The sequence below is a fragment of the Pseudomonas sp. TE24901 genome, from assembly GCF_054058375.1.
Genome location: NZ_JBSSAF010000012.1, coordinates 113,406 through 195,417, shown reverse-complemented (window position 1 = coordinate 195,417; position 82,012 = coordinate 113,406). Strand labels below are relative to the sequence as shown.

Here is an 82,012-nt window from a genome sequence, read left to right as displayed (position 1 = left end):
GCAGCCTCGCTAAAGCTCGACAGCTCCCACAGGGATTTGTGCAACGATGAAGATCCCCTGTGGGAGCTGGCTTGCCTGCGATAGCGGCGGCACAGCCAATAGAGATGTCACCTGACCCACCGCCTTCGCAGCCTCGCTAAAGCTCGACAGCTCCCACAGGGATTTGTGCAAAGACGAAGATCCCCTGTGGGAGCTGGCTGGCCTGCGATAGCGGTGGTCAGGTACGGAAGCGACTGACCAACTGATTCAAGGTCTGCGACAACGCCGTCAACTGCTGCGCATCCTGGCGCGTGGCGTCGGCCAGGCTCGCCACCAACTGCGCATCCCCGTGGATCTGGCTGATATGCCGGTTGATGTCCTCGGCCACCTGATGCTGCTCTTCTGCCGCCGTGGCGATCTGGGTGTTCATGTCACGGATCACGTCCACCGATTCACGGATCAAACCGAAGCTGGCTCGCGCCTCATTGATCGACACCACGGTTTCCTGGGACACCTCCAGGCTCGCATGCATCTGCTTGCCCATCTGGTGAGTACGCCGCGCCAGGTTGCCCAACAACCCGTCGATTTCGCCGGTGGAGTCTGCGGTGCGCTTGGCCAATGCGCGCACTTCATCTGCCACCACGGCAAAGCCCCGGCCTTGCTCGCCGGCACGGGCTGCTTCGATGGCGGCGTTGAGCGCCAGCAGGTTGGTTTGCTCGGCGATGGAGCGAATGGTGCCGAGGATCGACTGGATGTCGTTGCTGTCTTTTTCCAACTGCTCCATGGCCTGGGCCGAATGGCCAATCTCATCACTGAGCCGCCCGACACTGCTGACTGCCGCGTCAATCTGCTGCTGCCCGGTATGGGCCTGGCGCTGGCCGTTGTCGGCGGAATCGGCGGCCTGGCTGCAGGAGCGCGCCACCTCATTGGACGTGGCCACCATTTCATGGAACGCCGTCGACACCATGTCCACTGCTTCACGCTGGCGCTCGGCAACGTCGGCCATTTCCACCGAGACTTCAGTGGCGCTGCCGGAGCTGCTGTGAATCTGCCCGGCGGCCTGGCCGATGCGCTGGATCAATGTGCGGATCGCCTCCAGGAACTGGTTGAACCAGCCGGCCAGTTGCGCCGTCTCGTCGCCGCCTTTGACATCCAGGCGTGCAGTCAGGTCGCCTTCGCCCTGGGCAATGCCTTCCAACCCACTGGCCACGCCGCGGATCGGCTTGACGATCAACCCGGCAAACCAGGCCCCCGCCACCGCGAACACTAGGCCGCACACCAACGCAATAGCCGCGATCAACCAGGTGAGCCGCGCCGCACCGGCCATTACCTCACTCTCGCGCACCAGCCCGACAAAACGCCAGCCCAAGGCCTTGGACGGCCACACCAGCGCCATGTAGCGCTCCCCCGCCAACTCCACTTGCACCAGGCCCTGGCCGGCTTCGCTCAATTGGCGATAGCCCTCACCCAGTTCGCCCAGTTTCTTGAAGTTGTGGGACGGCTCGTTCGGGTCCACCAGCACCGTGTTGTCTGCTTCCATCAACATCAGGTAACCGCTCTCGCCCAGCTTGATCTGTTTGACCAGGTCAGTGAGCTGCTTGAGTGACACGTCAATGTTCACCACCCCGCCCACTTTGCCTTGGCGATCATTGAAGCTCTGCACGGTACTGACCAGCACCACATCGTCGGCGGCCCAGTAATAGGCTTCGGTGCGCAGGGTCTTGCCCGGTTGGGCCATGGCGGTTTTGTACCAGGGGCGTGTGCGCGGGTCGTAGCTGGCGAGCGCGGGGTCGCCGGGCCAAAACACATAGCCGCCGTCTTCAGTGCCCAGGGACAAGTAGGTGTAGGCCGAATGAGTCTTGGCCAGCCCTTCGAACAGCTTGAACAGACGCTGATCGTGCTCGCCGGGTGCGACCTGCGCCGCGTCGCTGGCCAGGTAGCGCTTCACATCGCCATTGATGCTTTGCAACTGCGGGTGTGCCGCCAGGTAGGCAACGTTCTGGCGGATGCCTTCAAAAAACAGCTGCATGGCATTGTCGACCTGGCGGATCTCCCGCGCGCTGCTGTCGACAAAACCGTCCCGCGCTTGGTGGCGCACGTTGAGGATGATCAGCACCGCCACCAGAATCACCGGCAGGCTGGCGATGATGGCAAAGGCCAGGATCAGTTTTTGTTTTATGTTCATCAGGCTCGCCTTCCTTGTGAGGTGAGTGTGTCGCCGTTGGAGAGAAAAATTTTGCAGATATTCTGTATTATGGTATACCAACAATCAATCCGTCGACCAGCCGTCTCCCCTGATCGGTTTTACGTTGGCGAGAGCACTTGAGGGCCTGCAGTCGACAGGCCGATCACAATAGATCCGAGGTAAGCGCCATGAAGTTTTCCCTGTTCGTACACATGGAACGTTGGGATGAAAGTGTCAGCCACCGTCAGTTGTTCGAAGACCTGACCGAACTGACCCTGATGGCCGAGGCCGGTGGCTTCAGCACTGTCTGGATTGGCGAGCACCACGCCATGGAATACACCATCTCGCCAAGCCCGATGCCGCTGCTGGCTTACCTCGCGGCCAAGACCACCACGATTCACCTGGGCGCCGGCACCATCATCGCGCCGTTCTGGCACCCGCTGCGGGTCGCGGGCGAATGCGCACTGCTCGACGTGATCAGCAACGGACGCATGGAAGTCGGCCTGGCACGTGGTGCCTATCAGGTGGAGTTCGATCGCATGGCCGGAGGCATGCCCGCTTCCAGCGGCGGCCAGGCCCTGCGTGAGATGGTGCCGGTGGTACGCGCGCTGTGGAAAGGCGACTACGCCCACGACGGCGACCTCTGGAAGTTCCCCACGTCCACCAGCGTGCCCAAGCCCATCCAGCAGCCCAGCCCGCCCATGTGGATTGCCGCCCGCGACCCGGACTCGCACAACTTCGCAGTAGCCAACGGCTGCAACGTGATGGTCACGCCGCTGATGAAGGGCGACGAAGAAGTCCTGGACCTTAAAAACAAGTTCCAGGCCGCACTCGACAACAACCCGAACGTACCCCGCCCGCAACTGATGGTGCTGCGCCACACCCACGTGCACGCTGAAGACGACCCGCACGGCTGGAAGGTCGGGGCCGAGGCGATCTCGAAGTTCTATCGCACCTTTGATGCCTGGTTCGGCAACAAGACCGTGCCGGTCAACGGCTTCCTGGCGCCAAGCCCGGAAGAGAAGTTCGCAGGGCGCCCCGAATTCGAACTGGAGAGCCTGCACAAGACCGCAATGATCGGCACCGCCGCCGAAATCATCCCGCGCATCCGGTATTACCAGGCATTGGGGGTGGATGAGTTCAGCTTCTGGTGTGACAACAGCCTGCCCCATGCCGAGAAGAAGAAGTCGCTGGCGTTGTTTATCGAGCAGGTGGTGCCAGCGTTTCGCTGATAGGGGCTTGCCCCGCGCGGCAGTGTGTCAGATAACCCGTTGTTGCCTGGACGGACGCGGCGCGGGGCGAGCCCGCTCACTACACCCCCGTGATCAACCCGGCCTTGTAGTGAGCGGGCTTGCCCCGCGCCGCAGTGTGTCAGGTACCCCGTTTTTACTCGGACGAACGCTGCGCCTGGCTAACCCGCTCACGACAAAGGCGTTCGGTGGCGCGCGCGACATTTGGTCTCAGCCCATCATCACAGCATCTGTAATAGTGTATTGCGGAGCATAATGTACTAACCAGTTACTTATCTTGCTAAAATCGCGTCTTTGCCCTCTCACCTTCGAGCATTTATCGATATGAAACGAGCATCGCGCGCCGCTGGCGTCTCTAGATTTATCCTGCTGGGCCTGGGCGTCGTTATCGCCCTGCTCGGCGTGGCGCTGGCCGTTGGCGGCGCCAGGCTGGTCAGCCTCGGCGGCTCCTGGTACTTCCTGGTCGGCGGCCTGGCCATGGCGATTTCCGGCGTGCTGATTGCCCGGCGCAAGCCTGCTGGGGCGTGGCTGTTTGCGGCGTTCCTGGTGGGCACCGCCGTTTGGGCGGTGGCGGATGTGGGCCTGGTGTTCTGGCCGCTGTTCTCGCGCCTGTTCATGTTCAGCGTGATTGGCCTGGTGGTGGCGCTGGTGTACCCGCTGCTCGCGGGCAAGCCGGCACGCGGCGCCTATGGCGTTGCCGCCGTGCTGGCGGTTAGCGTGGCTGTCGCGGCGGGCAATATGTTCGTCGCGCACCCCAGCGTCGCACCCACCGGCGCAGGCCCAGGTGTAACCCCCGTGGCCCCGGCCGACGCACAGAAAGACTGGGCCCACTACGGCAATACCGAAGGTGGCAGCCGCTTCGCCGCGCTGGACCAGATCAACCGCGACACCGTCAACAAGCTCAAAGTGGCGTGGACCTACCACACCGGTGACGTGGCCATCAGCGACGGCAACGGCGCCGAAGACCAGCTCACCCCGCTGCAGATCGGCAACAAGGTGTTCATCTGCACCCCGCACAACAACCTGATCGCCCTCGACGCCGACACCGGCAAAGAGCTGTGGAAGAACGAAGTCAACGCCAAGTCGGCGGTGTGGCAGCGTTGCCGGGGCATGGCTTACTTCGACGCCACCGCGCCGATTGCCGCGCCCACCCAGCCCAACAGCTCGCCGATCATCGCCGCCAGCGTGCCAGCCGGTGCGCAGTGCCAGCGTCGTTTGCTGACCAACACCATCGATGCGCGCCTGATCGCGGTCGACGCTGACACCGGCAAGTTCTGCGAAGACTTCGGCAACCACGGCCAAGTGGACCTGAAAGCCGGCCTGGGCAATGTCCCCGACAGCTACTACCAACTGTCCTCCGCCCCGCTGATGGCCGGCACCACCGTAGTAGTCGGCGGCCGTGTGGCGGACAACGTGCAAACCGACATGCCCGGCGGCGTGATTCGTGGCTTTGACGTGATCACCGGCCAGATGCGCTGGGCGTTCGACCCGGGCAACCCCGAAGACAAGCAAGCCCCGGCCGCCGGCAGCACCTACGTGCGCAGCACCCCGAACAGCTGGGCGCCGATGTCCTATGACCCGCTGATGAACACGGTCTTCCTGCCGATGGGCAGTTCGTCCACCGACATCTACGGCGTGGAACGCACCCAGCTCAACCACAAATACGGCGCCTCGGTGCTGGCGCTGGACGCCTCCACCGGCGCTGAAAAGTGGGTGTACCAGACCGTCCACAACGACCTGTGGGACTTCGACCTGCCGATGCAACCCAGCCTGATCGACTTCACCCCACCGGGTAGCGACAAGGCGGTACCCGCGGTAGTGATCGGCACCAAGGCCGGCCAGATCTACGTGCTCGACCGTGCCACCGGCAAGCCGTTGACCGACGTGCGTGAAGTGCCGGTCAAGGCCGCCAACATCCCCAACGAGCCTTACTCGTCCACTCAGCCAAAATCCGTTGGCATGCCGCAGATCGGCGCGCAAACCCTGACCGAATCGGACATGTGGGGCGCCACGCCGTACGACCAGTTGCTGTGCCGCATCGACTTCAAGGGCATGCGCTATGACGGCCTGTACACCGCGCCGGGCACCGACAAATCCCTGAGTTTCCCGGGCTCCCTGGGCGGCATGAACTGGGGCAGCCTCTCCACCGATCCGGTGCATGGCTTTATCTTCGTCAACGACATGCGCCTGGGCCTGTGGATCCAGATGGTACCGTCGCAAAACAAAGCCCAGGCCGCCTCCGGGGGCGAAGCGCTGAACACCGGCATGGGCGCCGTGCCGCTCAAGGGCACGCCGTATGCGGTGAACAAGAACCGCTTCCTGTCGGTGGCCGGCATCCCGTGCCAGGCACCGCCGTTCGGCACCCTGACCGCCATCGACATGAAGACCCAGAAGATCGCCTGGCAAGTGCCGGTGGGCACCGTTGAAGACACCGGCCCCCTGGGCATCCGCATGCACCTGCCGATCAAGATCGGCCTGCCGACCCTCGGCGGCACCCTGTCCACCCAGGGCGGCCTGATCTTCATCGCCGGCACCCAAGACTTCTACCTGCGCGCCTTCAACAGCGGCAACGGTGACGAAGTCTGGAAAGCCCGCCTGCCCGTCGGTAGCCAAGGCGGCCCGATGACCTACGTGTCGCCGAAAACCGGCAAGCAGTACATCGTCATCACCGCGGGCGGCGCACGCCAATCCACGGACCGTGGCGACTATGTGATCGCCTACGCCTTGCCATAACCCCTTCTGTTTGCGCGGCGCCTCCCCCGGCGCCGCGCTTTTTTTTGGAAAACGTCGCATGACCCCCACTTCTCAGATTTCCCTTGGGCGCCTGTTGCTGGGCCTGGCCCTGGGCGCCGCCCTGCCCGTGCAAGCCGATGACACCACCTTGACCGGCGACTGGGGCGGCCTGCGCCGCGAACTCGACGAACAAGGCATTCGCTTCACCGGCGACTACAGCGGCGAGACCGCCTACAACGCCGATGGCGGCCTGCATCGCTCGGCGCGCTACTCGCAGAACATCAAGCTCGGCGTGCAGTTCGACCTGGGCAAGCTGTACGGTTTCAACAATGGCGACCGCATCCAGGTCACGATCAACGACCGTCGCGGCAACAGCGCTTCAGAGGACTTGGTGGGCAACCGCCTGCCGATCCAGGAAAACTACGGCGGCCTCTACACCCGCCTCACCGAGCTGAGCTACGAGCGCACCCTGTTCACCCCGGCGCTCAACGTCAAGCTCGGCTACATGGCCATGGGCAACGATCTCGGCGGCCTGGACAGCGGCATCCTGTGCAACTTCATGAACGCCGGCTTCTGCGGCCACCCGCTGAACATGTCCGGTGGCAGCGGCTGGACCAACTACCCGAATGCCCGCCTGGGCGCGCGGGTGAAATACGACTTTTCACCAAACTGGCAACTGCGCGTGGCCGCCTTCAACGTGGACCCGGACAGTAACGGCAACTCCAGCCGCGCCTGGCGCCTGGACCCCAAGCGCACCACCGGCACCGTGCTGCCCATCGAACTGGTCTACAAGCACGCGGGCACCCTGCCGGGTGAATACAAGCTGGGGTATTACTACGACAGCTCCGACGTGAAACGCATCGGCAGTAAACAGGAAGTCAGCGGGCGCAGCGGGCATTACCTGCTGGTCGACCAAGCGGTGTGGGCTTCGCACGCTTCCGCCGGCCGCGTGCTGCATGCCTTCGGCCAATACTCGGCAGCAAGCTTGGCCGCGTCGCCCTTCACGAAGTGGTATGGCGCAGGCGTGGTGCTGTATAAGCCGTTCGAAGGCCGCCCGCGCGACACCCTCGCCCTGGGCTATGGCCGCGCCGTGCCCAACCCGCGCAGCCGTGACGCGCAGGAACTGGCGGCGTTCAACGCCGGCACCGACTACCCCAACCTGAACAACGCCGAGCAGTTGATCGAACTCAGTTACGGCTACCAGGCCACACCCTGGCTGACCCTGCGCCCGGACGTGCAATACATCATCGAGCCCGGGGCGTTTTCCGGCAGCGACATCGACAATGCGCTGGTGCTGGGGTTGCAGGTCAAGGCGAGCTTCTAAGGCGCCTCAGTAGTAGATGATCTGCACCACCATGATGGCTTCGAACGCCCCGACCTGAGGGTCCCCCTGGGCCACCACCGTTGCGCTGAACGGCACATCGATGTGGCTCACATTGGCCGCAAAGGTCGCCAGGGGGAACGGTTCGTTGATGGGCACCAATGCGTTACGCCCATCGCGCACCTGAATGCCGAACCCGCTGTCGGCCGTCGGCAACACCGTGTACAGGCCTTGCTGGTTGGCGGTCACAAAGGTGGCACCGACGTTGATGGCACTGCTGCACTTTTTCTCCAGGGCCAGGCTGAACGGCTTGGTCGGGCTGGGCGGAGACAGCCCGGTGGCGGTTTTCTGGATCACGCCGAAATCGACAATGCCCGGTTCCGGCGTCACCGTGACGTCGACCGTGCACGCCGTGCCGACAATGTTCTGCAGGCCGCTGAGCTTGAAGCGGAAGTTGTTGAACGGGTTGCCCACCCCACCGTTGAGACCGTACTGGCCGTCAAACTGGAACACGTCGTAGGTGTCCTGGGACGGGCGCTGCAAGGGCAGCAGCCCGCGCTTGCGGATCACCACCTGAAACGCAATGTTCGGCGTGGCCAATGAACACGGCAGCATCTCTTCATTGTTGGTGGCCGCCGGGCAGCCACGGGACACGAACCCGGTATTGACGCCCAGGGTCGGGTCGGAACTCCAATCCCCATCCCAGGCCGTCACTTGCCGGTACACCAGGCCGAACTCGATGCCCCAGGCCGTCGCGTTGAGCCCCGCAGGGTTGCCGTAGAAATAGATCGGATCGTCTTCGTTGAAGTGCTGGTCACGCAGTTTCCAGCACTTGGCAGGCACCACGTGGGTTTGCGAGCGCCAGATGATCGTACCGTCGGGCACTGTGTCCGGCACCGACACCGGGCCAATGTATTCGCTGAGAAAATCGCCGTCGGACTGCGACTTGCAAATCAGCGCCCACGAGGCGCTGGAAAACCCCAGCATCAGCAGCGCCAGACCCACCCTGAGCAGTGGCTTGATGTTCACGGTTTCACTGCCTTGCACGCCTCGGCTGCGCACTGGAACAGCGTGTCGGTCTGGCCGCCGAAATCATTCATGTTCGACACCCGCAACTCACTGAGGGCGGTGGTGCTCAACGGCAACCGTGCACCGCTGAACGGCGCGATCATCACGGTCTCGACCGGCAGCTTGGTCATCTGCGGCCCGGCCAGCAGGCCCACCACGGTGATATGGAACGGTGACGGGTTGTCGATCAGCAGTTGCTTGCCGATGGGGTCGATTTTCAGGTTCAGCCGCTGGGCCAGGTCTTCACCGCGCTCACGCTTGACCGACGCCGGGCGGTAGAACAGCTTGATCTTCGATTGCAGGGCAATCTGCATCGCGTTGACCGCCTCGCTTTTGGGCGGGATCTCGCGGATGTTGAGGTAGAACACCGACTCGCGATCCTTGGGCAGCGCGGTCTCGGGCAGCTTCACAATGCGCAGCATGCTGCTTTCATTGGGCTCGATGCGTTGCAGCGGCGGCAGCACCATGAACGGCGAGCTGATTTTCTTGCCGCTGGCGTCTTCGATCCATGACTGCACCACAAACGGCAGTTGCAGGTTCTTGTTGCTCACGGTGACGCTCACCGAGGAGGCGCCCTCTTCAAAAATCACCCGGGTGCGGTCGGGGATCACCGCGGCCTGGGCCAGCAGCGGCAGGCAAAACCCCACCAGGGTGGCCAGGCGTTTAAAGGTCAATCGAGGCATCAGGAGTCTCCATGAATCAGGGGTAAGGGGTGAGTCACAAACACCGCACGGTGGTGGCGACGTTGGTGACGACGTCTTCGTCGGGCAGCGTTGCCAACGCGCAGCTGTGGCTGTCATCCCAGCGCGCCACCAGCTCGGCGCCGGTCTTGGCACCCAGCAGGTAAGTCACCCCTGCCTCGCCGACGATGCCCACTTCCTTATGGCTGTGTTTGTCCTGGACCGAAGCTCCGAAAGGCACCGGCTGGCCGTTCGGCCGGATCAACTCGATAAAGGCGTTATGGCCCTGGGCGGCGGCAAAGCTGACGTAGCCGATGGCGCCCTCGGTCAACGCCAGGCGCTGGATCGGGTTGCTCACTTCGGTGCGCAGCGGCAGCTTCTCCAGGTTGACCCGTGCTTCGTAGGCTTGGAACGACGGCAAGCCGTCCATCACCGCATAGCCCTGGCTGTTGGTGCGCGCCCGGCCGGTGAAGGTCACGTCCGGCACACCGTCGGTGGACACCAGCAAACGCGTGTCGCCGTTGGAACCATTGCCATGGGCCGCCACGCCGTAACGGGTCGCCACCAGCGAGCTGTCGAACTCGCCGGTGAGCGAGCGGTAGGTGCTGCCGTCGGTGGTGGCCGAGGCGTTGGCCCGGTAGGTCGAGGCACGTTGGCCGACGTAGGCGTTGACGTACTTGTTGTCACCCATGCCGCCGTACACCTGGTAGTTCATGCCGTCACCGTCGTCATAGCTGTAGCCGACGTTGGTCGAAGACGCGCCAGCGCTTGAACGCTGCAGGTTGCTCGACATGATCGCGTTGCCCCCCAGCGGCACGCTCACGCCGAGGTAGAGCTGTGCGTCGCTGTGTTGCGCGTTCTTGGTCTGGTACGCCGACAAGTTCAAGTTGATGTTCTTGACGTTGCCCAGGGTGAAGCTGCGCGCCAGGGTCAGGCCGAACCGGTCGGACGGCGCGGCGTCCCAAAACGTCGAATGGTCGAAAGATAAGCTGGTCGACAGCCAGGCGAAGCGCTTGGCGAGCATCACCGAATAGCGTTGCTTGCCCGAGTTCAAGGCGTAGGAGTCCGGATCGCCGACAAACTGCGAAAAATTGGTGAAGGTGCGGTCGGAAAAGCGATACCCGAGAAAGCGCAGGTCGGTGCCGATGGCATCGAAATGCTTGGAATAGTTGATGCGGTAGGAGTTGCCCACCGCCGTCTCACCGGTCCAGCGCAATTTGGCGCGCGACGTGGTGACGTCTGCCGACACCGCGCCGAACACTCCCAGGTCGCGGCCCACGCCCACGGCGCTGGACACGTAGTCGGTGGCCGCCAGCATGCCGCCGTACACCGTCCAGTCACGGGACAAACCGTAGGCCAGTTCGGAGGCGACAAAGCTCGGTTCGGTGCCGCCCCTGCCCGTCAGGCGTGGCTGGCCTGCTGAGAGCTTGTAGCGCAACTCGCCTTCGCGGGCGAGGAACGGCACGGCGGCGGTGGTGACGGTAAATTTCTGCTCGGTGCCGTCTTCTTCGCGCACGGTCACATCCAGCGTGCCTTGCACGCTGCTGTTGATGTCCTGGAGGCTGAATGCACCCGGGGTCACCGTGGTGGAATACAGCACGCGGCCTTGCTGCGACACGGTCACCGTGGCGTTGGTGCGCGCCAGGCCGCTGATCAGCGGCGCGTAACCGCGCAAGTTCGGCGGCAGCATGCGGTCGTCACTGCTCAGGCTCGCGCCGCGCAGGGCGAAGGTGTCGAACACGTCGGAGTTCAGGTAATCCTCGCCCACCGACAGTTTCGAGCGGATCGACGGCAGCGCCCGGTAGGCATACAGCCGGTTCAGCTGGAACGCCTGGCCATTGTTGCCGCCGCCCTGGTTACCGGTGACTTGCTGGGCCTGGTAATCGGCACGCAGCCGCCAGGCATCAACGTTCAGGCCTGCCGTGCCGTAGCTCTGCAACGAGGTGGAGTCGCCGCTGGACGCCGAGCCTGTGGTCTGGCGGCTGTTGGCGATGACCCGGTAATCGAGTAAGGCGCCGTCGAGCCCTTCGCTCCAGGCGGCCGGCGGAATGTAATTGGGGTCGTCATATTCGAATGACGCCTGGGGCAAGCTGATCAACAGCCGCCCCAGGTTCTGGGCGTAAGTGACGCTGGCGTTTTCGATCACGCTCAGGTCGACACATTGACCATCGGCAATGCGTGGCAGGCGCTTGTACAGGTCGGGCTTGAGCCCGAAGGTTTCGACCAGCGACGGCGGCAAACAGGCATAACTCTGTTGCGGTTGATCGCCGCTTTTGAATGCTATGGAGCGTGTTCCGAAATAACGTTGATTAACCACGATATCCAATACGTAATTACCCGGCACGGTGTAATGCGCATGAGTAAATTGTCCGAGGCTGACGCCGTCATGACCGTCAATATTTAAAAACTCGGTATTAAATTCCAGCGCATAGGTATAACCCGCGCAAGGCAGTAATACGCAAGACAGCATAAGTGTGCGGCAGTACACGGGCATTACCCTTTTATCAGCACCGGATCAGACAATAAAAAAGGGGCTTGCGCCCCAAAGTGTTACAACACCAACAACGAACACCGATAGACAAAACTTGTAGTGAGCGGGCTTGCCCCGCGCCGGACCAGGCACCTCATTCCAACTGGAGATACTCGGGGCCCGGGCTGTCGCGGCGCGGGGCGAGCCCGCTCACTACAAGATCAAGGACGAACTCACCCGCGCACGTATCAGTTGTAGGCGACGGTGAAGTTGGCAACGCTGTCGGCTTCACCGGTGGTGACGGAAGCCGCGGTGGCTTCGTACATCGCGGCGAAGGTGACGGTGTTGTTGCCGTCTTGCAGCACCACCGGTGCGACTTGCTCAGTGCCGTTATCCAGCATTTCGCCAGCGCTGGCCTGCAGGCGGATGCCGACGTTCTGGGCCAGACCGGTGGTGGCGAACAGGCCCGGAACCACGGGGTCTTGCACGCCGCTGAAGGTGAAGCGGGCGTTCTTCTGGGTGGAGGTGTCGCACTCGGTCAGAACGATGTCGAACTTGGTCGGCGTCGAACGATCACCAATGGCCTTGAACTGGTTCGACGGCACTTGGCCCAGGGACACGGTCTGGTCCAGAGAGTTGGCATCGATACCGCAAGCGCCGGAAACGATTTCACCAATGAAGCGCACAGTGCCCGGGTTGCCGGTGGCAGGCGTCGCAGCGTTGGCGAACGAAGCAAGACCCATAACAACAGTAGCGGCGGTAACAGCGACAAGCTTTTTCATGAGTACAACTCTTGGATTATTAATAGTGGGTTGCGCAAAGACGCTGAATCCTGAATACACAACAATGCGGCACGACAAGTTCCCCCACCAAACAACGTTCATCCGTTAAAACAACTCAAGCATCAACTTGAGTGTTCTCGTTATTCAGTCAAGTGCAGCCAACATCATTGTTATTCAACAACTTCAACCATCTTTGGTGCGGGGCAAATAATGCGATGTATACCTGAGCCGAAATGTAAGCCCGTTCCGCCCAGACTGTAGGAATTTTCCCCACAGCTTCCCTCACAGATTTGTCCTATTGCACCTCATGGCGCCGCACAGGTGGCCGCCATCACACGGTAGCCATCCACCGGTTCGGTCTTGCTGATATCCAATTCGAACGTGCAACGTTGCGCGTCTTTTTCGCCCCACTTCATGCTGAACCGGGTGCCTTCGCCCACCGCCATCAACACCTGCCCGGCCTGTCCGACCACGCCGACACTCAAGCCCTTGGCATCCAGCACCGAAGTGCCAAACGGTGGCAAGCCGCCGTCGGCGAGGCGCACCGTGGCCACGACTTTCTCCGAACGGCTGGCGGCGAATGTCGCCTTGACCACGGCACCGCGACGCGGCACCACGTTGGTCACGCCGTCCTCGATGTCCACCTGGCTGTCCAGTTCGCTGGTGTCCAGCGCCACACGGTTCTTGCGGTACGGCATCACGTAGGGCACCAGCGCGTAGCCCTTCTTGCTTGTCAAGGTGCCAGGGGCATTGAGCACCCCCACGTTCGGCGTGTCCTTGACCTCCACCAGGGCCACGGTTTCGCCCAGGCTTTGCCCGAACTCCACGCCGTCGCCGTGGGCCAACACCGAACCTGCGGCACTCACCGACGTCTGGCGGTAACCACTGCCAACGCTGACACCCGCGCCCAGCTGAGCAAACGGCGCACGGTAGCCGACCAGGGCCGAGCCGTTATTGCCGGCGTTGTCCGAGCGGTTGGCGTTGACGTTGTAAGTCATCTCGCCATCGCGCCCACTGAGGCCCGCGCGCTGGTCCAGGCTGCCGTCGGTGTTGCGCGTGACGGCATAGGTGGCGGTGCTGCGGGTCTGGCCGATCGGCATCGACACGGTCAACACCACCTGATTGTTCTGGCCGAAATTGTCGGTCAGGGTCTTGCTGGCATAGGCGCCATAGGTCACGCCCTTGTACTGACTGCTGAAACCCAGTTGCATCTGCTTGTCCTGGCGCGATGAGCCCCAGTAGTTCTGCTGGCTCATGTTCAAGTAGAACGAACCGGCACTGCCCAGCGCCTGGTTGATGCTCGCCTCGACCTTGGAGCGTCGGGACAGGTTGTAGTAGCTGTCGGGCTCTTGCAGGCGCACGGCCTCGTCAAAGTCCCGGTAGCCTTCGGTGGAATAGCGATAGCCGGCGAAACGCACCGAAGTGCCTGTCTCGAAGGCCTTGCCGTAGCGCACGCTGACACTCTGGCCATTCTGTTTGCCTGCCGGGTTGCCGGACGCCTGCGGCACCTCGGTCTTGGCTGCCGTCACGTCCATCGACACCGCACCCAGGCTGCCCAGGCTCTTGCCCATGCCGACCAGGCCAGCGTTGTAGAAATTGGCGCCGAGCAGGCCGCCGTACAGCGTCAGGTCGAACGGCAAGCCATAGGCCAGAGAGGCCTGCGCAAACGAGGGGCGCTGGCCGCCGTCGACGGCGTTGTACTCGCCGACGGTCATGCTGTAGCGCCAGGTCTTCTCGCGCAGCATGTTGCCCAGGGTCGCGTAAGGCTGGGTGAAACGTCGTTCGCGGCCGTCGGCCTCGGTAATCACGATTTCCAGGTCACCGCTGCCGGAGGCGGCGTTGAGGTCATCGATCTCGAACGCGCCTGGCGCCACATAGGTGGTGTACAGCGAGTAGCCGTTCTGGCGCACTTCGACCTTGGCCTGGGTTTCAGCGATACCGCGGATGATCGGCGCATAGCCCTGCATCGAGTCCGGCAACATGCCCATGTCCGAGGCCAACTGCACACCGCGAAACGGAATGCTGTCGAACACATCGCCCGGCGTGAAGCTTTCGCCCACGGTCAGCGTGCCTTTCATGGCCGTCACGTCCCGTTGTGCGTAGGTGTTACTGCGCTGCCAATCCTGCTTGCCCTCCTCGTCCTGGCGGAACGACGAACTGGTGCGAAAGCGCCAGTCGCCCAGGTTGAAACCGCCATTGCTGTAGAGGTTGTATTGCGTGCCGCTGCCCCGCGCGTCGGATTGGGTCTGGGCCGCCGAGAACTGATAGTTGAGCATCGCAGCGTTGATCCCGTTGTCCCACTCCTGCGGCGCCACGTAGCCGGCCGCGTCACGGCGCAGGGCGATCTGCGGCACGCTGATGTCGAGGGCCAAGTGGTTGGCGTCGAAGCTGACCGCAGCGCCGTCCACCAGCGCCGCGAGGTCGATGCACTCGGGCAGGGTTTCGCCGGGCACCTGGAAGGCATCCAGCTTGACCCCCAGCTCAGTGAGAAACGCTGCCGACAGGCACGCCCGCACTTCACCGGTTTTTTCGTCCTGGGTGAAGGTCATGTCGCGGCGATCAAAAAAGCTCTGGTTCAGGCGAATGAGCACCGGGTAGGTGCCAGGGCCGAGGCTGCCGCTGTTGGCAATCGCGTTCAGGTCCAGGTTCGGCCCAGCATCGGTGCCGCCAAAGGATTGCATGAAGCTTGAGTCAAACTTCACCGCGTCATCGGCCTGTGCCACACCGGCCATCAACGCAGCCAGGATGGCGGCGGACAGGCGCAGCGGGGCAAACGGCAGTGAAGACCAGTCGAGGTTCAGGGCATCGATTCGCATGACAATACTCAATGGGCCGCCATCACGTTGCCGCGCGGGCAACGTGGGAGCACCTTCGCAAGGACAAGAAAAGTGGGATCAGGGCGTGCTGGTCAGCGCGACTTTGGTCGGTTCGCTGTAGCCGCCGTAGTCATTGATGGCGGAGAACATCACCTCGCCGCCGCGGCCACTGAAGCCGGGCAAGGCATAACGCTGGCTGCTCATCGGCGCGACCATCTTCGGCTCTTCGACTTCCACGGTTTGTGCACCCGCCAACACCTTCACGCCGATGAAGGAGACGTGAAACGCCGACGGGTTGTTGACCACCAGCACCGTCTTGCCCTGCTCCTGCGCGAGGCTCCAGCGCAGTTGCGGCAACGCGTCCAGCGGGTTGCCCTTGAGGCCGGCCGGGCGATAGAACAGCTTGATGCGGGTACGCATGGCGATCTTCAGGGTGTTCTCGTCGGCCTTGCCGGCCACCGGGATTTCCTGGGCGTTGAAGTAGAACACCGACTCGCGGTCTTCCGGCAGCGCGCCTGGGACTTTCTGGATGCGCACCATCTGCTCTTTGCGCGGGTCCAGGCGAAACAGGGGCGGCGTGGCCACGAAGGGGGTAGCGCTGGTGTTGTCGTCAGCCTCGGTGTTGATCCAGGTCTGCACCGCATAGGGCTGTGTGGTGGTGTTGCCGACGCTGATGGACGCATCGCGCTTGCTGCCGTCGAACACGATACGCGTGCCGCCGAGCATCACACCGGCCTGGCTTGCGGTGCCAACCAGCGTCGTGGCGAGCAGCACGGCCAGCATCGCTGTGGCTTTGAATGGGGTCGCAAAACGTTTCATATCGGTCATCCTCTTGGCGCCCCAACCCGGCTGGGCTGGGGCGTGTCACAGGGCTTACTGGTAGTCGACGGTGAACGCGGCCTTGGCGTTGGCCGGGCCCGAGGTCGCAGCACCGGTGGCGATGTAGTTGGCGGTGAAGCGCAACGGTTGGGTCAGGTCCAGGTACGGCGAGGACTCCAGGCCCAGCTGCACGTCCTTGCCGGTGGCGTCCTTGATCTGTACGGCGACGTTTGTGGCCACACCCGGATCTGGGGTCAGGCCGATCCACTGGCCGCTGGCGCCAGCGTTGCCGCTCAGGGACAGGAACTTGACCACGGCTTTCTTGCCGCTGACGCTGCAGCCGGGCGCGGTGGTGTCGATGGTCAGGGTGAACGCACCGCCACCGGCGACTGCACCGGCGGTGGCCAGGGAGGTGGCCGGGACGCTGCCCAGGGTCACGTCACCTGCGCCGGCCGCACCGTTGAGGTCCGCCACCACCACCGGGCACGTGTTGTCGGTGACGCTGCCGATGAAGTTGATTTCGCCATCAGCGGCCATGGCCGCTTGCGATGCACCGCCCAGAACCAGGGCCAGGGTCAAACCTTTGAGAGCGTACTTTTTCATGATCACATCCACAGTTAAGAGAGGGGGTATCTGTGCACCTGCATCAGGCATCCAGACAAAGCGACGGGGCTACCCGACTGCGGGTCAGCGCGTTTCGTCTGGTGTCATTATTGGAAGTTGGAGGGGTACACCTATGTAGGAAACGTCCTCGTAGCTGTAGGAAATTTCCCACGAGCAGGCACCCTTCACCGGGCTGTAGAAACGCCAACGCCACAGGCGCGATGCACCTGTGGCGTTGGCGTTGTGGCGCTGGAAAACCTCAGCGATAGGTCACGGAAAAACTCGCGTGGCCATTGGCGGTCCCCGGGGTGGGCGTGGGTCCGTCGGCGGTCTGGATGTAGCGCGCCTTGAGCGGCACCGTGGTGGTGCCGTTGACGATGCGCGTCAGGCGCACCGGCTGGCCCAGGTTCAGCGGCGTGTCGTTGGCCTGCAGCACCTGGATGGCCACGCCCTGGGCGGTGGAATCACTCGACAGGCTCAGGACGCCATTGGCCGCGTCCAGGATGGTCGAGGTCTTGTTACCGTCGACCTGGATATTGGCGTAGTTGCCGTTGAAATAGCCGCTGCCGTTGTTCGGGTAGTTGCTGCCCGCGATGCACGAGTCCAGCGTGACGGCGAACGGCTGGGCGGGCGTGGTGGAGTGCTTGCCGTTGAACACACGCTTTTCCCAGGTGCCCATCGGCACATCGATCTGATTACCCGGCGCAGCCGGCATCGAACAGCCGGCGACCGTCACCGTGGCGGTAAAGGTCAGGTCGAAAATCGGCCCCCGATCAGACGTGCCCGTGGCCACCAGTTGATTGATGGTATGGGTGCCCGGCGGGATATCGCCGGTCTTGACCAGGGCATAGCGCATCAAGGCCCCGGTCATGCCGGCGACGGCATAGGAAATATTCATGTTCAGCTCAAACGGAATGAACCGGCTGGGGTTGTCCGCCGACCCTCTCCACTCGGAAGCAAACCCGGTCATGTAGATGGCCAGGCCGATGCCGGGCACATTGGTTTGCAGCAACGAACTGGCGGGCACCCGCACCACATCCACCGGGACATCGGTGACAACGGGCCCGACCAGCGTGGTAGCGTAACGGGCGACCAGGCCACACACCAGGCGGTCGTTGAAAGGCACCGTGCGAATCGGTGCGTTGTTGTTGAGCGTGGTGCCAATTGGCACATCCCGCGGTGCGAACACCGTACCGGCGCCCAGCGTCAGTTGCTTGGGCGTGCCGTTGTTGGAGGCCCAGGTACAGGCCGCCATGGCGGGTGTCGCCGCCAGCGCCAGTGCGACGGCGGCAAGGCCGCTGGTGAGCATTGAACGTGCTTTCATGATTGAAGTCCCCGTAAGAGTAACTGCAGGCATGGACGGTCTTTGGCCTCACCAGAGGGGTCAGGCACAAGAACCAGGTGAAACCTGATTATCGAAAACAGTCATCAGCCAACCCGTAGCCGATATCCCGCCAACTCGTAGGAAATTTCCTACGATCAGCGATAGGTCACGGTGAAACTCGCATGCCCATCGGCGGTGCCCGGCATCGGTGTCGGCCCGTCGCCGATCTGGATATAGCGCGCCTTGAGCGGCACCGTGGTGGTGCCGTTGACGATGCGATTGAGGCGTACCGGTTGGCCCAGGTTCATGGGCGCGTCGTTGGCCTGCAACACCTGGATGGCCACGCCTTGGGCCGTGGAGTCGCTCGACAGGCTCAGGATGCCGTTGGCCGCATCCACGATGCTGGAAGTCTTGTTGCCATCAATCTGGATGTTGGCGTAGTTGCCATTGAAGTAACCGTTGGCGTTGTTGGGGTAGTTGCTGCCCGCGATACATGCACTCAGCGTGATGGCAAACGGCGTGGCGGGCGTGGTGGAGTCCTTGCCGTTGAACACGCGTTTTTCCCAGGTGCCCATGGGCACATCGATCTGGTTGCCGGGTGCGGCCGGCATCGAACAGCCCGCCACGGTGATGGTGGCGGTGAACGTCAGGTCGAACATGGGGCCGATGTTCGTCGTGCCAGAGGCCACCAACTGGTTGATGCTGTGGGTGCCGGCCGGAATATCACCGGTCTTGACCAGCATGTAGCGGAACATCACCGAAGGCATCTCGGCGATGGTGCCCGAGGCATAGGTCAGGTTGAGCGGCACAAACCGGTTCGGATTGTCGGCCGGCCCGCGCCAACCGGCGGCAAAGCCGGTTATGTAGACCGCAAGGCCGACCCCGGGCACGTTGGTCTGCAACAGCGCGTTGGCGGGCACGTTGAGGTAATCCACGGGAATATCGGCGGCCAACGGGCCGATCAGCGCCACGTTGTAGATCGACGACGAACCGCACCGCAGCCGATCACCGAAGTTCACCGCACGGATCGGCGACGGGTTGTTCAGTGTGGTGCCGATCGGCACGTCGCGTGGTGAGAAGACAGCGCCGGCGTTGTACGTCAGCGCCTTGGCCGTCGTGCCGCCCGAGGTCCAGGTGCAGGCCAGCGCGGGGATCGCAACCATCGACAGGGCTGACAGCCCCAGGTAACACAAGAGCCTTGATAGGAATTGCATGGGTGTAATCCTGCTGAGCATGACTGCAGGCAGGAGTTGCCATCAGCCTGTCGGTTGATCGGGTTCGGGCACCAAGGCCCGATGAAGCGCGATTATGGGAAGCCGCCATTACCCAACGCGCAGCCGATTTCCCACCAACTTGTAGGAAATTTCCTCAGGATTATGTTTTCACTCACACCAGGTTGTTGCGCTTGGCAAAGTCGGCCAGGTACACCACCGACTTGACGTTGAGTTTTTCGATCAGGCGGGTCTTGTAGGTGCTGACCGTCTTGTTGCTGATCAGCATGGCATCGCCGATCTGCTTGTTGGTCATGCCCAGGGCCAGTTGCTTCAAGATGCTCAGCTCACGGTCGGACAGGCGTTGCACCAGGTCATGGTCTGAACGCTGGGTATCGCTGCGCCGCACGGTATTGCTGGCCAGGTCGGGAAAGTACGTGTAGCCGTTCATCACCGCTTCGACCGCCTTGACCAGTTCACTCAACTCGTTGCATTTGGAGACAAACCCCGCCGCCCCTGCCTTCATGCAACGCGCGCAATAGAGCAGCGCTGGCTGGGAGGTCAACACGAGGGCCTTGCTGGGGCCATTCGCCCCTGTGACCTTTGCAATCAGCTCCAGCCCGTCGAGCCTGGGCAAGGTGAGTTCAAGAATGATCAGATCCGGCGCGTTTTCGCGAACGCGGCGAATCGCTTCAACCCCATCGCCGGCCTCGGCGATGACGGTAAAGCCAGCACTGGCCAGCAGCATTTTGACCGAGGAACGGATAAAGGGGTGGTCGTCCACCACTAATGCGCTAGACATAGGTTTCCTTTCTACAACACAAAGCGGCAGTCGGCTTTCCCTGCTGTTCGATGGGTGCAACACGCGAGAGAACGTCGATCGTCCTTCAATCATTGAGGAAGGTGAATGATGGGCACTGGGATTGAATGGTGGCGTAGGACTGATCCCTGCAAATCGTAGGATTTTTCCTGCCAGCCATGAATGTTGTACGCCACATTGCCTCTGTAGGAGCTGGCTTGCCGGCTCCTACAGGGGAGATGGGGTTATTTGAGGTAGCGTGCCGCAGGCCTGGCGTTGCCGAACTTGCCCGAGATCGCGCGGCGCCCGGCCTCCCACTCGTCCCACGCCTGGCCTTCATGCAGCCCAGGAATGGTGACGCGCTCGCCCAGGTCCAGCCCTGCCAATGCGGCGTCCACCAGGTCGCTGGCCGACATGGTGATCGGGCTCTCCTTCTGCGGCGCATAGCCGGCCACGTCCCAGAACTCGGTGGCGGTTGCACCTGGCAGCACGCTCTGGATGCGCACGCCCTTGTCGCCGAGGTCGCGTTGCAAGGCGTGGCCGAAACTCAACACGTAGGACTTCGAGGCGCTGTAGACACCGTTGAGCATCTCCACCGCAATGCCCACCACCGACGCGATATTAATGATCGTACCGCTGCCTCGCGCCACAAAGGCCGGCGCCACCGCGTAAGTCAGCCGCGTGAGGGCGGTGATGTTCAGGCCGATCATGGCGTCCATCGTTTCCACATCGCCGTCGAGCACGGACGCCACCGAGCCCACCCCGGCATTGTTGACCAGCACGCTGATGCTCGCGTCTTCCCGCAGCACGGCCTCGACCTTCGCCAAGGCGGTCTTGTCGTTCAGGTCGGCGACCAGCGTGGTGACACTACGCCCGGTGTCGGCGCGCAGCCTGGCCGCCAGGGTATCCAGGCGCTCGGCGTTACGGGCCACCAGGATCAGGTCATAGCCACGCTTGGCCAGACGGTCGGCATAGACCGCGCCGATACCGGTGGAAGAACCTGTGATAAGGGCCGTGCCCTTGGACGCTACAGTACTCATGAGGTGTCTCCAGGAAAATGAGCCGACAAACTTCGGTGATTGATCGTACGGCTTCCCCTGTACGTCACAAATGTCGTATATACACCTTTTTAGGACACGCCTTCCCAGAGAGCGGTACATGTAATGAAAACCATCGGCCTTGTGATCTACCCGGGCTTCCAGGTACTGGGGCTTGCTGTTTCAGCAGTCTTCGAAACGGCGAATGACCTGCACGGTGCGCCCTATACGCTGACGGTGGTGTCGGAACACGGCGGCATCGTGCACTCCTCCCTGGGCTTCGGCATGGAGTCGCAGTCATTCAAGGGCGCGCACTACGACACACTGGTCGTGATCGGCAATAACCGCCTGGACGATGTGTCGCCAGGACTGCTCGACTACTTGCGCAACGCCACTTCACAGCGCATCACCGCGGTGTGCACCGGCGCCTTTGTGCTCGCCCAGGCGGGCTTGCTGGAAGGCCGGCGTGCGACCACCCACTGGGCCCACGCCCGGGCGTTTCGCGACGCCTACCCCGGCGTGCGGATGGAAGAAGACCGCATCTTCGTGATCGACGGCGCGCTGTGGACCTCGGCCGGCATGACCGCCGGCATCGACCTTGCGCTGGCGATTGTAGAGAAGGATTTGGGCACCGAGATCGCGCGCAGTGTTGCCAAAAAAATGGTCGTGCACCACCGTCGTTCGGGCGGGCAATCGCAGTTTTCGACGCTGTTGGACCTCGACCCGAAAACCGACCGCATCCAGAGCACGCTGCTCTACGCGAAAGAACACCTGGATGCCGAGCTGTCGGTGGAAGAACTGGCCGAGATCGCCCACCTGAGCCCGCGCCAATTCAGCCGGATCTTCAAGGAAGAAACCGGCCAATCGCCGGCCAAGGCCATCGAGCACCTGCGGGTTGAAGCGGCGCGGATCATGATGGAGGAAGGCCGTTACTCTCTGGACGTTATCGCCCGGGAATGCGGGTTCGGCGAACGGGAGCGGATGCGTCGATCGTTTTTGCGGGCATTCGGCCAATCGCCCCAAGCAATCAAGCGCGTCACACCGCAACTGTAGGCGCCGGCTTGCCGGCGATGAGGCCCTTGATATGAGTGCATATCTTAAGGGTGCCATCGCCGGCAAGCCGGCTCCTACAGTGGACGATGGCGTCGGATTATTGGGAGACCGGCATGACGAACTCAGTGCTTTGCTCGATGCTTTCCAACCAGCGCTGCAGACCGACGTGCGCTGGGCATGTCGATGCTGCATGTGGACAGTTACTGGCAGATAAGTGATATCAAGTTTTTGCTATCAGAAGTCGCTCTAAAACCTCGAAGGGGCCTGAGCTTGGCGCATACCCAATCAATCAGCGATCTCCCCATCAAAGATATGGTTAACAATCTTTGGCTTCGTGGTAGGCGACGAAAGATATACAAACAAGGTTCCATCCGACTCCTTGACGGCCATAACTTTCATAAACTCATTAGGGCCTATTGCGAGATGATCCGGCATTTTTTTCGTAGACAAATTCATTTTGGGTACTGACTCATCAAATACATAAACCACTTTCTGGGTCGTACCTTTTTCTTTGTTTGGTTCAGTCTGCGCCCAGGCATCCAAATCAACTAAACCCTGCAGGGTCGTCGAGGCAGATTGCACACCGGAATCTTGCAATACCTTGCCAACACTATCCTTGATCCTTTTTGCCGCTTCTGCAGTGACAAACGTTGAGCGGTAGGCTTTTTCCTGAGATACGGTCATCTGGTAGAATTCCTTAAAGAAATTTTCTATTTCTGGGGAGGTTCTACCCGATCGCAAAGGTCCATTGACTGTATCTGAGCCTGCCTCAACATAGCCCTCTACCAAAGGGTACTGATCGGCATTACTTCCCTCCAAAAGATTCTTAAATTTTTCAGTAAGCTTTAGCTGCTCTTCACCCGAGAGTGGGTGTAATCGCTGTTTATAGTTAGCAGCAACTTCCTCCAAGGAGTCGCGCGCTTGCAAATGTTTTTTTGAAAAGTATCTTTTTATTCCGTCGACCCCGACCATACCGCGTTCTTTCCAATCGCCCTTTTTATCAAGCCCAGCAATGATATAGCTGCTTCTCAATTTCTCCGGATTCTTAGTGTCTCGCAGATACAATATAAAATGGACACCGTCCCCTGCATCAGGGTGCTCAGCGGCAAAATAATGATTACCCCGTATCTCGACCTCGCGCATTCCCGAAAAAGAGGTAGTTCCCTCAGGCGTCGGGACTACATCAGGCATGTGCGGTTTTGAAATCGGCGCTTCATCATCCAGAGTTTTATACTTTGGCAGGGTTTGTAGCTCAATTTCATTCGTACGCGAACTGCGCCGCCACGTGTACTGCTCAGTCTGGGAACGGTTGATCGTCGGAACCGGTTCACCCGGTTCAACCTCGCCGCCTACTGGCAGAATTTCGTGCGCCAACTGTAAAGCCGAGATAACAGCCGCAGCACCACCACCCACTCGGTCGTCGGCGGTCATGCCATCAATTGCATCGTGTATGCCAAATACAACGTTGCCGAGGTTGCCAACGATAGGCACGTAACCGAACGTATTACTCCACAGTTCCTTCGCGGCTTTCCAACCTTGCTGCGAGGAGCCAAAGACTTCTGTCTGGTCAGACCAGAGGGCATTTTTGGCATTCACTTCCTGGAATTTGGCGGCAATACCAGCATTCAGGTCACCGAATTTCAACCGGTATTCGCCCCCTCTCGATTCGGTATAGTTGAAGGTTTCCCCTACCGGCACCTCTTTATCTTTGACTAGGTTTTGATACCCAGGGTAAGTCGCATTGCTACCTGCAATCAGTGTGTCAAGTACATCGCCGGCTTTCGGCCAATGCGCATCTTTGCCGCCTTGCTTATCGCTGGCATTGAAACTATTCAGTATATTGTCGCGGTTGTGTTTCGCCCAGTCGGCAAAATCAGCGTCGCTGTGAATTTCACGCGCACTACCGTTCTTCAAATCAATGATCACGCCCTTGTTGGGCCTGTTCGCGTAATTCCCATCAAATTCGCTAAAGGGAATAAAGGCATACCCCGCCATAGGGTAGCCATAGATATTTGGAATAATCACTTGCCCATTTTTTTGCAGCGTACGGTTGATCGCCGCCAGCCCTTCGGCACTTAAAAGTCCCGAGGCATCATTATTATTAACCAGACTTTGCAATGTGCCACGAACGACATAAGCGTCCGCGTTTCCTGAGCGACTCGCCAATCCCCCCGAAGCGTCGCGCATGGGCGTGGCAACGTCCTCTTTCCAATGGGATTGGAGGCTGTCGCCGAGCGACTCAAGCTCGTCGATCGTGCTCCGATCTTTCGGTTCGATATGCATAAATTGGAAATTGATCGGGCCACCACGCGGAACCTTATCGTGCTGAAGAGCACCGGCTGCGATCTCCCAGGCAAAATAGGTGCGTTCTTCGGTGCCGGTCAATGTATCTGGCGATCCTCGTCCGGTATAGCTGCGGAAGGTCACCGTGAACTTTTCATGAGGGTCACGACCTGCCGCCAACAGCCCGCCGCTGAAGTAACCCGCCGGCTCCAGAAACTTACGAATCTGCTGAAACTTGACATTACGTTCACCTTCGCTGCCACTTTCGATGTTCTTTATATGCGTCACCACTCGCTCGGAATACGCTTTTATAAGTTCCATTCGTTGTGACAACGTGTAATATTTGGTAGGTGGCAATGCGAAGTCAGAATTATAAATAACCGAATTATAATAATTCGCCAGTGGCGCAGGACCAGTGTGTTCACTGATCGCAGGCGCGCCAGCTAGCTGGCTGAAACTGGGGCGCAATTGAGCGACATTTGAGATGCTGTCTCCACGTAGCGAAACCGACGGCAGGGAGGGAGAATAAACATTCATGGGCGACGTCCTTCTTCAGGCGACTACAGTTAAACAACTCATTCACGGAATATAAACTTGGATTGAGCGTCCACTGCTCCCGTTCAAACACCGCATTAGTGGTTTTTGAATAGACTGCTGTAATTTTTCGTACTCAAATTACGAAACAACCCTTACATTAGTCGCTGTATAAGTCGCCCCAGAAAGTAAATGAGTTCCTTAAACAAGAAGGGCGGTTGTTACACGCTATTTTCACAGTACACCCTAGGCCACATCCTCAAATTCCTGAAACACAAGTAAAAATGTGGGAACGGACAAGTCCGTTCCCACATTGGATCCAGCACAATATTGAGTTACTTCGATACCGGCATCGCGAACTCCGCACCCTGTTCGATACTCTCTGACCACCGCTGCATGATCGATTTCTGCTTGGTGTAGAAGCGCACGCCTTCGGTGCCGTAGGCATGCATGTCGCCAAACAGGCTCTTCTTCCAGCCACCAAAACCATGCCAGGCCATCGGTACCGGGATTGGTACGTTGATGCCGACCATGCCCACTTCAATGCGCCGTGCAAACTCGCGGGCGATGTTGCCGTCGCGGGTAAAGCAGCTCACGCCGTTGCCGAACTCGTGGTCGTTGACCAGCTTCACCGCTTCGGCGAAGTCGGCAGCGCGCACGCACGCCAGCACCGGGCCAAAGATCTCTTCGCGGTAGATGCTCATGTCTTTGGTCACGTGGTCGAACAACGTCGCGCCGAGCCAGAAGCCATTTTCCAGGCCCGCTTCAGCAGGCACATAGTCACGGCCGTCGAGCAGCAGTTTGGCACCGGCTTGCACGCCTTGTTCGATATAGCCACTGATGCGCTCCAGCGCGGCGCGGGACACGATCGGTCCCATCTCGGCTTTCAGGTCGCGGCCGTCAGTGATGCGCAGTTGCTGGGCACGCTCGGTCAGAGCCGCGATGACCTTGTCACCCACACCCCCCACCAGCACCGCCACCGAAATGGCCATGCAACGTTCGCCGGCACTGCCGTAGGCCGCGCCCATCAAGGCGTCGACGGTTTTTTCAATATCGGCGTCGGGCATCACCACCATGTGGTTCTTCGCGCCGCCCAGGCCTTGCACGCGTTTGCCGTGGCGGGCGCCGGTCTCGTAGATGTACTGGGCGATCGGCGTGGAGCCGACAAAGCTCACCGCCTTGACATCGGGGTGTTCGATCAGTGCATCCACCGACTCCTTGTCGCCCTGCACCACGTTGAACACCCCTTTGGGCAGGCCGGCTTCGCGCAGCAGTTCAGCCATGAACAACGAGGCACTCGGATCGGTCGGGCTTGGCTTGAGGATGAAGGTGTTGCCCGCCGCGATGGCGATCGGGTACATCCACATCGGCACCATCACCGGGAAGTTGAACGGCGTGACACCGGCCACCACTCCCAGCGGCTGGCGCAGGGTCCAGTTGTCCATGCCACGGGAAACCTGGTCGGAGAACTCACCCTTGAGCAGGTTGGGAATGCCACAGGCAAATTCGAGGATGTCGATGCCACGGTCCACTTCACCCTGGGCGTCGGTGAACACCTTGCCGTGTTCGGCGACGATGATGCGCGCCAGGTCGTCCTTGCGCTCACGCAGCAGGTGCAGGTATTCGAACAGCACGCGGGCACGCCGGATCGGCGGGGTGTCGGCCCAACCGGCGAACGCGGCCTGGGCGGCAGCGACGGCTTCGGACACGGTCTGGCGGCTGGCCAGCGCGACGCGGCCGGTCTTTTCGCCGGTGGCCGGGTTGAAGACATCCTGATAACGATCATCGCGGGACACGCGCTGGTCGTTGATGTAGTGCTCGATGGTGGTGGTCATGGCAGTGGTTCCCAGGTGGGTAGCGATGGGAACCACGATAGGCTTTCGGTTTGTTCCAAACCAGAGCAGAATCCAGAACTTATTGTCCACCTATGCGAACAATACTCCCATGGAAAAAGCTGAGATCGAAGGGCTCTGGACCCATATCCACTGGCTGTCGGTGCTGGAAGAACAAGGCACCTACACCGCTGCGGCGGCGCGACTGGGCGTGAGCAAATCGGCGGTCAGCCAGCGCATTTCCGACCTGGAAAAAGCCACCGGCACCCGGCTGGTCACCCGTACCACGCGCAGCGTGCGGCTGACGGATGCCGGCCTGTCGTTGACCCGCGAAGTGCGCAGCGCCTACGAACACATCGCCCGCAGTTTCTCGTCGGTGCGTGACTCGGTAGGCGAGATTCGCGGCCTGGTGCGCCTGACGGCGCCGGTGGCGTTCGCCCGCCAGCAACTGGTGCCGCACCTGTCGGCGTTCCTGCAGCAATACCCGCAGGTGCGTATCCAGCTGGACGTGTCCGACGCGCTCAGCTCGCTGGCGGCCGAAGGCTATGACCTGGCGGTGCGGCACGGCTTCCAGGTACCGGAAACCCACGTGGCCTGGAAACTGTGCGACACCGCCTCGGTGCTGGTGGCGACCCGGGAATACCTGCAACGCCACGGCGAACCCCGCGAGCCTGGCGACCTTACTGCGCATAACTGCCTGTTCTACCCGCGCGGCACCGATCAGCCGGCGTGGACCTTCGAGCGCGGCATCAAGAAGGTCAAGCGCCTCACCGTGCCCATCGCCGGCAGCTTCGCCACCAACAACAGCGAAGCCCTGCGCGACTCGGCCCTCAACCACTTGGGCATCGCCCTGCTCCCGGATTTCAGCGCCCATGCCGCGCTGGCCAGCGGCAAGCTGGTGCAGGTGCTCAAGGACTGGACGCTCAAGGGGGTGTTTGCCGATGAGATCTACTTGATCCGGCCGTATTCGCCCCATGTGCCGAAGTCGGTGAGTGTGTTGGTGAGTTATCTGAGGGACGCGCTGTCGGGTGGCTTCAGTGTTGTTACGCCACTTTAGGCACGCACTTCTGTGTTCGAGCAAAAAACCTGTCACTAGTGACAGGTATTCGCTTCATACAACGGGCCAAGTAAACCCCACCTCATTACTTTAAGCGGAATCATTCTCGACAACTAAGCTCTTCCCCGTTACTTATAGCCAACCGCAATAAATCACGCGCCACAGGCAACAACATTGCAATTAAACCGGCACTTTCCAACCCCGCTGCCAACGGCTTCTTGACGCCCACTGAAAGACCATACAACTAATTGTAATTATTGAATTAATGCGCGCAAAAAACCTCGCCTACACGTCCCTTTTGAAACTCCTTACTGCACCCGCTTGCAAAACAACCACAACCGTCTACGTTCATGAATACCGTAAAAGCCATCAGCCACTATTGATAAAACCACCCTGCCGGGCGAGGGATTTTATTGCACTGAAAAAAGACCAGACGCTGCTTTAACTCAAGACACGGAACTTAAGTCTTAACTCTCAGAAGGGATGCTTTGATGAAGCGCAGCCAGTGGTACCGTGCGTTCTCGAAAAAGGGGCCAGTCGATCATTTCTGGCTGTCGTTGCTGTGCTTTTGCGGCCTGGTCATCGCCAGCTTCCTGTTGTTCGAGCAACAGATCCAAGACTTCCTCGCGCACCTGAACCTGTACCAACCTTCGACGCCCGCGCAAACACTCAACCTCGCCCTGTTGCTGGTCGCCCTGCTCGCGCTGGACGTGGTGCTGCCGGTGCCGTCGAGCGTGGTGGCGCTGCTGGCGGTGGCGCTGTTCGGCAGCCTGGGCGGTTACTTGGTGATCTTTATCGGGCTGTGCCTGGGCGCCGGCTTGGGGTATGCGTTGGGGGCCGGGTATTTCCGGTTGTTGTCCAGCCGCCTGGGCCTGCATCAGCGCCGGCCGGGGCAGTTGGGGTATCGCTTGGGCACGCTGTCGTTGATCTGCCTGCGTGGCGTGCCGGTGCTGGCGGAAACCTCGGTGGTCGCGGCCGGCATGCAACGCTATCCGCTGCGGGCGTTTTTGCTGATCACCACCCTGGCCAACGCCGGGCTGGCGCTGGCCTACACGGCCATCGGCACCTTCCTGATCGAACAGAACGCGCTGCTGGTGACGGTGCTCGCCAGCATGGTGTTGCCGCTGCTGTTCGTCGCTGGCTACAGCCTGCTCAAGACCCTGCGCAAACCCGCCAAGGATCAACCGCTGCACGGGCGCTTCGAGGTGAGCTACGACTACCCGGTGGTGTTCACCGATCACCTGTTCGACCCACTCAACCCGTGCCTGCACGGCCAGCTCACCGCTCACCACGCGGGCCCGGTGACGGTGATGGTGTTTGCCGACGCCCAGTTGCTGCAAAGCGCTCCGCAATTGGGTGAGCAGATCGACGCGTATTTCGCCGCCCATGACGACCTGCACCTGCAAACGGCCCCTGTCGCAGTGCCGGCCGGTGAGTTGAGCAAGACCGCCCAGGTGCTCGAACAGCTCTACCGCGACATGTTGAACCACGGCCTGGATCGGCACTGCTACGTGCTGGCCCTGGGCGGTGGCGCGGTGCTGGACGCCGTGGGCTACGCCTGTGCCACGTTCCACCGAGGCATCCGCCTGATCCGCCTGCCCAGCACGGTACTGGCCCAGAATGACGCCGGTATCGGCGTGAAAAATGGCATCAACGCCTTCGGCCAGAAGAACCTGCTGGGTGCCTTCTACCCCGCCACCGCCGTGATCAATGACTTCCAACTGCTCACCAGCCTGACACGCCGTGACCAGATCGCCGGCCTCGCCGAGGCGGTCAAGGTGGCACTGATCAAGGACCAGGCCTTCTTCGAATGGATGGAACAGCACGCCGACGCCCTCGCCCACTTCGAACACAGCGCCAGCCGCTACGCGATTCGCCGCTGCGCCGAATTGCACCTGGGGCACATCACCGGTGCCGGCGACCCGTTCGAACGCGGCAATGGCCGGCCGCTGGACTACGGGCACTGGGCCGCGCACAAGCTGGAAAACCTCAGCCACCACCGCTTGCGCCATGGCGAAGCGGTTGCCGTGGGCATGGCCCTGGATGGCCTGTACGCCAACGCCCTGGGGCTGTTGAGCGATGCCGACAGTGAACGGGTGATGAACCTGCTGCGCACCCTGGGCTTCAACCTATGCCCGGCGGAACTGGGCCTCAAGGACAGCCAAGGTCGCTCGCAGGTATTGCTCGGCCTGGAAGAATTCCGCCAGCACCTGGGTGGGCAGCTGTCGATCCCCATGCTCAACCGGATCGGCCAGTCGGTGGACCTGCACGAGATCGATGACGCGCACATGGAAGCCGCCCTGCAACGCCTGATGGCCAGCAGCGCGCGCCCCTTGCCCCTGCACGAGGGCTACGCCAGATGAGCCAGGCCGACGTAAAAACCTGGCTGACCCTGGGCCGCGTGTCCAACCTGCCCACGGTGTGGACCAACACCCTGGCTGCCGCCCTGCTCGCCAGCAGCGCCGGAGCCCTGGCGCCACCGTCGTCGCTGGTGTGGCTGCTGTTGCTGTGCACGCTGTCGCTGCTGTACCTGGCCGGCATGCTGCTCAACGACTTGCTGGATGCCGATTGGGACGCACAACACCACAACCCACGCCCGATCACCCTGGGCCTGGCCAGCCGCCAACAGGTGGGGCGCGCCACGGCACTGTTGCTGACCCTGGCCGCCGTGGCGGTGCTGGGCCTGAGCCGGTTGATTGACCAGCCCCATTGGCTGCTCGGCGGCGTGGTGCTGCTGGTGGGCTGCATCTTCGGCTACAACCTGCTGCACAAGAAATACGCTCACAGCGTGTGGTTGATGGGCGCCTGCCGCTCGGCGCTGTACCTCACCGCCGCTGCCAGCCTGGCGGTGCCACCGGAGCCGATCTGGCTCTGCGCGATGTTGCTGGGCGTGTACATCAGCGGCCTGACCTACCTGGCCCGCCAGGAACACCGCAACAGACTGATCAGCCGCCTGCCGGTGCTGCTGATGCTCAGCCCGCTGGCCCTGGCGCTCTACTCCAACAACCTGTGGTTCTGGCCGGTGCTGGCGCTGTGGCTGGGCTGGTTGGGCTGGCATTACGTCAAGCACCTGGCCAACCCCCAGCACCGCCAGGTGCGGGCGTTTATCGGCGCGGGCCTGGCGGCGTTACCGCTGTTCGATGCCCTGGTGCTGGCGGTGGCTGACCAGCCGTTGGGCAGCCTGCTGTGTGTGCTGGTGTTTTTCCTGCTCCCCCACTTTCAGCGCTGGATCAAACCCACATGAACATGCGCCCCGAATGCCTCACCGAACAGCATCACACCCTGGCCCAGCAACTGAATGCCGCCGAGTTGCACTGGTGGCAGCAGGCACAAGAGCAACTGGCCCAACAGCCAAGCGCGACCACAACGGCGCTGTTGAGCGGCCAATGCAAACGCCACCTGAACGCCGCCGTCGTTGACCGGGCACGTGCCTTGTTGCTGAGCCAGCTACTTGAACAGGCACCTGTCGACGAACGCCCGGCGCTGCTGCGCCAGCTGTTCCTATGGGGCGATGACCACGAAAAAGTCGCCACCCTCAAGGCGCTCGACTGGCTCGACAGCGAGGGTGTGTGCCTGGAACTGGCGCTCCAGGCCGGGCGCACCAGCAACCCCCAGGTGTTTGCCGCCCTGGCGCTGGACACTGCCTACCCGTCGCGGCACTACCCCGAGCGCGCCTTTCACCAGTTGGTGCTCAAGGCCCTTGGCATGGGCCTGGACATCACGCGCCTGGTCGGCCTGGAACAACGCCAGGGCGTCACGCTCAATCAGCTCGCCCTCGACCTGCTGGACGAGCAACTGGCCGCCCACCGCCCCGTGTCCCCCGGGCTGCCCCGCGTCATTGCCTTCCACCTGCTCAGCCCCGCGCAACGCCAGCGCCTGGGCGGCCTGCGCCTGCCGCAGGAGTGGCAGGCCTACCTGAATTGAGCCCCACCGCCAGCCCCTTTCCCTTGACGAGGATTCACCATGCTCAAGTACTTCGATCCGCATATCCACATGGTCAGCCGCACCACCGACGACTACCAGAACATGGCCGCCGCCGGCATTACCGGGGTGATCGAACCTGCGTTCTGGCAGGGCCAGGCGCGCACCAGCGTCGGCAGTTTCGTCGACTATTTCGACACACTGCTGGGGTGGGAGCGCTTTCGCGCGAGCATGTTCGGCATCCATCATTTCTGCACCATCGGCCTGAACCCCAAGGAAGCCAATGACCTGTCGATTGCCAATGAAGTGCTGGAGATCCTGCCGCGCTACCTGGTCAAGGATGGCGTGGTGGCAGTGGGCGAAATCGGCTATGACGACATCACCCCCGAAGAAGACCGCTTTCTCGCCGCGCAGCTGGAGCTGGCCAAGCAATTCAACCTGCCGGTGCTGGTACACACCCCGCACCGCGACAAAATCGGCGGCACCAAGCGCACCCTCGCAGTGGTCCGCGAAGTGGGGATTGCCGAACACCTGGTGATCATCGACCACCTCAACGAACTCACCCTGCCCCTGGTACTCGATAGCGACTGCTGGCGCGGCCACTCGATCTACCCCAACACCAAGATGTCCGAGCAACGCATGGTGGCCCTGCTCAAGGAATACGGCACCGAAAAAATGGTGGTCAACAGCGCGGCGGACTGGGGCATCAGCGACCCGCTCAAAGTACCCAAGACCGGCCAGGCCATGCTGGCAGCAGGCTTCAGCGAAGCCCAGGTCGAGCAGGTGCTGTTCCACAACCCCGTGGACTTCTTTGCCCAGAGCGGCCAGTTGGACAAGGCCCTGGTCAGCACCCCATTGCCCATCGACCAGCGCAAGCAGTGGCAGGAAAACTCGGCCCTGCGCGGCCAGGAACCGGTGGTCAAATGAGTGCCGCCAGTGGCTGGACGGCCGCCCAGGTCGGCTATTGCAGCAATGTGCATCCCACCCGTGACCTGGCCGGGCTCAGCGCGTCCATCGCGCAGCATTTCCAGGGCGTGCGCAGCCTGCGCGGGTTGCTGGAACAGGACAGCGGCCTGTGGATCTGCGCCCGCGCTGCCGAGCAATTGCGCGACGCCTCGGCACGGGCGCACTTCCTCAAGCTGCTGCACACCAGTGGCGTGCGCCTGACCTCGCTGAACGGCTTTCCCTACGGTGAGTTCCATCAGGGCGCGGTGAAAGCCGAGGTCTACCTGCCGGACTGGGCCGACCCGCAGCGGCTGGACTACAGCCTGGACCTGGCGCGTATCCTCGCCGAAGCCTTGCCGCCCGGCTGTCGCCAGGGCGTGATTTCCAGCGTGCCGCTGGGCTATGCCGCCACCTGGACGCCTGCCTTGCAACGGCGGGCTGAAGAGCACCTCAACCGGCTCACCGCTGCCCTCGCCGACCTGCACCGGGAAACCGGCAAGAAGATCGTGTTCTGCCTGGAGATGGAACCGGACTGCGTGCTGGAAACCACCGAGCAGGCCATCGCGTTCTTCCAGCAGCGGCGCGTGACCGACCCGAACCACGCCTACCTGGCGCTGTGTTTTGACGTGTGCCATCAGGCGGTGATGTTCGAAGACTGTTATCAGTCCCTGGACCGCCTGCGCCAGGCCCGGGTACCGGTGGGCAAGATCCAGCTGTCCAACGCCATGATCTGTCGCCTGCCGTCGCAAGGCGACGCGCAACGCCAACCGGTACTCGACACCCTGGCGACCTTTGCCGAAGCGGTCTACCTGCATCAGGTCAAAGCCCTCGACGCGCAAGGCCGGGTGGTCGCCTGGCCGGACTTGCCTGCCGCCCTGGCGGGTTGCGACAGTTTTCGCGAGCTGCGCATTCACTTCCACGTGCCGCTGTTCAGCGAACACCTGTTGCTGCCCGAACTCAGCGGCAGCCAGGTGGCATTGGCGCAAACCTTCGATTACCTGGCGGGCCATCCCGAGTTCCGCCCGGTGCTGGAGGTGGAAACCTACAGCTGGGGCGTGCTGCCCGCCGAGCTTAGGCCCGCCTCCGAGCAGGCCCAGTTGGCGGGCATCGCCGCCGAGCTGACCTGGGTCGAGACGCAGCTGCGCCAACGCAACCTGCTGCGTTCCCCGGTGCAGGAGGCTTACGCCCATGCCCTCTGATCAACCGTTGTTGCTGATCAATGTGGTGGGGCTGACGCCCGCGTTGCTCGGCGAGGCCACGCCGCATATCAATGCGCTGCTCAAGACCGCGCAGATGGCTCACCTGCAACCGGTGTTCCCGGCCGTCACATCGACGGTGCAAGCCTCGATCCTCACCGGCGCACCGCCATCGGCCCACGGCATCGTCGGTAACGGCTGGTACTTTCGCGATCAGGCCGAGGTGAAATTCTGGCTGCAACCCAACGCGCTGATCCAGGGTGAAAAGGTCTGGCACACCCTCAAGCGCGCGCTGCCGGGGTTTCGCTGCAGCCAGCTGTTCTGGTGGTACAACATGTATGCCGACGTGGACGCCGCCATCACCCCGCGCCCCCATTACCCCGCCGATGGGCGCAAACAGTTCGGCCTGTATTCGTCGCCGCCCGAGCTGCACGCCCAGATCGAAGAGCAGATCGGCGAGTTTCCGTTTCCCGGTTTCTGGGGGCCAGCGGCAGGTATTCGCTCCAGCCGCTGGATCGTCGATTGCGCCATCGCCGAATTCCAGATCAATCGGCCGCACCTGCAATTGATCTACCTGCCTCACTTGGACTACAGCCTGCAACGCGTGGGCCCCGACCACCCCTCGATTGCCGATGAAGTGCGCGCCATCGACCTGGAAGTCGGGCGTTTGCTGGCATTTGCCGAGGATCAGGGGGCGGCGGTGATGGTGCTCTCCGAGTACGGCATCGAAGCGGTCGAGCAGTCGATTTCGATCAACCGTGTGCTGCGCAGCGAAGGCCTGTTGCAGGTGCGCCAGTCCCTCAGTTGGGAGCTGCTCGACGCCGGTGCCAGTGCGGCGTTCGCGGTGGCCGACCATCAAATCGCGCATGTCTATGTGAAGCAGGCGCAGGACATTCCCCACGTCAAAGCGCTGTTGCAGCGCCAGCCGGGCATTGAGCAGGTGCTGGATAAAACCGAACAATGCGCCTGGCAACTGGACCACCCGCGCAGCGGTGAGCTGGTGGCGGTGGCCGCCGCCGGGTATTGGTTCGATTACTACTACTGGCTGGATGATCGCAAGGCACCGGACTTCGCGCGCACCGTGGACATCCACCGCAAGCCCGGCTACGACCCGCTGGAGCTGTTTGTCGATCCGGCCATCCGCTTCCCCCGGCTGAAAGTGGCGCGCCGCCTGCTGCAGAAAAAACTCGGCTTTCGCTACTACATGGACCTGATCCCGCTGGACACCCGCCTGGTCCGTGGCAGCCATGGCCGCCTGCCGAGCAGCGTGCAGGACGGCCCGTTGCTGATCACCAATTGCGACCTGGCGTTGCCGCAGCAGCTTGCGGCGACGGCAGTCAAGCAACTGCTCCTGGAACACTTCCTGGGGCGCCCACACACCAAACTGGCCACAGCCAAGGAGCTTCCATGCGGCGAGCCTTATCAATCACTGTCCTGAGTGCACTGGCCGGATTGGCCCAGGCCCAGGCCCCCAGCACCTTCGATTGCAGCAACTTCCTGCAGTTTGGAGGCAACCTCAATGCCACCCGAACCCTCTTCACCCAAAGCCCCGAGACCCTGGCCTGGAACTGGTTCGCCTGCCTCAACCAACCCACGGCCGCCCAAAGCCCGGACCGGGTCTGGGAAACCCTGAAACCGTCAGACCAGGTCTACCTGAAAAACGGTGCCCAACCGCTGCCGTACGCCCAGCGCGTGCCGGTACCCGCCGCCGTGCTCACGCAGGCCAAAGCGCTGGGCATGAACACCAGCCGTCTGTTTCACAACCTCAACGCCACGCAGCAGGTGGACGGGCTGATCCTGCAAATGGGCGGCCAGGTGCCGGCAGCCGAGAAAGGCCAGGCCGTGCGCTTTCAGCTGTTGATGGGCCAGGACACGTTCAATTACATCGTCCAGCAGAACGTCTACAACGTGAACGGTCAGGCGGCGCTGACCAGCGACCTGAACTTCCCCTCCACCGCCTGGGAGCTCAAGGCCGCCTGGCTGTGGATCGGCAGCGACGCCACCTATCAACAGCAACTGGCCAACGACGGTTACTACATCGCCCAGGCCTACTACCAGCAAGGCGATACGTACCAGGTGGGCTACGCCGCGTTGAGCGGTTTGCACGTGATCAACAAGCTGAACCCCAACTGGGTCTGGACCACCTTTGAAAACGTCAACAACAGCAAGTACACAGTGACCAACGCGACGCCGGCCACGCCCATGACCAACAGCACCGGCCCGACTGCGGCGGCGCAACCGGTGAACAGCAGTTTCCAGGCCGCCAACCCGACGCTGGCGCAGTACGAGTTGATCGGCGTGCAGTCGGAAACCAACCCCACCCTGCTGGCCAACTCCCAACTGGAGTCGGCGTTCCAGAGCGAATCATCGTGTTTTGCCTGCCACGGCACGGCGGCGTACTCACCCAAGCAGGGCTACTTCAATTTCGCCCTGAAGCAACAGGGCGGCATCGTCTACCCCACCGCCGAGTTGCCGGCCGCCGAGTTCGTCGGTTACCACAAACTGGACTTTGTCTGGTCGCTCAAACGCGCCCAGTGGCAACGTTAAGGAGCCTGACATGAGCGTATTGAATTTTCCTCGGATCTACGTCAAAGGCCACATGTTCTGGAACCCGCCAACGGCCAATAACAACGACATGTTCCCGGTGTATGACGCGGTGAAGATGCAGATGAACTGGCCGTTCCTGGAGTCCTTTGGCATTACGCCACTCAATGCGGCCAGCACACTGCTGCCCTGGACGATTGCGCCGCTGCCGGTCAACCAGATTCCTGACTATGTGCTGCAAGTACCGGGCAATGCCCCACAAGTGACCACGCCGATGATCCCCGGCGAATGGAACCTGTTCGGTGACAATGCTTGCGGCACCGTGAGCTATCAGCAGACCCAATCGGTGATCAGTGGCGGTGAACTGCCTGGTGGCGGTTACGTTGCCACTGACTCGCTGATCAACCAGCCCTACCAACTGGTGGGCAACCCCTTTGGCGGCGCAGGCCCTACGGCGGCGCGTTTTGTCGACGTGAGCCCGTGGCAGAACACCTTCACCGCGCTGTACTTCGACAAGCTGGTACTGGGCACTCCGCAATGCGGCCTGACCCTGAACCGCGAGCACCGTATGCTCGACCGATTGCTGAACTTCAACTGGGCGGGCCTCGGCGGCCTGAGCTACGTCACCACGACCTGGCAGACGTGCTTCCCGAAAGAAAACCTGGCATGGGCGGTGGGCGACTCGGCGCTGCTGCAAAACCTGCAAGCGCAGATGCAGCAACAGAACGCCAAGGGCCTGATGTTCCGTTTTACCACCTACCTCACGTGCTACGACAAGAACGGCATCCTCAACGACTTCCCGCCCATCGACACCCACTCCTCCACCCCGGAAGCGCTGGCCAAGGTGCAAGCCATGTACCAGCAGGGGCTGGACAACGTCGGCGATATTTTCTTCAACCCGGCCTACAGCCGCACGGTCGGCACCCTCGGCCTGTGGTTCGAGGATGAGTTCCCCACCGCACCTGCCGGCATGCGCCTGGTGCCGGCCGCCAAAGTGCCGATTCACATCACCCCAGGGGACAGCCCAAAACAGGTACAGCTCGGCGTGACCTCGGCGCAGATCCATGGCAACACCTTGTCGCTGGACCTGGGCAACACGTTTCCGTTCTATCCGGTCGACAAAAGCGCCCCAATCCCTGTGGCCGCCAAGTACCTGGCGGGCGACTATGCGATTGGCATCCGCCAGGGCACGCAGTTCAACGAATTGGCCCGCTTCGGCTATGCCGATTACCAACAGGCACAGTTCGACAAGCGCTCGGGCATCCTCGACCTGCCCTTCACCGTGGCCGCGCAGACCCTGCTGCAAAACGGCACGCTGGAACTGCAGTTGCAGGGTAGCCCGAATGTGGTCGCCGCGACCCAGCAACGATGGACCGCCGAGGTGGTGGAGAGTGGCAGTTTCATCGATGTAGGCGCCACCCAGACGCTGCAGATCATGGTGCAATGCGACGGCCAGCCGGCACCGAAGGGAACCACGTTGTGGATCGCGGAATACGGCAATGCCTACATGCTGTGCACCACCGACTACTACCTGGCGTTCAACAACTCGGCCGACTTCAAGCTGTTCGACAGCTTCCCTCCCACGTTCCTGCAAAACACCGCTAACCTGCCGCAATTCAACGGCGTTGCCCCGCTGCTTGGCCAAGTGACCGAAGGCACCGGCCGCCAGTTGGTGTCCATACGGCTGGCCGACACCAATGCCACATCCGTGCCCGTGACGTATCAGGAATACTTGAAGACACCTGCATCTGTCGCCCTGAGCCCGACGCTGGAGTTCGCCAACCCGATCAACCGGCAAGGCACGCTGCGTGACGCGTCCAACAGTGTCGTGCAATACAGCGTGACCCAGATACAGACCGACGACCAAGGTATCGCCTACCTCACGGTCACGGGGAAAGCGGCGGGGTTTCCGACCCTGCGTTTCTTTGTGCAAGAGGGTCAGCAAGCGCCGGATATCCCGTTCAGCTTCGCGCTCACCCAGGCCTACACAGACTTCCTCGCACCGCTGCGGGTGTTGCCGCTGGAGCCCGAGTTACAGAAAAACTTCGTCGATACCTGGAACCGCGTGTACCAGCGCGAGGACGCCGGCGTGGTGATCTGGGAAACGTTCATCTTCCCCTTCATCCTCAAACCCTATTACTACCTCTACCCGATCATGAACAAGTTCATGCCGCTCAATTCCCTGACTCGGATCGAAGGCGCCATCGACCAATTGATCGTGCTGATCAGCAAGGAGTACCAGGAAGAAAGCACCCTGGCGATGCCCATCACCCGCGACATGCCGCAAAGCCGTCGCGCCGTGCTGGAGCTGTGGGCGCAGGCCTTGGTGAAACGCAATTACCCACCCGTGCCGCTCAGCATGAGCGACTACCAATAACGCTGTAACGCCAGGACCACCGGGTGACGCCTGCGTCACCCGGCACTGCACAGGAGTGTCATATGAACGCCAACTTCTTGCGTCGATTCTTGCTGCTGGTGCTGCTGCTCAGCCCCGCAGCGTTTGCTGCCAGTGACAGCGGCGCGGTGTACTTCACCAACGGGGTGCACAACACCGAAGGCTGCAACAAGAAAAATGGCAACTGCATCGCCAAGCGCACCGCCAGCGACCCATCCGACCCGTTCTTCCCGGCACAATGGATCAGCGACTGGACGATGTACCGGGTGATCCACAACTACCAGAAAAACCCGCCGCCCTACAGTGACCCACCTTCCACCCTGACGCCGGCCGACTACACCGTGTCCAAGGGCACCAGCTACTACGACACCACCTATATCCCGGCGGACGGCGACGGTTACGGCGCGATGATGGAGCACTACGAGAAGTACTGCCTGCCGATCTTCCCGATAGAGGACAACAACTACACCTGCACCTTCGTGTCCCTGGGCAACAAGGCGTACTTCCTCACTTATCCGGAAGACCGCCCGAAAGACATGCCGGCCTGCTGCATGTTCTCGCCGATGAACCATCCGCCACGGCAGAGCTTCATCGAGCACCTGCCCTATAGCGCCGAGCGCAGCAAACACCTGGGCGGCAGCCTGCAAGCCTATGCCATGGACTTGAAGTCTCCCGCAGGGCCGATCCTGTTTGGCTACGCCTTCAACAAACAACCGACCGGCAGCCCGCCCTACCGGCAGCCGCAGTCGTTCTTTTTCTCGGGGGATACCAGCGTCGCCAACGCGCCCATCGTGAGCCAGAACTACACCAACTTTCGCATCGCCACCCCCGACCCGAAGGACACCTGGGACCAGGTGGCCGACATGTGCCCGGCGAACCCGCCGCCCTGCCAGCTGTTCGTGCCACCGGCAGGCGTGAGCAACGGCCACAAGGCGCAATGGAACCAGCTCATGCAACCCTGACCCCGACATCAAAGGAAGGATCCGCCATGAAAACCCTCGTGTGTTTTTCCATGCTGTTACTGGGGCTGGCAGGCCTGCCGGCCCAGGCCAGGCAGGCGACCCAGCCGTCGGCCCTGGCCACGTCGCTGAGTTGCCAACTGCCCGGCGCCGCGCCGGCTGCTGGCGCCGGCCAGACACCGTTTGATGAATACAGCTGGCAGCTGTTTGTCGCCTTGAACTGGCCGGCCAAGGACGGCCAACGCGGCAGCCCCGACTGCACCAAACAGCCCGGTGGCAGCGGTTATACCGTGTGGCAAACCTACAAGAGCGTGGAGGAAATCTTCCTGCCGAATGCGGCCAACCCCGGCCCCTGGAACAGCGTGCTGACCGCCAGGAGCCTGGGCCTGATCAATATCGCCGCGCTGAAAAACACCAGCCTGCAGAACCACGTCGACCAGGCCATCGGCGGCTGGCTGATCGACCAGGCGGGCAACCCGACCTACTACGACATTGCTGCCAACGAGACCTCCTATAACTACATCGTCGCCAACAACTTCTACAACGCGGACGTGGTGTCCAACGCCAGCAGCATCAAGTTCCCCAACGGGGTCATCGAGGTCAAATCCAGCTGGCGCATCCTCACGTCCAAGGACAATGCCAGCCGCTACCTGAACATGATCGCGCAGGTGACCACGTTCGACGCCCAAGGCAAGCCCAACGGAGTCGCCCAGCAACTCCTGGGGCTGGTGGGGCTGCACATCATCACCAAGCCCGTCGGTTACCCGCAGTGGGTGTGGTCGACCTTCGAGCAAATCGACAATGTGCCGGCCGACCTATCAACCAACGGCAGCTACTACGACCCGGCCGCCACCACCGTCAACCAATCGCCGTGCAACTGGAACACCCAAGGGGCGCATCCGGTGTGCGTGCCGGTGAACGGCACCACGTTCCAGACACCCGACCCGCTGACCCGTGTCACTGCCATTGATAGCGCCACCGACACGGTCAACGCCACCTACCGCGCCGACCCTGGCCTGCAAAACAGCCCGTTGAAGTACTACAAGCTGATCACCACCCAGCGGCCGCTCAACCCCAACATGATCGGCAACCCGATGGGCACGCCCACCCCCACGCTGTCAGCCAACGTGACCATGGAAAGCTATATCCAGCCCACCAGCAGTTGCATGGCGTGCCATTCGATGGCGACGCCGCCCAAGAGCGCGATCAAGTCCGACTACTCCTACCTGTTCAAATTCGCCCAAACACCGGGCGCCACCCCTTCCCAGATCAAGGAATAGATCATGAGTATCCTCAACGGACCCCGCCTGAATTTCTGGGGCGGTATCACCACCGACGTCAGCGTGTCGAACAACACCCCGTGCCTGCCCCAGAACGCGGACAACGGTTGGCCGGTGTTTGACCTGGCGCGTTCTATCGTGGCCCCCCAGGCCGAGGCTTACAGCGATGACGAACTGAACGCCATGATCGATACCCCGAGTGCGGTGCGCTATACCCTCGGCGGCTGGAACCACTTCGGAGACCATCAGGTCTTCATGGAAAACGCCCTGGTCAGCTCCCAGGGCAGCCCGGGCAGCGTCAGCACCAGCGGTGACCTCGTTGGCCAGCCGATCGGCCTGCTTGGATCGGTGGACCCGGTTACCGGCCAGGGGCCTTTCACCGGTCCGATGATGGTAGACCTGGACCCGACAGCGTCGACCACCACCCAGATCTTCGTCGGCGGCCTGCAAATAGGCACCGATGACGACCTCCAGTTACTGATTCACTGCAACACCGTGTGCAGCAGTTTCGACGTGCAGACCCGGGTGCTGAAGCCAAACACCATGGACGCACCCGGCTCGTTCCATGCCAGCGGTACGTTCCAGCTGACGTTCCCGCTGAGTAGCATTGTCCAATGGAACCGCAACAGCGCGGGCCTCAAATCGATCATCGAGGCACCCGGGGCGACGGGGATCGTGCTGCGCTTCGTGATGTTCGAAATGTGCCCCAAGATGACCACGGCCGAACTGAACGCCGACTATGCGGCCAACAAAAATGACCCCAACCCGAGTATCGGCCGGGTCATCGGCACACTGGCACCGGCGTTTGCCAATGAGCCGTTGAACTGTCAACCCGGTCGCCAATTGATCAACCAGGACACGGACAATGCCGCCTATGCGGAGCTTGCCAGCAACGGCCTGCTGAGCATCGACATGGTCAACCTCATCCCCAAGCAAACCTTCCGCGCTGACCGTACCGACATCACCAGCCCCATCGGGCCGAATGCGAATTACGGCCCTGTCAGCATTACCGCTGGCACCACTCAGCTCACCACGCTCGACCCAACGAGCAGCCCACTGGTTGACTACTACGTGTATGGCGGCATCGTCGACCTGCCCCTGAGTGCCACCCAGCAGCAAGCTGCGCAGACGTCGGCCCTGGCGGTCAATGCCCCGGGTACCGTCGATGATTCGACCCTGCAGGCCCTCGAATCGGAGTACCGGGTGTACGGCGATCTGCGTAACGTCTACCTAGAGGACTACCCTGACGGCCTGTCGATCACGTTGCAGGTTCGCTACCTGGGCGGTCCGGTGCCCGCTGCCACAGCGATCAGTATTGAACAATCGCCACCGGCGCTGTACACCGCCCCGCAGGACTACGAGTTTCTCGATTTCCCCGCCACGCTGACGGTGGAGGCCGGCCAACGCTCGATCAGTGTCCCTGTGACCCTCAAGCCGGGCAGCGAAGCCCAGGCGGGTTTCGTCGCGTTGAACTGCACCGCCAACGGGCTCGACAGCAGTGGCTACTTCACCAGCTTTCGCAAATACGCCCAGACCGACTTCGGTATCCCGGCCGGTACGCTCATCACCTGGGACATGGTCTACCCCCGCGTCCTGCGTTTTCACTACCTGGCCTTCCCGGCCATGTCGCGCTACGTCGCATTGAACAAGCCGGATGCGGTCATGGGCGCGAAAAACGCGATCCTCGCGCGCATCGCGGATGTGTACAAAGGCACCACGCTGTACATGCCGGTGGTGCGTTCGATGTCGCCGTCACAGCGCGCCCTGTTGAGTGCCTACCTCACCCAAACCCCTTGGCAACCGCCGCAGTAGGAGGACACCGCCATGACGCTACGTATACCCGCGCAGCCCAGCGAAACCCTGCGCCCCAGCACGCTGATCGCCGAAGGCCTGCTCAACCCCCGTGGCCTGTGCCTGCAACCCGACGGCAGCCTGTTGCTGGCCGAGGCCGGCTCGGGCTTGCCGGACCAGACCTTCAGTGGCCGCATCAGCCTGTTGCACCCCGACCCTGAACGACCCGGCGCCTACCTTCCGGGGGAGCCCCTGGCCCAGGGCTTTCGTGCGATGAACATGCAGGCGCGCATGCTGCGCGATGAAATCATGGGCCTGTCGGACATTGCCTGCGGTGGCGGGCGTTGCCTGGCCAGCCAGACCGATTACATAGGCGGTTCCAAGTTGCTCGACCTGCAATACAGCCCGCCCGAACCGGTGTACCACAGCCGGGGCAACCTGAATGCGCTGTGCTACCACCCGACCCGACGCAGTTGGCTGGCGGTCAAGCCCGATACCAACCAGCTGGTGGAATTCGGCGACGGTGAAGACGAGTGTGTGCGGGTGCAACTGCCTGGCCTGGACCAGGGCCAGGAAGCGGTGCCCGTCACCCTCGTGTATGAGCCGCAGACCGACGCGGTGTTGATCAGCCTGTTCTCCGGTGAACTGCACGGCGATCCGGCCCGCAAGGGCATCGACTTTGCCGACCACGCCGGCCAGGTGATCCGGGTACACCCGGCCAGCGGGCAGATCGAGGTGCTGATCAGCGGCCTGCAACTGCCCACCGGCCTGGCATTGTGCGCCAACGGCCATGTGCTGGTGCTGGAGCTGTGCAGCCACCTGCAACAACCGTTGCCGCCTGACTGGAACGGCGAAACCCTGCATGGCGGCTTTACCCGATTCTCGGGGCGCCTGCTCGACTGCGACCTGCACAACGGTGACGTGAAGGTGCTGGCACGTGGGCTGGATACACCGTCCAACCTGTGCCTGGTGCCCGGTGGAGTGGTGGTGAGTGAAGGCATGGGATTGACGGGCCGGCCATTACCGACCCCGGATGGCAACGTTGTGCCATTAACCGGAAGACTGCGCCGCATCGACCTCTGATTGTAGTGAGCGGGCTTGCCCCGCGCGGCGGTGTGTCAGCCGAATACAAGGCGCCAGGCAGACCGCAGCCCGCGCCGTGGTGTGTCATGTAATGTGATGTGCCTGATACGCCGCCGCGCGGGGCAAGCCCGCTCACTACAAGGTAATTGATAATAAAAATATGTGATTTTATAAAAACATAAAATCACATTAATTAATAATTAGCTTATTCCAAAAAAGACTTTCACTCGAGTTTCTTATAGTAATACTTTCATGTCACACCGTTTCCCAGCTGCACCCGCACCAAGGGCCAGTGCCAATCCTGATGGATTACTCCTGACATGCCCGATCTCGCACGCCCTCTCCCCACCCGTAAATTCCACCTGTCACTGCTGACCAGCTCCCTGTTGCTCGCGGCCCCGCTGCCGTTTGCCGAGGCGGCCACCGAAGACGCCAAGCTCGACACCGTCACCGTGATCTCCACCGGCCTGCGTGGCCAGGAACGCACCGTGGCTGACAGCCCGGCACCGATTGATGTGATCAACAGCGAGCAACTGCTCAAGACCGGCCGCGCTGAACTCTCCGAAGCCATCGCCAAGCTGCTGCCGTCCTTCAACTTCGGCACCAACATTGCCGGCTACAACTCGGTGACCCGCCCGCTGAGCAACCGCAGCCTGGGCCCGGCCTACACCTTGGTGCTGGTCAACGGCAAACGCCGCCATAACGGCGCGACCGGCCAGCGCGGTTCCATCGATAACAGCGGCGCGAATGCCGTGGACATCGACTTGATCCCGGTCAGCGCGGTGGACCATATCGAAGTGCTCAAGGACAGCGCCGCCGCCCAGTACGGCTCGGATGCCGTGGCCGGGGTGATCAACATCATCCTCAAGTCCGAGGCCAGCGGCGGGCACCTGGAAAGCAGCTACGGCCAGTTGTATTCCGGCCAGGGCGAAACCATCAAGGTGGCCGGCGACCAGGGCTTCAAACTGGGTGACCGGGGCTTTTTCCATTTCTCGGCCGACGCCCGCAAACGCGGTGCCGCCTCGTGGAACGACAAGGCCGACAACACCGTGCGCGCCTTCAGCGACCCGGCCAAGGAAGCGGCCTGGGACCGCGTGGCGATCAAGAACGGCGATCCCGACCTCAAGGCGTTCAACCTGGCCTACAACGCCGAACTGCCGCTGGAGGACGTGACGCTGTACTCGTTTTCCACCTACGGCGAACGCGACGCCGAGGCCGCCAACTACTTCCGCCTGCCCACCGGCACGGCGGCAGTGCCCGAGGTGTTCCCCAATGGCTACTTCCCGCTGAACAACATCAAGGACCGGGACTACCAGTTCCTGTTCGGCGGCAAAGGCGAACTCGCCGACTGGAACTGGGACTTGAGCACCACCTACGGGCGCAACACCGTGCACCATTCCAGTGACCTGAATATCAACCCGTCACTGGGCACGGCATCGCCGACCCAGTTCGACAACCTGGCCACCTTCCGTTTTGACCAGTGGGTGAACAACCTCGATTTCACCCGCCGCTACGACAGCCTGTTCAACCTGACGCCACCGGTGCAGGTGTCGGCCGGCCTGGAACATCGCTGGGAGCGTTTCAGCACCTTTGCCGGCGAGCCCGACGCGTATATCACCGGCACTTACCCCGCCGCCTCGGGCGCGCAGGCGGCGGTGACGATTCGCCCGGAAGATGAGGTCAACCTGGTCCGCAACAACTATGCGGGCTACCTTGACCTGGGTTTCGACCTGACCGAGCGCTGGTTCCTCGATGTGGCCGGGCGCATCGAGCATTACGACGATGACTCAGGCAACACCTTCGGCCTGAAAGTGAACTCACGCTATGAACTGACCGACACCGTGGCCGTGCGCGGCACCGTCGGCACCGGGTTTCGCGCGCCATCGCTGACGCAGATCGGCTACACCGTCGCCGACAACCGGGTGGCCATCGACGCCAACGGCAACGTGGTGCCCGCTGTCACCCGCCTGACGCCGTCGGGCAGCAACCTGGCCAAGGCCCTCGGCGGTGATGACCTCAAGCCGGAGAAGTCACGCAACCTGGGGCTGGGCCTGACCTGGGAGCCCGCACCCCGCACCAGCATCACCGCCGACGCCTACCTCATCGACATCGATGACCGCATCGCCCTGACCAGCAACATCTACGACCGTGGCAACGGCGTGATCAACAACATCCTCACCGCCCAAGGCGTGCCGAGCGGCACCTGGGTCAACTACTACACCAATGCCTTCGACACCCGCACCAAGGGCCTGGACGTGGTCGCCGACCACACCACGCCGCTGGATGCCTGGGGGTCAGTGCGCTGGAGCCTGGGCTTCAACTGGAACAAGACCACCATCGAAGGCACCCGCGACACTCCCGGCGCGCTCGCCAACTCCGGCGTCACTTTGGTGGGCCGCGATCGCGAGGGCGACCTGACTGATGCCACCCCCAAGACCAAGTGGATTCTGGGTGCTAATTGGAAGGTCGATGACCTGGCGGTCAACCTGCAAACCAGCCGCTACGGCGCGGTGAAGACCCTGGCGGTCAACCCCACGGGCGACCGCAGCTTCGGCGCCAAATGGATCACCGACCTGGACGTCAGCTACACCTTCGTCGACCACCTCACCGTGAGCGTCGGCGGCACCAATATCTTCGACGTGCGCCCCGACCGGCACGCCGTGTACAGCAACCTGGGCCTGGCGCCGTATGGCAACCCGCCGTTCTATCCGGGCGGCGGCTATTGGTACACCAAGCTGGCCTACGACTTCTAAGCGCAATCGCCACGTGAGGGCATCCCTTTGACGAGATCCACTGTACCGAGCCGCCTGCTGGCGTCCTGCGCCTTGGCACTGAGCCTGGTGGGCTGCTCACCTTCGGGTGACCAGGCCCAGGCCAGCAAAACCCTGAGCATCGCGTTTTTTGGCGACAACACCACGTTGGTCAGCGTCGATCCATTCCAGGTCTACTGGCTGGAACACCGGGTGCTGCTGCGCAATGTCGCCGAGTCCCTGACCGACCAAGACCCGCAGAGCGGCAAGATCATCCCCTGGCTGGCCAAAAGCTGGGAGGTGAGCGACGACGCCCTGACCTACACCTTCCACCTGCGCACGGACGTGACCTTCAGCAATGGCGAACGCTTCGATGCCAAGGCGGTGAAAACCGCCTTCGACAGCGACAAGGCCCTGGCCACCGAGCTGCCGGCGACGTTCGGCGCGACCTACCTGGCGGGCTACGACCACGCCGAAGTGGTTGATGACTTCACCGTCAAACTGGTGCTGGCCAAGCCCAACGCGGGGTTCCTGCAAGCCACCTCCACCACCAACCTGTCGATCCTGGCGCCCGCCTCCTATGCCCTCAGCGCCAAGGAGCGCTCCCTGGGCAAGATCATCGGTACAGGGCCCTTCGTGCTCGCCAGCTACACCCCCGAAGTCGGCGCGCACCTGACCAAACGCAAGGGCTACGCCTGGGCGTCGGCCAACATGAAGAACCAGGGTGAAGCCCATCTGGATGCGGTGGACGTGAGCTACATCCCCGAAGAGAGCGTGCGCAACGGCCTGTTCCTGCAAGGCAAGGCTGACATCCTGTGGCCGCGCAACCCGTTTTCCGAAGTCGACCTCAAGCTGTTCCAGTCCAAGGGCGCGACCATCCAGAGCCGTTCGCTGCCGGGCCCGGCGCTCAACCTGTACCCCAACACCCGGGGCGAACGCCTGCTCGCCGACAAGCAAGTGCGCCTGGCCGTGCAAAAAGCCATCGACCGCAAGAGCTACGCCAGCACCGTGTACAACGCCGAATTCCCGGTGGTGGACGGCATCTTTGACGTGACCACGCCCTACTTCAAAAGCCAGGGCGCCAAACTGGCCTACGACCCCCAAGGTGCCGAACAGCTGCTGGACGCGGCCGGCTGGGCCAAGGGTGCCGACGGCTACCGCCAGAAGAACGGCAAGCGCCTGAGCCTGAGCTATAACATCAGCCCCGCCGAAACCGCCGGCGATGTGCTGATCCAGGACCAACTGCGCAAGGTCGGGATCGACCTGAAGCTCAGCGTGGTCACGCGGGCCGAGTGGATCGCCAACAACTCATCGGGCAACTATGACCTGTCGATCAACTACATGACCCGCGCCGACCCGATCATCCTGCAAACCATCCTCGACCCGCGCACCGCCAACAGCGCGACTCTGGCCACCAACATTTACGAGCCCCAGGTGCTCGACAAGGCCAAGGGCTTGTTCGATGCCGGCATTACGGCCACCCAAAGCTCGCAACGCGCTGCGGCCTACGGTGACTTGCAGGATTTGCTGATCGACGAAGGCGCGGCGTTCCCGGTGTACGAACGCGTGTGGCAGGCCGCGACGTCGCCACGCGTGAAAAACTTCCAGTGGACCGCCGAGGGCTTTGCGCTGCTGGGTGATATCGAGGTCGGCCAGCCATGACCCGCTACCTGATCGGCCGCGTGGGCCAGGCCATGCTGGTGTTGTGGGGAGCTTATAGCATCACCTACTTCATCCTCTATCTGCTGCCGGGTGACACGCTGTCCATCATGCTCAGCGCGTCGGGCATGGAAGCCGACGCGCTGTCGGTGGAAGACCTGGCCAAGGCCCGCGCCTATTACGGCCTGGACAAAGGCGTGTTCGAGCAGTACTTCAACCTGCTGCTGGGCGCCTTGCACGGGGATTTCGGCCAGTCGCTGTCGCTGAATCGCCCGGTGGCCGAACTGCTCGCCGAACGCCTGCCGCAGACGCTGTCCCTGGCAGGCCTGGCGATTGTGTTGTCGCTGGTCGGCGGCATCGGGCTGGCTTACCTGGCGGCGTATGTGCGCTGGCGGCCGTTGAAAGTGGCGTTGGCGCGGCTGCCGTCGTTGGGGTTTTCGGTGCCGGTGTTCTGGATGGGCTTGCTGCTGATCCAGGTCTTCGCCTTTGGCCTGGGCTGGTTCCCGGCCACCGGCAGCCGGGGGTTCGAGAGCCTGGTGCTGCCGGCGATCACCCTGGCGATTCCGAGTGCGGCGGTGTACGCGCAGGTGTTGCAGCGCAGCTTTCAGGGGGTGTGGCAGGAGTCCTACATCACCACCGCCTACGCCAAGGGTTTGAGCCGGGCTCAGGTGCAGGCACGCCACGGGTTCAAGAATGCCGCGCTGCCGATCCTCACGCTGATCGGCCTGCAGGTGGGCAACACCGTGTCCGGCGCGGTGCTGGTGGAAACCATCTTCGCCCGGTCTGGCATTGGCCGTCTGGCCCAGGAAGCGGTATTGCGCCAGGACATTCCGGTGGTACTGGCAATCGTCGCGGTGTCCGCCGCAGCCTTTGTGCTGGTGAACCTGCTGGTGGACTTGCTCTACCCCTGGCTCGACCCGCGCATCTCCCATACACCCAAGGTGTCCTAGACCATGACTATCCTCCAGCACAACCTGGGTCACACCGGTATTCCCGCGCCCCTCTGGAGACGCCGCAGCCGCCTGCAACGCGTCACCGCCGTGGTGCTGCCACTGCTGCGCCGGCCGGGGTTTACCGTGGCGTTGCTGATCGTGATATTCGCGTTGGTCGCCGCCGTGGTGCCGCAATGGCTGACGCACTTCGACCCTTACGCCACGGCCCCAATCGACAAGCTACGCGCGCCGAACCTGACTCATCTGTTCGGCACCGATGAGCTAGGCCGCGACCTGTTCACCCGGGTGGTCTACGGCGCCAGCCTGTCGGTGCAGGCCGCGTTCCTGGCGGTGGGTATCGCCCTGGTGGGCGGGCTCGGGCTGGGCATCTTCTCGGGTTTTGCCGGGGGCCGCATTGACGCGGTGATCATGCGCTTTATCGACGTGCTGCTGGCCCTGCCCGGCCTGCTGCTGGCCTTGGCCATTGTCACGGCCATCGGTTTTGGCACCGTGCCGGTGGCCATTGCGGTGGGCGTCGGCATCATCCCGGGGTTCGCCCGCACCACCCGCGCCGAAGTGCTGCGGGTCAAGACCCTGCCCTACGTGGAAGCGGCCCGCCTGGGCGGCGCCAGTTGGGCGCGGACCTTGCTGCGGCACATCCTGCCCAACGCCTGGGGACCGGTGGCGGTGCTCGCGACGCTGGACTTCGGCGCCGCGATCCTCGCCACGGCCGGCTTGAGTTTTCTTGGCTTCGGCGCGGCGCCTCCGGCAGCAGAATGGGGCACCTTGATCGCCAACGGCCGGCACTTCCTGATCACCGCCCCCTGGGTGTCCCTGCTGCCCGGCCTGTTCCTGGTGGCGGTGGTCTTCAGCCTTAACCACATTGCCCGCACGTTTGAGGAGCATCGCCGATGAGCCCCCTTCCCCTGTTGATCGATGTGCGCCAGCTCGACGTGAGCTACCACTCAGGCGGCCAGGCCAACCCGGCCGTGCGCAACCTGTCGTTTGCACTGGCCCAGGGCGAGACGGTGGCGATTGTCGGCGAGTCGGGTTCGGGCAAGTCGACCCTGGCCAATGCCATCCTCGGCCTGTTGCCGGACAACGCCCGCATCACCGACGGAGCGCTGTGGGTGGACGGCCACGATTTGACCCGCGCCAGCGACCGCCAGAAACGCCAACTGCGCGGGCGCACCATTGGCCTGGTGCCCCAGGACCCGATGGTCAGCCTGAACCCGACCTTGCGCATCGGCCAGCAGATTGCCGAGGCCGTGATCCTGGCCAAGGGGCGGCGCTACCCCGGCGTGGATGCCGACGTCGTCGAGCTGCTGCAACAGGTGGGCATCGACAAGCCGGTACTGCGCGCCCGCCAGTACCCTCACGAGCTGTCCGGGGGCATGCGCCAGCGTGTGCTGATCGCCATCGCCCTGGCCGGCAACCCGCGCCTGATCATCGCCGACGAACCCACCAGCGCGCTGGACGTCACCGTGCAACGCAAGATCCTCGACCACCTGCAACGCCTGGTGCGTGAACGCGGGATTTCCTTGTTGATCATCACCCATGACCTGGGCGTGGCCACCGACCGCGCCGACCGGATACTGGTGATGAAACAAGGCGAGTTGGTGGAGCAAGGGCCGCCGCGCCAGATTCTGCAGGCGCCCCGCCACGACTACACCCGCGCCTTGATCGCCGCCGCACCGGCCTTCGCCAGGCGCCGCGAGCCGTTGCCCAGCGTGCCTCATATCCAGGCGCCGATCCTGAGCCTGCGCAACGTGGCCAAGACGTTCAGCCTGCCGAAGGTCAAAGGTGAGGCCGCGACGTTCCTGGCGCTGGAAAACCTCAGCCTGGACGTTTACCCCGGCCAGACCCTGGCCATCGTCGGCGAATCCGGCTCGGGCAAAAGCACCGCGCTGCGCATCGCCCTGGGTCTGGAGAAACCGACCCGGGGCCGGGTCCTGTTCGAGCAGCAGGATGTGACCGACCTGAGCTGGCGTGACTTCCGCCCGCTGCGCCAGCGCATCCAGCTGGTGCAACAGAACCCATTCGCCGCCCTCGATCCGCGCTTCACGGTGTTCGACAGCATTGTGGAACCGCTGGTGTCGTTTGGACGGCTAAAGGGCGCAGCCCTGGAACAGGCCGCGCGCGAACTGATCGACCGGGTGCACTTGCCTGTCAACTTTCTCGACCGCCTGCCCCGCGAGTTGTCCGGAGGCCAATGCCAACGGGTCGCCATCGCCCGCGCACTGGCGCTCAAGCCCGACCTGCTGCTGCTCGATGAACCAGTGAGCGCGCTGGACGTGTCGGTGCAGGCGCGCATTCTTGAGTTGCTGGAAGAACTTCAACGGGAGATGGGCATGGCCTACGTGCTGGTGTCCCACGACCTGTCGGTGGTCGCCAACTTTGCGCACCGGGTGTTGGTGTTGCGCCATGGGCAGGTGGTTGAACAGGGGTCGGTGGAGCAGATTTTCAGCCACCCTACCCATGCGTACACCCGTGAACTGATTGACGCGATTCCCGGACGCCCCCGCCCGCCAGCCGAACAACCATTGCGCCCGTACGCCCTCGCTTTGTAGTGAGCGGGCTTGCCCCGCGCGACAGTGTGTCAGTCGCATCGGGGTTACCTGACACACCGCCGCGCGGGGCAAGCCCGCTCACTACAGTCTCAGGCATGACCACCGCCCAGGACCAGGAACAGGTTGACGGTCTCCTGGTACCTGTTTCCACGGGCTTGCACCCACCTCAGTTGCGCCAGTTGTTGAGTGCGCTGGGCCTGCACCACTTGCAGCAGGCCAGCGCTGCCCACGTGATACGCCTGTTGGGTCAGGCGCAGCGCAGCAGTCTCCGAGTCGAGGGCCTGTTGCTCGGCACGTGCCTCATCCGCGGCGTTTTGCAGGCCGTGGAGGCTGACGGCGACCTGCTGGAACGCACGCAACACCGTCTGCTGATACGCCGCAAATGCGCCCTGATAGGCGTCTTCGGCCGCCCGTTGGCGCGCCGATAACGTGCCGCCATGGAACACCGGGCCGGCCAGCCCGCCGAGCAGGTTCCAGGCAGAGCTGGCGGGGCCGGAAAACAAGGCTTCGTCACTCAGGCTGGCGCTCAGGGTCAGGTGCGGGTACAGGTCTGCCGTGGTCACCCCGACCCAGGCGTTGGCCGCCTGCAAACGGGCCTCGGCAGCCCGGATATCCGGGCGCAGGCGCACCAGCTCGGAAGGGACGGCCACCGGGACATGCTCGGGCAGTTGGAGGGAGGCCAAGTCAAAGTCCGGTGCGGTCCAGCGCGTTTCGGTGGCACCGACCAGTGTGGTCAACGCGCCGCGATTGACCGCCAACGTCTGGGCCAGCACCGGCAGGCGTGCGCGGTCTCGGTCGAGCTGGCTTTGCGCCAAACTCACATCCAGGGTTGAAGCCACGCCAGCCTTGGCCGCCTGTTTCACGCGGTCGAGGGTCTGCTGATCGGCCTCGATCACCGAAGTGATGGCCTGCACCTGCCCGTTCAGCACGGCCATGCGCAGCGCGGCGCCCACGCTGTTGCCGGCGACTTCCAGGCGCGCTGCTTTCAGTGCCTGTTGTTCTACCTGCACATTGGCCGAGGCCATTTCCACTTGACGCCGCTCGCCGCCGAACAGGTCCAGGTCATAGGTCGCGCTCAGCCCGCCGCCATAGGCCGAGAACAACGGGAAGTCTTCGGCCTGTGGCCCGAACGCCGTGGCGCCGACCTTGGTCCGACCCGCACTGGCGCCGGCATCGACCTGCGGTAATCGCCCACCGTCGGCCATCGCCACGCCTTCCCGGGCTTTGGCGAGGTTGGCGCGGGCGATCACCAGCGATCCGTTCTGCGCCAGGGCGCGGTCGACGGTGCGGTTGAGGTCGGGGGAGCCCAGCAAGGTCCACCAATCTTCACGCAGCGCTTGGCCTTCATTGAGTTGCGCTTCCTGCCGAGGATCGGCGAGGTAGTGTTGCTCTTCGGGTGGCTGGGGCGCCGAGTAATCCGGGCCGACCGTGCAGCCGGCCAGCGCCAGGCTTAACAGCAACAGGGTGAAGGGTGTGAAGGAAGTATTCATGTCAGTGCGCCTCGCCGGTGTTGCCGGTTCTGGTTTTTTTCAGCAAAAGCACGGCGAGGAAAGCAAGCCCCAACAACGCACTCTGCAAAATGATGGTGTCGCTGAACGCGAGGATCGACGCCTCGCGGCGGATCAACCGGCCCACCTCGACGATGGCCTGGTGCCGCGCCAGTTCCGGGTCGCTGATGCCGCGCGCAAGAAACCACTGGGTCAACGCATCGAGCCGTTGTCGGGTGGCGTCATTGAGCAACGACACCTGCGGGGTGATCACGTCGGAGTGGTACTTGCCGCGGTTGCTCATGAAGGTCTGCAACACCGCAATGCCGATGGCGCCGCCGAGGTTGCGGGTCATATTGAACAGCGCGGCGGCGGAGCCTGCGTGTTCGCGCTCGATCCCCGCCACGGCGATGGCCGACAGTGGCGTCATCACCAGCACCTGGCCCAGGGCGCGGATCAGGCTGGAGGCGATGAACTGCGGGCCGGCAAAACTCATCGACAGGTGGGTGGCCAGCAAGCTGCCGCCGATCAGGATCAGGTACCCCACCGCCACCAGCTTGCGCGGGTCGAAACGCCGCATCAGCGCGGGCACCAGCGGCAGCATCAGCAATTGCGGGATGCCGATCCAGATCAGCACATAGCCAACCTGCTCGGAGTTGTAGCCATGGATACGCGCCAGGTACAGCGGAATGATGTACACCCAGGTGTACATCGACAGGCCAAAGAAGAAGTTGGCCATGGTGCCCAGGCCGAAGTTGCGCCGCGCCAGCAGGCGCAATTGCAGCAGCGGATTGCGCCGACGCAGTTGCACGCACACAAACACGCTCAGGGCCACCGCTGCGATCACACTCAGGCGCACGATAAAGGGCGAGCCGAACCAGTCGTCTTTCTCGCCCTCCTCCAGCACCGTTTCCAGGCAACCCAGGCCAATCGCAATGCTGAGGATGCCCCACCAGTCACCCGTGCGCAGCAGGTGCAACTGGCGCGGTTCGGCGTCCAGGGCAAACCACAACAGGCCGAGCATGATCGAGCCGGGCAGCAGGTTGACGTAGAAGATCGACTGCCAGCCGAAGGTCTGGTTGAAGTAGCCGCCGATCACCGGCCCGATGGAGGGGGCGAAGATCGCCGAGACCGAATAGATCGACAGGCCGATCGCATGCTTGGACGGCGGCAGGCGCGTCATGATGATGGAGAACGCCAAGGGAATCAGCACGCCCCCGGCGAAGCCCTGCATGGCCCGCACCACGATCATCTGCCCGAGGTTTTTGGTAAAGGCGCAGGCCACGGTGAGGATCAGGAACAGCACGGTGTTGGTCAGCAAGTACGTGCGCGTCGAGAACACCCGCGCCAGCCAGCCGCTCATGGGGATCACGATGATTTCGGCGACCAAGTAGGCGGTGGTGATCCAGCCGCCTTCATCCGAGCCGGCACCGATGGCGCCCTGGATATCGTTCAGGGACGAGCTGACTATCTGGATATTGAGGATCGCCAGGAACGCGCCGAGCGCGGCGCCGACCACCGCCACCCAGGTGCGCAGGCTCACAGGATCATGGTTCATGGCGTGGCGCCCGGGTATCGATGGCGGCGGTCACGGACATGCCGGGACGCAGGCGCCCAGCCAGTTCACCCGCGTCGTTGAACAGGATTTTCACCGGGATCCGCTGCACGATCTTGGTGAAGTTGCCCGTGGCATTGTCCGGTGGCAGCAAGCTGAATTCCGCGCCGCTGGCCGGGGCCAGGGTGTCGACGGTGGCGCTTAGATCATGGTCGGGAAAGGTGTCGACACTGACCCGCACCGACTCGCCGGGGTGCACATTGAGCAACTGGGTCTCCTTGAAGTTGGCGACCACATACACCTGTGCCAGGGGCACCAGCGCCATCAACTGGGTGCCCGGCTGGACGAATTGCCCGGTGCGCACGCTACGCGCCGCGACGGTGCCATCCACCGGCGCCACCACGCGGGTGTAGCTCAGGTTCAGTTCGGCCTGGTTACGCTGGGCTTGGGCAGCGTCCCGGCGCGCCACTGCACGCTCTCGCTGGCGGGCAAGAACATCCACGTGCTGGCGGGCACTCAGCGCAGCAGCCTGCAACCCCTCCAGGTTGGCGGTCTGCGCCTTGGCGTCGGTAGCGGCGTTATCGGCCTGTTCGTTGGAACCAAAGCCGACCCGGGCCATTGCCTGGCGTCGCGTGTCGTTGCGCCGCGACAGGCTCAACGTCGCCGAGGCAGCCGCCACGCGGGCGTCGGCCTGGCGAATCATCGACGCCTGCGGGACCACCTGGGCGTCCAGTTGCGCAACGGCCGCCGTTGCCGCAGTGACGTTGGCACGGGCGTCGTCGAGGGCGTTGCGCAGGTCGCGGTCGTCAATGGTCGCCAGCAGTTGGCCAGCCTTGACCGGCTGGTTGTCGTTGACCGGCAGCGCACTGATGTAACCGCCGACCTTGGGCGCGATCACGGTGGAATCGGCCTTGATGTAGGCGTCGTCGGTGCTTTCGATAAAGCGCCCATTGCGCCAGTAATGAAACCCTTGAAGCAGCACCAGGACGATGATTACAAAGGCGACCAGAAACAGCGCAAGGCGCGCCCATTGTTTGCGCCCAGTGGAAACAGAAGTGTCTTCGGAGTGAGAATTGAGATGGCTCACGGTGAGGCTCGCTAGATGAACAGAATCGGGCTCAAGGCTTTGCTAAGAGCGGGGTTGGTGGCAGTCTGATGAGCACGCGAGCGGCTGAATAGCCGTTAAAAAATCAAGGCATCCTTGCAAAAATAGGAAGGAAGGTATGGCGGACGAGATCAGTGACCTGCGGTTGTTCGTGCGCATCGTGGCGGCGGGCAGCCTGTCGGAGGCGGCGCGGCGCCTGCACAGTTCGCTGCCTGCCGTGAGCCGGCGCCTGGCGGGGCTGGAAAGCCACCTGGGGGTGCGGTTGATCAACCGGGGTTCACGGCATTTCAGCCTGACGGAAGAAGGCGCGCTGCTGCATGAGCGCGGGCTGTTCATTCTCGACGAGCTGGACGCGGCGGTGGCCGAAGTGGGCACACGGCTGGAGACGCCCCACGGGCATATCCGCGTAGGTGCGCCCCTGGAAATCGGCCGACGGCGAATTGCACCGCTGATTGCCGAGTTTTCCAGACGCTACCCGCGTATCACCGTAGAACTGCTGCTCTCCGATTCACCCGCCGACGTAGCGGGTGACGACTTGGATGTAGGCCTGTTGACCGACAACCCCAGCGACACCGGCATGGTCAGCCGCCGCCTGCTGTCCAGCAGCCGCGTGGTGTGCGCGTCACCTGACTACCTGGCGCAGCACGGCACGCCGCAGACGCCCCAGGACCTGCTGCACCACGACTGCCTGCGCCTGGTGCGTGGCCGGCGTATCTTTGATCGCTGGACCTTCCAGGAAAACGGCCATGGGCTGGAGGTGCAGATCAAGGGCACCCTGCTCAGCAACAACGCCGAGGTGATCCATGATTGGGCGGTGGGCGGCAGCGGCATAGTGCTCAAGGCGTTGTGGGATATTCAGGACGACCTGCGCGACGGTCGCCTGATTGCCCTGCTGGAGCCTTATGCCAACGACTACCTGTTTCTCAACGCCGTGTTCCCCAGCCGCCGCCACCTGCCGCCACGGGTACGGGTGTTTCTTGATTTTCTGGCGGATGCGCTACAGCAACAGGATGCCAACCCCGAGGGCTTGTAGTGAGCGGGCTTGCCCCGCGCCGCGGTGTGTCAGATGAACCTTAGGCGTCAGGTACACCGCGGCGCGGGGCTAGCCCGCTCACTACAAGTTGGGGGTTGGGTGGGACTTTTCGGCCTGGGCGGATAGCACTATTGCCAGCACAATCAGCGCGGCGCCGGCCAGCATCCGCGAAGACGGCGCTTCATGGAACAACCACCAGGCACAGGCAATGGCGTAGACCGGCTCCAGCGAGATGATCATGCCGGCGCTGCGTGCGTTGAGGCCTTTGAGGCTCTTGACGAACAACGCCTGGGACAGCGCCGTGCACAGCACGCCCAGGATGGCGAGGTTGAGCCAGTCTAGCGAGCCGATGCCCGGCAGGTCGGCGAGGGCAAACGGGGCCATGACCACGGCCACGGTTGTGTTTTGCCAGAACACCACCTGGACACCGTTGCGACCATCAGTGGCACGCCGGTTGGTGATCGCCAGCAGGGCAAACGAGAGTCCGGAGGCGATGCCCCACAACAGCCCGACGGTGCCCTGGTTGGCCACCTCGAACGAGGGAGTCACCAGCACCAGGCCGAAGGTCACCAGCAGCAGCAACAGCGCTTCGGCCAGGTGCGGTCGATCACGAAATACCGCCATGTCGAGCAAGGCGATGAACGCCGGGAAGCTGGCAAAACCCAAGGTGGCGACGGCAACGCCGCCCACTTTGATCGCGATGAAGAACGTCACCCAGTGCGCGGCCAGCATCAGCCCCGAAAGTCCGTAGACCAAGAGTTTCCTGAGGGTCAGGCCGCGCAGCAGCGCACGGCCTTGCAAGCGCGCAAACAGCCCCAGGGCCAGCATGGCAAAGGCCGCGCGACCAAAGGTGATGACGCTGGCGCTGGCGTGGATCAGCGCGCCAAAAATACCGGTCAGGCCAAACAGAATGGCAGTGACATGGGCAGAAGTCAGGGCAGTACGATAGGCAGTCATGAAAGGGCTTCGAGAAAACGAGCAGGGCCGTGGACTTCTTATTGTTGACCCGGTTGAAAGGAAGGCGCCCCCATCGCCGCTTGCGTGGAGCTTTGTAAAGGGGCGCCTGTTTTTTTAACTTTCGGACACGTCGATCCAGATGGTCTTGAGTTCGGTGTACTGGTCGTGGGCCCAGATGGACTTGTCACGCCCGCCGAACCCGGACTGCTTGTAGCCACCAAACGGTGTCGAGGCATCGCCTTCACCGAAGCAGTTGACGGTGACAATGCCGGCGCGGATCGCACGGGACAGCTTGATCGCGTTGCGCAGGTTGTCGGTGTACACCGACGCGGCCAGGCCGTAGATGGTGTCGTTGGCCAGGGCGATAGCCTCTTCCAGCGTGGTGAAGGTGGTGACGGTCAGCACCGGGCCGAAGATCTCCTCCTTGAACAGCACGCTGTCTGCGCCAACCCCATCGACCACTGTGGGTTGCACGTAGATGTCATCCTCGGTCTTGCCGCCGAAGACCACCTGCAGGTTCTCGTTGCCGGCCTGCACCAGGTACGAGCTGACTTTGTCGAAATGCGCCCGGCTGACCATCGAGCCCAGGCGGTTGTCCGGGTCCAGCGGGCTGCCCATCTTCCAGCCTTGCAACTGCACGCCAATGCGCTTGAGCAGCGCGTCCTTGATATCGGCGTGGACGATCAGGCGTGACGACGCCGAGCAGTTCTCGCCCATGTTCCAGAACGAGCCGTTGACGATGTGCCCCGCCACCAGGTCGAGGTCGGCCACGTCGTTCATGACCACGGCGGGGTTCTTGCCCCCCAGCTCCAGCACGATGCGCTTGAGGTTGGATTCGGCCGCGTATTGCAGGAACAGACGGCCAGTGTCGGTGGAGCCGGTGAAGCTGACCATGGTGACGTCCATGTGACGCCCTAGTGGCTCGCCCACTTCACGGCCACCACCGGACACCACGTTGAACACGCCGTCCGGGATGCCGGCCTGGGACGCCAGCTCGGCCACGCGCAGCGCCGTCAGGGTGGTTTCCTTGGCCGGCTTGACCACGATGGAACAGCCAGCGGCCAGGGACGGCGCGATTTTCCAGGCCAGCATCAGCAGCGGGAAGTTCCACGGCAGCACCAGGCCGACCACGCCGATGGCTTCGCGCACCACCAGGGTCAGCGCGTCATTGCCCACTGGCGCGGTGTTGTCGTAGATCTTGTCGATCAGCTCGGCGTGCCAGCGGATCATGTGGATGGTTTCCGGCACGTCGGTCAGCTGGCACTCACGCACCGGCTTGCCGCTGTCCAGGCTTTCGAGCACGGACAGTTCGTGGGAATGCTGCTCCAGCAGGTCGGCAAAACGCAGCAGAACTTTCTTGCGCGTGCCCGGGCTGAGGGTGTGCCAGCGCCCATCGTCAAACGCCTGCTTGGCCGAGGCCACGGCGTAGTCCACGTCGTCGCTGTTGCACGCGGTGATTTCAGCCAGCACGTCACCGGTTGCCGGGTTGGTGGTGGTAAACGTCTTGCCCGAACCCGAGGTATGGGCCGCGCCGTTGATGAAGGACGTGGTCGGGAACCGGATGTCCTGGGCAATGGCCGCGTATTCGGCGGCGCTGAGCAGATGGGTCATCATGCACCTCCGACAATGTGTGCGACGTTACGCTTGAGGTCGGTAATGACGGTCTCCAGCGCGTGTTTCTCGTTTTCGAACAGCGGTTGCAGCGGCGCACGCACGCTGCCGGTGCGCAGGCCGTTGAACGCACACCCGGCCTTGATCGCCTGGACGAATTTGCCGCCTTCGAGGAAGTCCATCAGCGGCATGAACGCGCCCATGATCCTGCGGCCTTTGTCGAAGTCTTTTTCGACCACACACGCCTCGTACAGCGCGATGTGTTCACGGGGCACGAAGTTGGAGCCGGCACACACCCAGCTGCGGGCGCCCCAGGCGAAGAACTCAAGGGCCTGGTCATCCCAGCCGCAGGACAGCGCGATGTTCGGGTATTGAGTGGCCAGGCGATGGACCTGGCCCATGTCGCCCGAGCTTTCCTTGATGGCCACGACGTTTTTCGAGGCGGACACGGCCTTGAAGTACTCGTCGCCCATGCTCACGCTCATGCGGCCCGGGTAGTTGTAGAGCATGATCGGCAAGCCCGCGGCCTGGTCCACGGCCAAGGCGTGGATGGCGTTTTCCTGTTCGGTGGGCAACGCGTACGGCGGCGAACCGACGAGGATCGCATCGGCCTTGATGGCGCGGGCAGCCTTGGCATATTCCACCGAGTCTTCGGTGCGGATGGCGCCGGTGCCGACGATCAGCGCAACGCGGTTGCCGATGACTTCCTTGGCGTGGGCCGCCAGGTCGATGCGCTCCTGGGCGGTGTGCGCGTAGTACTCGCCGGTGGAGCCACCGATAATGATGCCGTGCACCTTGGACTCAATCAGGTATTCCAGCACGTCTGCGAAGGCTGCGCTGTCGATCTGGCCAGTGGCGGTCAACGGGGTGATTGCCGGGGTGTAGATGCCTTCAAATTTCATGGGTGTCTCTCCAACTGTGAATATGAGGTTTTTTCGCTCAACTGCTTAAAGCCGCTGCGTCGCGCAAGTTCAACGCGCGTGTTTCCGGGGCCATGGCCCAGGCGGCCGCGAGGCCGACGAAGGTCACGCCGGCCGCGACGTACATGGTGTTGCCAATGCCGATCGAGGCCAGCGACAGCGGCACCAGGTAGGTGCCCACGGCGGCGCCGACCCGCGACAGCGAGGTGCCGATGCCGACGGCAAAGGCGCGGATTTCGGTGGGGAACAATTCGTTGGGGTAAACCAGCTGCAGCACTTGCGCGCCGCCGATGAACACGGCGTAGGCGCCGAACAGGCACAGCACCAGCAGCTCATGGCGGTTGGAGAATGCCGCCAGCAACAGCAGGGCAAGGCCCGACCACAGGAAACTGTGGATCAGCATGCTGCGTCGGCCGATGGTGTTGATCAGCCGTGTAGCGAGGACGCAGCCCACCACGAACAGCAGGGTGATGAACATCGAGCCGTAGGAAGCCCACTCCCCTTTCAGGTTCAGGGCTTGCAACACCTTGGGGGCAAAGGCGTACACGGCGAACACCGGGATGATCGAGCAGGACCAGAACACCGAGACAAAGAACAGCCGCTTACCGTAGCCCGAACGCAGCAGGTCGCGGAAGGTCATCTTGCGTTCGTCAGGTTGCTCGGGCAGGTCGCGCAGCGAATAGTGTGGCCCGTAGACGCGCTTGATCACCTGCTCGGCTTCGGCCTCACGCCCCTTGCTGAGCAGCCAGCGCGCGGATTCCGGAGTGCCCAGGCGCAGCACGAACAGCACCAGCCCGATCACCGAGGCGCTGGCCAGCGCATAGCGCCAGGCGTCATTGGCGCCGGTGTTGATGATGGCGTTGCCGACCACATAGGCAAACGCCGCACCGGCAAACCACAGAATGGTCAACGCCGCGAGCCGTGGGCCCCGTTGTTTCTTGGGCAGGAACTCCACCAACAAGGAAGTGGCCACCGGGTATTCAATGCCCACGGCCAAACCGATGATGAAACGGAACAAGAACAACGCCCAGGCCGATTCAACCCAGAATTGCGCCAGGGAACACACAATAAATAACGAAGGGCCAATGAAATAAACTTTCTTGCGCCCCAACTTATCGGTCAACCAGCCGCCAATAAAACCGCCGAAGAACACGCCGATCAAGGCAGACGCGGCAATCAGCCCTTGCCAGAACTCGGTCAGCGCCAGGGCGCCGGTCACCTGCATCATCGCGATGCCGATAATGCTTAATACATAACCATCGACGAATGAACCACCGCCCGAACGGGCCGTGAGCAATCGGTGAAAGTTATTGAGCGGTATATCCTCAATTGAGGCATTCGGACTTGTCATTATTATCTCCTACTTCGCTTCGTTCATTTGCCGGAGTACAACGCACACTTGAAATCCAGGCGAATGAATGCCGTCTCAATCAGAAACCGCAGTCGCGCAAACGCCTGCTGTTTTCCAATCAATAGATTAAGTTCGGTATTACGTAACTAGCGTGTTGCGGGTCAGCTTTCCTGGCCGGCGCGACTTTGTCCCCATAGCAAGTTCATGTTTACACCCGCTGAAAGCAGCGGCTCCGGTGGGTTTCTGCTCGGGCCCGGGGACGTCAACAGGAAGTCCACCAGGTGATTGCTTTTGCCCGCCAGCCACTCGGCCAGCAAGGTGCCGGTGACGGTGCCGCGGGTGACGCCCAGGCCGTTGCAGCACAGGGCACCATAGACGTTCTTGGCCAGCTCGCCGAAGTGCGCCATGTGGTTGCGCGACAGGCTCAGGGAGCCACCCCAGGTGTAGTCGAACGTCACGTCACGGTGCAGCGGGAAGCGGCGGTCGAAGGAGGCTTTGTGGCGCTTGACGAAGCGTTGCAGGTACTTGGGGTTGCTGCGCCCGTCGGCGTTGAAGCTGAAGCTGTTGCGCACCAGCAAACGGTTGTCGACGGTGCGGCGCAAGGTGGTACCGAAGGGATCGGCCGGGATCACGCCCCAGAATGGGTTGCCTCCCAGGCGCGCCTGCTCTTCTTCGTCCAGCGGACGGGTCAGGCTGGCGTAGGTGAAGATCGGCAGCATGCGACTTTTGAGGAAGCCGAAACTCATGGCGAAGGCGTTGTTGGTGAGCACCAGCTTGTCGGCGACGATGCGGCCGTTCTTGTGGCTGAGCACGGTTTTGTCACCGTACTCCACGTCGGTGATCGGGGTGTTTTCGTACAGGGTCACGTTGGATGGCAAAGTGTCTGCCAGCCCTTTGACCAGCGCCGCCGGTTGGACCAGGGCCGTGCCCGGGGTGAACAGCGCCTTGCGATAGAAACTCGTGCCGATGCGGCTGGGCAGTTCGTCGGCTTTGATCACCTGGTAGGCCTGGCCGAGCTTGTCGAGACCGCGCTGGTAGGCGTCCAGTACCGCGATGCCGCGGTCTTCGACAGCGGCCTGGTACTTGCCGCAATCGCGCCACTGGCAGTCGATGCCGTGCTGCGCAACCAGCGCACGGAGCATCGATTGCCCGGCGAGGTTGAGCTCCATGCTGATTTTGGCGGTGGCAATGTCGCCGATATAGTCTTCGGCGCCGATGTCGTGGGGCAAGTCGATGGCAAAGCCGGCGTTGCGCCCGGAGGCGCCGTAGCCGACTTCCTGCGCCTCGATCAATACGATCTCGTCATCCGGAAAATTCAGCGCCAGTTGGCGGGCCGCCGCAAGGCCGGTGAACCCCGCCCCTACCACGGCCCAGCGCGCCGAGCGAATGCCACTGTGTGGCGGGCGGGCCACGCGCGGTGGGCTGAGATGAAACCAGCCGCAGGTTGAATCGTCTGCCGGGGTGTTTCTGATGAGTGCCATGTTCGCGACCTGGGTTCTTTTATAGTTGTTAGAGCTAACAGCCACCCGTCTGCATCGCGTCACACTGCCCAGCCTCAACCGGTCAGAAGGTAAGCGCTACATCCAGGCCTTCGGGCGCCGCGTACTCGGACATCCGCCGACGGGACAGTTCGAGGTGGGCCCGCACGATTTCCCCGGCCAAGACCGGGTCGTGTCGTTCAATTGCGTCGATCATGTCGTCGTGCTGCTGGGCGGCCACTTCCAGGTCTTCCTGCATATCCACCGTGGTCGGATGGCGGTAGAAGATCTTGCCCAGACGGGCGTGGTCGATCAGCAAGCGCTGCAAGCTCGGCATCAGGTAGGCGTTGTGGGCCATCTTGCCGATCTGCAGGTGAAACTCGTCGTTGTACAACACACGGTTCTCGACATCTTTTTCATCGATGGCCGTGCGGAACAAACCTTGTATCCGCTTCAATTCCTCAACTTCAGCCGGCGTCGCGTGGGAGCAGGCCAACTGCGTGGTGGCAATGTAGATCAACGGCGCCGCCAGGAAAAAACTGCGCAGCGACTGGTAGCTCATCGCCGACACCCTTGCCGCGCGGTTGGCTTCCAGATCGATGTAGCCCTCCGCCGCCATCTGCCGCATCAGTTCACGCACCGGCGGGCGCGACAAACCGAACTCATCACACAGCGCCAACTCATCCACCACGGCACCCGGTGCCAGTTCCATGCTGAGGATGCGGCGCCGCAGCGCATCACCCAAGACCGCCTTCCGGTCGATGGTTGGCTCGACGGGAGCCGGGGTGCCGAGTTCTTTGGTAGCCATGGTGAAACCTTCCTAGTAGTAAGTGCACACGGTCTACTACCTGTATTCGCACTATAAAACAACAATATTCTTATTGTCTACAATTAATATACACAACGTAAAACGAGACTATGGCCCAATGGCTACGGGCTTAATCAGTTATCTGACGAGGCGGATTTCCTTCGAAGGCCGATGCCCGAAATAGGCGCTGTAGCACTTGCTGAAATGACTCGGCGAGACGAAACCACAGGCCACCGACACCTCGACGATGCTCAGCGAGGTATGCTGTAACAACCGCCGCGCCTCGGTGATGCGCAGGTCCATGTAATAACGCTGTGGCGAAGTGCCGAGCTGTTCCTTGAACAGGCGCTCGATCTGCCGTCGCGAGCGGCCGGCGTACAGGCACAGGTCGAGCATCTGCAACGGTTCTTCGAGGTTGACGTCCATCAGGTTGATCACCTCACGCAACGGTCCGCTGACCGACAGGTTCAACATCGGCTTGATACGCCTGAAGCGTGACGCCTCGAACGCCAGGATGTCCTCGATACCATCGGTGAGGCTTTTGCCGTGCAGGCTGCGGATCCACTCCAGGGCCATATAGAAGGCACCCGTCGGGCTCGATGCCGTCAGCCGATCACGATCCACCACGTAGGCTTCACTCGTCACTTGGGTAAGCCGGGCTATCTCGGCCAATGCTGGACGGTGCTCCGGATGCACCGCGCACCGGTACCCGTCCAACTGCCCTGCCCGCCCCAGAAACCACGCACCGTTCCATATCCCGGCCAGCGTCACGCCTTGCTCCACCGCCACTTCCAGCAACAGGCTCAGTTCATCGTTGTAGCGCAACGGCGTGCGATAGCCGCCGCAGATCACCAACAGGTCCAGTTCGCACACCGCATCGGGTGTCAGGCGCTCGTCCGGCCGGATCACCAAGCCCAGGTCGCTGACGATTTCGTCGGTGCCGAGGCCAAAGGTTTTTGTCGCAAACACTGCCGGCCGCAACAGGTTGGCGGTGACGATGGTATCGAGCGCCTGGGTGAAGGCCGGCAGCGAAAAATGTTCCAACAGCACAAACCCCGCCCGCGCCCTGCGCACCTCCTGGCTCGGCTGAGCGTCGAGATAGCGCAGGTTCTTGCCCTGCATCGCACCGCAGAATTGCCGTCGCTCCACCACCTCAGGCACGCCGAGCCTGGCGCTGCAACGCACCGCGTGACAGGCGATCGAGCAACAGCGCCACCGCCACGATCGCCAGGCCGGCGCGCAGGCCCAGGCCCATTTCCATGCGGGTCAGGCCGCGCGTCACTTCGGCGCCCAGCCCCCCTGCCCCCACCAACCCGGCCAGCACCACCATCGCCAGCGACAGCAGGATGCACTGATTGAGCCCGACCAACAGCGTGGGCGCGGCCGTGGGCAACTCGATCTTGAACAGGATGTGCCGAGGCGACGCACCCATGGCCTGGCCCAACTCCAGCAGGTCCTTGGGCAGTTGCTTGAAGGCCAGAGTGGTCAAGCGCAACATCGGTGGAATGCCATACACGATGGTGGCGATGATCGCCGGCACACGGCCCAGGCTGAACAGCATCACTGCCGGGATCAGGTACACCCACGGCGGCACGGTTTGCATGATGTTGAGGATCGGCAACAGCGCCGCGTCCACGCGCTTGACCCTTGCGGCAAGAATACCCAGGGGAAACGCGACGCTGACAGAAATCAGCACCGCCACCGAGACCAGTGCGATGGTCTGCATCGACGCCACCCACAGCCCGGCGAACAGGCAGAACGCCAACATCAGCCCGGCAAACAGTGCCACGCGCCACTTGACCAGGCCCCATGCCGCCAGCACCACCACGGCAATCAGCCCATACGCAGGCGGCGCGAGCAACACCGTTTCGATGGCGCCCAATGTGGCTTCGATGATCTTGCTGATGATCACGAACAGGCCGTGCAGGTTTGCGTTCAACCAATCGATGGCCGGTGCCAGGAATGCGCCCGGGGAAAAACGGAAGTCCGTCACGTTCATTGGCTGGCTCCCTTGCGCGCCTGGGCAGCAGCCTGCGCGAGGCGGTCGAGAATCATGGTAAGAATAACGATGGCCAGTGCGGCGTTGATCGACTTGGCGATATCCAAGGTGCGCACCGCGCCGTAGATGGTTTCGCCCAAGCCCCCGGAACCGACGATCCCGGCGATGACCACCATGCCGAACGCCATCATCAGGCTCTGGTTGACCCCGGCCATGATGCTGGGCATGGCGAACGGCAGGCGGATCTTGAAGAACATCTGCAGGCCGGTCACGCCGCTCGCGTCGCCGAGTTCGACGAACTCCTTGGGCGTCATGCGAATACCCAGCGAGGTCAGGCGCAAGGCCGGCGGCACCGCAACAATAAAGGTCGCCAGCAACGCGGTAGCGGGGCCGTACCCGAGCAAGGCGATGGCCGGCAGAAGGTAGATATAGGGTGGCAACGTTTGCACCAGGTCCAGGCACGGGTCGACCACGCGGTCGAACGCCGGCGTCAACCCGGCCAGCACGCCCAGCGGTATCGCCACCAGCAGTGCCAGCAAGGTGGCGGTGAGCACCAGGGCCAAGGTGCCGACGGTTTCCGGCCACAGGCCGATAAAACTGCACACCAGCAACGCCATCGCCGACAGCAGCGCAAACCGTGCACCCACCATGCGCCAGCCCAGCAGGCCGACCGCCAGGGCAATCACGTAGAACGGCGGCGCAGCGAGACACCACTGCACGGCCTTGAACACGCCAGTCAGCGCGGTATTGGCCCCCTCGAAAAACGCCTCGCCGTTGTCCTGCAGCCACATCAGGCCCGCGTCGACGGCCGCATCGAACTGCACCGAGAAATCCGGGACGCTCATGACGAAGTCTCCAACACGGGAGCCAGCGCCTGGGCGTCGTTGGGGATGCCCTGCACGCCGCGCAACAGGTCCTTGGCGGTGATCACGCCGACCACCACGCCGTGCTCGACCACAGCCAGGGGTTCAAGGTCGGCGTTCATGGTCAACCCGATCAGCGCATCGATATCCGTGTCGGGGGAGGTCTGGGGCAATCGAGAGAAATCGCACAGCGGGAACGCTCGTGTGTAGAGCGCAATCGGCGTCATCACCGAATGGGCCTTGACCAGGTGCAAGCGCGAGATGCCCGCGACGAATTCGGCGACGTAATCATCGGCCGGGTTCAGCACGATCTCTTCGGCGGTGCCGACCTGGATGATCACCCCGTCCTTCATGATGGCGATGCGATCACCGATGCGGATCGCCTCCTCCAGGTCGTGGGTGATGAACACCGCGGACTTGCCCAGTTCCTTGGTGAGTTGACGGAACTCGTCCTGCAACTGGCGACGGATCAACGGGTCGAGTGCGCTGAACGGCTCATCCATCAGGATAATCTCAGGGTCAGCAGTCAGCGCACGGGCCAGCCCGACACGCTGCTGCATGCCACCCGACAATTCGCTGGGGTAACGCGAGGCCCAGTCGGTCAAACCGACCTTGGCCAACGCACGCTCCGCCACCTTGTAGCGCTCAGCCTTGCCGACGCCCTGCACTTCCAGACCGAAGGCGGTGTTTTCCAACACCGTGCGGTTAGGCAGCAACGCCACGCTCTGGAACACCATGCCGATGTTTTTCGCCCGCACATCCCGCAACTGCACGGGCGATAGGGCAGACAGATCCTTACCCTTGACCAGCACCTTGCCGGCGCTGGGGGTGATCAATTTGTTCAGCAAGCGGATCAGGGTCGACTTGCCACTGCCGGACAAGCCCATGATGCAAAAAATCTCACCGCGGCGAACCTGCAGGCTGACATCCGACACCCCTACTACACAGCTGAAATCCTGCAACACCTGGGTCTTGCCGAGCCCCCTGCTGACCACCGCGTCCATCGCCGCCTTGGCATTCTGACCGAAGATTTTCCAGACCGACTGGCAATCCACGAGCACTTCGTTGGTGTCTATTTTGACCGTTGTCATCTTTGAGCCTATTGAACCAGTCGGGCTGGTTTTTCTAATGGATCAGAACGCGTTATCCGTACCTGGCAGTGGCAAAAAAAGGTCGATGCTTATTGTTTGATATTGGCCCAGCGCTTCATCAGGTCTGCGTGGTTGTCGGCCCAACCGGCGACCGCTTCATCCATGGTCTTGCCGTCCTTGACCACACCGTTGATGGCGGTGATATCGGCCAATGGCACGTACACGCTGGCGATGACTTCACGGGCATGGGGGTATTCGGCGGCAAAGCCTTTATGACCGATCCAGTAGTAAGCTTGGGGCGGCGCGAAGGAGCCTTTTGGGTCCTTGAGGAACTTGAGGTCGAACTTCTGGGCCATCCACGACGGCTCCCAGATCGTGACCGCGACCCATTCCTTGCGGTCGACCGCCGACTTGAGCGCGGCGGTCATGGCGGCGGTGCTGCCTTCGAGCAATTGCAGCTTGAGGCCATAGTCCTTGACGGCCTTGTTGGCGTCGCTCATCAAGCCCGAGCCGGGTTCGATGCCGACGATCTTGCCGCTGAACTTCTCGGCGTTGTCATTGAGTTGGTCCAGGGAATCGATGTCGACGTACTTGGGCACCGCGATTGCCTGATACAAGCCATAGGAAACCGGAGAGAGTTTTTCCAGGCGGTTCTTGTTCTTGTTCCAATAGTCCTGGGTGGCGTAGTCGGTCTGCGAGGCCAGTACCTGCACATCGCCTTTGGTCAACGCGGCATACGCGATGCCGATTTCGGAAAACTCGACGACCTTGACGGTGTAACCGGCATTCTCCAGGACCTTCTTGGTAATGCCGGTAATGGGGGTCAAGTCCTCCCAGGACATCGTTCCAACCGTGATGGTTTTTTCTTCTGCCTGCACCGGAAGAATCACCATCCCCATCAGTGCAACCGCACAAACCGTTTTCCAAAGTTTCTTCATGGCGTGCCTCGATCTCATTTTATTTGTAGTGTCGGACCTCTGGTTGCCAGAGGAAGGAGTGACGCGAAAACAAGGGGTTCAGCGCTGAAAAAGACTGCCGGGCGAAGCCAGACTGGCATGGGGGAAAGTGCGGGTCAATAGGATGTATTTTCTGTGTATACAAATAGAATTCACACAGAACACAAAATAAATAATATTTTTTCCACTTAAATCAGATAGTTACAGAGGTACGCCTCGACAGCAGCAGGTCGCTTACAGGAAAGTATCGGGTCGTTTTTGGAATGCCGTTGCGTGGCGAAGAAAGGGTGGTTGGAGGGGGCAGCCGCCAATGGGTAACAAGCGTTACCCAGTCGTCACAACGTTGCCCGGGCTTTTAAGAAACTTAAGTAGTGCGGACTTTCATTGGCAAAAATGTCTGCCCCAGCGCCCATGTAGGCCCGCATCAACTCGTCTGCCGCACGGTCCTCTTGCCCTTCATCGAGATAAACCTGCCCGAGCCGCAAGTGCAGAAAGGGGTTGCCAATGGCACCAGGACAGGTCATCGCATACTGCAACGCATCACGCGCAGAACCCTTGTAGCCCGACAGAAAACAGGCGTCGGCTATTGCCGCCAGAATCCAGGTTGACGCTTGCCAGTCGTTTTTTGGCTCAGGCACCAACTGCCACGCGGCGTTATATTCGGCTATTGCAGCCTCGTATTTTCCTTGTTCAGCCAACGCGTCACCCACGCGTGAATGATGTTTTATTTGCTCGTGCAGGGCGCTATCGAGTTCAGTGCTCATATCCAAATCCCTCTAGAAAATCACAGGACACCAGACCTACCCGTTGAGTCAGTCTTGACTACACACCGGCCAGACCGTCATCGCCATCCGCGCCACCTGCTGCAGACTTTCGCGGGAGGCCCCATCCCGAGCCTGCACCGACATGCCCTGCTGTACGCCAATGATGAACCTGGCGAAGGTCTGAACATCGGTGTCGGCAGGCAACTCTCTCTCGGCAACAGCCTCGGCGATTCGCTCTTCAAGTTTCATCACACCAGTTTGACGCAGATCCTGCACCCAGCAGCCAAGGGATTGCGGCCCTTCACTGCCGACGTTTGACAGGGTCACCATGCAGCCACCGGGCCGGCCTTTCAACGTGAGCACGTCGGCGGATTCCATCAGGAACTGCTCTACCGCCTCACGCACGGGTGAAACCTCATACACCGGCTTCCAGATCGACGGGGTGACGACCTCCCGATAGCGCGTCACCGCTTCGACGTACAGCGCCTCCTTGCTGGTGAACGCGGCGTACAGGCTGGGGGAGCCGATGTCCATGGCGCTGCACAGCTCTGAAATCGACGTTGCGCTGTAGCCTTTTTCCCAGAACAGCGTCATCGCGGCATCAAGCGCTTGATCACGGTCGAAATTGCGTGGACGACCTCGGGTAGACATGGATAACTCCTATTTCTGTATCGATCACCACAGTAATTGATTGACAGCCCTGGAACAACCTCAGCATATTTATATAACGATCAACACAGAAAGGCAGTTCACATGACCACTCTTAACGGAAAACGCGCCCTGGTAACGGGCGCAAGCCGTGGTATCGGCAAGGCGATTGCACTGGCACTGGCAGCAGAAGGTGCCGACGTGGTGATTACTTACGAGCGCTCGCGGGAAAAAGCTGAAGCCGTTGTGGCGCAGATCAAGGCGACCGGGCGCAACGCCTTCGCCTTGCAGGCCGACAGCGCCGACGCGCAAGCGGTGAAGAACTCGGTAGACCAGGCTGCAGAGGCGCTCGGCGGGTTGGACATACTGGTCAACAACGCCGGCATTTTTCAGTACGGCACGCTCGAAACCCTGGACTTGGCCACGCTGGACGCGGTGATCGACGTCAACATCAAGTCCGTCATCCTCGCCAGCCAGGCCGCGCTGGCGCACCTGCCGAACGGCGGTCGCATCATCAACCTGGGCAGTTGCCTGGCCGAGCAGGTTCCCGCAGCCGGCCTGAGCATTTACTCCATGAGCAAATCCGCACTGATCGCCTTCACCCAAGGCCTGGCCCGCGACCTGGGGCCGCGCGGCATCACCGTCAATATCGTCCACCCCGGCCCCACCGACACCGACATGAACCCCGCCGACAGCGAGAAAGCGGCTGCGAGCAAGGCCGGCATCGCGTTGGGCCATTACGGCACCAGCGAAGACGTTGCGGCGGCGGTCACCTTCCTTGCCAGCCCTGGCGCCAAGCAGATCACCGGTGCAGGTCTGCTGGTCGATGGTGGCGTGAACGCTTGAGGCGGATGCGCGCTGTGCATCAGAGGTTTCTACGAAAACAAAAAAAGACGCCAAAGCGTCTCCTTCCATAAATCGCAGGCAAAAAAAAGCCACTCGTTAGAGTGGCTTTTTTCGTAATGCTTGGAGCGGGAAACGAGGCTCAGACTCCCGCTCTATTTCCTTGAAATATCTATAGTTTTTTTAAAAATCAGCGGTTTCGATGTACGCAATTACGTACTCACTCTTTTAAGCTGGCAACCCCCCTCCCGATGGAGGCGCTGCACGCCCTACCAGCCTCGCGTGTCAGTCACGTCTGAGACGCTTGTGCGGTGTCGCCGACAGCCCGTTCTGAAAACGCAACACCAGGCGAAAAAGCCCAGGCCAGCTGCAGGCAAATGCGCTATGTAGTCACCCGTACCGACGCGTTCGGCCGCGACCTGTCAGACACCGACCGCGTGGCCACCCGCTGCCTGCTGCAAGCGTTGCAACGCCCTCGGCCAGAGCTGGCCCGCCAGCCCCAATCGGCCACGCCCGCCGAGGCCTAGGCAAAACCATTTACGTCCCGGTCACTTTACCTGCCCAATGCCGCTCACCAAGGATGGATCACGCAGGCGCACACAGGGACGTACCACGATGACGATCGGCGCACGCTTACGTGAAAAACGACTACGCCTGACACTGTCCAAGCGCGCCTTGGGGGAGGCCGGCGGCGTGGACACCAATGCCCAGCGGCACTACGAGGATGCCAGCCGGTCGCCCAAGGCCAACTACCTCGCTGCGATTGCTGCTGTTGGGGTGGATGTGCTGTATGTGCTGACGGGAGAACATCACCTCCCGCGACTGAGCCGCGACAATCTGGCCCAGTCTCACCACGACCTGTTGCGCTACCAACGCCAACTCAGACAGTTACAGCGCCGCTCAGAGGGACTTCTGCAGACGCTACATCAACGTAACAAATAATTTCTCAAGTGACTTTCATTATGAAAGCCACCATGCAATATTATGAATGTAATATTGTTCATTTGGTGCGGGTGATCATGATGAAGAAAGCCGGTTTTCAGTCCATGCCTTGTCCGGTCGCCCGTGCTCTGGAGCACATTGGTGATGGCTGGAGCCTGTTGATCCTGAGGGACGCGTTCTACGGATTGCGCCGCTTCGATGAATTTCTTGCCAGCCTCGGCATCGCTTCAAACACGCTGACCCGCCGCTTGAACACGTTGGTGGCCAACGGGTTGCTGGAGCGGCACTCGTACCAGAACAACCCGCCGCGCCATGAGTACCACCTCACCGAATCCGGCCGGGACCTGCGGCAAGTCATCCTCACGCTGATGGCCTGGGGTGCGCGGCATGCAGAGGGCTCGAACAAGGTGTTTCTCGCCGACGAAGCCACTGGGCGCCCCGTGGCACTGGGGTTAATGGACACCAACACTGGCAAACCCATCACCCGCGATGGCCACCGAGTGCATGTTGCCGACGATGCCGAGACGTTGACGCTATGGCGCGCGCGAACCGGCCGCGCCTATGCCGACAAAGATCAATTGGTCAGCCCCTTCCCCCACTAATTTTGAATGAGGTCATTTCGCCATGGACGCTCCAGTCAGCGCTGTGCCCGAACCCGCAAAACCATCCCGGCGCAAACAGGCAGTGCGGCTGGGTTTGCTGACCCTCGCTGTGGCGGGCGGCGTGTGGTACGCGAGCCACTGGTGGCTGGTCAGTCGATTTGTTGAAGACACCGACGATGCCTATGTGGGCGCGGATGTGACCGTGATCAGCGCCAAGGTGCCCGGCTATATCAGCGAAGTGACGGTGCTGGACAATCAGTTCGTGCATGCTGGCGACGTATTGGCGCGCATCGACGTGCTCGACTACCGCACCGCCCTGGCCAAGGCCGATGGCGCCGTGGCCGCGCAACAAGCCAGCCTGGCCAACCTGGATGCCACCGAACAACTGCAACTGGCGGTGATCAACCAGGCCAAGGCACAAATCGACGCCACGGACGCCGAGTCGCAACGGGCCGGCGATGATCAAGCGCGGTACCAGAACCTGGTGCGCAGCCAGGCTGTGTCGGTCGAAAGTGCACAACGGGTCAACGCGGTGTGGAAGACCGCCCGTGCCGACCACTCCCGGGCGCAAGCCGGGTTGATGGCCGCACGCCGGCAAATCGACGTGATTGAAACCCAGCGCGGCCAAGCGCGTGCGGCACTGCAACAGGCGCAAGCCGAACGCGACCAAGCCCAACTGAATATCGGCTACACCGAACTGCGAGCACCGGTGGACGGGTATGTGGGCAACCGCCGCGCCCGGGTCGGAGCCTACGCCGCGGCCGGCAGCCAACTGATCTCGGTGGTACCGGCAAAAGGGCTTTGGGTAGACGCCAACTTCAAGGAAGACCAGTTGGGGCGCCTGCAGATCGGGCAAAGCGTGAGTATCCGCGCCGACATCCTCCCCGGCCGTGAATTCCACGGGCACATCGAGAGTCTGGCTCCCGCCACCGGTGCGCAGTTCAGCGTGTTGCCGCCAGAGAATGCGACCGGCAACTTCACCAAAATCGTGCAACGCGTGCCGGTACGTGTGCGGCTCGACAGTAGCGACGCCGAATTCGGCGCCCTGCGCCCAGGCTTGTCGGTGATGGCCAAGGTCAACACCCAGGAGGTGTTCGACGACCAGGCCAGCGCACTCAAGGCCCAGCTATGAGCAGCCCGCTACCCACCCTCAGCACCGCGCAAAAGGTCGCGGCCTTCGCCACCATGTGCGTGGGCATGTTCATCGCCCTGATCGACACTCAGATCGTGTCCGCCTCGCTCAAGGACATCGGCGGCGGGCTGTCTGCCGGAGCGGACGATACGGCGTGGGTGCAGACCGCCTACCTGATCGCGGAAATCATCGTGATTCCCATGTCGGGCTGGCTCTCACGAGTGATGAGCACGCGCTGGCTGTTCGCGGCCTCGGCGGCGGGGTTTACCCTGACCAGCCTGCTCTGCGCGCTGGCCTGGAACATCCAGAGCATGATCGCGTTTCGCGCCTTGCAGGGGTTTCTGGGGGGCTCGATGATCCCGTTGGTGTTCACCACCGCGTTCATGTATTTCAACGGCAAGCAACGGGTGATCGCCGCGTCTACCATCGGCGCCATCGCGTCACTGGCGCCCACACTGGGCCCCGCAGTGGGTGGCTGGATCACCGATATTTCCTCCTGGCACTGGCTGTTCTACATCAACCTGCTGCCCGGCCTGTTTGTGACGTTTGCCGTGCCGATGCTGGTCAAGGTCGATCGCCCCACCCCATCATTGCTCAAGGGCGCCGACTACATCGGTATGGGCTTGATGGCGGTGTTTCTCGGCTGCCTGGAATACACGCTCGAAGAAGGCCCGCGCTGGAACTGGTTCAGTGACAGCACCATCGCCACCACTGCCTGGATCACCGCCATCAGCGGCGGCCTGTTTATCTGGCGCTGCCTAGAAATCAAGGAGCCGATTGTCGACCTGCGCGCTCTGCGGGACCGAAACTTCGCCCTGGGCTGCCTGTTTTCGTTCATAACCGGCATCGGCATTTTCGCCACCATCTACCTCACGCCGCTGTTTCTTGGCCGAGTGCGTGGGTATGGCTCGCTGGATATCGGCCTTGCAGTGTTTTCCACGGGGGTGTTCCAGTTGCTGGCCATCCCGGTGTACGCAGTGCTGGCCAGCCGTTTCGACTTACGCTGGATCCTGATGTTCGGCTTATCGCTGTTCGCCCTGTCGATGTGGGACTTCTCCCCCATCACCCACGACTGGGGCGCCAAGGAGCTGCTGTTGCCGCAAGCCATACGCGGGTTCGCCCAACAAATAACCGTGCCACCCGTGGTGACCCTGACCCTCGGTGCACTGGCCCCCGACCGACTGAAGCTTGCCTCAGGGCTGTTCAACCTGATGCGCAACCTCGGCGGCGCCATCGGCATCGCCGCTTGCGCTACGGTGCTCAACGACCGCACCAACCTGCATTTCCTTCGCCTGGCCGAGCACCTGAACATCCAGAACGAATCCATGAATGTCTGGCTTGACCAGCTTTCGGGTAACGCTCAGTTGCTTGGGCAAAACAGCCTGGATGCGAGCCAGTTTGCACTGCATCAACTGTGGGCGCTGACATGGCGTGAGGCGCAGACGCTGACCTATGCCGACGCGTTCCTGATGATCATGGCGTGCTTTGTTGTCGCGGTGTTGCTGGTGCCGTTGATGCACAAGGTGCAGCCACCGAAGCAGCCGTCCGCGAATGCCCATTGAGTTTAAACGACAGGAGCCGCCACGCATCAGGCGCTCAGTAACGTTGCATCGTCCGGCCAGCGAGAACGCTGCGGCCCAACTGGAGAAATAACAGTGAATCTAGTCAATGATGTTGCACCCGGCCTATCCGGACTTGAAACCCTCCAAGCTTTGATTTCAGCCGGGGGACGACCGCCGATTGGCGATTCGCTCGACTTCACGTTTGTCGAGGCAGGTGACGGGTGGGCGGTCTTTACAGGCACGCCCGGCCTGCATGCTTACAACCCGATCGGCACGGTCCACGGCGGGTATGCTGCAACGCTGCTCGACTCGGCATGCGGGTGCGCCGTTCACTCAACGCTTTCAGCCACCCAGGCCTACACAACCCTTGAACTGAAAGTTTCATACTTGCGCCCCATTACCACTGAGACAGGCCCGCTGCGCGCAGAGGGCCGTGTTATCTCGGTCGGCCGGCGGGCGGCGTTTGCCGAGGCTACCTTGAAGGGCCCCGACGAACGCATCTACGCAAGCGCTACCTCCACGTTGCTGGTGATGGATCGCCCACAAAAAGCATGATGATCGGGCACTGGTCGCGGTGGCGAATGCTGAACTTCATGATCGCAACCCTGATCGACATCCGGCTCCGCAAAGACGCTCCCGAAAAATCATGCGCTGGCCAGGACGTCCGTCGAAGCAGCGAGATCCTTCTGAGCCGCAACCGCCGCTAACCGATCAGTCAACGCCTTGAAGAGGATGCCCCAAGAGTCGGAGCCTAGAACAATCCGTTTCGGTGCAGGTTCGTGATCGACACTGGCGAGGATTATTTCCGACATCTTCGCCGGGTCTCCGACAGGCTGGCGCGAGGTATCTTTGATCATCACATGCACCATCCCGGCCGGAGTATCCTGGTAAGCAGCTAGAGGCTTACCGAGCTGTGCCCCCCCGAAACGGAAATTGGTGCGTGCGCTGCCGGGCTCGATAATCGTGACGCCAATGTTGAAGGGTGCAAGCTCGATGGACAAAGAATCCAGAAAACCCTCCAGCCCCCATTTGCTTGCGTGATAAAGCGAGCCACCGGGCAGCACTGCCTGCCCGCCGAACGTCGAAAGGCCGATGATTCGGCCACCCCCTTGCGCACGCAAGTGAGGCAAGGCCGCGCGAATCAACATGATTGGACCAATCAGGTTTGTCGCCAGTTGATGGTTGACCTGTTCGTCACTCAGCTCTTCCGCTGCGCCAAACAAGCCATAGCCTGCATTGCTGACAATGACATCGATCTTGCCAAGCGCACCGAAAGCGTTGCTCACCACTTGTTGGATGCCGACGGTGTCCGTCATATCCAAGTGGGTGAGCCACAGTTGATCGCCATACTTGGCCTTGAGATCGCTCAGTGCTTCCATCTTGCGCGTGGTACCTGCCACCCGATCACCGCGGGCGAGCAATTGCTCTGTCATGACCCGGCCGAAACCGCTGTTGACGCCAGTAATAAACCAAGTGCGCTGTGTCATGGGTGCCCTTTTAGACGAGTAGTCGTTCAATGAGTCGGCCCATCGCAATCATCGCGAAGGGCGTGTTGTCCGGTGGCTCTCCCCCGGTACATCTGCAAGATAACGCTGTCACACCAGATTATTAATGCTTGATCCTCTGCATTACTTGCGTCATCGTCTGAGCATGCACAGCGACCCCCTTTCAGAGTTCCTGCATTTCGTGAACGCGCGATCCGTCATGTCCGGCGGACTGGTGGCAGGCGGTGCCTGGGCGATAGCCATCCCAGCGCCGGACACGATCAAGTTCTGGGGGGTGGCTCGCGGCAGCTGCTGGCTCTCGTTCGATGACGAAGCGACACCCATCCTGCTGGAGGAAGGTGATGTGTTTCTCTCTTCGAGGCCTCGCTCGCTCACCCTCGCCAGCGACCTTGGCGCACCGCGAGTGGACCTCGGCGATGTGATCAAGAATCGCGTAGGCGCAACGGTCCAGCTTGGCAGTGGTGATGACTGCTATGTGATCGTTGCAGGTGTGGAACTTAGCTCTGACTACGATCGCCTGTTTCTGGACGCCATCCCGACAACCATTCACGTGCGAGGCACGTCGCGTCAGGCACTAAAACTTTCCTGGTTGATGGATGAACTTATCCAGGAGCGCGAAGACAATTCACCGGGCTCTGGCGTTGCCTCTGCACAGCTTGCCCACCTGATGTTCATCCAGACCCTGCGCGCTCATTTTGCTACCGAAGCCCCCCTGAGCCCGGGGTGGCTGAGGGCAGTGACCGACAAGCGTATTGCGCCGGCGCTTCGATTGATGCACGGCGATCCCGGCTATCCCTGGCAACTCGAAACATTGGCGAAGGCAGCCGCCATGTCGCGAGCGACGTTCGCATTGCACTTCAAAACGGTCGCCGGCGTCGCGCCAATGAGCTACCTGACCCACTGGCGCATGCGACTCGCAGAGCGTGCGTTGCGCGAGACGCGTGCCTCCATCGGGGAAATTGGACGGTCTTTCGGTTATACATCCGAAAGTGCCTTCAGCAGCGCCTTCAAGCGCGTCACCGGCCGGTACCCTCTACATTTTCGACGACTAATGACGCAACAACAGGCTTGACCTTGAGTTCTGGGCCAAAGCGCCCTCGAGCCCTAGCAGGTGAGTGATGAGAGCCAGGTCAATCACCTGGCCCTCAGACAGGCACGCGTCGCAAAACCTTAAACCAACCCCCTCTTACCCGCATACGCGACCACCACTTGATTCAACGCAGCACTCAGCGTGCGTTCATCCGCACTGCCTAGCGCCACTTCAAGGCTGTCCATGTAGCCCAGCAGTTGGGACTTCACCTGATGGGCGAACTCCGGACTCACCTCCTGATCCTCATAAAACAGCACGTAGGCACGACAAAATTCGCCGATCACAAAACACATCGCCGCCTGCTCGGGAACATTACGGATGATCTGCTCGCACTGCACGCGCACGCGCTTGAAGGCGTCGGTGCCTGGCAGTGCCTGGCGGAACTCTTGGACCGCGGTTGAGAAATTCATTGGGAAACTCCTTGAACGTGACTAACGATCGAATGACAGGCGTTGGCCATGGCTTTGCGGCGCGATTTCACGGCCATCCCAGACCCGCTGCCCGTTGACGAACGTGCCGACGATACTCGATGAGAAGGTACTGCCTTCGAACGGACTCCAGCCACATTTGGACAACACCTCAGCGCGCTGCACCGTATACGGCTGGCGGGGATCGACTAAGACCAAGTCCGCGGCAAACCCTTCACGCAGGAATCCGCGAGCGGCTACGTCGAACAGTTGCGCCGGGGCATGACAGACCGCCTCGACTACGCGTTCCAGCGTCAATTCACCCGCGAATACCCGCTCCAACGCCACTTGCAGGGCGAACTGCACCAGCGGCACGCCGGAGGGTGCTTTCTGGTAAAGGTTGTTTTTCTCTTCCAGTAAATGCGGTGCGTGGTCGGTGGCCAACACGTCGATGCGTCCTTCGGACAGTGCCTGGACAATCGCCCGTCGATCGCGCTCGGACTTGACTGCCGGGTTGCATTTGAGCCGCATCCCCAAGCGCTGATAGTCGCTGTCGTTGAAGTGCAAAAAATGCACGCAGGTTTCAGCCGTAATGCGCTTATTCGCCAGTGGACCGGGTTCGAACAGGTCCAGTTCTTCAGCGGTGGAAATGTGCAGCACATGCAGGCGTGCGTTGTGTTTGCGAGCCAGAGCAATGGCCAGGCGGCTTGACTTGATGCACGCCTCGCGGGAGCGAATCAACGGATGCAAACCTGCGGGGATACCCTCCCCGTAAGTGCCCAGGGCTTTTTGCAAGTTGTCTTCGATCATCGGCGAGTCTTCGCAGTGCGTGATGATCATCACAGGCGAGTCGCGGAAGATGCCGTTCAACACTTCAGGATCGTCTACCAGCATGTTGCCAGTGGACGCGCCCATGAACACTTTGACGCCCGGTGTGCTCTTGGGATCGATGGCGCGGATGGCCTCCAAGTTATCGTTGCTTGCGCCCATGTAGAACGCATAGTTGACCACCGACGATTGCGCAGCGATCGCATATTTGGCTTCCAGGGAATCGCGATCCAGCGCCGGCGGCCGGGTATTCGGCATTTCCATGAAGCTGGTGATGCCGCCCGCCGCGCAAGCCCGGGATTCGCTGGCGATATCGGCCTTGTGGGTCATGCCCGGCTCGCGAAAGTGCACCTGATCGTCGATCATGCCCGGCAGCAGCCACAGCCCGGTGGCGTCGATCACTTCGTCCTCTGCGCGCGGCTCGATCGTCGGCGCAATCTGCGCGATCAAACCGTTCTCGATGCGCAGGTCGCTGCAAAAGCGCTGGCCTTCGTTGACCAGCGTGGCATGGCGAATCAGCCAGGATTGAGATGAACGGGTCATAGCGTCAGCTCCTGCAGGGTGTGGTAAAGCACTTCGCTGGCCTCGATGAAATCGTCCAGCTCCATCGCCTCAAAAGGGTTGTGCGAACCGTGCTGATTACGGATGAAGAGCATGGCGCTGGGGATTCCGGCGTTGGCGAAAACCGCAGCGTCATGCCCCGCACCACTCGGTGTCAGGACCCCTTCCCATCCGTGCTCGCGGGTCATGCGCGCCAAGGCGTCGACCCACGGTTTATGCATGGCCGCCGGCTGCGTATCGATACGTTTGTCGAATTCGAAGCGCACCTGGCGTTGGCCCTCTATCTGGCGAATTTCGGCCAGGATCAAGGCGTGGAAGGCTTCCAGCGTAGGTTGATGCAGGCTGCGGATTTCCAGGCTGAAGCTGACTTCGCCAGGGATCCGCGAGACCGCGTGATGGGCAGCGTTGGTGCCCAGGGTGCCGACCGTGACCACCAGATCGCGGCCGTTCTCCAGCCATTCGCCCCACAATCGATCAATGCGCGCGACCAGTTCGCTGACCGCAAACACCGAGTCGTGACGGTCCTCCCGGGACACCGCACCCGAGTGGCCGTCCTCGCCCAGACACCGCACCAGGTTGTGCCGCAGGTTGCCGCGAATACCGGGCACGACGCCGATGGCCTGGCCCATTTTCTCCAGGGACTCGGCCTGCTCGATGTGCACTTCCAGGTAGCCGGCGAACTGTTCGCGCTCGATCAGCCATTGCCGGCTGCGAATCGCGTCGAGATCGGCACCCACCGCCTGCATGGCCTCGCCGAGGGTCCGTTTACTGAAGCGATTGGTCAGCGTCAAATCGGCGACTGTCAGCCCGCCCATCAATGCCCGCGAGCCCATATAGGATTTGCCGAACCAGGCGCTCTCCTCACCCCGCAGGCCCAGCACCCGGGTGGGTCGTGGGGTTTGTACTTGCAACTGATCGAGGCGGCACAGGCACAACAGTCCGGCAACAACCCCGGCCAGGCCATCGTAGTTGCCGCCCTGTGGCACCGAATCCAAGTGCGAACCGATCCAGATCGCCGGTTGGCCATCGTCATCGGCACGCTGGTAAATCACGTTGCCGGCGCGGTCTGCGTGGACGTGTAAACCATTGTCGAGGGCGAATTGCGACAGGTAGGCAATCGCAGCGTTTTCCCCGGCGCCATAGCTTTCGCGAGTGATGCCGATTTCCGGGTCACGGGAAATTTCGGCAATTTCACTGAAGACCCGCTGCGCCTGGTGTTTCCAGAGGGTGCTCATGGCAGTGCTCCAAACGCGGCAGCCGGGGAATCATCGAGGCTGCCGATCAGTGAGCTCAAGCGGTTGATGCCTTTGCGCCGACAGAACACTTCCAGCTCATTGACCATCAGGTTCATGGTCTTGGGGTGGATGAACGTCGCGGTGCCAACCTGCACCGCCGTGGCGCCGGCGTAAATGAATTCCAACGCGTCATCGGCGGTGGCGATGCCGCCGCAACCAATTACCGGAATCTGCAAGGCCTTGGCGCATTGGTAGGTCAAACGCACCATCAATGGCTTGATCATCGCGCCGGAGATCCCGCCCATGAAATTGCCCAGGCGTGCCCTGCCCTTTTCGATGTCGATCGACAGCCCAAGCAAGGTGTTGCCGACGACCACCGCATCCGCGCCTTCGTCCTGGGCCCCAAGCGCAATATCGACGATCTCACCGCTGTTGGGGGTTAGCTTGACCCACAGCGGCAGCGAGGTGTTGGCGCGCATCAGCTTAACCACTTGCCGCGTGCTGTCGGCGTGCATGCCGAACGACTCACCGTGGGCTTCTAGGTTGGGGCAGGAAATATTCGCTTCAATGCCGGCAATGCCCGGTACATCGCTCAGGCGCGCGGCCAGCTCGGCAAAACCCTGGGCGGTTGGCGCGGAAATACTGACGATCAGCGGCGAATCGAAATCCCGATAAAACGGCACTACCTTATCGATGAACAGGTCCGCGCCTTTGCTCGGAATACCGATGGCATTCATCATGCCGTCCGCCAGTTCACAGACCCGGGGCATCGGGTTGCCCGTGCGTTTTTCGCTGGTGATAGTCTTAGTCACCAAGGC

65 protein-coding genes and 2 pseudogenes (1 of these 67 running past the window's edge) are annotated in these 82,012 nt (G+C 62.0%); 31 read left to right on the top strand and 36 right to left on the bottom strand.

Annotated features, from left to right (window positions below):
• Positions 1-217: 217 nt before the first annotated feature.
• Positions 218-814: pseudogene (locus ACVWVP_RS23580) on the bottom strand (methyl-accepting chemotaxis protein); the annotation flags it as partial.
• 261 nt (positions 815-1,075) lie between these two features.
• Positions 1,076-2,008, bottom strand: a pseudogene (locus tag ACVWVP_RS23575) (cache domain-containing protein); the annotation flags it as partial.
• Positions 2,009-2,352: 344 nt separating this feature from the next.
• On the opposite strand from ACVWVP_RS23575, the gene ACVWVP_RS23570 reads away from it, so the two are divergent.
• From ACVWVP_RS23570 to ACVWVP_RS23560, 3 genes are all read left to right on the top strand, one after another.
• Complete coding sequence (locus ACVWVP_RS23570; protein WP_178925886.1) at positions 2,353-3,396, top strand: LLM class flavin-dependent oxidoreductase; 1,044 nt, start codon at positions 2,353-2,355, stop codon at positions 3,394-3,396.
• A gap of 342 nt (positions 3,397-3,738) precedes the next feature.
• Entirely contained in the window at positions 3,739-6,147 is a 2,409-nt protein-coding gene (locus tag ACVWVP_RS23565) for a glucose/quinate/shikimate family membrane-bound PQQ-dependent dehydrogenase (protein WP_457408341.1), read from the top strand.
• A 58-nt stretch (positions 6,148-6,205) separates the two neighbouring features.
• Positions 6,206-7,471 (top strand): carbohydrate porin, encoded by a 1,266-nt coding sequence (locus ACVWVP_RS23560; protein WP_457408339.1) that lies wholly within the window; start codon positions 6,206-6,208, stop codon positions 7,469-7,471.
• Between the two features lie 6 nt (positions 7,472-7,477).
• Here the strand turns inward: ACVWVP_RS23560 and ACVWVP_RS23555 are convergent, their stop codons facing one another.
• The 11 genes from ACVWVP_RS23555 to ACVWVP_RS23505 all read right to left on the bottom strand — a co-directional run bounded on the left by ACVWVP_RS23555 (position 7,478) and on the right by ACVWVP_RS23505 (position 21,080).
• A complete protein-coding gene (locus ACVWVP_RS23555; RefSeq protein WP_259174536.1) occupies positions 7,478-8,497 on the bottom strand; it encodes a fimbrial protein in 1,020 nt (339 codons plus the stop codon).
• A complete protein-coding gene (locus ACVWVP_RS23550) occupies positions 8,494-9,219 on the bottom strand; it encodes a fimbrial biogenesis chaperone (RefSeq protein ID WP_457408336.1) in 726 nt (241 codons plus the stop codon). The genes ACVWVP_RS23555 and ACVWVP_RS23550 overlap by 4 nt, the downstream gene beginning before the upstream one ends.
• A 34-nt stretch (positions 9,220-9,253) precedes the next feature.
• Positions 9,254-11,686 (bottom strand): fimbria/pilus outer membrane usher protein, encoded by a 2,433-nt coding sequence (locus tag ACVWVP_RS23545; RefSeq protein ID WP_457408334.1) that lies wholly within the window; start codon positions 11,684-11,686, stop codon positions 9,254-9,256.
• 248 nt (positions 11,687-11,934) lie between these two features.
• The gene (locus ACVWVP_RS23540; protein WP_176997650.1) at positions 11,935-12,468 is read right to left on the bottom strand and encodes a fimbrial protein; all 534 of its coding nucleotides are present in this window, start codon (positions 12,466-12,468) and stop codon (positions 11,935-11,937) included.
• A 305-nt stretch (positions 12,469-12,773) separates the two neighbouring features.
• Entirely contained in the window at positions 12,774-15,284 is a 2,511-nt protein-coding gene (locus ACVWVP_RS23535; protein WP_457408332.1) for a fimbria/pilus outer membrane usher protein, read from the bottom strand.
• A gap of 78 nt (positions 15,285-15,362) precedes the next feature.
• Positions 15,363-16,103, bottom strand: coding sequence for a fimbrial biogenesis chaperone (locus tag ACVWVP_RS23530; RefSeq protein ID WP_178925893.1), 741 nt, complete (start codon positions 16,101-16,103; stop codon positions 15,363-15,365).
• Between the two features lie 54 nt (positions 16,104-16,157).
• A complete protein-coding gene (locus ACVWVP_RS23525; protein WP_178925894.1) occupies positions 16,158-16,706 on the bottom strand; it encodes a fimbrial protein in 549 nt (182 codons plus the stop codon).
• Positions 16,707-16,965: 259 nt separating this feature from the next.
• On the bottom strand, positions 16,966-18,030 hold the full coding sequence (locus tag ACVWVP_RS23520) for a fimbrial protein (RefSeq protein WP_457408331.1): 1,065 nt from the start codon (positions 18,028-18,030) through the stop codon (positions 16,966-16,968).
• Between the two features lie 155 nt (positions 18,031-18,185).
• Entirely contained in the window at positions 18,186-19,244 is a 1,059-nt protein-coding gene (locus tag ACVWVP_RS23515; RefSeq protein WP_178925895.1) for a fimbrial protein, read from the bottom strand.
• A gap of 172 nt (positions 19,245-19,416) precedes the next feature.
• Positions 19,417-20,043 carry a response regulator transcription factor gene (locus ACVWVP_RS23510; protein WP_178925896.1) on the bottom strand — a complete coding sequence of 209 codons (627 nt, stop codon included), beginning with the start codon at positions 20,041-20,043 and terminating at the stop codon, positions 19,417-19,419.
• A 242-nt stretch (positions 20,044-20,285) separates the two neighbouring features.
• Positions 20,286-21,080, bottom strand: coding sequence for an SDR family NAD(P)-dependent oxidoreductase (locus tag ACVWVP_RS23505; protein ID WP_178925897.1), 795 nt, complete (start codon positions 21,078-21,080; stop codon positions 20,286-20,288).
• Between the two features lie 123 nt (positions 21,081-21,203).
• On the opposite strand from ACVWVP_RS23505, the gene ACVWVP_RS23500 reads away from it, so the two are divergent.
• Entirely contained in the window at positions 21,204-22,130 is a 927-nt protein-coding gene (locus ACVWVP_RS23500; RefSeq protein ID WP_457408330.1) for a GlxA family transcriptional regulator, read from the top strand.
• Between the two features lie 285 nt (positions 22,131-22,415).
• Here the strand turns inward: ACVWVP_RS23500 and ACVWVP_RS23495 are convergent, their stop codons facing one another.
• Together ACVWVP_RS23495 and ACVWVP_RS23490 are read right to left on the bottom strand one after the other, a co-directional pair.
• Positions 22,416-24,950 (bottom strand): hypothetical protein, encoded by a 2,535-nt coding sequence (locus ACVWVP_RS23495; RefSeq protein ID WP_457408329.1) that lies wholly within the window; start codon positions 24,948-24,950, stop codon positions 22,416-22,418.
• A 332-nt stretch (positions 24,951-25,282) separates the two neighbouring features.
• Positions 25,283-26,782, bottom strand: coding sequence for a CoA-acylating methylmalonate-semialdehyde dehydrogenase (locus ACVWVP_RS23490; RefSeq protein ID WP_457408328.1), 1,500 nt, complete (start codon positions 26,780-26,782; stop codon positions 25,283-25,285).
• Positions 26,783-26,891: 109 nt separating this feature from the next.
• Here ACVWVP_RS23490 and ACVWVP_RS23485 point away from each other — a divergent pair, with 109 nt between their 5' ends.
• The 18 genes from ACVWVP_RS23485 (at position 26,892) to ACVWVP_RS23400 (ending at position 51,861) form a co-directional block, all read left to right on the top strand.
• Positions 26,892-27,836, top strand: a complete 945-nt coding sequence (locus ACVWVP_RS23485; protein ID WP_178925902.1) for a LysR family transcriptional regulator — start codon at positions 26,892-26,894, stop codon at positions 27,834-27,836.
• 491 nt (positions 27,837-28,327) lie between these two features.
• On the top strand, positions 28,328-30,199 hold the full coding sequence (locus ACVWVP_RS23480) for a 3-dehydroquinate synthase (protein WP_178925903.1): 1,872 nt from the start codon (positions 28,328-28,330) through the stop codon (positions 30,197-30,199).
• On the top strand, positions 30,196-31,080 hold the full coding sequence (locus tag ACVWVP_RS23475; protein WP_259174524.1) for a UbiA family prenyltransferase: 885 nt from the start codon (positions 30,196-30,198) through the stop codon (positions 31,078-31,080). Before ACVWVP_RS23480 ends, ACVWVP_RS23475 begins: the two co-directional genes overlap by 4 nt.
• On the top strand, positions 31,077-31,760 hold the full coding sequence (locus ACVWVP_RS23470) for an EboA domain-containing protein (protein WP_457408325.1): 684 nt from the start codon (positions 31,077-31,079) through the stop codon (positions 31,758-31,760). Before ACVWVP_RS23475 ends, ACVWVP_RS23470 begins: the two co-directional genes overlap by 4 nt.
• A 39-nt stretch (positions 31,761-31,799) precedes the next feature.
• Positions 31,800-32,684, top strand: coding sequence for a TatD family hydrolase (locus ACVWVP_RS23465; RefSeq protein WP_176997635.1), 885 nt, complete (start codon positions 31,800-31,802; stop codon positions 32,682-32,684).
• On the top strand, positions 32,681-33,901 hold the full coding sequence (gene eboE / locus ACVWVP_RS23460; protein ID WP_457408322.1) for a metabolite traffic protein EboE: 1,221 nt from the start codon (positions 32,681-32,683) through the stop codon (positions 33,899-33,901). The genes ACVWVP_RS23465 and eboE overlap by 4 nt, the downstream gene beginning before the upstream one ends.
• Positions 33,891-35,336 carry an alkaline phosphatase family protein gene (locus ACVWVP_RS23455; protein WP_457408319.1) on the top strand — a complete coding sequence of 482 codons (1,446 nt, stop codon included), beginning with the start codon at positions 33,891-33,893 and terminating at the stop codon, positions 35,334-35,336. The genes eboE and ACVWVP_RS23455 overlap by 11 nt, the downstream gene beginning before the upstream one ends.
• Entirely contained in the window at positions 35,306-36,445 is a 1,140-nt protein-coding gene (locus tag ACVWVP_RS23450; RefSeq protein ID WP_457408316.1) for a hypothetical protein, read from the top strand. Before ACVWVP_RS23455 ends, ACVWVP_RS23450 begins: the two co-directional genes overlap by 31 nt.
• A gap of 10 nt (positions 36,446-36,455) precedes the next feature.
• The gene (locus ACVWVP_RS23445) at positions 36,456-38,819 is read left to right on the top strand and encodes a hypothetical protein (protein ID WP_259174519.1); all 2,364 of its coding nucleotides are present in this window, start codon (positions 36,456-36,458) and stop codon (positions 38,817-38,819) included.
• Between the two features lie 62 nt (positions 38,820-38,881).
• Positions 38,882-39,799, top strand: coding sequence for a hypothetical protein (locus ACVWVP_RS23440; protein ID WP_259174518.1), 918 nt, complete (start codon positions 38,882-38,884; stop codon positions 39,797-39,799).
• A 26-nt stretch (positions 39,800-39,825) separates the two neighbouring features.
• Complete coding sequence (locus ACVWVP_RS23435; protein WP_457408312.1) at positions 39,826-41,076, top strand: hypothetical protein; 1,251 nt, start codon at positions 39,826-39,828, stop codon at positions 41,074-41,076.
• A 3-nt stretch (positions 41,077-41,079) separates the two neighbouring features.
• Positions 41,080-42,888 (top strand): hypothetical protein, encoded by a 1,809-nt coding sequence (locus ACVWVP_RS23430; protein WP_457408310.1) that lies wholly within the window; start codon positions 41,080-41,082, stop codon positions 42,886-42,888.
• A 12-nt stretch (positions 42,889-42,900) separates the two neighbouring features.
• Complete coding sequence (locus ACVWVP_RS23425) at positions 42,901-43,950, top strand: hypothetical protein (protein WP_457408307.1); 1,050 nt, start codon at positions 42,901-42,903, stop codon at positions 43,948-43,950.
• Between the two features lie 320 nt (positions 43,951-44,270).
• Positions 44,271-46,703, top strand: a complete 2,433-nt coding sequence (locus tag ACVWVP_RS23420; protein WP_178920818.1) for a TonB-dependent receptor plug domain-containing protein — start codon at positions 44,271-44,273, stop codon at positions 46,701-46,703.
• Between the two features lie 27 nt (positions 46,704-46,730).
• Entirely contained in the window at positions 46,731-48,362 is a 1,632-nt protein-coding gene (locus tag ACVWVP_RS23415; protein WP_178920819.1) for an ABC transporter substrate-binding protein, read from the top strand.
• Positions 48,359-49,309, top strand: a complete 951-nt coding sequence (locus ACVWVP_RS23410; RefSeq protein ID WP_178920820.1) for an ABC transporter permease — start codon at positions 48,359-48,361, stop codon at positions 49,307-49,309. Before ACVWVP_RS23415 ends, ACVWVP_RS23410 begins: the two co-directional genes overlap by 4 nt.
• 3 nt (positions 49,310-49,312) lie before the next feature.
• Positions 49,313-50,206, top strand: coding sequence for an ABC transporter permease (locus ACVWVP_RS23405; protein ID WP_178920821.1), 894 nt, complete (start codon positions 49,313-49,315; stop codon positions 50,204-50,206).
• Complete coding sequence (locus tag ACVWVP_RS23400) at positions 50,203-51,861, top strand: dipeptide ABC transporter ATP-binding protein (protein ID WP_457408304.1); 1,659 nt, start codon at positions 50,203-50,205, stop codon at positions 51,859-51,861. The genes ACVWVP_RS23405 and ACVWVP_RS23400 overlap by 4 nt, the downstream gene beginning before the upstream one ends.
• 89 nt (positions 51,862-51,950) lie before the next feature.
• Here the strand turns inward: ACVWVP_RS23400 and ACVWVP_RS23395 are convergent, their stop codons facing one another.
• The 3 genes from ACVWVP_RS23395 to ACVWVP_RS23385 are packed head-to-tail and all read right to left on the bottom strand — an operon-like array spanning position 51,951 to position 55,990.
• Positions 51,951-53,351 (bottom strand): efflux transporter outer membrane subunit, encoded by a 1,401-nt coding sequence (locus ACVWVP_RS23395; RefSeq protein WP_457408301.1) that lies wholly within the window; start codon positions 53,349-53,351, stop codon positions 51,951-51,953.
• Between the two features lies 1 nt (position 53,352).
• Entirely contained in the window at positions 53,353-54,906 is a 1,554-nt protein-coding gene (locus ACVWVP_RS23390; protein WP_457408299.1) for an MDR family MFS transporter, read from the bottom strand.
• Positions 54,896-55,990 carry an HlyD family secretion protein gene (locus ACVWVP_RS23385; RefSeq protein WP_457408296.1) on the bottom strand — a complete coding sequence of 365 codons (1,095 nt, stop codon included), beginning with the start codon at positions 55,988-55,990 and terminating at the stop codon, positions 54,896-54,898. Before ACVWVP_RS23385 ends, ACVWVP_RS23390 begins: the two co-directional genes overlap by 11 nt.
• Before the next feature lie 136 nt (positions 55,991-56,126).
• On the opposite strand from ACVWVP_RS23385, the gene ACVWVP_RS23380 reads away from it, so the two are divergent.
• Positions 56,127-57,041, top strand: a complete 915-nt coding sequence (locus tag ACVWVP_RS23380; RefSeq protein WP_457408293.1) for a LysR family transcriptional regulator — start codon at positions 56,127-56,129, stop codon at positions 57,039-57,041.
• An 81-nt stretch (positions 57,042-57,122) separates the two neighbouring features.
• Here the strand turns inward: ACVWVP_RS23380 and ACVWVP_RS23375 are convergent, their stop codons facing one another.
• From ACVWVP_RS23375 to ACVWVP_RS23315, 13 genes are all read right to left on the bottom strand, one after another.
• Positions 57,123-57,998, bottom strand: coding sequence for a DMT family transporter (locus ACVWVP_RS23375; RefSeq protein ID WP_259174507.1), 876 nt, complete (start codon positions 57,996-57,998; stop codon positions 57,123-57,125).
• 114 nt (positions 57,999-58,112) lie between these two features.
• A complete protein-coding gene (locus tag ACVWVP_RS23370; protein WP_178925745.1) occupies positions 58,113-59,609 on the bottom strand; it encodes an aldehyde dehydrogenase in 1,497 nt (498 codons plus the stop codon).
• The gene (locus tag ACVWVP_RS23365; RefSeq protein WP_178925746.1) at positions 59,609-60,511 is read right to left on the bottom strand and encodes a dihydrodipicolinate synthase family protein; all 903 of its coding nucleotides are present in this window, start codon (positions 60,509-60,511) and stop codon (positions 59,609-59,611) included. The genes ACVWVP_RS23370 and ACVWVP_RS23365 overlap by 1 nt, the downstream gene beginning before the upstream one ends.
• A 37-nt stretch (positions 60,512-60,548) precedes the next feature.
• Positions 60,549-61,880, bottom strand: a complete 1,332-nt coding sequence (locus ACVWVP_RS23360) for an MFS transporter (RefSeq protein ID WP_457408290.1) — start codon at positions 61,878-61,880, stop codon at positions 60,549-60,551.
• A gap of 161 nt (positions 61,881-62,041) precedes the next feature.
• The gene (locus ACVWVP_RS23355; protein ID WP_457408287.1) at positions 62,042-63,361 is read right to left on the bottom strand and encodes an NAD(P)/FAD-dependent oxidoreductase; all 1,320 of its coding nucleotides are present in this window, start codon (positions 63,359-63,361) and stop codon (positions 62,042-62,044) included.
• Positions 63,362-63,443: 82 nt separating this feature from the next.
• A complete protein-coding gene (locus tag ACVWVP_RS23350) occupies positions 63,444-64,166 on the bottom strand; it encodes a GntR family transcriptional regulator (protein WP_457408285.1) in 723 nt (240 codons plus the stop codon).
• 138 nt (positions 64,167-64,304) lie between these two features.
• Positions 64,305-65,318, bottom strand: a complete 1,014-nt coding sequence (locus ACVWVP_RS23345; RefSeq protein WP_457408348.1) for a GlxA family transcriptional regulator — start codon at positions 65,316-65,318, stop codon at positions 64,305-64,307.
• A gap of 1 nt (position 65,319) precedes the next feature.
• On the bottom strand, positions 65,320-66,165 hold the full coding sequence (locus tag ACVWVP_RS23340) for an ABC transporter permease (protein WP_457408282.1): 846 nt from the start codon (positions 66,163-66,165) through the stop codon (positions 65,320-65,322).
• Positions 66,162-67,010, bottom strand: coding sequence for an ABC transporter permease (locus tag ACVWVP_RS23335; RefSeq protein ID WP_178924122.1), 849 nt, complete (start codon positions 67,008-67,010; stop codon positions 66,162-66,164). The genes ACVWVP_RS23340 and ACVWVP_RS23335 overlap by 4 nt, the downstream gene beginning before the upstream one ends.
• Positions 67,007-68,119 carry a quaternary amine ABC transporter ATP-binding protein gene (locus tag ACVWVP_RS23330; protein WP_457408279.1) on the bottom strand — a complete coding sequence of 371 codons (1,113 nt, stop codon included), beginning with the start codon at positions 68,117-68,119 and terminating at the stop codon, positions 67,007-67,009. Before ACVWVP_RS23330 ends, ACVWVP_RS23335 begins: the two co-directional genes overlap by 4 nt.
• A gap of 89 nt (positions 68,120-68,208) precedes the next feature.
• Positions 68,209-69,057 (bottom strand): glycine betaine ABC transporter substrate-binding protein, encoded by an 849-nt coding sequence (locus tag ACVWVP_RS23325; protein ID WP_178924118.1) that lies wholly within the window; start codon positions 69,055-69,057, stop codon positions 68,209-68,211.
• A gap of 353 nt (positions 69,058-69,410) precedes the next feature.
• Positions 69,411-69,839, bottom strand: coding sequence for a tetratricopeptide repeat protein (locus ACVWVP_RS23320; RefSeq protein WP_259174499.1), 429 nt, complete (start codon positions 69,837-69,839; stop codon positions 69,411-69,413).
• Between the two features lie 48 nt (positions 69,840-69,887).
• Positions 69,888-70,490: a TetR/AcrR family transcriptional regulator gene (locus tag ACVWVP_RS23315; protein ID WP_457408276.1), complete on the bottom strand. Its 603-nt coding sequence runs from the start codon at positions 70,488-70,490 to the stop codon at positions 69,888-69,890.
• Between the two features lie 102 nt (positions 70,491-70,592).
• Between ACVWVP_RS23315 and ACVWVP_RS23310 the strand changes: the two genes are divergently transcribed.
• The 7 genes from ACVWVP_RS23310 to ACVWVP_RS23280 all read left to right on the top strand — a co-directional run bounded on the left by ACVWVP_RS23310 (position 70,593) and on the right by ACVWVP_RS23280 (position 76,123).
• Complete coding sequence (locus tag ACVWVP_RS23310; RefSeq protein ID WP_457408274.1) at positions 70,593-71,333, top strand: SDR family NAD(P)-dependent oxidoreductase; 741 nt, start codon at positions 70,593-70,595, stop codon at positions 71,331-71,333.
• 374 nt (positions 71,334-71,707) lie between these two features.
• Positions 71,708-71,857, top strand: a complete 150-nt coding sequence (locus tag ACVWVP_RS23305) for a hypothetical protein (protein WP_178924110.1) — start codon at positions 71,708-71,710, stop codon at positions 71,855-71,857.
• Positions 71,858-71,945: 88 nt separating this feature from the next.
• Entirely contained in the window at positions 71,946-72,272 is a 327-nt protein-coding gene (locus tag ACVWVP_RS23300; protein WP_457408272.1) for a helix-turn-helix domain-containing protein, read from the top strand.
• Positions 72,273-72,349: 77 nt separating this feature from the next.
• Positions 72,350-72,874 carry a winged helix-turn-helix transcriptional regulator gene (locus ACVWVP_RS23295; protein ID WP_457408271.1) on the top strand — a complete coding sequence of 175 codons (525 nt, stop codon included), beginning with the start codon at positions 72,350-72,352 and terminating at the stop codon, positions 72,872-72,874.
• A gap of 22 nt (positions 72,875-72,896) precedes the next feature.
• The gene (locus tag ACVWVP_RS23290) at positions 72,897-74,006 is read left to right on the top strand and encodes an HlyD family secretion protein (RefSeq protein WP_457408269.1); all 1,110 of its coding nucleotides are present in this window, start codon (positions 72,897-72,899) and stop codon (positions 74,004-74,006) included.
• The gene (locus ACVWVP_RS23285; protein WP_457408266.1) at positions 74,003-75,568 is read left to right on the top strand and encodes a DHA2 family efflux MFS transporter permease subunit; all 1,566 of its coding nucleotides are present in this window, start codon (positions 74,003-74,005) and stop codon (positions 75,566-75,568) included. The genes ACVWVP_RS23290 and ACVWVP_RS23285 overlap by 4 nt, the downstream gene beginning before the upstream one ends.
• A gap of 93 nt (positions 75,569-75,661) precedes the next feature.
• A complete protein-coding gene (locus tag ACVWVP_RS23280; RefSeq protein WP_457408265.1) occupies positions 75,662-76,123 on the top strand; it encodes a PaaI family thioesterase in 462 nt (153 codons plus the stop codon).
• A gap of 89 nt (positions 76,124-76,212) precedes the next feature.
• Here ACVWVP_RS23280 and ACVWVP_RS23275 read toward each other — a convergent pair whose 3' ends face one another.
• On the bottom strand, positions 76,213-77,055 hold the full coding sequence (locus ACVWVP_RS23275; RefSeq protein WP_457408262.1) for an SDR family oxidoreductase: 843 nt from the start codon (positions 77,053-77,055) through the stop codon (positions 76,213-76,215).
• Between the two features lie 124 nt (positions 77,056-77,179).
• Here ACVWVP_RS23275 and ACVWVP_RS23270 point away from each other — a divergent pair, with 124 nt between their 5' ends.
• Entirely contained in the window at positions 77,180-78,145 is a 966-nt protein-coding gene (locus ACVWVP_RS23270) for an AraC family transcriptional regulator (RefSeq protein ID WP_256732923.1), read from the top strand.
• 98 nt (positions 78,146-78,243) lie between these two features.
• Here the strand turns inward: ACVWVP_RS23270 and ACVWVP_RS23265 are convergent, their stop codons facing one another.
• The 4 genes in view from ACVWVP_RS23265 to ACVWVP_RS23250 are tightly spaced (at most 21 nt apart) and all read right to left on the bottom strand, a layout consistent with a single transcriptional unit that may run on beyond the window.
• The gene (locus ACVWVP_RS23265) at positions 78,244-78,573 is read right to left on the bottom strand and encodes a hypothetical protein (RefSeq protein WP_178924099.1); all 330 of its coding nucleotides are present in this window, start codon (positions 78,571-78,573) and stop codon (positions 78,244-78,246) included.
• 21 nt (positions 78,574-78,594) lie between these two features.
• A complete protein-coding gene (locus tag ACVWVP_RS23260) occupies positions 78,595-79,941 on the bottom strand; it encodes a dihydroorotase (RefSeq protein ID WP_457408259.1) in 1,347 nt (448 codons plus the stop codon).
• Positions 79,938-81,194 carry an allantoate amidohydrolase gene (locus ACVWVP_RS23255; protein WP_457408257.1) on the bottom strand — a complete coding sequence of 419 codons (1,257 nt, stop codon included), beginning with the start codon at positions 81,192-81,194 and terminating at the stop codon, positions 79,938-79,940. The genes ACVWVP_RS23260 and ACVWVP_RS23255 overlap by 4 nt, the downstream gene beginning before the upstream one ends.
• Positions 81,191-82,012 carry the 3' portion of a dihydroorotate dehydrogenase gene (locus tag ACVWVP_RS23250; RefSeq protein ID WP_178924093.1) on the bottom strand. 114 nt of this gene lie beyond the right edge of the window, so the window shows 822 of its 936 coding nt (coding positions 115-936); its start codon lies beyond the right edge, outside the window — the gene reads right to left on this strand; the stop codon is at positions 81,191-81,193. The genes ACVWVP_RS23255 and ACVWVP_RS23250 overlap by 4 nt, the downstream gene beginning before the upstream one ends.

Bases quoted from the DNA above. Each gene is read 5' to 3' on its own strand.
- ACVWVP_RS23570 (WP_178925886.1), top strand. From the start codon at position 2,353: ATGAAGTTTTCCCTGTTCGTACACATGGAACGTTGGGATGAAAGTGTC.
- ACVWVP_RS23565 (WP_457408341.1), top strand. From the start codon at position 3,739: ATGAAACGAGCATCGCGCGCCGCTGGCGTCTCTAGATTTATCCTGCTG.
- ACVWVP_RS23560 (WP_457408339.1), top strand. From the start codon at position 6,206: ATGACCCCCACTTCTCAGATTTCCCTTGGGCGCCTGTTGCTGGGCCTG.
- ACVWVP_RS23550 (WP_457408336.1), bottom strand. From the start codon at position 9,219: ATGCCTCGATTGACCTTTAAACGCCTGGCCACCCTGGTGGGGTTTTGC.
- ACVWVP_RS23545 (WP_457408334.1), bottom strand. From the start codon at position 11,686: ATGCTGTCTTGCGTATTACTGCCTTGCGCGGGTTATACCTATGCGCTG.
- ACVWVP_RS23540 (WP_176997650.1), bottom strand. From the start codon at position 12,468: ATGAAAAAGCTTGTCGCTGTTACCGCCGCTACTGTTGTTATGGGTCTT.
- ACVWVP_RS23535 (WP_457408332.1), bottom strand. From the start codon at position 15,284: ATGCGAATCGATGCCCTGAACCTCGACTGGTCTTCACTGCCGTTTGCC.
- ACVWVP_RS23530 (WP_178925893.1), bottom strand. From the start codon at position 16,103: ATGAAACGTTTTGCGACCCCATTCAAAGCCACAGCGATGCTGGCCGTG.
- ACVWVP_RS23525 (WP_178925894.1), bottom strand. From the start codon at position 16,706: ATGAAAAAGTACGCTCTCAAAGGTTTGACCCTGGCCCTGGTTCTGGGC.
- ACVWVP_RS23520 (WP_457408331.1), bottom strand. From the start codon at position 18,030: ATGAAAGCACGTTCAATGCTCACCAGCGGCCTTGCCGCCGTCGCACTG.
- ACVWVP_RS23515 (WP_178925895.1), bottom strand. From the start codon at position 19,244: ATGCAATTCCTATCAAGGCTCTTGTGTTACCTGGGGCTGTCAGCCCTG.
- ACVWVP_RS23510 (WP_178925896.1), bottom strand. From the start codon at position 20,043: ATGTCTAGCGCATTAGTGGTGGACGACCACCCCTTTATCCGTTCCTCG.
- ACVWVP_RS23505 (WP_178925897.1), bottom strand. From the start codon at position 21,080: ATGAGTACTGTAGCGTCCAAGGGCACGGCCCTTATCACAGGTTCTTCC.
- ACVWVP_RS23500 (WP_457408330.1), top strand. From the start codon at position 21,204: ATGAAAACCATCGGCCTTGTGATCTACCCGGGCTTCCAGGTACTGGGG.
- ACVWVP_RS23495 (WP_457408329.1), bottom strand. From the start codon at position 24,950: ATGAATGTTTATTCTCCCTCCCTGCCGTCGGTTTCGCTACGTGGAGAC.
- ACVWVP_RS23490 (WP_457408328.1), bottom strand. From the start codon at position 26,782: ATGACCACCACCATCGAGCACTACATCAACGACCAGCGCGTGTCCCGC.
- ACVWVP_RS23485 (WP_178925902.1), top strand. From the start codon at position 26,892: ATGGAAAAAGCTGAGATCGAAGGGCTCTGGACCCATATCCACTGGCTG.
- ACVWVP_RS23480 (WP_178925903.1), top strand. From the start codon at position 28,328: ATGAAGCGCAGCCAGTGGTACCGTGCGTTCTCGAAAAAGGGGCCAGTC.
- ACVWVP_RS23475 (WP_259174524.1), top strand. From the start codon at position 30,196: ATGAGCCAGGCCGACGTAAAAACCTGGCTGACCCTGGGCCGCGTGTCC.
- ACVWVP_RS23470 (WP_457408325.1), top strand. From the start codon at position 31,077: ATGAACATGCGCCCCGAATGCCTCACCGAACAGCATCACACCCTGGCC.
- ACVWVP_RS23465 (WP_176997635.1), top strand. From the start codon at position 31,800: ATGCTCAAGTACTTCGATCCGCATATCCACATGGTCAGCCGCACCACC.
- eboE (WP_457408322.1), top strand. From the start codon at position 32,681: ATGAGTGCCGCCAGTGGCTGGACGGCCGCCCAGGTCGGCTATTGCAGC.
- ACVWVP_RS23455 (WP_457408319.1), top strand. From the start codon at position 33,891: ATGCCCTCTGATCAACCGTTGTTGCTGATCAATGTGGTGGGGCTGACG.
- ACVWVP_RS23450 (WP_457408316.1), top strand. From the start codon at position 35,306: ATGCGGCGAGCCTTATCAATCACTGTCCTGAGTGCACTGGCCGGATTG.
- ACVWVP_RS23445 (WP_259174519.1), top strand. From the start codon at position 36,456: ATGAGCGTATTGAATTTTCCTCGGATCTACGTCAAAGGCCACATGTTC.
- ACVWVP_RS23440 (WP_259174518.1), top strand. From the start codon at position 38,882: ATGAACGCCAACTTCTTGCGTCGATTCTTGCTGCTGGTGCTGCTGCTC.
- ACVWVP_RS23435 (WP_457408312.1), top strand. From the start codon at position 39,826: ATGAAAACCCTCGTGTGTTTTTCCATGCTGTTACTGGGGCTGGCAGGC.
- ACVWVP_RS23430 (WP_457408310.1), top strand. From the start codon at position 41,080: ATGAGTATCCTCAACGGACCCCGCCTGAATTTCTGGGGCGGTATCACC.
- ACVWVP_RS23425 (WP_457408307.1), top strand. From the start codon at position 42,901: ATGACGCTACGTATACCCGCGCAGCCCAGCGAAACCCTGCGCCCCAGC.
- ACVWVP_RS23420 (WP_178920818.1), top strand. From the start codon at position 44,271: ATGCCCGATCTCGCACGCCCTCTCCCCACCCGTAAATTCCACCTGTCA.
- ACVWVP_RS23410 (WP_178920820.1), top strand. From the start codon at position 48,359: ATGACCCGCTACCTGATCGGCCGCGTGGGCCAGGCCATGCTGGTGTTG.
- ACVWVP_RS23405 (WP_178920821.1), top strand. From the start codon at position 49,313: ATGACTATCCTCCAGCACAACCTGGGTCACACCGGTATTCCCGCGCCC.
- ACVWVP_RS23400 (WP_457408304.1), top strand. From the start codon at position 50,203: ATGAGCCCCCTTCCCCTGTTGATCGATGTGCGCCAGCTCGACGTGAGC.
- ACVWVP_RS23395 (WP_457408301.1), bottom strand. From the start codon at position 53,351: ATGAATACTTCCTTCACACCCTTCACCCTGTTGCTGTTAAGCCTGGCG.
- ACVWVP_RS23390 (WP_457408299.1), bottom strand. From the start codon at position 54,906: ATGAACCATGATCCTGTGAGCCTGCGCACCTGGGTGGCGGTGGTCGGC.
- ACVWVP_RS23380 (WP_457408293.1), top strand. From the start codon at position 56,127: ATGGCGGACGAGATCAGTGACCTGCGGTTGTTCGTGCGCATCGTGGCG.
- ACVWVP_RS23375 (WP_259174507.1), bottom strand. From the start codon at position 57,998: ATGACTGCCTATCGTACTGCCCTGACTTCTGCCCATGTCACTGCCATT.
- ACVWVP_RS23370 (WP_178925745.1), bottom strand. From the start codon at position 59,609: ATGACCCATCTGCTCAGCGCCGCCGAATACGCGGCCATTGCCCAGGAC.
- ACVWVP_RS23365 (WP_178925746.1), bottom strand. From the start codon at position 60,511: ATGAAATTTGAAGGCATCTACACCCCGGCAATCACCCCGTTGACCGCC.
- ACVWVP_RS23360 (WP_457408290.1), bottom strand. From the start codon at position 61,880: ATGACAAGTCCGAATGCCTCAATTGAGGATATACCGCTCAATAACTTT.
- ACVWVP_RS23355 (WP_457408287.1), bottom strand. From the start codon at position 63,361: ATGGCACTCATCAGAAACACCCCGGCAGACGATTCAACCTGCGGCTGG.
- ACVWVP_RS23350 (WP_457408285.1), bottom strand. From the start codon at position 64,166: ATGGCTACCAAAGAACTCGGCACCCCGGCTCCCGTCGAGCCAACCATC.
- ACVWVP_RS23340 (WP_457408282.1), bottom strand. From the start codon at position 66,165: ATGAACGTGACGGACTTCCGTTTTTCCCCGGGCGCATTCCTGGCACCG.
- ACVWVP_RS23335 (WP_178924122.1), bottom strand. From the start codon at position 67,010: ATGAGCGTCCCGGATTTCTCGGTGCAGTTCGATGCGGCCGTCGACGCG.
- ACVWVP_RS23330 (WP_457408279.1), bottom strand. From the start codon at position 68,119: ATGACAACGGTCAAAATAGACACCAACGAAGTGCTCGTGGATTGCCAG.
- ACVWVP_RS23325 (WP_178924118.1), bottom strand. From the start codon at position 69,057: ATGAAGAAACTTTGGAAAACGGTTTGTGCGGTTGCACTGATGGGGATG.
- ACVWVP_RS23320 (WP_259174499.1), bottom strand. From the start codon at position 69,839: ATGAGCACTGAACTCGATAGCGCCCTGCACGAGCAAATAAAACATCAT.
- ACVWVP_RS23315 (WP_457408276.1), bottom strand. From the start codon at position 70,490: ATGTCTACCCGAGGTCGTCCACGCAATTTCGACCGTGATCAAGCGCTT.
- ACVWVP_RS23310 (WP_457408274.1), top strand. From the start codon at position 70,593: ATGACCACTCTTAACGGAAAACGCGCCCTGGTAACGGGCGCAAGCCGT.
- ACVWVP_RS23305 (WP_178924110.1), top strand. From the start codon at position 71,708: ATGCGCTATGTAGTCACCCGTACCGACGCGTTCGGCCGCGACCTGTCA.
- ACVWVP_RS23300 (WP_457408272.1), top strand. From the start codon at position 71,946: ATGACGATCGGCGCACGCTTACGTGAAAAACGACTACGCCTGACACTG.
- ACVWVP_RS23295 (WP_457408271.1), top strand. From the start codon at position 72,350: ATGATGAAGAAAGCCGGTTTTCAGTCCATGCCTTGTCCGGTCGCCCGT.
- ACVWVP_RS23290 (WP_457408269.1), top strand. From the start codon at position 72,897: ATGGACGCTCCAGTCAGCGCTGTGCCCGAACCCGCAAAACCATCCCGG.
- ACVWVP_RS23285 (WP_457408266.1), top strand. From the start codon at position 74,003: ATGAGCAGCCCGCTACCCACCCTCAGCACCGCGCAAAAGGTCGCGGCC.
- ACVWVP_RS23275 (WP_457408262.1), bottom strand. From the start codon at position 77,055: ATGACACAGCGCACTTGGTTTATTACTGGCGTCAACAGCGGTTTCGGC.
- ACVWVP_RS23270 (WP_256732923.1), top strand. From the start codon at position 77,180: ATGCTTGATCCTCTGCATTACTTGCGTCATCGTCTGAGCATGCACAGC.
- ACVWVP_RS23265 (WP_178924099.1), bottom strand. From the start codon at position 78,573: ATGAATTTCTCAACCGCGGTCCAAGAGTTCCGCCAGGCACTGCCAGGC.
- ACVWVP_RS23260 (WP_457408259.1), bottom strand. From the start codon at position 79,941: ATGACCCGTTCATCTCAATCCTGGCTGATTCGCCATGCCACGCTGGTC.
- ACVWVP_RS23255 (WP_457408257.1), bottom strand. From the start codon at position 81,194: ATGAGCACCCTCTGGAAACACCAGGCGCAGCGGGTCTTCAGTGAAATT.